92 protein-coding genes and 2 pseudogenes (1 of these 94 running past the window's edge) are annotated in these 115,343 nt (G+C 56.4%); 48 read left to right on the top strand and 46 right to left on the bottom strand.

Features of this window, described 5'->3' with window-relative positions:
- From LB462_RS25090 to LB462_RS25070, 5 genes are all read right to left on the bottom strand, one after another.
- Positions 1 to 76: the 5' end (the start) of a GSU2403 family nucleotidyltransferase fold protein gene (locus LB462_RS25090; RefSeq protein WP_224513653.1), read on the bottom strand. The gene continues 605 nt to the left of window position 1, outside the view; 76 of the gene's 681 nt are visible here — the first part of the coding sequence; it begins with the start codon at positions 74 to 76; its stop codon lies beyond the left edge, outside the window.
- Positions 77 to 884: 808 nt separating this feature from the next.
- Positions 885 to 1,919, bottom strand: a complete 1,035-nt coding sequence (gene tdh / locus LB462_RS25085) for an L-threonine 3-dehydrogenase (protein WP_224513651.1) — start codon at positions 1,917 to 1,919, stop codon at positions 885 to 887.
- Between the two features lies 1 nt (position 1,920).
- Positions 1,921 to 3,117 carry a glycine C-acetyltransferase gene (locus tag LB462_RS25080; protein ID WP_224513649.1) on the bottom strand — a complete coding sequence of 399 codons (1,197 nt, stop codon included), beginning with the start codon at positions 3,115 to 3,117 and terminating at the stop codon, positions 1,921 to 1,923.
- Positions 3,118 to 3,202: 85 nt separating this feature from the next.
- The gene (locus LB462_RS25075; RefSeq protein ID WP_224513647.1) at positions 3,203 to 5,017 is read right to left on the bottom strand and encodes an ABC transporter ATP-binding protein; all 1,815 of its coding nucleotides are present in this window, start codon (positions 5,015 to 5,017) and stop codon (positions 3,203 to 3,205) included.
- Between the two features lie 14 nt (positions 5,018 to 5,031).
- On the bottom strand, positions 5,032 to 6,228 hold the full coding sequence (locus tag LB462_RS25070) for an aminotransferase class V-fold PLP-dependent enzyme (RefSeq protein WP_224513689.1): 1,197 nt from the start codon (positions 6,226 to 6,228) through the stop codon (positions 5,032 to 5,034).
- Positions 6,229 to 6,334: 106 nt separating this feature from the next.
- On the opposite strand from LB462_RS25070, the gene LB462_RS25065 reads away from it, so the two are divergent.
- Positions 6,335 to 7,165 carry an IclR family transcriptional regulator gene (locus tag LB462_RS25065; protein ID WP_370637291.1) on the top strand — a complete coding sequence of 277 codons (831 nt, stop codon included), beginning with the start codon at positions 6,335 to 6,337 and terminating at the stop codon, positions 7,163 to 7,165.
- A 1-nt stretch (position 7,166) separates the two neighbouring features.
- Here the strand turns inward: LB462_RS25065 and LB462_RS25060 are convergent, their stop codons facing one another.
- The 7 genes from LB462_RS25060 to LB462_RS25030 all read right to left on the bottom strand — a co-directional run bounded on the left by LB462_RS25060 (position 7,167) and on the right by LB462_RS25030 (position 15,888).
- Positions 7,167 to 7,664: a RidA family protein gene (locus tag LB462_RS25060; protein WP_224513646.1), complete on the bottom strand. Its 498-nt coding sequence runs from the start codon at positions 7,662 to 7,664 to the stop codon at positions 7,167 to 7,169.
- A 10-nt stretch (positions 7,665 to 7,674) separates the two neighbouring features.
- Positions 7,675 to 8,901, bottom strand: coding sequence for an amidohydrolase/deacetylase family metallohydrolase (locus LB462_RS25055; RefSeq protein ID WP_224513644.1), 1,227 nt, complete (start codon positions 8,899 to 8,901; stop codon positions 7,675 to 7,677).
- 2 nt (positions 8,902 to 8,903) lie between these two features.
- Positions 8,904 to 9,773: an ABC transporter permease gene (locus tag LB462_RS25050; RefSeq protein WP_224513642.1), complete on the bottom strand. Its 870-nt coding sequence runs from the start codon at positions 9,771 to 9,773 to the stop codon at positions 8,904 to 8,906.
- Entirely contained in the window at positions 9,773 to 10,714 is a 942-nt protein-coding gene (locus LB462_RS25045; protein ID WP_162702074.1) for an ABC transporter permease, read from the bottom strand. The genes LB462_RS25050 and LB462_RS25045 overlap by 1 nt, the downstream gene beginning before the upstream one ends.
- Before the next feature lie 84 nt (positions 10,715 to 10,798).
- Complete coding sequence (locus LB462_RS25040; protein WP_224513640.1) at positions 10,799 to 12,328, bottom strand: ABC transporter substrate-binding protein; 1,530 nt, start codon at positions 12,326 to 12,328, stop codon at positions 10,799 to 10,801.
- 145 nt (positions 12,329 to 12,473) lie between these two features.
- Entirely contained in the window at positions 12,474 to 13,766 is a 1,293-nt protein-coding gene (gene rhaI / locus LB462_RS25035) for an L-rhamnose catabolism isomerase (RefSeq protein ID WP_224513638.1), read from the bottom strand.
- A gap of 25 nt (positions 13,767 to 13,791) precedes the next feature.
- Positions 13,792 to 15,888 carry a bifunctional rhamnulose-1-phosphate aldolase/short-chain dehydrogenase gene (locus tag LB462_RS25030; RefSeq protein WP_224513636.1) on the bottom strand — a complete coding sequence of 699 codons (2,097 nt, stop codon included), beginning with the start codon at positions 15,886 to 15,888 and terminating at the stop codon, positions 13,792 to 13,794.
- A 221-nt stretch (positions 15,889 to 16,109) separates the two neighbouring features.
- On the opposite strand from LB462_RS25030, the gene LB462_RS25025 reads away from it, so the two are divergent.
- The 7 genes from LB462_RS25025 to LB462_RS24995 all read left to right on the top strand — a co-directional run bounded on the left by LB462_RS25025 (position 16,110) and on the right by LB462_RS24995 (position 23,245).
- On the top strand, positions 16,110 to 16,919 hold the full coding sequence (locus tag LB462_RS25025) for a DeoR/GlpR family DNA-binding transcription regulator (protein WP_224513625.1): 810 nt from the start codon (positions 16,110 to 16,112) through the stop codon (positions 16,917 to 16,919).
- 50 nt (positions 16,920 to 16,969) lie between these two features.
- A complete protein-coding gene (gene rhaS / locus LB462_RS25020; protein WP_224513623.1) occupies positions 16,970 to 17,968 on the top strand; it encodes a rhamnose ABC transporter substrate-binding protein in 999 nt (332 codons plus the stop codon).
- Positions 17,969 to 18,034: 66 nt separating this feature from the next.
- Positions 18,035 to 19,555, top strand: coding sequence for a sugar ABC transporter ATP-binding protein (locus LB462_RS25015; RefSeq protein WP_224513622.1), 1,521 nt, complete (start codon positions 18,035 to 18,037; stop codon positions 19,553 to 19,555).
- A gap of 12 nt (positions 19,556 to 19,567) precedes the next feature.
- Positions 19,568 to 20,566: an ABC transporter permease gene (locus LB462_RS25010; RefSeq protein ID WP_224513685.1), complete on the top strand. Its 999-nt coding sequence runs from the start codon at positions 19,568 to 19,570 to the stop codon at positions 20,564 to 20,566.
- Entirely contained in the window at positions 20,563 to 21,564 is a 1,002-nt protein-coding gene (locus LB462_RS25005; protein WP_224513620.1) for an ABC transporter permease, read from the top strand. The genes LB462_RS25010 and LB462_RS25005 overlap by 4 nt, the downstream gene beginning before the upstream one ends.
- A gap of 5 nt (positions 21,565 to 21,569) precedes the next feature.
- Positions 21,570 to 21,884 carry an L-rhamnose mutarotase gene (gene rhaM, locus LB462_RS25000; protein WP_370637290.1) on the top strand — a complete coding sequence of 105 codons (315 nt, stop codon included), beginning with the start codon at positions 21,570 to 21,572 and terminating at the stop codon, positions 21,882 to 21,884.
- A complete protein-coding gene (locus tag LB462_RS24995) occupies positions 21,863 to 23,245 on the top strand; it encodes an FGGY-family carbohydrate kinase (protein ID WP_224513615.1) in 1,383 nt (460 codons plus the stop codon). The genes rhaM and LB462_RS24995 overlap by 22 nt, the downstream gene beginning before the upstream one ends.
- Before the next feature lie 48 nt (positions 23,246 to 23,293).
- On the opposite strand, the gene LB462_RS24990 is transcribed toward LB462_RS24995, so the two are convergent.
- A complete protein-coding gene (locus LB462_RS24990; protein WP_224513614.1) occupies positions 23,294 to 24,619 on the bottom strand; it encodes a dicarboxylate/amino acid:cation symporter in 1,326 nt (441 codons plus the stop codon).
- Positions 24,620 to 24,866: 247 nt separating this feature from the next.
- Here LB462_RS24990 and LB462_RS24985 point away from each other — a divergent pair, with 247 nt between their 5' ends.
- Both LB462_RS24985 and LB462_RS24980 read left to right on the top strand, forming a co-directional pair.
- Positions 24,867 to 26,723 carry a sensor histidine kinase gene (locus LB462_RS24985; protein ID WP_224513612.1) on the top strand — a complete coding sequence of 619 codons (1,857 nt, stop codon included), beginning with the start codon at positions 24,867 to 24,869 and terminating at the stop codon, positions 26,721 to 26,723.
- 2 nt (positions 26,724 to 26,725) lie between these two features.
- Positions 26,726 to 28,081 carry a sigma-54-dependent transcriptional regulator gene (locus LB462_RS24980; protein ID WP_224513610.1) on the top strand — a complete coding sequence of 452 codons (1,356 nt, stop codon included), beginning with the start codon at positions 26,726 to 26,728 and terminating at the stop codon, positions 28,079 to 28,081.
- Here LB462_RS24980 and LB462_RS24975 read toward each other — a convergent pair.
- Positions 28,078 to 29,118: a LacI family DNA-binding transcriptional regulator gene (locus LB462_RS24975; RefSeq protein WP_224513683.1), complete on the bottom strand. Its 1,041-nt coding sequence runs from the start codon at positions 29,116 to 29,118 to the stop codon at positions 28,078 to 28,080. The two genes, LB462_RS24980 and LB462_RS24975, sit on opposite strands and share 4 nt — an antisense overlap.
- Before the next feature lie 264 nt (positions 29,119 to 29,382).
- Between LB462_RS24975 and LB462_RS24970 the strand changes: the two genes are divergently transcribed.
- The 7 genes from LB462_RS24970 (at position 29,383) to LB462_RS24940 (ending at position 36,943) form a co-directional block, all read left to right on the top strand.
- The gene (locus LB462_RS24970) at positions 29,383 to 30,363 is read left to right on the top strand and encodes an ABC transporter substrate-binding protein (protein WP_224513608.1); all 981 of its coding nucleotides are present in this window, start codon (positions 29,383 to 29,385) and stop codon (positions 30,361 to 30,363) included.
- Between the two features lie 98 nt (positions 30,364 to 30,461).
- On the top strand, positions 30,462 to 32,000 hold the full coding sequence (locus LB462_RS24965) for a sugar ABC transporter ATP-binding protein (RefSeq protein ID WP_224513606.1): 1,539 nt from the start codon (positions 30,462 to 30,464) through the stop codon (positions 31,998 to 32,000).
- Complete coding sequence (locus LB462_RS24960; RefSeq protein WP_370637288.1) at positions 31,997 to 32,992, top strand: ABC transporter permease; 996 nt, start codon at positions 31,997 to 31,999, stop codon at positions 32,990 to 32,992. Before LB462_RS24965 ends, LB462_RS24960 begins: the two co-directional genes overlap by 4 nt.
- Positions 32,989 to 33,966: an ABC transporter permease gene (locus tag LB462_RS24955; protein ID WP_224513605.1), complete on the top strand. Its 978-nt coding sequence runs from the start codon at positions 32,989 to 32,991 to the stop codon at positions 33,964 to 33,966. The genes LB462_RS24960 and LB462_RS24955 overlap by 4 nt, the downstream gene beginning before the upstream one ends.
- Positions 33,966 to 34,982: an aldose epimerase family protein gene (locus tag LB462_RS24950; RefSeq protein ID WP_224513603.1), complete on the top strand. Its 1,017-nt coding sequence runs from the start codon at positions 33,966 to 33,968 to the stop codon at positions 34,980 to 34,982. Before LB462_RS24955 ends, LB462_RS24950 begins: the two co-directional genes overlap by 1 nt.
- A gap of 54 nt (positions 34,983 to 35,036) precedes the next feature.
- Positions 35,037 to 36,353: an NAD(P)H-dependent oxidoreductase gene (locus LB462_RS24945; RefSeq protein WP_224513600.1), complete on the top strand. Its 1,317-nt coding sequence runs from the start codon at positions 35,037 to 35,039 to the stop codon at positions 36,351 to 36,353.
- A 230-nt stretch (positions 36,354 to 36,583) separates the two neighbouring features.
- Positions 36,584 to 36,943 (top strand): hypothetical protein, encoded by a 360-nt coding sequence (locus tag LB462_RS24940; protein ID WP_224513599.1) that lies wholly within the window; start codon positions 36,584 to 36,586, stop codon positions 36,941 to 36,943.
- On the opposite strand, the gene kynA is transcribed toward LB462_RS24940, so the two are convergent.
- On the bottom strand, positions 36,940 to 37,779 hold the full coding sequence (kynA, locus tag LB462_RS24935) for a tryptophan 2,3-dioxygenase (protein WP_224513596.1): 840 nt from the start codon (positions 37,777 to 37,779) through the stop codon (positions 36,940 to 36,942). The genes LB462_RS24940 and kynA overlap by 4 nt on opposite strands.
- Positions 37,776 to 39,023: a kynureninase gene (kynU, locus tag LB462_RS24930; RefSeq protein WP_224513595.1), complete on the bottom strand. Its 1,248-nt coding sequence runs from the start codon at positions 39,021 to 39,023 to the stop codon at positions 37,776 to 37,778. Before kynU ends, kynA begins: the two co-directional genes overlap by 4 nt.
- A 143-nt stretch (positions 39,024 to 39,166) precedes the next feature.
- Between kynU and LB462_RS24925 the strand changes: the two genes are divergently transcribed.
- The 4 genes from LB462_RS24925 (at position 39,167) to LB462_RS24910 (ending at position 42,784) form a co-directional block, all read left to right on the top strand.
- Positions 39,167 to 40,141, top strand: a complete 975-nt coding sequence (locus LB462_RS24925; protein ID WP_224513592.1) for an ABC transporter substrate-binding protein — start codon at positions 39,167 to 39,169, stop codon at positions 40,139 to 40,141.
- 104 nt (positions 40,142 to 40,245) lie between these two features.
- A complete protein-coding gene (locus LB462_RS24920; protein ID WP_224513679.1) occupies positions 40,246 to 41,028 on the top strand; it encodes an ABC transporter ATP-binding protein in 783 nt (260 codons plus the stop codon).
- 4 nt (positions 41,029 to 41,032) lie between these two features.
- The gene (locus tag LB462_RS24915; RefSeq protein WP_224513590.1) at positions 41,033 to 41,944 is read left to right on the top strand and encodes an ABC transporter permease; all 912 of its coding nucleotides are present in this window, start codon (positions 41,033 to 41,035) and stop codon (positions 41,942 to 41,944) included.
- A 6-nt stretch (positions 41,945 to 41,950) separates the two neighbouring features.
- Complete coding sequence (locus LB462_RS24910; protein ID WP_224513589.1) at positions 41,951 to 42,784, top strand: hormone-sensitive lipase; 834 nt, start codon at positions 41,951 to 41,953, stop codon at positions 42,782 to 42,784.
- A gap of 99 nt (positions 42,785 to 42,883) precedes the next feature.
- On the opposite strand, the gene LB462_RS24905 is transcribed toward LB462_RS24910, so the two are convergent.
- Complete coding sequence (locus LB462_RS24905; RefSeq protein ID WP_224513587.1) at positions 42,884 to 43,150, bottom strand: helix-turn-helix domain-containing protein; 267 nt, start codon at positions 43,148 to 43,150, stop codon at positions 42,884 to 42,886.
- A 266-nt stretch (positions 43,151 to 43,416) separates the two neighbouring features.
- Here LB462_RS24905 and LB462_RS24900 point away from each other — a divergent pair, with 266 nt between their 5' ends.
- Positions 43,417 to 43,599, top strand: a complete 183-nt coding sequence (locus LB462_RS24900) for a hypothetical protein (RefSeq protein WP_224513585.1) — start codon at positions 43,417 to 43,419, stop codon at positions 43,597 to 43,599.
- Positions 43,600 to 43,640: 41 nt separating this feature from the next.
- On the opposite strand, the gene LB462_RS24895 is transcribed toward LB462_RS24900, so the two are convergent.
- Together LB462_RS24895 and LB462_RS24890 are read right to left on the bottom strand one after the other, a co-directional pair.
- A complete protein-coding gene (locus tag LB462_RS24895; RefSeq protein ID WP_224513583.1) occupies positions 43,641 to 44,282 on the bottom strand; it encodes a 3-oxoacid CoA-transferase subunit B in 642 nt (213 codons plus the stop codon).
- A 1-nt stretch (position 44,283) separates the two neighbouring features.
- On the bottom strand, positions 44,284 to 45,006 hold the full coding sequence (locus LB462_RS24890) for a CoA transferase subunit A (protein ID WP_224513573.1): 723 nt from the start codon (positions 45,004 to 45,006) through the stop codon (positions 44,284 to 44,286).
- A gap of 79 nt (positions 45,007 to 45,085) precedes the next feature.
- On the opposite strand from LB462_RS24890, the gene LB462_RS24885 reads away from it, so the two are divergent.
- The gene (locus tag LB462_RS24885) at positions 45,086 to 45,673 is read left to right on the top strand and encodes a helix-turn-helix transcriptional regulator (protein ID WP_255627614.1); all 588 of its coding nucleotides are present in this window, start codon (positions 45,086 to 45,088) and stop codon (positions 45,671 to 45,673) included.
- Here LB462_RS24885 and LB462_RS24880 read toward each other — a convergent pair whose 3' ends face one another.
- Together LB462_RS24880 and LB462_RS24875 are read right to left on the bottom strand one after the other, a co-directional pair.
- Positions 45,674 to 46,783 (bottom strand): Fic family protein, encoded by a 1,110-nt coding sequence (locus LB462_RS24880; protein WP_224513571.1) that lies wholly within the window; start codon positions 46,781 to 46,783, stop codon positions 45,674 to 45,676.
- A gap of 69 nt (positions 46,784 to 46,852) precedes the next feature.
- Positions 46,853 to 48,067, bottom strand: a complete 1,215-nt coding sequence (locus tag LB462_RS24875; protein WP_224513569.1) for an ROK family transcriptional regulator — start codon at positions 48,065 to 48,067, stop codon at positions 46,853 to 46,855.
- Positions 48,068 to 48,248: 181 nt separating this feature from the next.
- On the opposite strand from LB462_RS24875, the gene LB462_RS24870 reads away from it, so the two are divergent.
- The 6 genes from LB462_RS24870 to LB462_RS24845 all read left to right on the top strand — a co-directional run bounded on the left by LB462_RS24870 (position 48,249) and on the right by LB462_RS24845 (position 54,324).
- Positions 48,249 to 49,487, top strand: coding sequence for an extracellular solute-binding protein (locus tag LB462_RS24870; protein ID WP_224513674.1), 1,239 nt, complete (start codon positions 48,249 to 48,251; stop codon positions 49,485 to 49,487).
- A 77-nt stretch (positions 49,488 to 49,564) separates the two neighbouring features.
- Complete coding sequence (locus tag LB462_RS24865; RefSeq protein WP_224513567.1) at positions 49,565 to 50,446, top strand: carbohydrate ABC transporter permease; 882 nt, start codon at positions 49,565 to 49,567, stop codon at positions 50,444 to 50,446.
- Positions 50,446 to 51,291, top strand: coding sequence for a carbohydrate ABC transporter permease (locus LB462_RS24860; protein ID WP_224513565.1), 846 nt, complete (start codon positions 50,446 to 50,448; stop codon positions 51,289 to 51,291). The genes LB462_RS24865 and LB462_RS24860 overlap by 1 nt, the downstream gene beginning before the upstream one ends.
- A 2-nt stretch (positions 51,292 to 51,293) precedes the next feature.
- Positions 51,294 to 52,310, top strand: coding sequence for an SIS domain-containing protein (locus LB462_RS24855; RefSeq protein ID WP_370637287.1), 1,017 nt, complete (start codon positions 51,294 to 51,296; stop codon positions 52,308 to 52,310).
- Between the two features lie 5 nt (positions 52,311 to 52,315).
- Positions 52,316 to 53,251, top strand: coding sequence for a carbohydrate kinase family protein (locus tag LB462_RS24850; protein ID WP_224513561.1), 936 nt, complete (start codon positions 52,316 to 52,318; stop codon positions 53,249 to 53,251).
- Positions 53,248 to 54,324 carry an ABC transporter ATP-binding protein gene (locus LB462_RS24845; protein WP_224513559.1) on the top strand — a complete coding sequence of 359 codons (1,077 nt, stop codon included), beginning with the start codon at positions 53,248 to 53,250 and terminating at the stop codon, positions 54,322 to 54,324. The genes LB462_RS24850 and LB462_RS24845 overlap by 4 nt, the downstream gene beginning before the upstream one ends.
- 200 nt (positions 54,325 to 54,524) lie before the next feature.
- Here the strand turns inward: LB462_RS24845 and LB462_RS24840 are convergent, their stop codons facing one another.
- From LB462_RS24840 to LB462_RS24825, 4 genes are all read right to left on the bottom strand, one after another.
- A complete protein-coding gene (locus LB462_RS24840) occupies positions 54,525 to 54,899 on the bottom strand; it encodes a YbaN family protein (RefSeq protein ID WP_224513549.1) in 375 nt (124 codons plus the stop codon).
- A gap of 67 nt (positions 54,900 to 54,966) precedes the next feature.
- Positions 54,967 to 55,392, bottom strand: a complete 426-nt coding sequence (locus tag LB462_RS24835; RefSeq protein ID WP_224513547.1) for a hypothetical protein — start codon at positions 55,390 to 55,392, stop codon at positions 54,967 to 54,969.
- Positions 55,393 to 55,503: 111 nt separating this feature from the next.
- Positions 55,504 to 56,199 carry a hypothetical protein gene (locus tag LB462_RS24830; protein ID WP_224513544.1) on the bottom strand — a complete coding sequence of 232 codons (696 nt, stop codon included), beginning with the start codon at positions 56,197 to 56,199 and terminating at the stop codon, positions 55,504 to 55,506.
- Between the two features lie 316 nt (positions 56,200 to 56,515).
- On the bottom strand, positions 56,516 to 56,980 hold the full coding sequence (locus tag LB462_RS24825) for an Lrp/AsnC family transcriptional regulator (RefSeq protein WP_224513542.1): 465 nt from the start codon (positions 56,978 to 56,980) through the stop codon (positions 56,516 to 56,518).
- 104 nt (positions 56,981 to 57,084) lie between these two features.
- On the opposite strand from LB462_RS24825, the gene LB462_RS24820 reads away from it, so the two are divergent.
- Together LB462_RS24820 and repC are read left to right on the top strand one after the other, a co-directional pair.
- Positions 57,085 to 57,696 (top strand): LysE family translocator, encoded by a 612-nt coding sequence (locus LB462_RS24820; RefSeq protein WP_224513540.1) that lies wholly within the window; start codon positions 57,085 to 57,087, stop codon positions 57,694 to 57,696.
- A gap of 925 nt (positions 57,697 to 58,621) precedes the next feature.
- Positions 58,622 to 58,735, top strand: a pseudogene (gene repC, locus LB462_RS31605) (replication initiation protein RepC); the annotation flags it as partial.
- A 60-nt stretch (positions 58,736 to 58,795) separates the two neighbouring features.
- Here the strand turns inward: repC and LB462_RS24810 are convergent.
- The gene (locus LB462_RS24810) at positions 58,796 to 58,936 is read right to left on the bottom strand and encodes a hypothetical protein (protein ID WP_224513538.1); all 141 of its coding nucleotides are present in this window, start codon (positions 58,934 to 58,936) and stop codon (positions 58,796 to 58,798) included.
- Between the two features lie 431 nt (positions 58,937 to 59,367).
- Here LB462_RS24810 and LB462_RS24805 point away from each other — a divergent pair, with 431 nt between their 5' ends.
- On the top strand, positions 59,368 to 59,601 hold the full coding sequence (locus tag LB462_RS24805; protein WP_224513536.1) for an AbrB/MazE/SpoVT family DNA-binding domain-containing protein: 234 nt from the start codon (positions 59,368 to 59,370) through the stop codon (positions 59,599 to 59,601).
- Positions 59,598 to 60,002: a type II toxin-antitoxin system VapC family toxin gene (locus LB462_RS24800; RefSeq protein WP_224513534.1), complete on the top strand. Its 405-nt coding sequence runs from the start codon at positions 59,598 to 59,600 to the stop codon at positions 60,000 to 60,002. The genes LB462_RS24805 and LB462_RS24800 overlap by 4 nt, the downstream gene beginning before the upstream one ends.
- A 398-nt stretch (positions 60,003 to 60,400) precedes the next feature.
- On the opposite strand, the pseudogene LB462_RS24795 reads toward LB462_RS24800, so the two are convergent.
- A pseudogene (locus tag LB462_RS24795) lies at positions 60,401 to 61,048 on the bottom strand (recombinase family protein).
- Between the two features lie 433 nt (positions 61,049 to 61,481).
- Here LB462_RS24795 and LB462_RS24790 point away from each other — a divergent pair.
- A complete protein-coding gene (locus LB462_RS24790; protein ID WP_224513524.1) occupies positions 61,482 to 66,077 on the top strand; it encodes an NACHT domain-containing protein in 4,596 nt (1,531 codons plus the stop codon).
- 68 nt (positions 66,078 to 66,145) lie between these two features.
- Here LB462_RS24790 and LB462_RS24785 read toward each other — a convergent pair whose 3' ends face one another.
- The 4 genes from LB462_RS24785 to LB462_RS24770 all read right to left on the bottom strand — a co-directional run bounded on the left by LB462_RS24785 (position 66,146) and on the right by LB462_RS24770 (position 73,695).
- Complete coding sequence (locus LB462_RS24785; protein ID WP_224513522.1) at positions 66,146 to 66,637, bottom strand: hypothetical protein; 492 nt, start codon at positions 66,635 to 66,637, stop codon at positions 66,146 to 66,148.
- A 234-nt stretch (positions 66,638 to 66,871) separates the two neighbouring features.
- On the bottom strand, positions 66,872 to 68,620 hold the full coding sequence (locus tag LB462_RS24780; protein ID WP_224513520.1) for a reverse transcriptase family protein: 1,749 nt from the start codon (positions 68,618 to 68,620) through the stop codon (positions 66,872 to 66,874).
- 426 nt (positions 68,621 to 69,046) lie between these two features.
- Positions 69,047 to 72,343 (bottom strand): UvrD-helicase domain-containing protein, encoded by a 3,297-nt coding sequence (locus tag LB462_RS24775; protein ID WP_224513518.1) that lies wholly within the window; start codon positions 72,341 to 72,343, stop codon positions 69,047 to 69,049.
- A complete protein-coding gene (locus LB462_RS24770) occupies positions 72,340 to 73,695 on the bottom strand; it encodes a PD-(D/E)XK nuclease family protein (RefSeq protein WP_224513516.1) in 1,356 nt (451 codons plus the stop codon). The genes LB462_RS24775 and LB462_RS24770 overlap by 4 nt, the downstream gene beginning before the upstream one ends.
- 1,600 nt (positions 73,696 to 75,295) lie before the next feature.
- Here LB462_RS24770 and drt5 point away from each other — a divergent pair.
- The 3 genes from drt5 (at position 75,296) to LB462_RS24755 (ending at position 81,350) form a co-directional block, all read left to right on the top strand.
- Positions 75,296 to 76,861, top strand: a complete 1,566-nt coding sequence (gene drt5, locus LB462_RS24765; protein WP_224513514.1) for an antiviral reverse transcriptase Drt5 — start codon at positions 75,296 to 75,298, stop codon at positions 76,859 to 76,861.
- Positions 76,862 to 77,247: 386 nt separating this feature from the next.
- Positions 77,248 to 79,020, top strand: coding sequence for a DUF262 domain-containing protein (locus tag LB462_RS24760; protein ID WP_224513513.1), 1,773 nt, complete (start codon positions 77,248 to 77,250; stop codon positions 79,018 to 79,020).
- Positions 79,017 to 81,350 (top strand): DUF262 domain-containing protein, encoded by a 2,334-nt coding sequence (locus LB462_RS24755; RefSeq protein WP_224513512.1) that lies wholly within the window; start codon positions 79,017 to 79,019, stop codon positions 81,348 to 81,350. The genes LB462_RS24760 and LB462_RS24755 overlap by 4 nt, the downstream gene beginning before the upstream one ends.
- A gap of 469 nt (positions 81,351 to 81,819) precedes the next feature.
- Here the strand turns inward: LB462_RS24755 and LB462_RS24750 are convergent, their stop codons facing one another.
- The 5 genes from LB462_RS24750 to LB462_RS24730 form a co-directional block, all read right to left on the bottom strand.
- Positions 81,820 to 85,800: an nSTAND3 domain-containing NTPase gene (locus LB462_RS24750; protein WP_224513511.1), complete on the bottom strand. Its 3,981-nt coding sequence runs from the start codon at positions 85,798 to 85,800 to the stop codon at positions 81,820 to 81,822.
- A gap of 201 nt (positions 85,801 to 86,001) precedes the next feature.
- On the bottom strand, positions 86,002 to 86,217 hold the full coding sequence (locus LB462_RS24745; protein WP_224513510.1) for a hypothetical protein: 216 nt from the start codon (positions 86,215 to 86,217) through the stop codon (positions 86,002 to 86,004).
- Between the two features lie 137 nt (positions 86,218 to 86,354).
- Entirely contained in the window at positions 86,355 to 88,067 is a 1,713-nt protein-coding gene (locus LB462_RS24740) for a DUF2326 domain-containing protein (RefSeq protein WP_224513508.1), read from the bottom strand.
- On the bottom strand, positions 88,057 to 88,299 hold the full coding sequence (locus tag LB462_RS24735; protein ID WP_224513506.1) for a hypothetical protein: 243 nt from the start codon (positions 88,297 to 88,299) through the stop codon (positions 88,057 to 88,059). The genes LB462_RS24740 and LB462_RS24735 overlap by 11 nt, the downstream gene beginning before the upstream one ends.
- Positions 88,292 to 89,257 (bottom strand): SMEK domain-containing protein, encoded by a 966-nt coding sequence (locus LB462_RS24730; RefSeq protein ID WP_224513504.1) that lies wholly within the window; start codon positions 89,255 to 89,257, stop codon positions 88,292 to 88,294. The genes LB462_RS24735 and LB462_RS24730 overlap by 8 nt, the downstream gene beginning before the upstream one ends.
- Before the next feature lie 644 nt (positions 89,258 to 89,901).
- On the opposite strand from LB462_RS24730, the gene LB462_RS24725 reads away from it, so the two are divergent.
- Entirely contained in the window at positions 89,902 to 90,495 is a 594-nt protein-coding gene (locus LB462_RS24725; protein WP_224513501.1) for a type II secretion system protein GspG, read from the top strand.
- Positions 90,496 to 91,519: 1,024 nt separating this feature from the next.
- Here LB462_RS24725 and LB462_RS24720 read toward each other — a convergent pair.
- From LB462_RS24720 to LB462_RS24705, 4 genes are all read right to left on the bottom strand, one after another.
- Complete coding sequence (locus tag LB462_RS24720; protein ID WP_224513500.1) at positions 91,520 to 92,314, bottom strand: hypothetical protein; 795 nt, start codon at positions 92,312 to 92,314, stop codon at positions 91,520 to 91,522.
- A gap of 344 nt (positions 92,315 to 92,658) precedes the next feature.
- Positions 92,659 to 92,835: a hypothetical protein gene (locus tag LB462_RS24715; protein ID WP_224513498.1), complete on the bottom strand. Its 177-nt coding sequence runs from the start codon at positions 92,833 to 92,835 to the stop codon at positions 92,659 to 92,661.
- 54 nt (positions 92,836 to 92,889) lie between these two features.
- The gene (locus LB462_RS24710) at positions 92,890 to 93,819 is read right to left on the bottom strand and encodes a tetratricopeptide repeat protein (protein WP_224513497.1); all 930 of its coding nucleotides are present in this window, start codon (positions 93,817 to 93,819) and stop codon (positions 92,890 to 92,892) included.
- A gap of 40 nt (positions 93,820 to 93,859) precedes the next feature.
- Positions 93,860 to 94,090 carry a hypothetical protein gene (locus LB462_RS24705; protein ID WP_224513495.1) on the bottom strand — a complete coding sequence of 77 codons (231 nt, stop codon included), beginning with the start codon at positions 94,088 to 94,090 and terminating at the stop codon, positions 93,860 to 93,862.
- A 330-nt stretch (positions 94,091 to 94,420) separates the two neighbouring features.
- Here LB462_RS24705 and LB462_RS24700 point away from each other — a divergent pair, with 330 nt between their 5' ends.
- Positions 94,421 to 94,768, top strand: coding sequence for a pyridoxamine 5'-phosphate oxidase family protein (locus LB462_RS24700; RefSeq protein ID WP_255627606.1), 348 nt, complete (start codon positions 94,421 to 94,423; stop codon positions 94,766 to 94,768).
- Positions 94,769 to 96,750: 1,982 nt separating this feature from the next.
- Here LB462_RS24700 and LB462_RS24695 read toward each other — a convergent pair.
- The 4 genes from LB462_RS24695 to LB462_RS24680 form a co-directional block, all read right to left on the bottom strand.
- Positions 96,751 to 97,380, bottom strand: a complete 630-nt coding sequence (locus LB462_RS24695) for a hypothetical protein (protein ID WP_224513494.1) — start codon at positions 97,378 to 97,380, stop codon at positions 96,751 to 96,753.
- A 36-nt stretch (positions 97,381 to 97,416) separates the two neighbouring features.
- A complete protein-coding gene (locus tag LB462_RS24690; RefSeq protein WP_224513492.1) occupies positions 97,417 to 98,109 on the bottom strand; it encodes a hypothetical protein in 693 nt (230 codons plus the stop codon).
- Positions 98,110 to 98,196: 87 nt separating this feature from the next.
- Entirely contained in the window at positions 98,197 to 98,616 is a 420-nt protein-coding gene (locus LB462_RS24685; protein ID WP_224513491.1) for a hypothetical protein, read from the bottom strand.
- A gap of 375 nt (positions 98,617 to 98,991) precedes the next feature.
- Positions 98,992 to 99,291 carry a hypothetical protein gene (locus LB462_RS24680; RefSeq protein ID WP_224513489.1) on the bottom strand — a complete coding sequence of 100 codons (300 nt, stop codon included), beginning with the start codon at positions 99,289 to 99,291 and terminating at the stop codon, positions 98,992 to 98,994.
- Between the two features lie 127 nt (positions 99,292 to 99,418).
- Here LB462_RS24680 and LB462_RS24675 point away from each other — a divergent pair, with 127 nt between their 5' ends.
- The 6 genes from LB462_RS24675 to LB462_RS24650 all read left to right on the top strand — a co-directional run bounded on the left by LB462_RS24675 (position 99,419) and on the right by LB462_RS24650 (position 103,096).
- Positions 99,419 to 99,694 (top strand): hypothetical protein, encoded by a 276-nt coding sequence (locus LB462_RS24675; RefSeq protein ID WP_224513487.1) that lies wholly within the window; start codon positions 99,419 to 99,421, stop codon positions 99,692 to 99,694.
- Between the two features lie 497 nt (positions 99,695 to 100,191).
- Positions 100,192 to 100,743, top strand: a complete 552-nt coding sequence (locus tag LB462_RS24670) for a hypothetical protein (protein ID WP_224513485.1) — start codon at positions 100,192 to 100,194, stop codon at positions 100,741 to 100,743.
- A 2-nt stretch (positions 100,744 to 100,745) separates the two neighbouring features.
- Positions 100,746 to 101,111 carry a hypothetical protein gene (locus LB462_RS24665; RefSeq protein WP_224513483.1) on the top strand — a complete coding sequence of 122 codons (366 nt, stop codon included), beginning with the start codon at positions 100,746 to 100,748 and terminating at the stop codon, positions 101,109 to 101,111.
- Positions 101,112 to 101,202: 91 nt separating this feature from the next.
- Positions 101,203 to 102,000, top strand: a complete 798-nt coding sequence (locus LB462_RS24660) for a hypothetical protein (protein WP_224513481.1) — start codon at positions 101,203 to 101,205, stop codon at positions 101,998 to 102,000.
- 125 nt (positions 102,001 to 102,125) lie between these two features.
- On the top strand, positions 102,126 to 102,542 hold the full coding sequence (locus LB462_RS24655) for a hypothetical protein (RefSeq protein WP_224513480.1): 417 nt from the start codon (positions 102,126 to 102,128) through the stop codon (positions 102,540 to 102,542).
- Positions 102,543 to 102,673: 131 nt separating this feature from the next.
- Positions 102,674 to 103,096: a hypothetical protein gene (locus LB462_RS24650; protein WP_224513478.1), complete on the top strand. Its 423-nt coding sequence runs from the start codon at positions 102,674 to 102,676 to the stop codon at positions 103,094 to 103,096.
- 8 nt (positions 103,097 to 103,104) lie between these two features.
- Here the strand turns inward: LB462_RS24650 and LB462_RS24645 are convergent, their stop codons facing one another.
- Both LB462_RS24645 and LB462_RS24640 read right to left on the bottom strand, forming a co-directional pair.
- Positions 103,105 to 103,620, bottom strand: a complete 516-nt coding sequence (locus LB462_RS24645; protein ID WP_224513477.1) for a hypothetical protein — start codon at positions 103,618 to 103,620, stop codon at positions 103,105 to 103,107.
- 102 nt (positions 103,621 to 103,722) lie between these two features.
- Positions 103,723 to 104,058, bottom strand: a complete 336-nt coding sequence (locus LB462_RS24640) for a hypothetical protein (protein WP_224513475.1) — start codon at positions 104,056 to 104,058, stop codon at positions 103,723 to 103,725.
- Between the two features lie 456 nt (positions 104,059 to 104,514).
- Between LB462_RS24640 and LB462_RS24635 the strand changes: the two genes are divergently transcribed.
- The 3 genes from LB462_RS24635 to LB462_RS24625 all read left to right on the top strand — a co-directional run.
- On the top strand, positions 104,515 to 104,730 hold the full coding sequence (locus LB462_RS24635) for a hypothetical protein (RefSeq protein WP_224513473.1): 216 nt from the start codon (positions 104,515 to 104,517) through the stop codon (positions 104,728 to 104,730).
- 906 nt (positions 104,731 to 105,636) lie between these two features.
- A complete protein-coding gene (locus tag LB462_RS24630) occupies positions 105,637 to 105,834 on the top strand; it encodes a hypothetical protein (RefSeq protein ID WP_224513471.1) in 198 nt (65 codons plus the stop codon).
- A 941-nt stretch (positions 105,835 to 106,775) separates the two neighbouring features.
- Positions 106,776 to 115,343 (top strand): peroxidase family protein (locus LB462_RS24625; protein ID WP_304610455.1); only part of this gene is annotated, 8,568 nt, incomplete at its 3' end.

Below are 115,343 nucleotides of genomic sequence, written 5' to 3'. Positions count from 1 at the left end.
GCAAGAACGATCCATTTTCGGGATACGTATCGTCGAATTCTGCGTCCAGGCATTTCTGCAGGAGGTCAGAAAACATTAGCTGCTCGATGGAACTAAACTGCCTCATGAATAGGGCTACAAAAAGGGCGCTCGACCCGTTCGAGGGGAGCGCCCTTTTTTCCCGGAGAAAGCAAGCGTCATTGCTGGCAACTCGATTTCTCATCGACGGGTGGATGAGGTAGTTGGGTATCCAATGAGTAGATTTCAATAGCCGTGTCCGTCACTGATTAAGTGCCTGCATTTCCGACTTGGTTCGGTTCGCTGAAAAATGCACATCCCTTTACACATTAACCCGCGTTTAGTTCCTGTCGGGACCAGGAAGCCCCGCGGCGCGAAGCGCGCGCACGAAAAACCGTCTATGAAGTAAATTTTCGACGTTATCTTTCAGTTGCTGAAGATGCGCGTGGGTCGGATGTCCGGGCCAGTGTATTTGAGGAGGGACGGCGCTGTCCGGGGGCTGCCAGTACCAAAACAACCTGCCCCTCGCCTCGCGCGTGCATGCGGATCAACGCGGAGAGATTTCCTGTCCGCGCGCGGTGCACGAGGACAGCGAAGATGGTCTCGATCGCAATCGGGAGTTCTTCAGCATGGGTACCGCGTTGTAGGCAAAGATGGGTAACGCCGTTTACATAAGTAAAGGGGAGCATCCGCACCAAAGTAAAAGCACCCGCCCCCCGTTCGAGGTTTGTCGTCTTGCTTGATACTGCTGTTTCCCGTTTCGGCCGGCCACCGGGTATCATCGCGCCCCCCGCTTGTTAAACCCGAAATGTTGGCTCTTCAAGATCCTTTCGGGTGGAGGGTGGCTACTTCACCGAAACATTGTCCTGTCGGAACGACGCCCTTACTTACCAGCTCAAAACGACCTTGCCTGAACTGCCAGACCGCATCGCATCGAAGCCAGACTGGAAATCATCGATGGGCAGCCGGTGCGTTATAATCGGCGACAGATCGAGACCCCCTTGCACGAAGGCGATCATCTTGTACCAGGTCTCGAACATCTCGCGGCCATAGATGCCCTTCAGATTGAGCATCTTGAAGATCACCTTGTTCCAGTCGATCTCGAAACCTGTCGGCGCAATGCCGAGAATGGCGATCTTCCCACCGTTGTTCATCTTGTCAATCATGTCGCGAAAAGCTGGTGCCGCACCGGACATCTCCAGACCGACGTCGAAACCCTCGGTCATGCCGATGTCTTTCATGACGTCGGCGAGGTTTTGCGCCGAAGCATCAACCACATGATCTATCCCGAGTTTGCGGGCGAGCGCGAGGCGCGCCGGATTGATATCGGTAATGACGACCTTGCGGGCTCCTGAGCGCTTTGCAACCAGGGCACCCATGATGCCGATGGGGCCTGCGCCGGTAACCAGCACATCTTCGCCAACGAGATCGAAGCTCAGGGCCGTATGCACGGCGTTGCCAAAGGGATCGAAGATCGCAGCGATTTCATCGGAAACATCGTCCGGGATCGGTACGACGTTGTCTTCCGGAATGCAGACATATTCGCCAAAGGAACCGGGCCGGTGTACGCCGACACCGAGCGTGTTACGGCAGAGATGGCCCCTGCCTGCGCGGCAATTGCGGCAAATGCCACAGACAATATGGCCTTCACCGGAGACGCGCTGCCCGACCTTGTATTTGGTCACGGCAGAACCAATTTCGGCGATCTCGCCGCTGAACTCATGACCCACGACCATCGGCACCGGGATCGTGGCCTCAGCCCACTTGTCCCAGTTGTAGATGTGCACATCAGTGCCGCAAATAGCTGACTTTTTGACCCGGATCAGTACGTCGTTTGCACCAAGTTCCGGTACCGGAACGCGCTCCATCCAGATCCCGGGTTCCGCCTTCGCTTTGACCAGTGCCTTCATCATGTTCGACATGCTATTTCGCTCCGATGATGCCAAGATCACGCCCGACTTCAGCAAAAACCTCGATCACCCGAGCAACGTCTTCCGTGGTGTGGGCGGCGGACATTTGGGTGCGGATACGAGCTTGGCCTTTTGGCACCACAGGGAAGGCGAAACCGATGACATAAACGCCCTTTTCGAGCATGCGCGACGCCATTTTCTGCGCCAGCGTCGCTTCGCCAAGCATCACCGGAATGATAGGATGATCGGCGCCGGCCAGATTAAAGCCAAGCTTTGTCATATCGCGGCGAAAATGCGCGGCATTGGCGGCGAGGCGCGCGCGCAGGTCCGCGCCCTGGTCAATCAGATCGAACACTTTCAGCGATGCTGCCGCAATGACAGGCGCGAGCGTGTTTGAAAAAAGATAGGGCCGCGAGCGCTGACGCAGCCAGTCGACCACCTCGCTCTTGCCGGATGTATAGCCGCCTGAAGCCCCACCCAGTGCCTTACCCAGGGTGCCAGTTATGATATCGACACGGCCCTCGACACCGCAATGTTCGGCTGAGCCGCGACCGTTTTTGCCAACAAAGCCGACGGCATGGCTGTCGTCCACCATGACCATGGCACCATATTTGTCGGCGAGGTCGCAGACGCCCTGCAGATTGGCGATGATGCCGTCCATCGAGAATACGCCGTCGGTCGCAATCATCTTGAAGCGACTGCCTTCAGCTTTCTTCAATTCTTCTTCCAGCGCCGCCATGTCATTGTTGGCGTAGCGGAAACGTTTGGCCTTGGACAGACGCACGCCATCGATAATCGAGGCATGGTTGAGAGCGTCGGAGATAATTGCGTCTTCCTCACCGAGCAAAGTTTCAAATAGGCCGCCATTGGCGTCGAAACAGCTGGAATAAAGGATTGTGTCCTCCAAACCGAGGAAGCTGGAGATGCGGGCTTCAAGCTGCTTGTGTTCCTCTTGCGTACCGCAGATGAAGCGTACCGAAGCCATGCCGTAGCCGTAGCGGTCGAGTGCGGCCTTGCCCGCTGCGGCAAGTTCTTCGTTGTCGGCAAGTCCGAGATAATTATTGGCGCAGAAGTTGAGCACCTTTTCACCGGAATCGACAACGATCTGTCCGGCTTGTTTGGAGGTGATGACGCGTTCGGTCTTATAAAGCCCGGACTGTTTCAGCCCCTCGAGTTCGGAAGACAGGTGATCGATAAAGGGCTTGGACATGGCTTTTCCTGCTCTGCGCCTGATGATGGGGCAGCTCTCGCAATGTCATGTCACGATCAGGCCAATGTCTCAAGCCCCGGCTTGATCAGAGCTGAACCAGATGTCCCGACGAAACCTCGGCATATTGACGGATCGGAACTGCGAAATCCGGCGCTCGAACGGGGCTTTTGATCTCGTCATTGGACACAGGCCGCTTTACACCTCGCCGCGAAGGATCCGGAACAGGCACTGCTGAAATCAGCTTTTTCGTATAGGGATGCTGCGGATTTTCGAAGATCGCCGCGCGGGGCCCGATTTCGACGATTTCGCCAAGATACATTACCGCGATGCGGTGGCTGACCCGTTCGACCACGGCGATATCGTGCGAGATAAACAGATAGGCGAGGTTCAGGCTAGCCTGCAGGTCGAGCAGAAGGTTGATGACCTGCGCCTTTATCGAGACGTCGAGTGCCGATACGGATTCGTCAGCAACGATAATCTTCGGGTCGAGTGCCAATGCGCGGGCAATGCAGACGCGCTGACGCTGGCCGCCGGAGAATTCATGCGGATAGCGACTTGCCATTGCTGGCGTGAGGCCCACACGCTCCAGTAGATCCGCCACACGCTCACGTGCTTCGGCACGGGTTCCAAGCTTGTGTTCCAGATACGGCTCGGCAATGGCCGCGCCGACCGTCATACGAGGATTGAGGCTGGCGAACGGGTCCTGGAAAATCATCTGCATGGTCTGGCGCATGTCGCGCAACTGCTTCTGGTCCATGGTCAGCACGTCCTGGCCATTGAGCAGCACTTCGCCGGCTTGCGCTTGGACGAGGCGCATGATCGAGCGTCCCGTCGTTGATTTTCCGCAGCCGGATTCGCCAACGAGCGAAAGGGTTTCGCCGGGCTGCAAGGTGAAGGACAGATTTTCGACGGCGTGCACCCGTCCCTCAAGCTGGCCGAACATGCCGGAATGGATGTTGAAACGCGTCGTAAGATTGCGCACGTCGAGAAGCGGCTGGACCCCCGCCTGCACCGTATCGGCCGCTTCGACCGGTGTATCGGATGTGCCTGTAGCGCGATCGACTACCGGAAATCGCAAAGGCCGCTCACGTCCTTTCATCGAGCCCAGAACCGGAACTGCTGACAGCAGCGAACGTGTGTAGGGATGCTGCGGCCGTGCGAAGATATCCTCGGTCTTGCCGGTTTCGACCGCCTCGCCATTGTACATGACCACGGTCCGGTCGGCGATCTCTGCCACGACACCCATATCGTGGGTGATAAAGAGAACAGAGGTGCCCTCCTCGTCTTGCAGCAGTTTTATAAGATCAAGTATCTGGCCTTGAATGGTCACGTCCAGAGCTGTCGTCGGTTCATCCGCGATAAGCAGTTTTGGTTTGCTCGCCAGCGCCATCGCAATCATCACGCGCTGTCGCATCCCGCCCGAGAAGCGATGGGGATATTCATTGAATCGCGATTTCGCAGCAGGTATCCGCACCTTTTCAAGAAGCCGGATGGTTTCCGCCTTTGCCTCGGCACGCGACATGTTGTGATGACAAAGCAATGCCTCGCTGATCTGCTGACCCACCGTAAACAGCGGATTGAGGCTGGTCATTGGTTCTTGGAAGATCATCGCGACATCATTGCCGCGGACACCGCGCATCTGGTTCTCCGGCAGGGCGAGAATGTCCTTTCCGCCCAGCATGATTTTCCCCTCGATACGGCTCTTGTCCTTTTGCAGAAGTCGCATGACAGAAAGCGATGTGACGCTCTTGCCGGACCCGGACTCGCCGACAATTGCCACAGTTTCGCCGGGCGCAACGTCGAAGGAGACGTTGCGCACGACCGGCCGCCATTGACCATCGGCCAAGAACGATGTGGTCAAGTTCGAAACCGAGAGAACGGGAGCGATGGACTTTTCCATGAGCTATCCTCCAGTCAATCTGGCCAACGCATCAGACCAGCCATACGACGGGCGTAACGTTCTTCGAACGGGCTTGCGATGATCTCGTTCGAGGCTCGTGCCTTGCTCAGCTCCTCGTCGAGACGGCTCGCCACGATTTTCTCCTCGCCCGGATGCAGATTGCATGGATCCATATAGAAAAATCCGTGCTCGGCTTCGTGATCGCGGACGATGATCGGGTGCGCACCTCGCGCCAGCGCATCGGCAAGATCCCACGCTGTGATATGCGCTTCCTGCGGGTTGACGGTCACCCGCAAACGGTCGAGCGGATTGTGGGTTGGATCCGGTTCGATCTCGGCGGTGACGCCGGGCTTGCCCGACAGCGTCTGCTTCCACAGATCGAGATAACCGGTTTCCTTTTCGCGGATACCGGCATGGTCGCGCTTCTCCCAGGCTTCGAGTGCTGCGATAGTGCCAAGGATGCTTTCCTTGCCAAGCTTCATGCCGCGGCCAATGCCCATATTCTGCAGGAACGCATTGCGAACCAGATCCTTGCGCCCGGCAACAATACCGCCCGTTGGTCCGCCGAGGAACTTGTGCGAGGAATAGAGCGCGATGTCGGCACCCTCCGCGAGAAAGATTTTCAGATCGTATTCGGAAGCGGCGTCGACGATGACCGGAACGCCGCGCGCGTGGCAAACCTCGGCAAACTTCTTCAGGGCGATCAGTCCATACTGGACAGTGTGGTGCGACACCACGAAAACAGCGGCAGCCGTGCGCTCATTGATGGCACCGTCGAGATGGTACGGATAGCAGGATGTGGCCTGGCCGATGAGTACCGCCTTCGCGCCCGCAAGCCTGATGCCTTGGTCAACCGGCGCGCCATAGCTGACGACATGGCCAGTCTGTATGATCACTTCGTCCTTCAGACCGGTGGTGTCCGGCAGCCGCTCGATTGCAGCGAGATCGCTTCCGGTCATGGTCGCCGCCACGGCGAGGCTGATCCCGGCCGAACAGGAAGCAGTGACAAAGCCCGCATCGCCGCCCGTCAGACGTGCGATTACCGGGCTCGCCATCTTGTGCAGATCGTTGATTTCCACAAATTGCGGGAGTATGGCACTCATAGCGGCGACCGCCTCCGGTACCACAATCGACGCGCCCAGTGATGTCATTGTCCCGGAAACGTTGATCACGGGTCTCAATCCAAGCGACTGGCGTATATCGGGCGGCATATGAGAGTCGGTCATGGTATTCTCCTTGTAGAGTATTCCGTTTGCTTGGCATGTATGCCGTTATAATGTAATAAAGAGTCGAGAGACCTGAGCGATTTGCAGGAGCCTGAAAGTGGACGCGAAGACATCAGACATGGACGCATCCGGGAATCTTGCCCGCGAGGACACAACCGCCCGGCGTTCGCGTGTCAGCGGTATCGATCGCGCCCTGCAGGTTCTTGACTATCTGTATGAAACGGGAAGTCCGGCTGGCGTTTACGCAATAGCCAAGGCCATTGGCGCCCCCCTTTCCACCGTCTATGTGATCATCGACGACCTCGTCGAGAAGAACCTTCTGTCGCGCAATGGCGATAACACTGTCTGGCTGGGCGCGCGGCTCTATCACTACGGTCTTGCCTATGCGCGCTCGCTGGATTTTCTCAATGTCGCCAACCATGAGATGCACAACCTCAGCCGTGTTTCGGGCGAAACGGTGCAGGTCTGCGGCCGCGACGGCGATCACATGATGGTGCTGGCGATGGCTGACGGGCCGGGGCATTTTCAGGTAACGTCCCGCGTCGGCACCCGCGTCCCGCTCAACTGGACTGCATCCGGCCGCCTGCTTGTTGGTCATCTCCCGGAACAGGAACGGCTGGACGTGTTCGAGCATTGTGCGAAATCTTCTCCGACAGGACGTGCTGTGATCGATCCATCGGTTTTGTCCGAGTCGGCCAAACAAGCCTTGCAGGCACGCATTTCCATACAGGCGGGCGAATCCGACTATGCCGTGGCCTGCGTCGCCTCGCCCATCTGCGATGACAATGGCGCCTGTATTGCCACCATTTCCATCGTTCTGCCTGAACAGAAGATCACCGACAATCCCGATCGCTACACGGCCGAGGTCAAGGCCTCGGCGGAGCGGATCGAAACGGTAATGGGCTGGCGCAGTCATTCCTGACCTAGTCCTTCAACGAGATGATTGCCTCGATTTCCACGGTGATATTGCCGGGCAGCGAGCTGAAACCAACGGCTGAACGCGCATGATTGCCAGCTTCACCAAAAACATTGATCAGCAAGTCCGAGCATCCGTTGATGACCGAGGGATGATCGGCAAAATCCGGCACTGCATTGACCATGCCCAGAAGCTTCACCACACGTTTCACCCGCCGCAAATCTCCGAGCGCCGAATGCATGACCGCAAGCAGGTTGATGCCGGTCAGACGCGCGTGCTTGTAAGCTTCGTCAACGCTCACATAACCTCCGACCTTGCCGGTATGCATGTAACCGTCATCTTCGCGCGGCCCCTGCCCGGACAGATACAGCATATTGCCTTCCTGAATGTGGGTGACGAAATTCGCGATCGGGCTCGGCGCTGGGGGAAGAATTATGCCCAGCGCCTTGAGGCGATCATAAGGGGAAACGTCGGCATCGATTGCCGGGCTTGATAGGTCACTCAAGGCGAATTCCTCAACGGTATGAATAGGGCGCAATGGCGCCGGATGTTTCAGGCTTGACGGGCTGGTAGCGGCTGGCGGCGATCGGTTCATTGCCGAGCACCGCCCAGTGTGGTTCGAACAGCTTGTCGAGCCTTGCTTCGTAACCCATCGAGTCGATGACTGTGAGATCGGAATCGGCGAGCTCGAAGATGGTGAAATCCGCACGCGTTCCAACCGACAGGAGGTTCTCGGTCGGCAGGTTGATCGCAGACGCCGGAGAGAGCGTCACCGCTTCCACCACCTTGTCGAACGGCATCCCGACGCTCAGGAGTTTAGACATCGTGGTGCCGAGGTCCCACACTGCGAAGTTCAGGCTGCGCAGATGAATATCGGTCGAGATCGAAAACGGCAGAAGTCCGCGCTGGATCGCGACTTCCGCCACGCGGAAGGAGAATGATGCGCCGCCGTGACCGATGTCGAGGCGTATCCCCTCCCCTGCACAACGCGCCGCCAGTTCGAACAACTCGTCGTCCTCGATGATGCTGCTGCCGACCTTGCCGTTGAAGCAGTGGGTGATGATGTCTCCCGGGCCGAGGATTTCCAGCACCTCGTCATAGAGCGCCGGCGGTTCGCCAACATGCACCATCATCGGGATTTTCAATATCTTGGCGAGCTTCTTGCCGACTTTAACCGGAGTGACACCCCAGGAGCCGGTGATCACATGGCTGGCACGCACCTTCAGTCCGACGATGTGATCACGGTTTTCATTAACGCAGGCAACGGTACGATCGATATCGATCGACTTGATATCGCTGAGTTCGCTGACCCGGTTGCAGGCTACGAGCCCGATGGAGCCGAGGTTCAGAAACGCCTTGATACGTTCACGTGCCGGATCAATGATGTATTCGCGAAATCCATGGAAATTGGCTTCGCCCGCCGAGCCCGCATCAACGATGGTGGTGACGCCCCGTTCGGCGCCGCATAGTTGCGGACGCACCGAAATATCCGTGCCGCCATGCCAGATATGCGTGTGTAGATCGACCCAGCCCGGGGAAATCCATGCGCCCTTGCCGTCGACACGGCGCACATCGCCGTGAACCTTCAGCGAAGGGCCAAACTCGGCGATCTTGCCGTCAGCATCGATCAGGATGTCGATGCTGGACGAAGGCGCAGTCGGTCCGAACGAAACCGGTTTGACATTGGTCAGCAGCAAGCGCCCTTCCATTGGAGAACCGGCGGTTGCGGAAGATGCAGGCATGATCAAAGATCCTTTCTGAGGCGGGGGTCGAGAAGGTCGCGGAAACCGTCGCCGACCATCTGCAGGGAAAGAACGGCGAGCACGATGGCGATACCGGGGAACAGCGTCATCCAGTCCGCCTTGCCGATATATTGCCGGCCGGACGCGATCATCGTGCCCCAGGTCGGCACTTCCGGACTGACGCCAAGCCCGAGGAATGAAAGACCCGCTTCCGCCAGCATGGCATTGGCGAAGAGGAATGTGCCTTGCACGAGAATCGGCGATAGCAGATTGCGCAGGATATGCCGCGTCATGATATGCGGCGTTGAGATTCCAAGCGATGTCGCCGCCTCCACATAGGGCAGTTCACGAATGACCAATGTCGAGGCGCGAACGATACGGGCGAGGCGCGGCGCATAGACGATACTGAGCGCGACAATGACCGTGGTCAGCGATGGCCCGAGTGCTGCAACGAGCGCAATCGCCAACAGAATATCCGGAAAAGCCATCATCGCGTCGATAAGGCGGGTAATCGGCGCATCGAGCTTTTGGAAAAATCCAGCAAGGATGCCGAGGGTCACACCGATCAGTGATGCAAGCACAACCACGGCGAAACCGACCAGTAGCGACAACCGTGCCGAAAAGATCGTCCGCGAGAACACGTCGCGGCCGAATTCATCCGTGCCGAAGAACCACTTCATGCTTGGCGGCTTCAGACGGTTGACGATGGATAATTTGCTCGGCGAATAGGGTGTGATCAGGGGTGCGAAGACCGCAAGGAGCACGAAAATGGCGAGAACGATCAGCCCGAACAGTACGGTCTTGCGCCGGATCAATATCCGGAAAAACTTTGAGGGCTCGCTTGTCGGGACGTTGGTTGCAATATCGGCCATCAGTAGCGCACCCTTGGATCGACGACGAGGTAGAGCATATCGATAGCGAAGTTGATGAGGACGTAGAGTGCAGCGATGATCAGCAGCGCGCCCTGGATAACAGGATAGTCGCGCCGCAGCACCGCTGACACCACAAGACTGCCGACACCGGGAAGACCAAACACCGTCTCTGTGACAACAGCACCCGAGATCAGCACTGCTGCCGTTAAACCCAGCACGGTGAGGATCGGAATCAGCGCGTTTTTGAAGGCATGTTTCAACACGACCCGGCGCTCATCCACGCCCTTGGCGCGCGCTGTGCGAATATAATCGTCGCCCAGCACATCGAGCATGGAGGCGCGGGTGAAACGCATAATGAGCGCGGAAGAGACGATGCCGAGCGCGAACGCCGGCAGCACCAGATATCCCAGCCGTTCCATCAACGATGTTCCTGGCCCGCCATAGCCGGATACTGGAAACAGGCCGAAGCGTACGGCGAATATCTGCATCAAGATGAGGCCCAGCCAGAAGCTCGGGATGCTTGCGGCAAGCATGGCTACTGCCGTTGCTGCCTGATCGAAAAATGACCCGCGCCGGTATGCGGCATAGATGCCGATTGGAATGGCGATGACGCTGGCGATCAGCAGCGAGAAAATTGTCAGAAAGAAGGTCGGTTCGGCGCGCTGGGCAAGCGCCTGCAGCACGGGCTGGTTGAGAAAGATGGACTGGCCGAGATCGCCCTTGAACAGATTGCCGATGAAATAGACATATTGCAGCAGAATGGATTGATCGAGCCCGAGTTGCTGACGCAGCGCTGCGATATCTGCCGCAGTTGCCTCCGGCCCGAGCATTACGGCAGCGGGATCACCCGGCGTGACGCGCACGATGATGAAAACGATCGTCACCACCAGGAACATCACGATGATCATGCCGATAAAGCGTTGGAGTATGTAGCGAAGCATATGGTCGGATCGTTCTCTCTTGCAGTTTTTACTGAAGAATGGTCGCAGGCTGGCAAGCCCCTGCCCGCGACTATTGCGCCTGCGCTATTGCTTCAGCGATACGTTCCAGAAATAGGGCCATGGCGCTGGCGTGAAACCTTCCAGCTTTGGTGATTTGGCCGAAAGCGCATTGAAATCACCTATCTTGATGATCGGGACTTCGGCATAGATCACCTTCTGTACTTCGGCCCAAAGTGCGACGCGCTTCTTTGGATCGACTTCAGCGTTGAACGCATCGACAGCCGCCTTGCGTGCGGGCGTATCCCAATTGCCGGGCGCACTGGTCGACATGGCACCGATCAGAGCCGGTTCCGGCAGGAAGGGACTGTGGCTGATATAAATATCCCAGAGTTTCGGGTCGGCGCGGCGCTGGGTCAGCGTTGCCCAGTCCACCACTTGCATATCTACCTTGAAGCCTGCAGCCTTCAGATACTCGGCCGCAACCTGAGCCATCTTGTAGTGAAATTCATATTGGCGGCTCGTCAGGATGCGGATTGGCTCGCCATTGTAGCCGGCCTTCTTCATCAGTTCGGCAGCCTTTTCCGGATCGGCGACGTTGTAGGCGCCTTGGGTGCCCGCGTCGGTCTTCCAGCTATAGCCGTCGGGATACATTGACGGGTTGAGCGAATAGAAATCCGTACTGCCGAAGGCGGCTGCCATCATGTCTTCCATGCTGAGCGAATCGCGAATGGCCAGTCTGATATCCTGGTTCTTGGTGATGCCCATGCTGGTGTTCATGACGAAGACCGGCCAGCCGAATGGCTTGAGCAATACGGCTTCAGTCGTTTTCTGGTCCTTCAGCCGGTCATAGGCTTCGACCGGCAGGCTATCAACGTAATCGAACTGACCCGAAACTGCGCCTTCGACACGTGTATTGGCATCCGGTACAGGAACAAAGCGGATTTCATCGAGATATTGATGACGGGCACCGCCATAGCCGTTTTCGTCGCCTTCGGGTGATTTGTAGCCGTCGAAACGTGCCAGCTGGATATACTGGTCGGCCTTGCGCTCTTTCAGCATGTACGGGCCCGTACCAACCGGATCGGTCATCGGGTTTTGCTGCTTCTCGCTGGGGAGAATGATCGCGGCGGCATTGTTGAAAGCCAGCAGCGAAACGAGCGGGGCATAGGGCGCGTTAAGGGTGATTTTGACAGTGGCGGGATCGACAGCTTCGATCGAAGCGATCATCGAGGCTGTCTGCTTGCCGCGCGAGGCAACTTCTGTCCAGCGCTTTAACGACGCGACGACGTCGGTCGAATCCATATCCGTGCCGTCATGGAACTTGACGCCGGTGCGCAGCTTTATGGTGTAGACTTTGCCGTCAGTCGAAACGTCAGGGAGACTGGCGGCGAGAAGTGGTGTGACGTTCCAGTTTTTGTCGAACGTATAGAGCGTCTCAAAAATGTGTTGCGAGACGATGCCAACGAGGTCCGCTGTCGAGGCCATGGCATCGAGCGTGGGCGGTTCGCCGATTGTGGCGACGTTGATGACCCCGCCTTTTGCCTGAGCGAAAGCGGAGGGGCTAAGAGCAATCAGCGCCGAACCAAGAAGGAGTGCGAGCTTCAGTGATTTCATGACGGGTTCCCTTGTTATTCCACAATAATGGATTATAGTGTTTTATAGTAGAATAAGAACAAATGCTGATGGGCCTGTCAATTCAAAAAACAAAAGGGCCGCGCAATGAAGCGCAGCCCTTTTGTTTTAACAGAGGGTAGGTCGATTAAATTATTCCCCCGCCGCCCGCGGCACTTACCGGCCGTTCCTTGCCAATCAATTCGCGGTAACCACTCTTGCGATAGGTGGCGATAGGGTCGATTGCTCCAGCTGAACGTCGACGCGCCTCGGCGAGAATTGGTTCGACATCGGTGCGGTAGGCGCGCTTCAATGCGTCTGAAGCCATTAGCGCGTCGTTTTCATCCTGATAGGCGCTCAATGCCTTTCGATCCACCAGTAGAGCTTGAGCGTAAGCCCGGCGAATTTCATTGGCGCTCGAGATCAGGCTTTCGATCGGATCGGTGACATTGTGCGACTGATCGATCATGTGGGCGGGATGGAAGTTTTCTACGCCGCGATCCTCCGCATCGACAAGTTCATTGAAGACGAGAAACAGTCGGTAAGGATCTATCGACCCGGCATCGAGATCGTCATCGCCATATTTGGAATCGTTGAAATGGAAACCGCCAAGTTTCTTGCACTGGATCAACCGCGAAACGATCATCTCGATATTGGTATTCGGGGCATGGTGGCCGAGATCGACGAGACAATAGGCTTTCGGCCCCAATGTCTGCGCGATCAGATAGTTTGTTCCCCAATCCTGCACCACCGTCGAATAGAAAGCCGGCTCATACATCTTATGCTCGGAGAAGATACGCCAATCATCCGGCAACGCTTTAACTATCTCCGACATTGATGCGAGATAGCGCTCGAAGGCTTTGGCAAAGTTGCTCTGTCCCGGAAAATTGGAACCATCGCCTATCCACACGGTCAGGGCTTTCGAGCCAATCGCTGCACCGATCTCGATACATTCGATGTTGTGCTCGATCGCTTGCGCCCGCGTCGCCGCATTCACATGGCTAAGCGATCCATACTTGTAGGAATGTGCCTGGTCGGGCCCATCGGAGAAGGTGTTGGAATTCATTGCATCGAAACCAAGGCCGTGCGCATCGGCATGGGCCTTCAGATGTTTCGGATCCGCCTTGTCCCAGGGGATATGCAACGACACATTGGGTGTTGTCCGCGTCAATTGCTGGATCACCGCGCAATCGTCGAGCTTGTCAAAGATGCCGCGCGGCTGGCCTATGCATGGAAAGCGCGCAAACCGTGTTCCGCCCGTGCCAACACCCCATGAGGGCACGGCGACGAAAAATTCCGCGACCTTGTTGGTGATTGCATCGATGTCGATGTTGCGTCGCGCGAGATGAGCGCCCAGCGCCTCGTAGTCGCTCTTGTGTGCAGCGAGCAGCCGGTCGTTTTCGGCCGCAATCAGTTCACCGGAAATATGTAGCTCAGCCATGATGTCCTCCCGAGACTGGACAGTACTAACGCGTAAAGCTCTGCGCGTTGCCCGCATCGACATTGATAATATTACCAGTTGATTTGGCAGATGCATCCGAGGCAAGAAAATATATCGCTTCGGCGATGTCTTCCGGCAGCACATTGAGCTTCAGCAGTGAACGTTTGCGATAGTGTTCCTCGAGCTCGTCAACCTGCAGATTGGACGAGGCGGCGCGCTGCTCCCGCCATTCGCCGTTCCAGATTTTCGAACCGCGCAGTACCGCGTCAGGATTGACCGTATTGACGCGAATGCCCCCCTCCGCGCCTTCCAGCGCCAGACAGCGGGCAAGATGGATTTCCGCCGCCTTGGCAGCACAATAGGCGCTCGCATTTGGCGATGCGGCCAGACCATTCTTGGAAGCGACGAAGACGACGTTGCCGCCAATCTTCTGCCTGCGGAACAGCCGGAACGCCTCGCGCGAGACGAGAAAATAGCCGGTTGCAAGAATATCGATATTGCGCGTCCACATCGAAAGCTCTGTTGTCTCGATTGGCGCCGAGGATGCGATGCCCGCGTTGGAAACGAGAATGTCGACGCCGCCAAACTCCACGGAAGCTTCGGCGTAGCTGGCGATCACCCCTGCCTCATCCGTCACGTTCAACTGTACGCTGCGTACGCCATCCGCCGTATAGCGTTTGGCGAAATCGTCATGCGCCGTCTTCAGTGCTTCAGCATCGATGTCGGCAAGCACCACGCAGGCGCCCTCGCCCAAAAGCCTTTCCGCCGTCGCCCGGCCGATACCGCCGGCGCCACCGGTGACAAACGCCACCCGGCCTGCCAATGACTTGGGTTTTGGCATGCGCTGAAGCTTGGCTTCTTCGAGGAGCCAGTATTCGATGTCGAAGGCTTCCTGTTCGGGCAGGCCCTGATATTCGGAGACCGATGAAGCGCCGCGCATGACGTTGATCGCGTTGACGTAAAACTCGCCCGCGATGCGCGCGGTCGCCTTGTCCTTGGCGAAGGACAGCATACCAACACCGGGAATGAGGAAAATCACCGGATTGGGATCGCGCATTGCCGGCGAATTGTCGTGCTTGCAGTCGTTGTAATAGCGAGCGTAGCCGGCGCGATATGCTTCCAGCGCGCTGTCGAGCGATGCGACTACCGCATCCACGTCCGGTTTCGCGGGATCGAAGTCGAGCACGAGTGCGCGAATTTTCGTGCGCAGGAAATGGTCCGGACAACTGGTGCCGAGGGCCGCGAGAGGGCGCAGATTGTTTGAGTTGACGAATTCGAGCACTGCCGGTTGATCATCGAAATGACCAAGCTTGCGTTCCGACACGCCGATTTTCCCACGAATTTCCGGCATCAATTTTGCCGCAATAGCACGTCGTTCGGCGGCGCCCAGACCAGTGGCAATCTCTCCGCCGAAGGCGGCTTTTCCGGCCGTCTTCTGATCGAACCAGACGATCGCCTTGTTGATGATGTCCAGCGTCAGTTCATAGCATTCCTTGGCGTCATTGGCCCAGGTGAAGAGACCATGGCTTTCGAGCACGACACCTTTGGAGTTTGGATGCGCAGCCACATAGGCACCAAGGTCGAGACCGAGCTGGAAACCTGGACGGCGCCACGGCAGCCAGCCGATCCCGTCGCCGAAGATTTCCCGCGTCAATTCGCGGGAGTTTCTCGACGCAGCAATGGCGATGATCGCATCGGGATGCATGTGATCGACGTGTTTAAACGGCACAAATCCGTGCAGGGGCGTATCGATGGAGGCAGCGCGGCCATTGAGGTTGAAAGTGCAGTGCGGCAGGAAGCCGACCATGCGGTCCTCGTCCTCGACGCCCTTGTAGATGGACTTCAACGATTCCAGCTTTTCCATATAGAGCGTGGCAAAACCGTCGAGCTTGATCGTACCGACATCGCCGCCCGACCCCTTGACCCACAGCACCTCGACTGGCTTTCCGGTCAGCGGGTCGGTTTCGATCACTTTCGCGGACGTATTGCCACCACCATAATTGGTGATGCGCTTGTCGGCGCCCAGCAAATTGGAACGGTAAAGCAGCTTGCCCGGCTCATCCAGATCAGCGGCCTTTTGATCGTCCCAACGATTATCCAGAAGTTGGACCTTGTCTGCCATTATTTGCCTCCCGAAAAGTCAATTGCCAGCCCAGGACAGATCGTCCCGCCGCTGCTATTTGCGTCTAGCTATGGAGCAGATCGCATTTTGTTGTCAATCACAAACGGTCAAGTTCAGTCATAAACTTACCATTGTGCAGTGCAATATGAAACTATTTGACTGAAGTTGATTGACATTCGCGATATTTTTGCGCCATAGATTGTCACAAGAGGAGAACAAGCATGCACGAGCGTGAGCGCCACCGCATCATCCTGAGCGCTGTTCAGGAAAAGCCGGTCATCACCATTCAGGACATTGCCGAACTGACGGAAGCGTCGGAAGCAACGATCCGTCGTGACATTGCCTCGCTCCATGTCAAAGGCAAGCTGCGCCGGGTGCGTGGGGGCGCCGAAGCTGTGCATCCACCGCAACTGACGCCCCTCGCTGGCCGGCACTTTCATGTTTCGGAGTCGGAAAACGCCGACAAAAAGCGTGCCATCGCCCGCGAGGCCGTTGCGCTGTGTGAAGAAGGCGACGCCATCATCATCAATGGTGGCACGACAACATTCCAGATGGTTCATTTCCTCGCCTCTCGGCGGTTGCAGGTGATGACCAATTCATTCGCCATTGCCGAGCATCTGGTGAAGAATTCCAAGAGTTCGGTCACTGTGCCGGGCGGAGCGATCTACCGCGAGCAAAGCATCATCCTCTCGCCCTTCGATAATGATGTGACGCGTAATTTCTACGGAAAGCGCATGTTCATGGGCTCGCAGGGCGTTGGACCGTTCGGGGTCATGGAGTCCGACGCGCTCATTATCCAGGGCGAGCAGAAACTGATCAATCAGGCCGATGAGCTCGTCCTGCTCGTCGATTCGACCAAGTTTGCACGCCGCTCGAGCCTCATCCTCTGTCCGTTGCAACGCGTTGCCACCATCATCACCGATGACGGCATTTCGGATACGGACCGGAAAATGGTGGAAGACGCAGGCGTCAGGTTGATCATCGCAAACGTCAATCAGGAAAAATCAAGGAATTCCGTTTCCGTCGCGTGACCGAAACGGTGTCGACCAACAATACGGTTCAATCTCTGGGAGGACAGACAATGAAACTTTTGAAGAAACTCGCATTGGGATCGGCATTCGCCTTTGCCATGCTCACATCGCAGGCCTACGCCGCCGATACGGTCAAGATCGGTCTTGTCGTCAAATCGCTTGGCAACGGCTTCTTCGAAGCGGCCAACAAGGGCGCGCAGGAAGCTGCGAAAGAGCTCGGTGACGTTGAGGTCATCTATACCGGTCCGACATCGACGACGGCGGAAGGCCAGATCGAGGTCATCAACGCGCTGATCGCGCAGAACGTCAATGCAATTGCGATTTCCGCCAATGATCCCGACGCTGTCATCCCGGCACTGAAGAAGGCCATGGCGCGCGGCATCAAGGTCATTTCCTGGGATTCCGCGGTTGCCAAGGATGGCCGCATCATGCACCTCAATCCATCGTCGAACGAGTTGATCGGCAAGATGTGCCTGCAGCTGGCCGCCGATCATCTCAAGGACGGGAAGGGCGATTTTGCCATTCTTTCCGCAACGACGACCTCGACCAACCAGAATACCTGGATCGAGGAGATGAAGAAGCAACTGCCGAATTTCCCGGGCCTCAATCTTGTGACGACGGTCTATGGTGACGACCTGTCCGACAAGAGTTACCGCGAAGCACAGGGCCTGCTGACCTCGCAGCCGAATGTGAAAGTCATCGTCGCTCCGACAACGGTCGGTGTCCTTGCCGCATCGCAAGCCGTCGCCGATGCCAAGAAGATCGGCGACGTCTATGTAACCGGTCTTGGCCTTCCTTCTGAAATGGCCGGCGCGATCAAGTCTGGAGCGACCAAGGAATTCGCCATCTGGAACCCGATCGACCTCGGCTATTCGGCAACCCAGATCGCCTATCGCCTCGTCAAGGGTGAGACGGATGGTGCTCCCGGCAGCGAAATTGCAGCCGGACGCATGGGCAAGATCAAGGTCGGCGACAATGGCGAAGCAGCCATGGCTGATCCATTCGTTTACGACGCCAAGAACATCGATCAGTTCTCCAAGATATTCTGATCCATACGTCTCGTGACCAGCCCGGCAGATTTTCTGCCGGGCATTTTTTCCCTTCCGGTATATTTGATGAACAAGATTACCCTGCCAGAGCCAATGTCAGAGACGCCTCTCCTCGAGATGCGTGGCATCTCGAAGTCGTTTCCCGGGGTGAAGGCGTTGAACGATGTCAACATCGCCCTGTTCCCGGGCCGGGTGACGGCGCTGATCGGCGAAAATGGTGCGGGAAAGTCGACGCTCGTCAAGATCCTCACCGGCATTTACGAGTCCGACGAGGGTGAAATCCAGGTCGATGGCAAGCCGGTAGTCTTTGCAAATGCGCAGGATGCGATCGATTTCGGTGTCACCGCAATCCATCAGGAGACCGTGCTTTTCGACGAATTGTCGGTGGCCGAGAATATCTTTCTCGGCCATGCGCCAAAAACCAGGCTCGGCTTGGTCGACTGGAAAGCGGTCAACGCGCGCGCTTTGGCTTTGCTCCATTCCCTGGAAAGCAATATCGATCCGCGTGTGCGTCTCAAGGATCTCTCGATCGCCCAGCGCCATCTCGTGGCCATTGCCCGGGCGCTCTCCGTCGATGCGCGCATTGTCATCATGGATGAACCAACCGCCGCGCTTTCACGCAAGGAGGTCGACGATTTGTTCCAGATCGTCAAGCGCCTGAAAGCCCAGGGCAAGGCCATTTTGTTCATTAGCCACAAATTCGATGAAGTCTACGAGATCGCCGATCATTATGTGGTTTTCCGCGATGGCAAGGCGGTTGGCAGTGGCGTGCTGGCCGGTGTCGGGCAGGATGAGATCGTCAAGCTCATGGTCGGCCGTTCCATCGAACATGCCTTCCCGAAAGTCGACATTCCGCTCGGTGAGACGGTGCTTTCGGTCGAAAACTACACGCATCCGACCGAGTTTCGCGACATCAGCTTTGCCCTTAGGAAGGGCGAGATTTTCGGAATCTACGGTCTTGTTGGCGCAGGCCGCTCGGAGATTTGCCAGTCGCTCTTTGGCGTCACAAAACCCTCCGGTGGTACTCTTAAGCTGGCCGGCAAGGAGATCATAATCGGCTCGCCGAGCGATGCCATCAAAGCCGGTATCGTCTACGTGCCTGAGGAACGCGGCCGCCATGGCGCGGTATTGCAGCTTCCGATCTATCAGAACATTTCGCTGCCGTCGCTGACACGCACGTCTCGCTCGGGTTTTTTGCGCGCGGCGGAAGAGTTCGCCCTTGCACGCAAATATGCCGAGCGTTTCGACTTGCGCGCTGCGGCTCTTTCCGTGCCGGTAGGTACCTTGTCCGGGGGCAATCAACAAAAGGTCGTCATCGGCAAATGGCTGGCAACCCAACCGACGATTCTTATCCTCGATGAACCGACCAAGGGCATCGACATTGGATCCAAGGCTGCGGTCCATGCCTTCATCAGCGAACTTGCCAGCGATGGCCTCAGCATCATCATGGTCTCGTCGGAATTGCCGGAAATTCTCGGCATGTCGGATCGCGTGCTGGTGATGCGTGAAGGATTGTCGGCCGGCATCTTTGAACGTTCGCACCTCAATGCCGAAACTCTGGTCCGCGCCGCGACAGGCAATGCGTAAAGGTTGAGTATGATCAGGCAATTGTTCAAATTCCGCGAAATGCTGCTGGTGATCATCATCGCCATTCTGCTTGCGGTGTTTTCCGCGCGCTCACCGGGCTTTGCCGCGCCGGGCAACCTGGCGAATATCTTCAATGATACGTCGATCCTGATCATTCTTGCGTTGGGCCAGATGACGGTGATCCTGACGAAATCCATTGACCTTTCCGTCGCAGCCAATGTGGCTTTTACCGGCATGGCGGTCGGCATGTTGAATGCCGCTCACCCGGAACTGCCCCTCGTGCTGATCGTCATTGTCGCTCTTTGTATCGGTGCCGTTCTCGGCGCAATCAATGGAATTTTCGTCTGGAAGCTCAACATTCCTTCCATTGTTGTCACACTCGGAACGCTGACGATCTACCGTGGCATGGCCTTCGTTCTCTCCGGCGGTGCTTGGGTGAACGCGCACCAGATGACAGCGCCGTTCCTGCAGACACCCCGCCAGCTCTTCCTCGGTCTGCCCATCCTAGGCTGGACGGCCATCGTCATAGTTGCCGTCATGTATCTCGTCATGTCACGCACGTTTCTTGGCCGGGCGATCTATGCCTCCGGCGGCAATCCGACAGCGGCGGTCTATGCCGGCATCGATGTCGGGCGCACCCGCTTTTTCGCGTTCGTCATCTCCGGAACCCTCGCGGGTCTCTGCGGCTATCTCTGGGTGTCGCGCTACGCGGTTGCCTATGTTGATATCGCAGCAGGCTTCGAGCTTGATACTGTCGCCGCCTGCGTCATTGGCGGTATCTCGACGCTTGGAGGGATTGGTTCGGTTGCTGGCGCCGTACTCGGAGCGCTGTTCCTCGGCGTCATCAAGAACGCGCTGCCGGTCATCAACATTTCGCCCTTTGCACAAATGGCGATTTCCGGCTCGGTTATCATTGCCGCCGTGATCTTCAATGCCCGTCAGGAACGGCGGCGTGGTCGTATCATCCTGCGTGATCGCGGCGCGTCGGAACAGATCGAGGTGGCAGCATGAGTGCGATACCTGAAAAGCGGCTTATCCCGGACCGGCTTGGCACATCGGCAACGCGTCTGTTTGGGAGCTGGGAAGCACTCCTTTTTGCTGTCGCCGTGCTGATCTTCATCGCCAATTCCCTCGCCTCGCCCTACTTCCTGAATGCGTGGAATCTCTCCGATGCCACGTTCAATTTTACTGAAAAGGCCATGGTAGCGTTTGCCATGGCGCTCCTGATCATCTCCGGGGAGATCGACCTCTCGGTTGCTGCGATCATAGCGCTTGCTTCGACTGCCATGGGCGCTGCAGCGCAGGCGGGGATCGGTACACCTGGCCTCGTTGCCATCGGGATTGGCGTTGGTGTCGGTTGCGGCGTGGTTAACGGCATTCTCGTTGCAGGACTTCGCCTGCCTTCCATCGTCGTCACGATCGGTACGATGAGTCTCTTCCGCGGCATCGCCTATATCGTCCTTGGCGACAAGGCCTATGGCGGCTACCCGGCCTCTTTCGCCTATTTCGGCCAAGGCTATGTCTTCTGGGTGTTTTCCTTCGAGTTCGTTCTTTTCGCCGTGCTGGCGATCCTCTTCGCGGTCCTGCTGCATGCGACGAATTTCGGTCGCCGGGTCCACGCCATCGGCAACAATGAATTTGCCGCACGCTTTTCCGGTATTCGTGTCGAGCGCATCAAGTTCACACTCTTCCTCCTGACCGGTCTGATGTCCGGCATCGCAGCCGTCTGCCTCACCTCACGCCTCGGCTCCACCCGGCCGTCGATCGCACAGGGCTGGGAGCTCGAGATCGTCACCATGGTCGTCCTTGGCGGCGTTTCGATCCTTGGCGGTGCCGGAACGATCGGCGGCGTGGTCATCGCTGCCTTCGTCATGGGACTGGTCACCTTCGGCCTTGGCCTGCTGAATGTTCCCGGCATTGTGATGTCGATCTTCATCGGTCTGCTTCTGATCGTGACCATTACGCTGCCTGTCATTATCCGCCAGTTCCGGCACAGGAAGCCCGCATGAGTGCGATGGAGAAATATGCGTTCACGATGGCACTCAACCCAGGTATGGAGGCTGAGTACAGGCGCCGTCATAACGAAATCTGGCCGGAACTCGTGGATCTCCTGCATGAGGCGGGTATCGCCGATTATTCGATCCATCTTGACCGCGCCACAAACACGCTCTTTGGCGTGTTGACCCGCCCCGTTGGTCACACCATGCAAAGCCTGCCCGACCATCCGGTGATGAAGAAATGGTGGACCCATATGGCAGACATCATGGCCACCAATCCGGACAGCTCGCCGGTCCAGACAGACCTCGTATGTCTTTTCCATCTGCCATGAGCGAGAGCCGTATAGCCGTTATGGATGTTGGCAAGACCAACGCCAAGGTTGTTATCGTTGACGCTGCGACAGGACAAGAAATCGCCTCGCGCAGCACGCAGAACCGCGTCGCCAAGGATGGTCTCTATCCGCATTATGACATCGAAGCGCTGTGGGCATTTTTTGTCGATACACTGGCAATCTTTGCCCAATCGCCGGGCTTCGATGCAATTTCTGTCACCGCACATGGCGCGGCAGCCGCATTGCTGGGCGATAATGATCTGGCGATGCCGGTCATCGACTACGAGCATGTCTATCCTGACAATGTGCGCACAGCCTATGCGGCCTTGCGGCCGGATTTCGCCGAGACCCGCTCGCCGCTTCTCTCCGGCGGCCTCAATGTCGGTGCGCAAATTCATTACCAGAAGACGCAGTTTCCGGCTGAATTCTCCGCAGCCAAGACCATCGTCACCTACGCACAATACTGGGTCTGGCGCCTGACTGGCATTGCCGTGAACGAAGTCACCTCGCTTGGCTGCCATACGGATCTGTGGAACCCGCAGGGGGGCGAATATTCCAGCCTTGTCGACACGCTGGAGCTTCGTTCCTTGATGGCGCCGATCCGCTCTGCGTTCGACCGGATTGGTGATCTGCGCGAGCCGCTCACCAGGCAGATCGGCGTAACCAAACCCACGCCGGTTCATTGCGGCATCCACGATTCCAATGCCTCGCTTCTGCCACATCTGATCACCCGTACGTCGCCGTTCTCGGTTGTATCGACCGGAACCTGGGTGGTGTCCTTTGCGGTCGGCGGAAGGTTGGATCAGCTCGACCCGGCGCGGGATACACTCGCCAATGTCGATGCCTACGGGAAGGCGGTGCCGTCGGCGCGGTTCATGGGCGGACGCGAGTTCGATCTTTTGACCGGCGGCAGTCCCCTCGAACCCGACGCGGATACGTTGGACCAGGTGATCCGCGAGCAGTTCATGATCCTGCCGGGCATCGTGCAGGGATCGGGCCCCTATCCTGCGCACGATCCAGTCCGGCTGAACGATGAGTCGCGATCGGCCGCCGAACTGAACGCTGCTGCCTCGCTATATACAGCACTCATGACCAATACCTGTCTCGAGCTGATTGGTGCAGCTGGCCCGACGATTGTCGAAGGACCGTTTTCCCGCAACCGAACCTATCTGTCAGCAATGCGGTCGTTGACGGCGCGCGAAATCATCGCTTCTCCCGGCTCAACTGGTACCAGTCTTGGCGCTGCACTCCTAGCCGGCGCCAGGTGTCCGTTCAAACCAGTCTCGGACGATGTCGCGCCGTTAGGCGAAGCCTTCGATATTTATGCACGGAACTGGCGGGATAACCTTCCACGCAAATGAAAAAGGCGGGCTTGCTAGCCCGCCTTTTTCTCGTATCAACCTTATTCTCTAGCTTGCAAGCGCCAGCGCGTCCTCGTCGGCGAAATCGCCTTTGAGCGCTTGTGCGAGCTTGTTGGTATCAAGCTCGCCTTCCCAGCGGGCAACAACGATTGTCGCTACCGCATTGCCGACGAGATTGGTAAGCGCGCGGCATTCAGACATGAAACGATCGATGCCGAGAATCAGCGCCATGCCTGCGACTGGAACTGCGGGAACGACCGACAGGGTTGCTGCGAGCGTGATAAAGCCTGCACCGGTGATTCCTGCTGCGCCCTTGGAACTCAGCATGGCGACGAGCAGCAGCAATACCTGATCCGTTAGCGTCAGATGCGTGTTCGTCGCTTGCGCGATGAACAGGGCAGCGAGGGTCATATAGATATTGGTACCGTCAAGATTGAACGAATAGCCCGTTGGAATGACAAGGCCGACCACGGACTTCTTGCAGCCTGCCTTTTCCATCTTGGCCATCAGTGTCGGCAGGGCGGCTTCGGATGAACTCGTTCCAAGGACCAGCAGCAGCTCTTCCTTGATGTAGCGGATCAGTGCCAGGATGGAGAAGCCATTGTACCAGGCGACGGCGCCAAGTACGACGAGTACGAAAAGTACAGACGTCAGATAGAAGGTACCGATCAGGAAGATGAGATTGGCAACTGACCCGATGCCGTATTTGCCGATGGTGAAGGCCATGGCGCCGAAGGCACCGATCGGTGCGGCTTTCATCAGGATCGCGACGAGCTTGAAAACAGGCGCTGAAAGCACTTGCAGGAAATTCGTAACCGGTTCCGCCCTTTCGCCCACCATGGCGAGTGAAAGGCCGAACAGTACCGAGAAGAACAGTACCTGCAGGATATCGCCCGAAGCAAAGGCGCCAACGATCGTTGTCGGGATGATGTTCGTCAGGAAGCCGACGACGCTCTGCTCATGTGCCTGTTGTGTATAGGTCGCGACGGCGGCGGGATCGAGCGATGCGGGATCGATATTCATGCCGGCGCCCGGCTGAACGACATTGGCGACGATCAGACCGACGATCAAGGCAAGTGTCGAGAACGTCAGGAAATAAAGCATCGCCTTGCCGGCAACGCGGCCGACTTTTTTCAGATCACTCATGCCGGCGATGCCGGTGGTGACCGTCAGGAAAATGACCGGGGCAATGATCATCTTCACCAGTTTGATGAAGGCATCGCCGAGCGGCTTCATGCTGGTGCCAATATCGGGGTAGTAGTGGCCGAGCAGAATGCCGATGGTGATGGCAACAACTACCTGAAAATAAAGATGGGCGTAGATCGGTGTTTTGCCGCGTGGCTGCGGTGCTGCGGTTATCGTCACAGGACTCATAACTTCCTCCATGGTGCGAGCCGCGTCTGGCGCAATAAAGCCTGCCAGCCTCCTGGGCTCTCGTTACAGGGCGGATAGACCGTCCCCTCGCGAGTTGGCATTGCAAGCACCGTGCCAATTTGCCGAATAAGGTTAAGTCATTGAAAATTAACAGTATAAAATTGAGCCTCTGTTTTATTGGCAGCTGTTTGTGCGGATATCCGCACGGGCCTCTTGAGATTTGTGCGAATATCTGCACACTGCTGTCATGGAAAATCGGTTGGCGGTGCGCTCGGAAAGCATTCTGCACGCGGGGACGACAAGTCTGCTCGTGAAGATTGTTTATGGGCTCCTTGCTGCACTTCTTGTGGCAGGCGCACTTTTGATCGCCAATGATTACGGACGCAAGCGCGCCTATGAATCGCTCCACATCCGGGCGCAGAGCGCGGCCGAACTCAATGCTGTCCTGCTACGGACGGTGCTTGAGAAACAGCGGTCGCTGCCGTTCGTCCTGTCGCAGGACCGCGATGTGATCAGCGCGTTGACGACGCGCAGCGACAGCCTGTTGCAACTTGTCAACCGCAAGCTTGAAAGCCTGATCAGCGGTACCCGCTCGTCGGTAATTTATCTTCTTAACGCTGATGGGTTGGCACTGGCTTCCAGCAATTGGCGCGAACCGACGAGTTTCGTCGGTACCAACTACAGCTTTCGGCCCTATTATACCCGCGCTATCGCCGCCGGCAGCGCCGAGCATTATGCGTTCGGTACCGTCAGTAAACGTCCGGGTCTCTATATTTCAAGACGCATCGATGGACCTTCGGGAACGCTCGGCGTTATCGTCGTCAAGGTCGAGTTCGATGACCTCGAGGCCGATTGGCGCCGCAACAGCGATCCTTCTCTGGTTGTTGACCAACGCGGTATTGTACTGATCACGAGCCTGCCGGGATGGCGGTTCATGACCGAGGGGCCAATCGTACCTGACCAGATGGGGCCGATCCGCGAGAGTTTGCAATTCGGTGACGCACCTCTCGCACCGCTCGACATCACGCCTGCCTTGCCGCAAGGCCAGCCTGATATTGTCCAGGCGCGCTTGCCCGGTGCGGCGAAGGCGGAAGAATTCGTGCGCGTACAGACGCCGGTCCCCACCACGACCTGGAACCTGCAACTCCTGACCCCGGCAGCGCCGGCAGTAGCTGAGGCAACGCGGACAGCTCAGTTACTGGCGCTCATCGTTCTTGCGCCGCTTTTGGGGTTCACCGCCTTCTTGTTGCGCCGTCGTGGACTTGCTCTGCGCCGTGCCCGCGAGCAAGAAGCAGCACGGCTTGAGCTTGAGCGGCGCGTTGCCGAGCGCACGGCAGATCTCAGTACCGCTCACTCGGAACTCGTAATGCAGGTCGAGGAGCGTCAGAAGACCGAGGCCAAGCTGCAGACGGTGCAGCAGGACTTGGTGCAAGCGAACCGTCTTGCCATTCTCGGACAGGTCACGGCCGGCGTCGCCCATGAGATCAACCAGCCTGTCGCTGCCATTCGCTCCTATGCGGACAATGCCAAGACTTTTCTTGGCCGCAACCAGATCGATTCAGCCAAGGACAATCTGAAAGCCATTGCCGGGCTGACAGAGCGCATTGGTGGCATCACCGATGAGCTGCGCACCTTCGCGCGCAAGGGAACGGGCGACGCGGGTCCCATCAGCGTCAGCGATGTGATCGAGGGTGCGTTGCTGCTGCTTGGCACCCGGTTCCGGCAGAGAGCCGGTCAGATCATCACGCAGACGCCACCGCCGGATATCAAGGTGCATGGCAATCGTATGCGTCTCGAACAGGTGCTGATCAATCTCATGCAGAATGCAGTGGAGGCAACGGAAGGCGGTCCGGCCAGCAAGATCAGCGTGGAATCCCGGGTGACCGACGGCGAGGTCCAGCTGATTGTTTCCGACAATGGGCCAGGTATTCCTGAAGCAATCATGCAAGCGCTGTTCACACCTTTCAATACGTCCAAGGATCGTGGTCTCGGGCTCGGTCTGGTCATCTGCCACGACATCGTCGCGGACTATGGCGGGCGCATCGACGTCAAAAGCAGCAGCGCCGGAACAGAGTTTACGGTTCACCTTCCAAGGGTCGCCTGATTATGGATTTTCAGCCCAGTGTCGCTTTCGTTGACGATGATGATGATCTGCGTAATGCCAATCGCCAGACCCTGGAGCTTGCAGGTTTTACGGTGATGCCTTTTGCGGATGCATTGAGCGCCTTGCGCTTTTTGACACCGGATTTTGCCGGCGTTGTCGTCACTGACGTGCGCATGCCGAATATCGACGGTCTGGAATTGTTTCGCCGCCTACACGCCATGGACACCGATCTGCCCGTCATCCTCATCACCGGCCACGGCGACATCGATATGGCGGTCGAGGCGATACAGGAAGGCGCCTATGATTTCATTGCCAAGCCTTATCCGGCTGATCGCCTCGTCCAGAGCATCCTGCGAGCGGTTGAAAAGCGACGGCTGGTCATGGAAAACCGCCAGCTGCGCCTCGCGCTCGAGACTTCCGATGACAATCTGCCGCTCATTGGCCAGACCCCTGTCATGCAGAACCTGCGCAAGACATTGCGCCACGTGGCCAACGCAGATGTCGACGTTTTGATTGCCGGTGAAACCGGTACCGGCAAGGAAGTAGCGGCAAGCCTGTTGCATGAATGGAGTCGTCGCAAGCAAGGCAATTTCGTCGCGCTCAATTGCGGTGCGCTGCCGGAGACCGTGATCGAAAGCGAGCTGTTCGGTCATGAGGCTGGTGCATTTACCGGAGCGCAGAAAAAGCGTATCGGCCGCATTGAACATGCCAGTGGCGGTACACTGTTTCTCGATGAAATCGAAAGCATGCCGCTGTCGACGCAGGTCAAATTGCTGCGCGTGCTTGAAACCCGCGAGATCGCGCCGCTCGGCACCAATGAACATCGCCCGGTCGATCTGCGTGTCGTTGCAGCGGCAAAGGTAGATCTCGGCAGTCCGGATCAACGTGCGAATTTCCGCGAAGATCTTTTTTATCGCTTGAACGTCGTTACGATTTCAATCCCGCCTCTGCGCGAGCGTCGGGAGGATATTCCGCTCCTGTTCACGCATTTCCTGCAGCGCGCCTCAGCACGCTTCAAAAGCGAGCCGCCGGAGATGACCGGAGCGTTACGATCGCGCCTGATGGAAAATGACTGGCCAGGCAATGTGCGCGAGCTTTCGCATTTTGCCGAACGGGTTGCGCTCGGGCTGGGCGGGCTGGAGAGTGAGAGACTCAGTCAGACGACTAACATCGTGAACCTGCCCGAAGCGATGGAGCAGCACGAGGCGAAACTGATCCGTGATGCGCTGAACGCAAACCATGGCGATGTGCGTGCGACCCTTGAAACCCTTGGGATCCCGCGCAAGACCTTCTACGACAAGTTGCAACGTCACGGTATCGATCGTGCCGACTATGCGAAACAAAAGCCAGGGGACTAGGCGAAGAACGCCAGCTTTGCGGCGCACTCCGCCACGGACAGCCGCTCGACTAGCGGGCATTCGAGCTTGGTGATCGGATAGCGCGTGCCCGATGACTGCGCGAAGCTGTCCAGTTGCTCGATTGCCCAGCGTCCCATGGCCCGGTGCGGCAAGACGGAAGTTGTCAATTGCGGATGGAGATGGCGCGAGATTTCTTCGTCGTCATACCCGATGACGGAGATATCTTCGGGAATGCGCATCCCGGTCTCCTTCAGCGCCTCATAGCAGCCAATCGCGGTGCGGTCGTTCTGGCAGAAAATGGCAGTGGGTGGGTCGTCCAGCGCCAGCAATTCCTTCGTCGCCGCATAGCCCGCACTTGCCGACCAGTCGCCCTCGATTACCAGCTCCGGATCGAAAGGGATATCGGCCGTCGCCAAGGCGCGACGATAGCCCTTGAGCCGGTCCTTCGCGGCTTCCATCCATGGTTCGCCGGTAATCGTGCCGATGCGCCGATGGCCATGCTGGATCAGATGACGGGTCGAATGCTGGCCGCCGGCGATCTCGCTTGGCACGACAGCAGGAAAGGCATGGTCCGTCGTGTAGCAGTTGATGAGAACGACCGGGATGTCGAGTTCGTAAACCGCCGCCGGCAAGACCACCTCGCGCGTAAAGATCGCCATATAGATCAGTGCCGAAATGCCGTGCTCGCGCAGGGCGCGGATCGTGCGGGGCTCCATCTCGGGGTCGTTGAGCGTCTGGGCGACCAGTATGATGTTGCCGGCATTCCACGAGGCCTGGCGTGCGCCTTCGATAGCGACGACCGCTTCCGGACTGGTCGCAAGCTGATCGACGACAAAGCCGATCTTGCCGTCGATCGCCGGCGTCAGGATATTCGCGGTGTCGAGATGGGCGAAACTCGGTGCGGCATAGCCGAGCGAACGCGCCGCCTCTATCACCCGCTCGCGCGTTTCAGCGGCAAGCTTTATGCCCGGCGTCTTGTTGAGCACGAACGAGACGGTGGCCTGCGAACACCCTGCAACCCGGGCGATGTCGGTCATTGTCACACGCTTGCTGACACGCTTGCGCCGCACAGCCAAGCGTGTGGTCTTAACCTTCCCAGTGGTCGAATTATCCACCGTATCACCCACCCGAAACGATGTTTCCAGCGGCCCGAAGACTGGCCGGAATCGATGAAGTTATGGGGAATATTACGAACAGTTTGCCTCACTAATCAACATAAATAATTATTGACTAATTTTTATAAGTGGCGATGATCGCCGTAGTGGGATCGCCACGAACTAATTTCTGGGAGGAAATTTTCAATGAATATCACCCGTCGCACTCTGCTGTTTACTTCAGCCATTGGACTGGCTGCCTCCATGGTGGCTGGCAGCGCATTGGCTGATGCGCCGCCGCTCAAGAAGAAAGACACCTACAAGGTCGGCTTTGCCCAGACCGAAAGCAACAATCCGTGGCGCCTGGCCCAGACTGCCAGCATGCAGGAAGAAGCCAAGAAACGCGGATGGCAACTGGTTTATACGGATGCCGCCAGCTCCGCCGCCAAGCAGGTCGCCGACGTCAACTCGATGATCGCCCAGGGCGTTGACCTGATTTTCCTCGCACCACGAGAGGAAAAGCCGCTGATTCCTGCAATCAAGGCCGCCAAGAATGCCGGCATTCCGGTTATCCTGCTTGATCGCAACGTCGACGCCTCGCTGGCCAAGCCCGGCGAGGATTATGTAACGTTCATTGGTTCCAATTTCATCGAGGAAGGCCAGCGTGTAGCCGATTGGCTCGTCAAGAACGCCAATGGCAAGACCACGATCATCGAGCTTGAAGGAACGACCGGTTCTTCTCCGGCCAATGATCGCAAGAAGGGCTTCGACGACGTGATCGCCAAGAACTCGGACTTCAAGATTGTCGCCTCGCAGACCGGCGATTTCGCCCGCGACAAGGGACGCCAGGTTGCCGAAACGCTGCTGCAGGCGCATCCGGACGCCAACGTTGTCTATGCCCATAATGACGAGATGGCCATTGGTGCTATCTCCGCGATCGAGGCAGCCGGAAAGGTGCCGGGCAAGGATATTCTCGTCCTGTCGATCGACGGTGGCAAGGAAGCCGTTCAGGCGGTTGTCGATGGCAAGATCGCAGCGGTCGTCGAATGCAATCCGCGCTTTGGACCGAAGGCGTTCGACACGGCCGTTGCCTACGCCAACGGCGACAAAATTCCAGCCAAACTCATCAACCCCGATCAGTTCTACGATGCCAGCAATGCCAAGGACCTGCTGAGCACCGCCTATTGATTTTGCGGCTTGCCAGCGCTCTTATAGGGCGCTGGCTTTTTTTCGGCATTTCTATTGCTATGCCGGAGCCTTCCGATGCGTTCAGAATTGGCTTTGCAATGAACACCGATAACCTTTTATCGATGACGGCAATCGACAAGCGCTTTGCCGGGATCCCTGCCCTGTCCGGCGCCTCTTTTGCTGTTGGACGCGGCGAAGTTCATGCGCTGATCGGCCAGAACGGTGCCGGCAAATCGACGCTGATCAAGGTGCTGACCGGCTATTATAAGCGCGACGCTGGTGAAGTCGTGTTCGATGGCAAGCCATTCGAGGTCTCCTCGCCGCAACAGGCGCAGGCAAGCGGCATCAGCACCATCTACCAGGAAATCAACCTCGTCCCCTATCGCTCCATCACCGAGAATATATGCCTTGGCCGCGAGGCTCGCCGCTGCGGCCTGCTTGATTGGAAGCGCATGCACCAGGAGGCTGAAGCGCTGCTGCAGCGATTCAATGTGCGCGCCGATGTGCGCCGCCCATTAATGGAATTCAACACCGCCACGCAGCAGATGGTTGCGATTGCGCGTGCCATCGGTTTTTCGGCAAAGCTCGTTATCATGGATGAGCCGACCTCCTCGCTCGACGAGCGTGAAGTCGCTGTGCTGTTCAATGTTATCCGGCAGTTGAAGCAGGAGGGCGTTTCAGTTGTTTTCGTCAGCCACAAGCTGGATGAGCTCTATGAGGTTTGCGACCGCGTCACCATCATGCGTGATGGCCGGACCGTAAAGACTGCGGCCATGAACGAGATCGACAAGATCGGCCTTGTTTCCGCAATGCTCGGGCGTGCCATCGAACGCGCCGAGGGCCACGCCACGGCGTTCAGCGATCGCGACGAAAAGAAAATCGGCAAGGTGCTTTTGTCAGCCGAGAACCTTGCCATCAACCAGATCGTGCAGGACGTCTCGTTTAACGTGCGCAGCGGAGAGATCGCCGGGTTTGCCGGACTTCTCGGCGCAGGGCGGACGGAAACGGCCCGGCTGGTCTTCGGCATTGATCGTCCGCACGCCGGCAGCATGATATTCAACGGGCAGACGTTCGATCCGCATAAGCCTTCCGATGCCATTGCTGCTGGCATGGGCTTCTGTACCGAAGACCGCAAGAGCGAGGGCATCGTCCCCGACATGAGTGTTGCAGAAAACATGATGCTGGCACTGATGCCGAAGCTCAGCAAATCCGGTGTCATCGATGAGAAGGCGCAGCGTGACATCGTCGAGCGTTTCATCAGGCAACTCGGTATCAAATGCTCCGGTTCCGACCAGAAGGTGCGCGAACTTTCCGGTGGCAATCAGCAGAAGGTCCTTCTCGGCCGCTGGCTGGCCATGAACCCGCGTCTGCTCATTCTCGACGAGCCGACGCGCGGCATCGATGTCGGAGCCAAGGCCGAGATCCAGGCCCTCATCAAGACGCTGGCCGACCAAGGGCTTGCGGTTCTGATGATCTCCTCGGAACTCGAAGAGGTGATTGAGGGCGCCGATCGTGTGTTCGTCCTGCGCGAAGGCATCAGCGTTGCTGAATTCGATCGCGATGAGGCAACCGAAGACGCCGTCATGTCGGCGATGGCTCACGGCAGCGCGCCGACTGTCGCGGAGGCCGCGCCATGACAGACACGGCGCGGCAACAACTTATATCGCGGCCGTTCGACCCATTTGATTTCATGGCGCGCTACGGCACCTTGATTGCGCTGGCTCTGCTCATCCTGTTCAATTTTGCTTTTACCCGCAACTTCGCCACGATGCAGACGCTTAACGTCAATCTCACGCAGGTTTGCACGATTGTCATCGTTGCCGTCGGCATGACGCTGGTCATCGCGACCGGCGGCATCGATCTTTCCGTCGGATCGCTCATGGCGATTTCCGGCGCGCTTGCGCCGATGATCTTCCTCGGCAAGATTGTTCCCATCGACAATGTTGCTCTTGCCGTGGCGGCGGCCATGATCATCGCGGTTGGTGTTGCGGGTTTGTTTGGCCTGTTCAATGGCTGGCTCATCGCCAGGTTTCGCATCCAGCCGATCGTGGCGACGCTGGTTTTGTTCATTGCCGGGCGCGGCATTGCCCAGGTACTGACCAACGGCAATCTCCAGACATTCCGCGTTCCGCAATTCCAGTGGATCGGTCTCGGCCGCCTCTTCGGCATTCCCGTGCAGGTTGTGCTTATGGTGCTCCTGGTGATCGCTGCCGCATGGATGCTGAAGCGTACGGTTTTCGGCCGTCAGATCATCGCCGTTGGTGGCAACGAACGCGCGGCCGAGCTTTCCGGTATCGCGGTCTCCCGGGTGAAGCTCGTCGTTTATGCGATCAGCGGCCTTTGTGCCGGGATAGCCGGTCTCGTGGTGATCGCCATCAATTCCTCCAGCGACGCCAATCTGGTCGGTATGGGCATGGAGCTCGATGCCATCGCGGCGGTTGCTGTTGGCGGCACGCTATTGAGCGGCGGTAAGGCGACCATAATCGGCACGCTGCTCGGTGCCATGACGATCCAGCTCGTGCGCTACACGCTCCTTGCCAATGGCGTGCCTGATGCTGCCGCCCTTGTGGTCAAGGCGGGCATCATCGTGCTCGCCGTCTGGATACAGCAACAGGGCAGGCGCGCATGACCAGACCTCGTTTGATCTCTTTGCTTGGCAGCTACGGTGTCGTTCTGGCACTGCTTCTGCTCATCCTCTTCGGATGGGCGCGCTACGACTATTTCCTTGGCCTCTTCAACATCACCAGCGTCCTGCGTTACAATTCGATGTTCGCGCTTGTGGCTCTCGGCATGTGCTTCGTCATCATGACCGGCGGTATTGATCTGTCTGTCGGTTCGACCGCTGCGCTTGGCAGCGTCGTCGCGGCACTTGCCAGTCCGCAAGGCGCCTGGATCGGCCTTGGAGCCGGGGTCGGCGCCGGGCTTTGCGTCGGCCTGATCAATGCAATTCTCGTCACGCGGTTGAAGATCATGCCGTTCGTTGCGACCCTTGCAATGATGCTGGCGGCAAGCGGTACCGCGCTTCTCCTCGCCGATAACCAGTCCGTGTCGGTATCCTATGAAAGCGGGTTCACGTCGATCGGCCAGGACAATTTCATCGGCTTTCCAATTCCCGCCTGGATTGCGATCATGGCCTATGTGGTCGGCTGGGTTGTTCTGAATTTCACCAGCACCGGCCGTGGTGTGCTTGCCGTCGGTGGCAACGAAGATGCCACGCGGCTGATGGGCCTCCCCGCTGACCGCATCAAGTTTCTGGTCTATCTAGCGAGTGGCGGCCTTGCCGGGCTCGCAGGCGTCATCCTCGCGTCGCAGTTCGGCGCGGGGCAGCCGATCGAGGGTGTCGGCTGGGAACTCTTTGCGATCGCCGCGGTGGTCGTCGGCGGAACCCTTTTGACCGGCGGTGTCGGTTCTGTCGGGGCCACGCTTGCGGGCGTGCTGCTGCTTGGCATCCTCTTCAATGTACTGAACTTCGAAAACGGCAAGGGCTGGATCTCGCTCTCCGCCTACTGGCAATCGGTCATACGCGGCCTGTTCCTGCTGGTCGTCGTGATCTTGCAGGCGAAACTTTCCTCGCGCGGCAGCGTCGCTGTCAGGGATTATTGATGCGTGACAATGCGCAACCAGAGCTATTCGGCACGTTTCAAGGTGAACCTGTATTCCAGGTAACGCTTCGCTCGCCTGCCGGGGCCGTCGCCAGAATTTTGAACTGGGGCGCCGTCATCAGGGATTTGCAAATTCCCTTGGGCGATGGGATCCTCCAGCGCGTCGTTCTGGGTTTCGATGGTTTTGACGACTACCCGGCCCTTTCACCCTATTTCGGCGCACTTGTCGGCCGCTACGCCAACCGTATAGCCCACGGGCGTTTCCCGCTCGATGAAAAGACTGTTCAGCTCGACCTTAATGAACATGGTATCCAGACCCTGCATGGAGGCAGCGGCGGGGTTTCGCAACGCCTGTGGACCATTGCCGGCTGGAGCCAGTCTTCCGTCACCCTTTCAATCAATCTGCCCGATGGCGATCAGGGCTTCCCCGGCAACATGGATGTGCACTGCACCTACAGCCTCGATGACCTCACGCTTTGCGTTGAAGTCGAGGCGGTCACTGACGCGCCAACCGTCGCCAATTTTGCCCAGCATTCCTATTTCAATCTCGATGGGTCCAGCGATATTCGCGATCATCGCTTGCGGATACTTGCCGATGCCTACACGCCCGTTGACGGGAGCCTGATTCCCACTGGCGAAATCACCGGAATTGATGAGACGGCCTATGATTTTCGCCTGCCGCGCCGGATCGGCACGAGTGGCTCAACCCTCTACGATCATAACTTCGTCCTGAGCGAGCCAATGAGCGATGGTATGCGTTTTGCAGCCTCGCTCGTGGCGGGTAATGGCCTTGCCATGCAGGTGCACACGAGCGAGCCCGGCCTGCAATTCTATGACGGAGCAAAAATACCTGCCGTTACCGGGATCGGGGGCATGCATTATGGTTCACATGCCGGCCTCTGCCTGGAAGCGCAGCATTTTCCCGACAGTCCGAACCAGCCGCAGTTTCCGGGTACGATCCTTCGCCCGGGCGAGATCTATCGCCAGCGCACCGAATTCCGCTTCCATAACGTCTAACTTGCCAATCGCAAATTCCCGTCCTATGCCGGTCAGCAGAAAGTGGAGGCATTGATGGCTACGAATGTTGCATTGACGGGATTGGCGCGGGATATGCAGGCGCGGGCGGATACGGGCCGTCCGATCCGCATCGGCCTGATCGGTTCGGGCGAGATGGGCACCGATATCGTCACGCGGGTTGCGCATATGCCCGGCATCGAGATCGGGGCGATTTCCGAACTCAATTTGCCCAACGCGGTCAAGGCCGTCGACATCGCCTACCAGGAACAGGGCCATTCGCGCGAAGTCTCGAATGCTGCGGCGCTCACGGAAGCGATGGAAGCCGGCAAGATCGCCGTCACCAATGATGCCGATCTGATCCTTGAGAATGACCTGATCGATGTGGTCATCGATGCGACCGGGGTGCCGGCGGTCGGGGCCGAGATCGGCTTGAAAGCAATGGAACACGGCAAGCATCTCGTCATGATGAATGTCGAGGCGGACGTGACCATCGGCGCGTACCTCAAGAGCGAGGCCGACCGGCTCGGCGTCACCTATTCGCTCGGCGCCGGCGATGAGCCTTCCTCGTGCATGGAGCTGATCGAGTTCGTCTCGGCCATGGGCCATCCGATCGTTGCCGCGGGCAAGGGCAAGAACAACCCGCTCAACATCGATGCGATACCCGACGATTACGAGGAAGAGGCCAGGCGCCGCCACATGAATGTGCGCATGCTGGTCGAATTCGTCGATGGCTCGAAGACCATGGTGGAGATGGCGGCGATCGCCAATGCCACCGGGCTCGTGCCCGACAAGCCGGGCATGCATGGCCCGGCGGCAACGCTCGACCAGCTGTCGAAGGTGCTCGTGCCGGAAAAGGACGGCGGCGTGCTCTCAAGGGTTGGTGTCGTCGACTATTCGATCGGCAAGGGTGTGGCCCCGGGCGTGTTCGTCGTTGCCGACATGTCGCATCCGCGCATATCGGAGCGCATGGAAGACCTGAAGATGGGCAAGGGTCCGTATTTCACCTTCCACCGGCCCTATCACCTGACTTCGCTGGAGGTGCCGCTGACTTGCGCCCGCGTCGTCCTCTACGGCAAGGCCGACATGGTGCCGCTGGCCAAACCGGTTGCCGAGGTCTGCGCCGTGGCCAAGAAGGATTTGAAACCCGGCGACAGGCTCGATGCGATTGGCGAATATTGCTACCGCGCGTGGATCATGGCGGCGGGCGAAGCGCGCGTCGCCGGTGCCATCCCCTGCGGCCTGTTGCAGGGCGGCAGCGTCACGAAAGCCATCAGGAAGGGCGAACTCATCACCAGCGCCAACGCCGCCCCCGCGCCAGGCTCCAAGATCGTTGAACTCCGCGCCCGCCAGGACAAACTGGTTTACGGGTGAGAATCAGAATCTATGAGTTACTCAGCCACTCGGATCTAATCTCGGACGGCTTTTATTTCGCCTTCGTAACGAGTTGTCTATTCTGTTGTAAAAACAAGCCTTTATCCGAATCTCACTTTTTTGTTAAACCGCAAATTTATCTGTGCAAAACTTCCCGCTCCTTGAAAAAGACCGGTTCGCCAACAATATTAATAAATGGTTAACGCTTGAGTCTTTGCTAGGAGCATGTAGTGCCAGCATATCAGGTCAAATTCGCTTATCTGACAAAGTATAAACAGACACGTCATCTGTTTCACCAGCTTGTCATCGCCGATGACGAGGCAAGTGCACTGGCACGCGGCCGCCAGATGATGAACAAGCGCTCTCCCAATGCGCGTATCGTGCACGAATCATGCGTGCTGCGTCCGGACAGTTCCGAGGTGGAAAGCGCCACTGCGCAAGGTTGGACGCTCAACGACAATTGGTGGTCTCGTCCCATCAAGCCCGATGATGATCTTGCCGCAATCGCCAGGCATGGTTTTGCCCACAGCAACCATATCCACGCCAAATCTGCGGTGGATTGCGTGGCTATCGACAAACGGGCGGCCTAAAGGTTCGTTCTCACGCTCCACAATTCCGGGAACAGCACCACTTCCAGCATCTTGCGCAAGTAGTTGACGCCGGATGTTCCGCCGGTGCCGGTCTTGAAGCCGATGATACGCTCGACGGTCGTCACGTGGTTGAAGCGCCAGCGGCGGAAATAATCTTCGAAGTCCACCAGCTTTTCCGCCAGTTCATAGAGCGGCCAGTGGCCTTCCGGGTCGCGGTAGATCACCAGCCACGCGTCGCGCACGCTGTTGTTCGGCTGGTAGGGCAGTGAACAGTCGCGCTCCAGCACCGGCTGGTCGATGACGAAGCCCTTGCGCGCCAAAAGCCGGATAGACTGGTCGTAGATGCTCGGCGCATGCAGGAATTGCTCGAGCCAGGCATGAATATCCGGCTTGTGCTCGTGGGGGCGCATCATCGCCGCATTTTTGTTGCCGGCGAGGAACTCGATCGCCCGGTACTGGAATGACTGGAACCCGGATGACATGCCGAGCGCTTCGCGAAAGGTCGTATATTCGCTGGGCGTCATCGTCCTCAAGACGTCCCATGCCGAGTTCAACTGGTCGAGAATGCGCGAGACCCGCGCCAGCATCTTGAAGGAGGGCGCGAGATCATCCCTTGCGATGTGCTCGCAAACCGAAGTCAGTTCGTGGATAACAAGCCGCATCCAGATTTCGGACGCCTGATGCTGTACGATGAACAACATCTCGTCATGGGCAGCGGAAAGCGGCGTCTGCGCCGTCAGTATCCTGTCGAGCCGCAGATAATCGCCATAGGACATACGTCCTTCGAAGCGCATCTGCGCGCCTTCAGTTTCCGGATCGTAGGGTGTGCGTATCACGTGACCGCTCCCCTCACCTGATATTCGGGTTGGTCCCAGGCGCGCGTCGCGAGGATGTCCTTGAGAATGGCTGCGGCTTGCGCCACTTCCGTGAAGCTCAGGTAGAGCGGCGTCATGCCGAAGCGGATGATATCCGGCGCACGGAAATCGCCGATCACGCCACGCGCAATCAACGCCTGCATGATGGCATAGCCATTGCCGCAGGCGTAGGACACCTGGCTACCGCGCTGGTCAGAGTCTTGCGGCGTTACCAGTGTCAGCCCAAGTTCCTCGGCAAATTCGCCTACTTCCTGAATGAAGAAATCGCAGAGCCCGATGGATTTCGCGCGCACGGCCTCCATGTCGACATCGTCCCACAGCGACATGGCCTCGTCCATGGCGACCATCGCCAGCACTGGCGGTGTCCCGCACAGATATTGTTCGATGCTGCTAGACGGCGCATAGACGGAATCGAAATCGAACGGTGCGCGATGTCCGAACCAGCCGGAAAGCGGCTGGCGGAACCCGCCGTGATGGCGTGGATTGACATAAAGAAATGCCGGAGCGCCGGGCCCGCCATTGAGATATTTGTAGCCGCAACCGATGGCGAAATCGGCCTGCGCGCCAGTCAGGTCAACCGGCATTGCGCCAGCCGTATGCGCGAGATCCCAGATGACGAGGATACCCTTGTCATGCGCCGCTTTGGTCAGCGCCGCCATGTCGTGACGATAGCCGTTGCGGTAATTGACATGGGTCAGCATCAGCACAGCCACATCTTCATCCAGCAAGTCCGGCATATCTTTGGGGGTATCGGCAAGAACCAGCCGGTGACCCTTGCCAATCTGCTTGGCCACACCTTCTGCGATATAAAGATCAGTCGGAAAGTTATCGCGCTCCGAAACGATCTTGCGGCGTTCCTGATTGAGCTCGAGGGCCGCCGACAATACCTTGAACAGGTTGATCGAGGTGCTGTCGGCCGCGACGACCGTTCGCGCGTCGGCGCCGATCAGCCGTGCGATTTTCTCGCCGACGCGCTGCGGCAGGTGCACCCAGTCAGCAGTATTCCAGCTGCGGATCAGCTGCTCACCCCATTCCTCGGCGATTGTCTTCGCCACCCGCTGCCTGACGGACTTCGGCAAGGCGCCAAGCGAATTGCCATCGAGATAGATCACGCCCTCCGGCAGTTCGAATCTGTCGCGGTAGGCGCGCAGCGGATCGGCCAGGTCAGCTTGTGTGGCATCGATCTTGATGGTGGTGCTGTCCATTTCTTCTTTCTTGATAATGAATGTGGTGGCGTCAGTTCACGGCTTTGCACAAGTCGCTTAACGGCTACAATTTACTTTGGTATGAACTTGTCAATATAACCAGACCCTGCTCGATAGTGGGGTATAAAAGGGAGAATAACAAAATGATCGGCGCAAAATATGCAGTGCGAACAGCGCTGGCTGCAGCACTTGGTCTTGGGCTTGGGCTTGGAGCCGCCTCGGCCGAAACCAAAATCGGCATCGCACAATTCGGCAAGCACCCGCAGCTCGATGAAACGGTCACCGCATTCAAGGCAGAACTGACCAAGCTTGGTGTCACAGATGCCGTCTATGACGAATTGCAGGTGAATTTCGATGCGACGCTGATCCCGCAAATGGTCACCAAACTCGTTTCCAGCAATCCGAAGCTTATCCTCGCCATCACGACGCCGGTTGCCCAGGGCGCACGGCAGATCGTCGGTAATTCCGGCACGCCGGTGGTCTTCGCCGCCGTCACCGATCCGGTTGCGGCCAAGCTCACACCCTCGTGGGATGCAGGCGATACCGGCATGACCGGCGCTTCCGACCTGCAGGACGTCAGCTCGGTGGTCAAGTTCATCAAGAAGCTGCTGCCGGACGCCAAGCGTCTCGCTTATCTCTACAATCCCGGCGAAGACAATGACGTTGCGGTGCTGAAGCTGATCACGGAAGCCGCCAAAGCCGAAGGCCTGGAACTTGTGGAGGTCGGTCTCGACAACACCAATGACATTCCGATCCGGGTCAGCTCGCTCGCCGGCAAGACCGATGTGATCTATGTTCCGGGCTCCAATCTGGTCCAGCCTGCGGTTCCGGCTGTGGCTGCTGCGGCGCTCAACATCAATATCCCTATCGTCAATGCCTCGGCGCAGGCGGTACGCGATGGTCTCGTTGCTGCGGCTTTCGAAGTCTCCTACACCAAGGTCGGCCAGAATGCGGCCAAGCTCGCATCGGAGATTATCGCTGGCAAGTCACCGGCAAGCCTTGCACCGATCAAACCGACCTATGAGGACCACACGGCGCTGATCAACGAGGCTGTTCTGGCAAAAACAGGCCAAAAGGTACCCGATAGCCTCAAAGATTGTGAATGCTTCGTGAAATAAGCCTTCTCCTTTCGCCTGCAAACATATAGGTCCTGCGCAGCCAGCGCGGGAACTATTAAACGCAGGTTGTGCATTGGTTTGAGGGCTTACACATGACAACCGACATGCTGTCCGTGAAGGGCGGCACCAAGATTTTCTATCGCGGCACCCTCGACGAGCGCCGGGCGCTCGATGGCCTTGATGTCGCGCTGAAGCCCGGAGATTTTTGCATCGTCATTGGCAGCAATGGCGCCGGCAAGTCGAGTTTTCTCAATGCTGTCTCCGGCAAGCTGCCGCTGGATTCCGGCCAGATCACGATTGACGGGCGGGACGTCACCCGGCTGAACGCCCACCGCCGTGCCCAGTTCATTGCCCGCGTGTTCCAGGATCCGATGATCGGCACCGCCCCGACCATGACCATCGGCGAAAACATGCTGCTGGCCGAATTGCGCGGCAAGCCTCGCAGCTTTTCCTATGGGCTCACTGCCGCCCGCCGGGCCAAATACAGCGAGCAACTGGCGGAACTCAATCTCGGGCTGGAAAAGCGTCTCGACATGCAGGTCGGCCTCCTCTCCGGTGGCCAGCGCCAATCGCTGTCTCTGGTCATGGCGGTGTCGACGCGGCCGAAACTCCTGCTTCTGGACGAGCACACGGCCGCGCTCGATCCGCGCACGGCAAAGCTGGTGATGGATACGACTGTGCGGGCTGTGGAAGCGTTGCAACTGACGACACTGATGGTCACGCACAACATGGAGCATGCAATCAAATACGGTAACAGGATCATCATGATGGACGCGGGCAAGGTTCTCGTGGAAATCGGTCAGGAAGAGAAAAACGGTATTACCGTTGCGGATCTTGTCGAGCGGTTCCACACCAAATCCGACGCTATCGCGTTGCAGGGAGGTTGAGGCCGTGGACGTATTCAACAGTTTCTATGGCCTGATCCCTGTCACCATCGCCCAAAGCCTGATCGTCTCCTTCGTGGTGCTGGGCGTCATGCTGCCTTTCCGCATCCTGAACTTTCCCGATCTGACCTCGGAAGGCGCCTTTCCACTTGGCGGGTGTGTCTGCGGCACGCTGATCACCGCCGGCGCCAATCCATTTCTCGCCTGCTTCGTTGCGCTGCTTTGCGGTTTTGCCGCCGGCTGCACCACCGCGTTCATCCACCTGCGTTTCAGGATCAACACGCTGCTCGCCGGTATCCTGGTCATGACGATGCTCTACAGCATCAATTTGCGCATCATGGGCCGCACCAATATTCCGCTCTTCACCTATGATACCGTCTTCACCATCCTTGCCGGCCCTTCCGCCAATTTCCCGTGGACCAAGATCCTGATTGTCGGTTTGCTGGTTGCGCTGGTTCTCGGCGCCATGCTGTATTTCTTCATGTCCGAAAAGGGTACGGCGATGCGTGCAGTCGGGGCCAGCCCCGATATGGCCGAGGCACAGGGCATCGACGTCGGCACGGCAACAATTATCGGCGTCGGTGTTGCGAGTGCACTTTCCGCGACGGGTGGCAGTATCATGGTGCAGACGCAAGGTTTCGCCGACGTCAACATGGGCTTCGGCATACTTATCAACGGTCTTGCCGCGCTGATCATCGGCGAGGCCATTACAGGCCGCCAGACGATCCTTCGGCAGGTTCTGGCCCCGGTTGTCGGCTCGCTGGTGTACTACCAGCTGATCTCGTTCTGTCTGACGCTTGGTCTTGCGCCTGCGGATCTGAAATTTGCCACCGGCGCGTTCGTGCTCTTGATGTTGGCTCTGCCGAACCTGCGCAGGTCCGGCGGTGGCGTTCAGATAAGGGAAAAGATCAGGGAATAGGAAGACATGGGTACGACTGCAGCTACCGACTGGGACGACGCCTATTCGAACTTCGCGTATATTCCCGACGGCTTCGAATATCCGGCCAGATGGCTGGCGGAGGCTGCACACTTTCGCGAGGAAATGCAGGAAAAAGGCCTGTTCAAAGCCGACCTCGGCTACGGCCCGCATTCGCGTAACCGGCTCGATCTGTTCGTGCCCTGGGGCGACCTGAAGGGCCTCGCCGTCTTCGTGCACGGCGGGTACTGGATGGAAGATTTCGACAAGTCCGCGTGGTCGCATCTGGCAAAAGGTGCTCTCACCCACGGTTTCGCCGTCGCCGTGCCGTCCTACGCTCTGTGTCCGGAGGTTCGTGTCAGCGATATCACCGTACAGGTCGGGCGCGCTATCACCCGCGCGGCCAATGAGGTTTCGGGCCCGATCCACCTGACAGGACATTCCGCAGGCGGACACCTCGTTGCCCGCATGGTGACGGTGACGTCACCGCTGAACCAGGCGGTCCGGCATCGCATCCGCAAGACGGTGCCCATTTCGGCGATAGCCGATATGCGTCCGCTGATGAAGACCGAGATGAACAGTACGCTGCATCTCGATGCAGTGGAAGCACGACTGGAGAGCCCTGCCCTGCTCGAGCCGCAGGAAGGCATCGACGTAACCGCATGGGTTGGCGCAGCGGAGCGGCCCGAATTTCTGCGGCAGAATGCTTTGCTTGCCAATGTCTGGTCGGGGTTTGACTGCCAGGTGGATGCTGTCGAAGAACCTGGCAAGCACCACGCCAATGTCATCGAAGGATTGACCGAGCCGGATCACCCGCTAACACGCACATTACTGGGTCTGTAACAGACCTCAATTATAAGTGCCAAGAATCAAAAAGCTGTCAGAGTTGGGATATCACTCTGACAGCTTTTTGGGTGCCGATTTATTAGTGGTGGTAGAGTTTCAGGCGCTGAGGCGCTTGGAATCTTCAAGAATCATTGCGTTGCTCGGGAGACCAAGCGCATGCGCAATGCGTTCCAGTTTGTGCGGATCCGTATTCTGGCCGCTTTCGATCGTTTCGATTTCGAGGGACGTCAGACCGCACGCAACGGCCAAATCCTCGATGGAATACCCGAATTGTTCGCGAAATGCTCTGACAATATTTGTACCATTGGCAAGCGCCGTGGAAATCGTTTCTGGCAATGAATAGTCGCCGGCGGGTTTGTTCATCGCTTTGCTCCTAACGTGAAAGGTTTAGTTAACAAATCGGAAGGCAGAACTTATACGTCCATCGTCGCGGATCAACCCCTTTATGTCACTTCACATAAAACGTGATCAGGAAACGGAGCAGGAGCCTGCCTTATTGTGGCACCAGATTTCCGTAAGATGTCAAAGATGCCGACCGTAAACTCGACCAATTACTGAAGAATATCAGTGGATTGTTACGCTACTGTGTCACTCGTAACTGGCTATATATAGGAGCGACGCGAGGAAAAATGAACCCTCTTTATCGAAAATATTCCACAGCCCTGTTTCTGCTGCTTGTAACATTCGCTCCCGTACTCTCCGGCTGCGCCCGCGTCTATTATGGCAGCTTCCGCTATGACGCTACGTGTGTCGATCATGATCCCCGCTATCCGGGCGAGGGCCCAGTTTGCGTGGTCAAGAAGACGAGGTAGACGCTGGCGGATATTATGTCCGCCAGCTCTGAATTCGTCAATCAAACCGCGACGTCGAACACCGCCTGGGTTTTCGCCTTGATTTCCTCGACTGTTACGCCGGGCGCAATCTCGACGAGTGTCATCTTGGGCTCGCCGCGTCGCTCCACGGTGAAAACGCCGAGGTCGGTGATCACCAGATCGGTGACGCGCTGCCCGGTCAGCGGCAAGGTGCACTGCTCCAGGAGCTTTGCTTCGCCCTTGGCCTCGTGTTCCATGACGACGACGACCTTCTTGACGCCGGCGACAAGATCCATCGCGCCGCCCATTCCCTTCACCATCTTGCCCGGGACCATCCAGTTTGCGAGATCGCCATTGCGCGCGACCTGCATTGCGCCGAGAATTGAAAGATCGATGTGCCCGCCGCGGATCATGCCGAAACTGTCTGCACCGTTGAAATAGCTGGTCGTCGGCAGCTGGGTGATGGTCTGCTTGCCGGCATTGATCAAATCGGCGTCTTCCTCGCCCTCATAGGGGAAAGGGCCCATGCCGAGCATGCCGTTCTCGCTCTGCAGCTGCACGCTCATTCCCGTCGGGATATAGTTGGCAACCAGCGTCGGTATGCCGATGCCGAGATTGACGTAAAATCCGTCTTCGAGTTCCTGTGCGGCCCGTTCGGCCATCTGATCGCGTGTCCAGGCCATCTCAGTTCACCTCACTTTTAGCGACAAGGCGCGGACGGGTCGTCCGTTGTTCGATATGTTTGACGGGGTTGGGCACATGCACGATCCGCTTGACGAAAATACCGGGCGTATGCACCTGGTCGCCATCGATCTTGCCCGCGTCGACCAGATGCTCGACTTCGGCCACGGTGAACCTCGATGCGGTCGCCATGATCGGATTGAAATTCCGCGCCGTCTTGCGGTAGACAAGGTTGCCTTCCGTGTCGCCCTTATAGGCGTGGACGATGGAAAGGTCAGCAAACAGACCGCGCTCCATCACGTAGGATTCACCGTCGAATTCGCGCACGTCCTTGCCTTCGGCAATGATGGTGCCGACGCCGGTCTTGGTGAAGAAGGCCGGAATACCCGCTCCCCCGGCGCGAATGCGTTCGGCGAGCGTTCCTTGCGGATTGAATTCCAGTTCGAGTTCGCCCGACAGATATTGCTGGGCAAACAGTTTGTTCTCGCCGACATAGGACGAGATCATCTTGCGGATCTGCTTGGTCTCGAGCAGCACGCCAAGCCCGATGCCATCGACGCCGGCATTGTTGGAGATGACGGTCAAATCCTTGACGCCGGAATCGCGGATCGCGTAGATCAGTGCCTCGGGTATGCCGCACAGGCCGAACCCGCCGGCCATGATGGTCATGCCGTCGAACAGCACGCCGTCCAGCGCATCGCTGACGTTTGATTGAACTTTTTTCAAGAAAAATCTCCCATTTCTCTGTCCTCTGCATGAACCGTATGGCTTGTACCGGCGCTGCAGATAGTCGTATTAATACTGCATGACAGCACCGCAGTTATCCAGTTCCGACATCCTGAATCCTGGAAGCGCAAAACACTTCCGGCTGACTGACCTGCCGGTGCCGATGGTCTATGCCACGCACCGTATCATACGTGATTGCAATTTCGAATTCGCCGGGACTTTCGGCTATGAGCGTCACGAACTGATCGACCAGAGCTTTTCAAGACTGTATCCGAAAATAAGGGATTTCGTCCGCACCGGCGAAATGTGGCGGACGAACTTTGCCGGCGGCAAAGTATATCACGACGAGCGCATCATGCGGCGGCGTGACGGTTCGAGCTTCTGGTGCCAGGTGCGCGGGCGTAGCCGTAATCTGGCGGATCCCTTTGCCGAAGCGCTCTATTGCTTCGAGCCAATGCATCGAGCGGTCGCCGGCAACGCCAGCCTCATTTCCGACCGGCAGAAACAGGTGCTGACACTGGTATCGCAAGGCAAGACCAATGCGCAGATTGCCCAGGAGATCGGCCTGTCGAAGCGGACCATTGAGGCACACCGCGCCCGCATCATGCGCGCCTATGGCCTGCGCAACAGTGCCGAGCTGATCGCCTGGTTTTCGTCGCTGCGTTAGTCAGATACCATCGAGTTCAAGACGGTAGCGTGTGTGCCTTCGCTCTCCGGTCCGGGTCAACGTTCCTTTGACAACCAGATCGGCCAAATCTCTCGTTGCTGTTGCGCGGGAGGTTCCGGTGATGCTGATGTAGTTTTCGGCGCTGAGACCGCCCTTGAACCCGTCCAGCCCCGCGCGAAACATACGGGCGATGACTTTCTCCTGACGCGGGTTGAGTTGCCCGCGCACCCGGTCGTAAAACTTGGCCTTGACGATGTAGAATTCCACCCGCTCCAGTGTCGTACGCTGCGCTTCCAGCACAGTCTTGGCAAAATAGACAAGCCACGCGGTAATCTCGTTGGTTTTGTTGCTGCGTTCGAGCATGTCGTAATAGGCTTTGCGTGCACGTTGAATGGTATAGGCCAAAGCGATGAGGCTAGGCTGCCCGAGATTCTGGGCGAGAGACTTTTCAGAGATTGCCCGACCAATACGGCCATTGCCGTCTTCAAATGGATGAATGCTGACGAAGTACAGATGCGCCAGCCCGGCTCGGGTCAGCGCAGGCAAAGCCCTTCTTCCCTTAGGCGCGGTCGCGTTGAACCAGCTTGCAAATGCGTTCATCTCTCGCACAATGCGTGTGGATGGCGGTGCCTCGAAATGGATTGTCGGCTTGTCGGCACGGCCTGACACGACCCGCATCGGCTCCTCGTGCGTGCGGTAACCTCCAATCTGGATGGCATCGCTTTCGCCAGCCATTAACATCCTGTGCCAGTTGAACAATGTATCGTGTTGGAGGGGATCGGCAAAAGTCCGGTACAAGTCGACCATCATCTCGGAGATGCCGCGCTCTGCAGCGGGAACACGGTGATTGCCGGTCGCCAAACCGAATTGCTGCCGAAGTGACGTTTGCAAGCTGTCGCGGTTGAGGAATTCTCCCTCGATCTCCGAAGTCTTCAACGCTTCGTCGCTGATCAGCTCGATCCGCAACGTGTCCCGGTCGTCGGTATTCACATGGCGAAAAGCACCGAAAAACTCGCCGGAATGCAGCAGGAACTGGCGCTCCAGTGGTTCAAGCGCAGTCGCGTCATAGGTGAAATTCGGCCAATCGGCCTGCTGCCAGTTCCAGATCATGAGGGATAGGGCGCCTTTCTATAGCTCACTCTGACGTAGATTATGAGCTATAGCAAGCCTTTCTGTGCCTCATACCGTTTTGAGTATTGCCGAGAATCTTGGATCGAAAGTCCGCGCAATGGGCTCGGCAGCGGCGCCGAGTGCGGCGGACCACGGATCGGCAAGCCCTGCCTGCAATCGCGCTTCCGGGTAACGGCGGGAGCGCTCGGCGATCGAGGGCAGCAACGGCTCGATCTTCTCGACAAGGCGATCGATCAGCGCTCTTGGCGCGCCACCACAGAGAATGATCGTCTGCGGATCGAAGATTGATTCGAGAATTTGCACGGTCCGGCGCAAGCGTTCGGCGACACTGTCCATCCACTGTTCCAGCTTTGGGCCGCCGCGCAGGATGGCATCGGTGACCATGGCGAAAAGCTCCGGTTCGGATGGATCGAAATCGAGCAGTTTACAAAGTGCCGCCATGGAGGCGTAATGCTCCAGGGGCTCGACGTCGGGACCGTCACCCGGCACCAGCGCAAGCATCATACCGATCTCGCCGGCATTGGCGTGCGCGCCGCCATAGAGTTCTCCATTGAGGATCAAGCCCGCCCCGAGACCGTAGCCGAAGTAGATGCAGATTGCGTGGTCGAGCCCGTGTGCTGCGCCAAGCAATCGTTCGGCAGTTGCTGCGGCTGCCGCGTCGTTCTGCAACGCAACTTCGAGTCCTGTACCTTCGGCGATCCTGTCCATGAGTGGGAAGTTCTGCCACGCCGTCATCATCCAGGGGTCGTCGTAAAGCGTGTTGATGCCAAATGGCCCCGGCATGGCAACGCCGAGACCAACGAGCCGTTTTTCGGCCTCTGGCGCCTGTGCCGCCAGCGCGTTACGCGCCTTCCTGATCAAGTCGAGAATAACCACAACACCTTGCGCCGGCCCGCCGGGAGGCAGCTTGGCTTCCATCTGAACCAGAACATCGCCGACGAGGTTGACGATGACGGTGCGCGTTACGTGGCGGTCGATCTGCAGGCCGATGGCAAAGGCGCCTTCCGGCACAAGCTGATAGGGCGTAGCAGGCTGGCCCCTGCCCTTGCGCACGCTTGCCTGTGAGCGCACCAGACCGTCTCGGGCAAGCTCCTCGATGATATTGGAAACCGCCTGCGGGGTCAGTCCGGTGGCCCGTGCAAGGTCGGCCCGCGACAGCGCACCATTGACGCGCAATGCGTCGATCATGATGCGGCGGTTATGCGCACTCGCACCGCCGAGGTTGGTTCCGCTCTTTGCCCGTATCGATCGTATGCCGTCCATCCGTCATCCCTCTTGACACCAGAAGAATATTCATCAACTAATAAGTCAAGCGAATTGATTTAATAAAAATCGATCAGGGGAATGTGAGCACGGGTTTGGCGAAAACGCGTCACGAAAGGCTCTCGATTGCAACGACCAGGCGTCTGTCCATGAGGCCAGCGCTGTCAAACAGGAGGTAATGATGTTGAAATCCGTGACGAGTGCGCTTCTGGGCGCCACACTTCTGGGAGCGGCGTTGTCTTCGCCTGCCCATGCAGAGACCAAGATCAACGCGCTGTTCATGGCGCAGGCGGCCTATAGCGAGGCCGATGTCCGTGCCATGACGGAAGCCTTCACCAAGGCAAATCCAGACGTGACGGTCAATCTCGAATTCGTTCCCTATGAAGGCTTGCACGACAAGACCGTCCTCGCCCAAGGATCCGGCGGTGGCTATGATGTCGTGCTCTTCGATGTGATCTGGCCGGCCGAATATGCAACCAACAAGGTGCTTGCGGATGTAACCGACAAGATCACGCCGGAAATGAAAGCGGGCGTGCTTCCGGGTGCCTGGACCACGGTTGAGTATGACGGCAAGCGCTATGGCATGCCCTGGATTCTCGACACGAAATATCTGTTCTACAACAAGGAAATCCTGGAAAAGGCCGGCATCAAAACCCCGCCAAAGACCTGGACCGAACTTGCCGAACAGGCCAAGATCATCAAGGACAAGGGCTTGCTTGCAACGCCCATCGCCTGGAGCTGGTCACAGGCTGAAGCGGCGATCTGCGATTACACCACGCTGGTCAGTGCCTATGGCGGCAGTTTCCTCAAGGACGGCAAGCCGGTATTCGCGACGGGCGGCGGTCTCGACGCACTCAACTACATGGTGGACAGCTACAAATCCGGTCTCACCAATCCAAACTCCAAGGAGTTCCTTGAAGAGGACGTGCGCCGTGTGTTCCAGAATGGCGAAGCTGCCTTCGCCCTTAACTGGACCTACATGTACAACATGGCCAATGACCCGAAGGACAGCAAGGTTGCCGGCAAGGTCGGTGTCGTCCCGGCCCCCGGTGTTGAAGGCAAAAGCACCGTCTCTGCAGTCAACGGTTCCATGGGCCTCGGCATCACTACGACCAGCAAGCATCCGGACGAGGCTTGGAAATACATTACGTTCATGACGTCTCAGGCAACGCAGAACCAGTACGCCAAGCTCAGCCTGCCGATCTGGTCCTCCTCCTATGATGATCCAGCCGTTTCCAAGAACCAGGAAGAATTGATTGCGGCGGCCAAAGTCAGCCTTGCTGCGATGTATCCGCGGCCGACGACACCGAAATATCAGGAACTTTCGACAGGACTGCAACAGGCAATTCAGGAAGCTCTTCTCGGGCAGGCCGCCCCTGAGGATGCATTGAAGACTGCCGTCGAGAACAGCGGCCTCTGATAGCGATAATGAAGGCGGCGGGCAGTCCTTCCGCCTTCATTTTTCCCAATGATTGATTTCGTGGCAGGCTTCATTTCATGACGAGCACCTGGATCACCACCCGCGCATGGCTCCTGATGCTGCCGCTTCTGATCGTCATGGTTGCGATTATCGGTTGGCCGCTCGTCGATACGGTGCGGCTCTCCTTCACCGATGCCAAGCTCGTCGGTACCGAAGGCAGTTTCGTTGGCCTCGATAATTATGTGAAGATACTTTCCGGTTCGAATTTTCAGCGCACGCTGATCACCACTTTCTGGTTTGCCGTCCTGTCCGTATCGGCGGAGATGGTCATCGGCGTTCTTGCCGCCCTGCTTCTCAACCAGCAGTTTTACGGCCGTTCCATCCTGCGCGCGCTGATGATCCTGCCCTGGGCGCTGCCGACCGTGGTCAATGCCACGCTGTGGCGGCTGATCTATAATCCCGAATATGGCGCACTCAACGCAATGCTGATGCAGTTCGGCCTTATCGATGCCTATCGTTCCTGGCTGGGCGAGCCTGGCACTGCCCTCGCCTCGCTTATCGTGGCCGATTGCTGGAAGAATTTTCCACTTGTGGCGCTGATTGCGCTCGCCGCCCTTCAGGCCGTGCCGCGCGATATTACCGCCGCATCCATGGTCGACGGAGCCGGTGCCTGGTCGCGCTTCCGCTTCGTCATCATGCCCTACCTCGCCGGGCCCTTGATGGTGGCGCTTGTCCTGCGCACCATCGAGGCGTTCAAGGTCTTCGACATTATCTGGGTCATGACGCGCGGCGGTCCGGCCAACAGCACACGCACATTGTCGATCCTCGTCTACCAGGAGGCGTTTTCCTTCCAGCGAGCGGGATCGGGCGCATCACTGGCCCTGATTGTCACCCTGCTGGTGACTGTGCTTGCCGTCGCCTATGCCGCCCTGATCCGCAAAAGCGCGGGAGTGTCATAATGGAACGTCGCAGCCTCACCGCATCGGTACTCGTCCATCTCGCCGCTTTGCTTCTTCTCGTCGTGATCCTCGCCCCCGTGGTCTGGCTCTTCGTCATGAGCATTTCCTCGACGCCGGATCTTATTGCCAAGCCCTTGCACTGGTGGCCCGGTACCGTCGATCTGTCCCGCTACGGTGTCCTGCTTTCCTCGGTGGCGAACAGCGCCGGGGAAGCCTTCGTTGCCTCGCTGTTCAACAGCATCAAGGTTGCCGGCATGGCAACTGTGGCGGCGCTCATGGTAGCCGTCCCCTCCGCCTGGGCCGTATCGCGCACACCTTCCGTTGGCTGGTCACTTTATGCAGTCATTGCCACCTACATGTTGCCGCCGGTCGCCTTGGCCGTGCCGCTCTACATGACCCTTGCCTGGGCAGGCCTCCTCAACAATGTCTTTGGTCTGGCACTGGTTTACCTCACCATCCTAGCGCCATTCACCACATGGCTGATGAAATCGGGCTTCGATTCGATCCCGCGCGAGATTGAAAGCGCCGCGACCATGGATGGGGCCCGGCTGGATCAGATCCTGCGGCTGATCACCTTGCCGCTCGCCGCGCCCGTGATGGCGACCGCTGCACTCTTCGCGTTCCTGCTTGCCTGGGACGAATTCTTCTATGCCCTGCTGTTCACTTCGGACCAGCGGGCCAAAACCTTGACCGTTGCGATCGCCGATCTCGCTGGCGGACGCGTTTCGGACTACGGATTGATTGCCACAGCGGGTGTGCTTGCCGCCCTCCCCCCGCTCATCGTTGGTCTCTTCATGCAGCGCGCGCTGATCGCGGGCCTGACAAGCGGCGGCGTCAAAGGATGAGCATGTCTTCGCAAAAGAATAAACCTATCGGTCTGATCGCCATCTTGAAAGAAATGGCGCGGCAGAATGCCGATGCGATTTCCTCGTTCGAGGCGGCCGCGCCACTTGCGGTGACCATCGCCCAATCCTTGCGTATGAACGGGCGTCTGCTGCTGCTCGGTATGGGTGGTTCGCATGCGGTTGGCCGTGCGGTCGAGCCGCTGTATCGCAGCCTTGGTATCGATGCCGTGGCACTGCCGCTGTCGGAACAGCTTGGCCAGCCGCTACCATTAGTCGGCAAAACAATTCTCGTGACCTCGCAGTCGGGTGAAAGCGCCGAAGTCCTGCGCTGGTTCGACGATGCTGGCGTGCGGGCCGATGCTTTCGGCTTGACGCTCGAAGGCGGTTCCACCCTTGCCCGCACCGTGCCGTCGCTGGTCGGTTCCGGCGGTACGGAGAATGCCTTTGCGGCAACGCGCAGTCTGACTGTCAGTTTTGCCCTGCATCTGGCGGTGCTCGGTGCGCTTGGCGAGGATCCGGCTGAAGCGCTCGCCATCTTGAATGCCGAGAGCAAGCCGAATGTCGATGCTGCGGTCGCCGCATTGTCGGACGTATCGGCTGTCGTAACCTCCGGTCGCCGCATGCAGGGTATCGCGGAGGCGATTGCGCTCGGCCTCACCGAACTTTCCCGCATCCCGTGCTTCTCGCTTGAAGGCGGACAATTGCGCCATGGTCCGATGGAAATGCTCGGACCCAAAGTCGGCGTTGTCCTCTTCCGTGCCAAGGATGCAACATCGGAATTGGTCGCGCGCATGGCTGCCTCGGCACTGGAAGCCGGGTCGCCGGTTGTGGTGTTCGATGCATCTGGGGAAGCGCCGCTCAAAGGCATCACGACGATTGATGCGGGCGTAGCCAGCGGCATAGCGGCCGTTTTTGCACTCCTGCCCGCCGCCCAGCACTTCATGCTTGGTTTTGCCGGCGCGCGCGTTGCCGATCTCGGCACGCCGGTGCGCTCTACCAAGATCACGCGGGACGAGTGAGAGCGATGCAGCCACTCGCCGTCATCGGAAACGTCAATGTCGATTTGATCCTCGGCCCGGCCGATCCATGGCCGACGCCCGGAACCGAGATCATGGTGGATTACGACGAACTGCGCGTCGGCGGCTCGGCCGGCAATGCCGCGCTGACCTGGGATGGGCTCGGTGTCGATTTCCAGATCGCCGCCAATGTCGGCAATGACCAGTTCGGCGAATGGCTGCGCCAGGGTTTCGGCAAGCATTCAGCGCGCTGGCCGGTTGCACCCATGGGGACGACACTTTCCGTCGGCATTACCCACCCGAATGGCGAGCGTACTTTCTTTACGACGCGCGGTCACATAGCGGCATTGTCCTGGCTCGACGTCATTACGACGCTCGACACCGGGCGGCTGAAGGGCGGCACCGCCATCCTTTGCGGCTCCTTCCTGACCGACGCCCTCGTTGCACAATATGACGAATTGTTCGATTGGGCCGATGCCAATGATATCCGCATTGCGCTCGATACCGGCTGGCCGATCGATGGCTGGACCGAGACCAACCGCATCAAGGCGTGCGGGTGGCTGGCACGCTGCCACATCGCCCTGTTCAATGAGGTCGAAACGACGCGCCTCGCCAACAGCGTCGAGCCTGCCGAGGCCGCGCACAGGCTCAAGGCGTTGATGCCGAGGGATGCCATCGTTGTCGTCAAGCGAGGACCCGATGGGGCACTGGCCGTCGGCTCCGATGACAGGCTTGTCTCGGTAACGGCGCCCCTTGTTCAGGTTGCCGATACGATTGGTGCCGGTGACGTGTTCAATGCCGCCTTCGTCGCCGCGCTGGCAAGCGGCCAAACGCTCGGGGCAAGCCTTGCTGCTGGAGTTCGCGTTGCGTCCAAAGCCATCGCCACCATTCCGCGCCGCTATGATGGCGAAGATCCGCAAACACCACCGGAGGAAGCTCTATGAGTGCGCTCGAGCTCATTAATGTTCGCAAGCGCTATGGCGCCGTCGAAACGCTGAAGGGCATCGACCTGTCGCTCGCCAGCGGCGAATTCCTCGTCCTCCTCGGTCCCTCCGGCTGCGGCAAGTCCACGCTTCTCAACATCATTGCAGGGCTCGCCGAAGCGACAGACGGTGACGTGCGCATCGGTGATCGCTCGGTCACCGGTGTGCATCCCAAGGACCGCGACATCGCCATGGTGTTCCAGTCCTATGCGCTTTATCCGAACATGTCCGTGGCGCGAAACATCGGCTTTGGCCTTGAGATGCGCAATGTACCTGCGGCCGAACGCACCGAGGCCGTGCAAAAGGCGGCAAAAATCCTGCAGATCGAAAATCTGCTTGGCCGCAAGCCATCCGAGCTTTCCGGAGGTCAGCGACAGCGTGTTGCCATCGGCCGGGCACTGGTGCGCGATCCGCAAATATTTCTTTTCGACGAGCCCTTGTCCAATCTCGATGCGAAACTGCGCATGGAGATGCGAACTGAGCTCAAGCGCCTGCACCAGATGCTTGGCACCACGATTGTTTATGTGACGCATGACCAGATCGAGGCGATGACGCTCGCAACCCGCATCGCCGTCATGCGCGATGGTCAGATCGAGCAGCTTGCCACTCCGGATGAGATCTATAATCGCCCGGCCACGCGCTATGTTGCAGGCTTTGTTGGTTCGCCGCCGATGAACATGCTGGATGCGACGGTCGCCGACGGCATCGCGCACATTGATGGCTCGCTCAGTGGCATCCCCCTCCCCCAAGCATTACGGGAAAATGCCGCGAGCGCTCGCGATGTGATCATAGGCATTCGTCCGGAAAGTCTGACACTGGCGTCATCGGAAGACGCAGGCCTTGCCATCGAGGCAAAGGTCGAAGTGGTCGAACTGACCGGCCCGGAACTGGTCGTTACCTCGACAATCGGCAGCCAGCGCCTGACAGCAAGTTTGCCCCCACGGTCGCAAATCGCAGTGGGCGCGTCGCAGCGCTTCAATATCGATCCGAGCGCTTTGCACATCTTCGACAAGGCGACCGGCAAGCGCGTCTAGAGCGTTTCAGGTCGCGGTTGAATTGCGCCTCGGGCTTGACCCGAGGACCCATTGGGATGCTCAATCCAGGCGTTGGGCTGTCATTTCTTCAAGAAAGTGTGGGTCCTCAGGTCAAGCCCGAGGATGACGGAAGAGATTTGGAATTGGATGAAGTGAGTGGCAGATGGGGAATGGTCCAGTCAAAACCTGGAACCCGCTCGTTACGCCGCCAGACTCGGACGGGTCAAAACGTAAGCGGCGCAGGCAATGAAAAAGATCGCCACCACCCCTCCGAGCAGAGGTGACGGCCGGGCAAAATACATGAAAGTGGCGTAGCCCAATGCCATGCCACCGCAAGCAATCCATTTTACGCGTTTCGGCACTGCTCCGTGCTCGCGCCATTGCACGAGTGTCGGCCCGAACACCGGATGTTTAAGCAGCCACTTTTCAAATCGCGGCGACGAGCGGCTGAAACACCAGGCGGCGATGATGAGAAAGATCGTTGTCGGCATGACGGGCAGAAGCGCGCCAATGAAGCCGAGCACCACCATCACCCATCCGAGCACGAAATAAAATGTCCGTTTGGTGCCGTTCATCCCGCTCGATTCCTGATAACCTTGGAACGGTTTACATGGCCGGATGCAGAATGTCAGCCCATTGCATTCAAAGGCCTAGATGACCTTTCAGGCCGGGCACCGAATCCAGAAGCTGATCGACAAGTTTTGGGTCGGCGTATTCCTTGGCATGGGCAAGCACCGCAGCTCCAGCTTCCTGGATCTGTTCGACGGTCAGCCCGCTCTCTTTCAGTGCGGCGACACCATTGACCAGCGCGCCAACCTTTTCACCCGCCACACCCCCAAGCATGCTGGTCACGCTTGACAGAAAGCCACCCGATTGAGCCCCGCTTGCCATGACATCGAAGTTTTGGGCAAGTTCGGTAGCACCAGGGATCTTCGCGAATATTGTTGCTGCTTGTTCGGGAGCCTCGTGCTGGAGCAGGGATAGTACCGTTCCTGCGGCCTTCTCCGCCGCTTGTGGATCGAGATTGGCTTGCGTGGCAATTGAATCGACGAGATCCTGTATAGGCATGGCTATCTCCTGATGTTGATTTGATGATGCCGATGAACAGTGACGGTTCTAGTGAAAACGCCCGGACTGGGTGCCCGGGCGTTTTTCTTACATCCCCAATTTCAATCAGGATTATTCGGACTTGAGGCGCGTGTTGCAGGCACTCCAGTATTGTGGCCAGGTCAGGCCGCGGGTTTTGTTGCTTGCCTTGGCCTGCTGCCACTGATCGCCGCATTCGCTGATGCGTGCCCGGAATGCGACCTGAGCGGGAGACAGAGGCTTGCCATCGGCGGAAGTCTGTGCCTTGGCCACCTGTGTCTTCGTCGTTTTGGTAGTGGCAGCCTTGGTGGGTGCGGGTTCGTCAGGCACGGTCGCATCCGAATTGTCCGATTTCAGGCTGTCGCTGCAGGCAGAAAGGAACTGCGGCCACTTCTGGCCATTGAGCGTGCCCGCCGTTTTGGCAGCCTGATACTGTGTGCTGCATTCCTTGGTGACGGCTTTTGCCGACATCCCGCCGCTGGTGGTTGAAGGCGCCGTTTGCGTCGTCTTGGCCGGTTTTGTTGCCGTATCCTTTGCCGTCTTTTTGGCCGGGGTCTTTTCGGCGGGCGCGGCTGCCGCTGCGCCATCGTCGGTCTTCAGCTTCGCGCTGCAAGCTGACAGAAAGTCCGGCCATTTCTGGCCTTTGAGCGTACCAGCCTCCTTGGCAGCTTGATATTGTGTGCTGCACGTCTTGGTAACGGATTGTGCCGATGCCGGGAGCGTGAGAAATGCCAGGCCAGCGCCGGCAATCACCGTCGCGGCGAATATGTTGAAACGAAACTGGTTCATCGTGATCTTCCTTGCGATAGTGTAGGCGTTTCCCCCGGGGACGCACCATGCGTTCCGGTTGGCCCTGCCGCGATGCGTCCGTCCCTTGGATAAAATGTCGAGTTGAGGCATTCCTCCGAAGCCATCGCTTCGAAAGTTGTACCCCTGTGAAAATGTCTTGGGTTTAGCAATTCTGCAGGTGAATGACGCATCAGGTTAACCCGTGTCAGCGATCGACGGCATTGCCAAGATTAGAATGCCGCGTTCATCTTTTGATTGCAAGCACGGATATAACGCTACCGTAAGTATCAGGCTGCGCGGGTTGGATGCCGGAATATCATAGTGGCAGAGTGTAGGTCTGCTTCACGATCTGGCTTGGCACGTCGGTTTTGACATTCTGAATTCCATTTTTCCGCGTCAGGTGCGCAGCCTGGAAGCGGCGGTAGTCATCCAGATCGGCTACGACCACGCGCAGCAGGGCGTCACTCTCTCCGAGCATGATGTAGCACTCCATCACTTGGGGAAGTTGCTTCATGGCATCCATGAAATGATCTATGGTTTCGGCATCCTGTGCCGTCAACCAGACCCGCGCGAACATCGACAGACCGAGGCCGATCTTCGCTGCATTGAGAACCGCCACGTAGCGATCGATAATCCCGGCCTCCTCCAGTAGCTTGACCCGGCGCAAGCAGGGAGAGGGTGACAAGCCCACTTCTTTGGCAAGCTCTACATTCTGCAGCCGCCCATCGCGTTGCAGGGCACGGAGGATACGCCGATCTATGTCATCCAATTTTATTGGCATGTGATGCTAACTTTCTGCCCCATGGAGATTTCAATGCCAAATCTAGGTCCTAGAATGGCATCTTCGCAACCAAATTGCGAAACCACTGCCCTATGATTCCATCCATGGAAACAGGAACGATGCTCTTTTTCGCCGCAACCGTGCTGCCGTTGATCTGCACGCCCGGCCCCGACATGCTCTTTGTGGCATCCCAAGCTTTGTCCGGTGGAGCATCCGCTGGCTTGCGTTCGACCGCAGGCATTTGCCTTGGTTATATGGTTCATTCCGCCCTCGCCGCCCTCGGGGTCGCTGCGATCATCGCCGCATCCCCAATGCTGTTCGAGGCGTTGCGTTGGCTGGGTGTCATGTATCTGATCGGTCTGGCTTTCCAGCTTGTCCGATCTGCGATGAAGGCAGGGCAGATCAACCTTTCGGTCGTCCCGGCCAATGGCCAGCTTCGGCGCGGATTTCTGACTGCGTTCCTCAATCCCAAAGGCATGCTGATCTATTTTGCGATCCTGCCGCAATTCATGCAGCATGGCAGCGGCATAGCTCTGCGGGCGCTGATCCTGTCTGCGATCTTCATCGGCCTTTGTGGGATCCTCTACACGAGCTTGAGTCTCGGGATCGCCGCAGTTGGAAGAAATGGCGGCTTCTGCGATTGTCGCCGCAAATGGATTGAAGGGACAGCGGGCGCGTTGTTACTCATTGCCGCTGGTCGATTGGCGGCAAACTAGGAAGTGGTGCGGGATTATGTTGCCGTGCCATCGCTGTCTCCACCACAGGAAAAAGCTTGAAACCTAATGCATTGATAATTCGTCAACTTTATTTCGCAACGGAAGCCAATGTCGGAATACCTTCCATCTGGTGGACTGCAGGATAGGGGCTATAGTGTGTGGGAGATTGAAATCGGGACGAGCGCGCAAGCAGCTGACTTGCGAACGACGATGTCACGAAAGGGCCGCGTCTGTCAACGTTTTCGGAAGTGCGGAGCCCCCTGCCCTTCACGTTTAGCCGGACTTCAGAGAAAACTTCAGTCAATTCTTTTACAAGAATGATTAGAAAGGAATGTAAATTCCCATAAATGATATTGAGTTTTGCTTTGTATGGAACAAGATGAGGCCGGCGCAAAACCGGATTGAGAAACGCTTCGGCGGGTCCATGACGCCACGAGAGTTCTCAGCTGAGAACTTTCGTGGTGGCGCTTTCGTTTACCGACTGAGAGGCCGCCAGTTCCCTAAAAGTTCTCAGCTGAGAACTCCATTGTCTTGGCCGCGTTGACGGCCGCGATTTATATCAGGAGGGTTGTGATCCACAGTTCTCAAGCGGAAGGGATGCAATCCCTCTGGTGACCGTTCGCGAGATCTAACGTCGCAGGCGGATCGCGGCGAATTTTCCCTTGGGGCCAATTTTATGGAGCTGCTCAGAATGCGCGGGCAGGGCGAGAGCGTTGCCTGATAGTCGACAAAGGTGTGTGCAAAACCCTGACGGCTGTCAGGGTTTTTAAGGGCGGAAAGTAAGAGATGTCATCTGGGCGGTCTTTGAGGACGCTTTTTCGAACAACCTGCAACTGGGTGGGATCTGATCACTACGCCGACCCAGGTAAGGGGCTATCCAGGATTTCCCCCTCGGTCTATGAGGCCGCGCTCGATGTCTTCGGGTATCCTGCAGCGAACCCTGAACATCAATTCGGCTAGCGGTTGCCTGAGAGCTTTGACGGAAAAGGCGAGGGCAGGGAAGTTTTCCGTCGGGCCAATGCTGATGGCGGCGTTGAAGCAAGTGGCGCGCGCATCCGCAGTAGGTGGCCGTGACGCGATTGTGGGTCCAGTGGACTGGTTATCCGCCGGTTCCTGGCAGTTGCAGCGGAGTCGTGGGACCGAGGTTGGGTGGCGCATCTTCGGTCGAACAAAAAGCGAGTGCAGCCAGCAGGGCAAATCCCATGACCGGCGCGAGGAAAAAGAGGTGCTGTTTCCTCATCTGTCTCCACCACTTGCGCACAATCCGAAGTGCATCCTTGCCGCCCAGAACATAACCCGAATGGCTCAAAGAGCGCCAGTATCTCAAACTGCTGGGTCCAGATTTGATTGCTTTTCGAACGCTGTCCGGCTTTGACCCCCCGGCCAACGCAGCCCTGTGTTTCGAGATAGCGTTTTTTGCCAAGCGATGTTATCCATGGCTCTGAAACTCTGTTCGGGACAAACTGTGATGGCGCACTTGTGGCACGGCTTTGGAAATCAAATCCGCTTCAAGTTTCGGCCCAGTGCCTAGATAGGGTAAGACATGTACCGCAGCGGATTGAATGCTCGGAGTGCGTCTCGGGTGAGGTAGACTGTCGCTCGCAACGTTGGGGTTGAAAACGCTTCGACAGAGGTAATACCTTGTGGGCAGAAATCATTACCGAGGATGACATGACTACAACCGTTACGACGAAAGGGCAAGTGACCATTCCCAAGCCGGTGCGCGATTTTCTGGGAATAGTACCGGGCAGCAAGGTCGATTTTCACCGAGCGACCGATGGCAGCGTGGTTATCACGCGCGTCGATAGAAAGCCGCCCACAAGACGCTTTGATAAGCTGCGCGGCCATGCCGGCGACGGGCTTGATACTGACGCGATCATGGCACTGACGCGCGGTGGAAAGTGATTCTAATCGACACGAATGTTCTGCTCGATCCAGTCACCGACGATCCCAATTGGGCCGACTGGTCGATCGCGCAGCTTGAGGCGGCATCCTTGCGCGGTCCATTGCTGATCAATGATGTGGTCTATGCCGAGCTTGCGGTTCGTTACGGTCGCATTGAAAAGCTTGAGGCGTTTGTTGATGAAGCTGGCCTTGAAATTGCTCCCATACCGCGCGCTGCGCTTTTCCTGGCGGGAAAAGTCTTCACGCAATACCGTAAATTGGGAGGGTCGCGCACCGGCGTTCTGCCTGACTTCTTCATTGGCGCCCAAGCAGCCGTTAGCCAACTGACCCTGCTGACCCGCGATGTCGGTCGATATCGAACTTATTTTCCATCGCTAACGCTGATCACACCTGGTACTTGACGCAGTCACCTAGGCGAGACGCGAATTCACTTTTGGTCTGACGGATGCAGCGGCCCTCCAATTTGTCGGGTCGTGAGGGCTGCGACGGCTATTGTGATACCAATCCCAGTTTCTTGACTCAGTCGAGCAGGTGTTTACCGACGAAGCTGCCCATGTTGATGATCCGCGCGGTGTGCGCTCATGCATGGCCTCAAGTTGGCTGGCAATATCACGGAACGTTAGATCCGGATTGGCGTTGGCAATCCCGGTGATTAGCGACATCAATCGGTCTTGCGGCGCGCCGAGGGGAGGGGACAATCAATCCTGGGTCAGCCAGTCCCTCGCACACCAGCCGTTGACCGAACGGCGCAGACGATCAACCGACCATGTCTGTCCTGTCTCGCGGTTGAGGCTCCGGGTCACGTCTTCCCAGGATGATCCGGACGCATGCGTTGCACGATTGGCAACCAGGATGACATGTTTGTGGTCAAATCTGCGAGATGGCTGCGTCGTCGTGCCCGCGACGCCTTGGCGAGCGCATCTGGCCGCAGTTCACGGAAGCCGGGGTTGCCTGGCAGTTTACCCCGCGCTTTGGCAGCCTTGATCCCAGCCTTCGTGCGTTCGGGAATCAACGAGCGCTCCAATTGGGCGACAGCGCCCAGAACCTGTAAAGAAAACATGCCTTGTGGCGTCGAGGATCGAAAGCGAGCGCCACCTGCTCCAAGTGCTCGATCACCTGCAGCAGATGCCTGACAGACCGTGCCAGACGATCGAGCAGCACATCGTCGGCTTTAATCCCGCAACAGCTTCGCCAGCACAGGTCGCGCCCGGGACGCGCCGGAGCCCTGCTCCTCGAAAATTGTGTGACAACCAGCGGCTTTCAACCCGATAAGCTGCGCTTCATTTGGCTGCTCCTCAGTTGAAACACGGGATACCCAACGAGACGTGGGTTTGAGTTTCGTTTCATCTTCGAGCGGCCTTACGCCGTTTTGTACAATATCGGAGGTTATGGATAAAGGGTCAGTTGGAAATGCCGATAAATGTTCTGTGGGACGGATATCGGACATAGTAAGCTAAACAAACCAATACCTTAAGCTGCGTTGAGACGGCACAATGGTTTCACGGTAGCACGGTTCATGAAAAATATCCGTCATTAGCATAAGGTTGAAATCGCGGTCTGCCGCAAGGAAGGTAAGTGGGAATTAGCTTCGGTTTACGAAAATAATCCAGTAATAATAATGCATTAACTATACTCTTGCGAGAAGATGATGCTAACAGCAGTCCCTATTTCTCAGAGATCACCAGTCAGGGATCCTAATCTATGCGACCTGCTTGGACGGCTCGAGTGCGGAACTGAAAGCAATCGACGCTCTGCTCCTAACAATCGGGGACAAAAGGGGTTACCGAATCGTGCAAAATTAACCACCCGAGAATATCCTTGTAGTTAGCGATCAATTGCAAGTCCCCCATGGATCCAGCCGCGAAATAGATGATTTTATTATGCTGAAAACTGAAATTGACTACACGCGCATCCGTCCACATGGTGGGAGCCGGGACAAAGGATTTGAGGAGCTCGTGTGCCAGCTGGCGTCGCTGGAGCCCCGCGAGGCGACTGCGTTCTTCCATCGCAAGGGTATAGGTGCGGATGGCGGTGTCGAGTGCTTCATTCGTCAGCCTGACGGCTCCGAGACGGGCTGGCAAGCCAAGTATTTTTTCGTGCTCGGCGCCGTCCAGATCAATCAACTCAACAAATCAATCGAGCAGGCGCTGGAAAAACATCCCCGGTTGAGCCGCTTCGTGGTAGCGCTGCCGTTCGATCTGAAAGATGCTCGGATGGGGAGGCAACAGACGGAACTTGAGCGGTGGGAGGCGTGGTCCGCGCGTTGGAAGGCGAAAGCGGCTGAGACAGGGCGATCCCTTGAATTCGAACTATGGGGTGCCACCAACCTGACAGAGCGTCTCAGCCGGGATCTTCCTCTCTATCGCGGACGAACGGTATTTTGGTTCGATGAAACCATTCTGACGCCACCCTGGTTTCGTCAGCGTTTTAATGCGGCACGGGCGACACTCGGGGCCCGCTACACGCCTGAAACCAACATCGACTTGCCGATAAGGCGGGCAATCCAGCAGTTTTGTCGTGATCCTTCGTTAATGGCCGAGATCGAAGAATGGTCACTCAAGGTAAACGAGCGCGGATATCGTGCCGTCGATCAGCTCGCGGGCTACGATGGTGCAAAGGAGTTGGAAAAGGAGGTCGAAGGTATTTCGACGGCACTGCGATCGCTGAATGAAATGTTTGGCACGTTTCCCGCCGAACCTGACTATATATTTCCGCTTGAGCAGCTCCTAGAAAGGGTCAACAATCTACGGCGTGCCGGGAGTGCAGCAGCACGCGCATTCTGGGAATGGGAACGGAAGGCGGACGGAAAACGCGACCGTGAACGATATACGGAGCATACGTTTTACCAACTGAGCGATGCGCTCGATGAAGTGGTTGATGCCATAAAGAGTGACCGCTGGACCGTCGTCAATAGCCGGCGCCTTCTCGTGTCCGGAGAGGCTGGCGTCGGAAAATCTCACTTGTTTGGTGATGTCGTCCAATATCAGATAGAACGCGAATGGCCCGCCATTCTCGTTTTGGGAAGTTCGTTAGTTGAGGCAGATCCATGGACTCAAATCATAGCAGCATTAGGTCTTCAGGGCAGGACAACTGATGAGTTTTTGGGAGCGCTTGACTCTGCCGCGCAGGCGGCCGGTATGCGCGCTGTCTTGTTTATTGATGCTATCAATGAGCGTCACGGCATTGATCTCTGGGCACCCCGGATAGCTGCCTTTCTTCAATCCATTGAAGGATTTCCGAATATAGGAATCGCATTGTCCTGCAGGACAACATATTTGCCTTACATCGTCCCTGACGTCCAGGCTTTTGGTGATCTGCAACATATTGAGCACCGCGGCTTTTCTGGCCGACCTGATGCTGCGAATGAGTATCTCGATCGGCGCGGCATCATTAGGATGGCGGCACCCAATCTTATTCCGGAGTTTTACAATCCCCTGTTTCTTAAAACCTGCTGCGACTTTCTCGAAAAGGAAGGCCGTAGGGAATTGCCGCGGGGACTAACCGGTATCACCGAGATATTCGAGTTCTATAGCAACGCGATCGCAAGGATCATCGAGACCCGCTTAAAACTCGACCGGCGGCGCAACATCGTTTCCCAGTCGTTGACGGGTCTCGCGGCCGCCTTCGACGACGGATACAGGGGCTACACGGACATAGCGAGCGCAAATGAGATACTCGACAAACTACTCCCTCCGGACGGCACGGTAGAAAAGAGCCTGCTGGCACAGCTCGAAAGCGAGGGCGTGATTGCGGTTGAACCAGTCATGGATGAGGACGGGAAACTAACGGAGACGGTCCGGTTCACTTTCGAGCGTTACAGTGACCATCGCATCGCGACACTGTTGATCGATCGGCACCTCGATCCATCCAATCCATCGGCGTCCTTTGCGACAGGTACGCCGCTCGCGGAAGTCGTAACTGGCGATCGCGCCTACGAGCGGGCAGGTATCATCGAAGCTCTGGCGACCCAGCTTCCGGAACGCTGCCAGCACGAGCTGCCCGATCTTATACCGTCGGCCAAACATGGCGACGTTTGGCTAGTTAACAAGGCATTTCTGGGCAGTCTGCTTTGGCGCAAACAGCAGTATTTCACAAAGCGGACTCTTGAACTGCTGGAGGCGGCATCGGAGTATAGCGGCGAGAACGAGTTGCTGCGGACGTTGATCGCTATCGCTACAGAACCCGATAATCAGTTCAATGCACGGTTCCTCGACAGCCGCCTTAGAAAAATGTCGATGCCCGAACGCGATAGCTTCTGGTCCGTGCGAGTAATTGATGAAGGCGAAAAGGATGACAGTCCCCTAGAGACTCTCGTCGTCTGGACACTGCGGAACGGTTTCCACCCGATTGAAGAACAACGGGCAGAATTGGCAGCGTTCGCGCTGAGCTGGCTTTTCTCGACCAGCCACCGCGCCGTCCGGGACCGCGCTACCAAGGCATTGTCAACTTTGCTAGCACCGAGGCTTGGATTAGCAGCCCGGCTTGTTCGCGAGTTCGCTTCCGTCAACGATCCATATGTTGTAGACCGCGTGCTTGCTGCTGCGTACGGCGCAGCCCTGCAAGGGATTGACAGAACGGCGCTACCCGAGCTTGCCGCGAGCATTTGGAAGACTATTTTCGCGGGCCGCACACCGCCGGTTCACATCCTTATTCGAGATCACGCACGCGGCATTATCGAATTGGCAGCACATTATGGCGTGTTGCCCGAAGATGTGGACCTTTCTAAAGTGCGCCCTCCCTATCAGAGCGACTGGCCGCTAGAGGAGGTCTCTGTCGAGACGGTCGAAGCATACAAGCAAGATTACCCCAGCGGGAGCTATACAGACAGCATCGTCAGTTCGACGGTCAATGATGGGGATTTTGCAAGGTACGTGATCGACTCGTCTGTTGGCGGCTGGACGCCCTTCGGCATCGAGTGGGCCGGCAGTGATCGCAAATCACTGTTCAACTCGTGGCGGGAACGATTGACCTCCGATAATCCCAAGGCCGCAAAGCAGCTTAGCAAGGTGCTGGACGCAGCCGCAGCACTGCGGCTTTCACAAAAAGATCGGCCCTTGCGTATTGAATTCGTTTTAGTTGAACCAGGCGCAAAGAAGGTGCCAAAATCCGCCAAAACACCGGCCGAGGGTGAATGGGAGAAACTTGAACGCAAGGTGGTAATTGCCGAGAAGAAGCTGCATGGCACAATGTCGGAGGATGAATGGACGGATTATCAGCTGTACGGGCAATCGTACATTTACGCGGATACCTACTCCCGTCGGAGTCATTCATGGCCGCCACGACTGGACTTTCCTGCCATGCGCCGGTGGGTATGCAAGCGGGCGCACGATCTCGGATGGACATCGGAACGATTTGCCGCGCTGGAGAGAAATCTTGCCTCGTCGGGCAGGATGGAGCACCGGATTGAGCGGATTGGCAAGAAATACCAATGGATCGCCCTGCACGAGCTAACCTCTCGCCTGGCTGACCACCTTACTTATAGGGAATCTTTCCAAGATACGCTCCAAGTGTTTGACGGGCCATGGGAACCGCGCGGACGCGATATTGATCCTTCTCTTCTGGTCGAACGTTCAAATGGGGACGGGTGGCGCTCATGGGATGCAACATGGTGGATGCCGGCACAAGTGCGAATGAAATCAGTGCCTCCCGCCACGAGGCTCGCATGGCTCAATAGCAACGACGACTTTGTCAACGACGAAGCGCTGATCTGGGTTGAGCACCCGAGGACAGGCCGGCGCTGGCTGGTCTTAGATGAATTTGCTGCCTGGTATCAGTGGGGCGTTCATCGCGGCGACAAGGAAATGGAGCGCAAGACCTGGTTTTCGATAAGTAGCTTTCTTGTGCGCTCCACTGATGCAGACACCATTCTTCAGCACCTGTCGGGCCGCGGCTTGAACAGCAGAGACTTGCCGCAACTGGAAATTCCGTGGCGCGGCTATCTTGGGGAGTATCCCTGGCACCCGGTTTATGTGGGCATAGATCATTGGGTTCCTGCGGACAGACAGTATGGTTTGCCCCTCCCAACCCAACCGACGGTATCAAGATATAGCGCCGAGCGTGGCGGCTACGATTTCTCCCTCGCAGACAATCTGAGTTTTTACATCCCTGCTCCCGGCCTCATGCGTGGTCTGGGCCTTGGCTTGTCCAACGGCAGAGAACTCACATATGCTGATCGATACGGTAAGCTCTGCTTTTTCGATCCGTCGACGAAGGAGCCAGGACCCAGCGCCGCGTTGGTGGATGAGGATATTTTTTTAGATTTTATCAAACGAGAGAACCTGGTGCCAATTTGGGTAATTTCCGGTGAGAAGAGCGTGCATGGTGGCCGCTCTCATGGCCGGGGTTACGGCGGAACACGTTCGTTTACCTCGATCTATCGGCTTCAGGGCGAAGGGTTCTTGAGAGAGGATTTTTTTCATCGTCACGACCCTTCACGCGATCAATTGGATGAGCTTCTCGGCCCTGTTACTACTTAGCGATAATCCCCTGCGGAATCGTTCTTGAAGTGTCTAACCAGTGGCTTTCTGCCAATGGGGTATTGGCACTAATGGCGCGGCTGCGATGTCTTCTCAGACTTCTTTCGGCCGTCTGGCTGTCCAGCGGTTATCGGCAATGGGCTGCCTGGGTAGCGCATTGCTTCCTGCAGCACGGCATGCGCCTCCAAAACGAGAGTGACGTCGCGCTCCCATTGCCCGTCCGGTCCACCGGTGAACTTCTCTCCGTGAATGTAGCTGTTGCGCACTCTGCAGACGCCGTTCACGATGAGCTGGGCAACATTGGCAAGCGGAGAGGGATTAGGTGGAGCCCACGTCATGTCGTTCAGCAGCCGTCTAGGCGGTTGCCCGATCAGTGTCTTGGCAAGACCGGAAGCGATGACGTATTCGAAGAATTTGGACCCGAGATGCTGTGCGAACGAGTCCCAGTCTGCCTCCGCTATTGTCTTATCCTGTCGCCCGAAGCCCGAGCGCTTCATTGCGTATTCCATCTGCCGGAAATCTTTGACGAATGCGTCGGCCGCCAGGTACGGGTTTTCCATGACTCTGTCGCTCCTCGTCGGCGCTCCATCATCGTTGAAAACTGTGATAGAGGCACCAAGTTTTTTAAGATGTTCCGCATTTATTCAGCAGCGATAATATAAACATTACGCAACTCGGTCCCAAGACAGAATAGTTTTATGAATCCCGAAATTCTTGCCCGTTACCCGCCTTATCCAACGCCAATTGTTGACCTCACGGTCGGATGATGGAAGTGCCGCGCCAAAATCACATCACTACCAGGGCTCAATGGGTCGCCGCCTTGAGTATTCGGTCCACGTTTCGACATCCAGTATCAATCGATACTTGTCTCTTAAGCGTTCAAACATCAGGCGCTCGCGTGGCTCGGGTTTACCAAGGGGACTCGGCTCAGATCGAAGATACGTACCTAACACACCCAGAAGAAAGTCAGGGGCGCTGATCCCAAGATTTGGCTTTGATACAAATTCCACTGCAAACCCTTTGGGATGACGATTGTTGCTAGCTTTAAGGTCATCAAAGGCGCGCTGTATTTTGGCTTTGGCCTCGTCACGAGAGATCTTGCTGTTCTCCTCACAGTATATGAACACGAATTGGCTTTCGGCCGCCATAAGTCGACGTGGAATCAAAGCACTCAGAAGGCGTAGATATGTGGCTTCATAGTCTGCAGGACTTTTGCACGGAGCGAACGCGACGTAACCTTCGAATGGCATTGCCGCTAAACGCTTGACGTATTCAAGACGTAGATCCTCGGTGGCGTCCGAAAAATGCAGGCCTTTCTTTAGTAGTATTTCAGTGTTTCCAGCGGCCCAAAGATCGGCGCGTGCCGAGCTGAGTACCTCCGAAGTTTGGCTTATCAGTTCTTGGGCGTGCTGCGTCACCGTCATGCCAAGGGCGAGAATTTTATGTCCGGTTTTCACGTACTCAGCCTCATCGATAAAAATATAGAAGGGCGCGCGGTATTGCCCTCTAGGGGTGAAGCTTGGCTTGGCCCCGTTGGCAAGTAGTATCTCTCTCCAGCCGGTCTTCAGGTCGGCAGCCATGCGCGGTTCGTGGTGGGCGACAAACTTCACAAACCCGTCGATCCGATTAATCTCCTGCTGGATCACACTGTCGTCGTTAACTCCGCGGTGTCGCAAATGATCGGCCAACCCAAACTTACGTGCAAAGTACAATTCCCTTCGCAGCGAATGTTTCCTTTCTCGTGGTACGTGAGGCCGTAATGGATCACTGATGCTTAGACCTGTTACATAGTGCGCTTGCCCTATCTTCGATTGCCGCGTCTTTGCATCGGCGATTTTGAATCCGTTCGATCCGAGAATGGCGCGCACTTCTTCTACATCGGGTATCTTGCCGTTACTCGAGAAACTAAGATCGTCTGCGTAGCGGGTGTACGTAGCGTCGATCAGGTCGGCCAATGCCTTCAGTTCGAGATCTATTGGAAGAGCAATAGCATTGGATATGATTGGGCTAGTGGGAAAACCGAGCGGCAGAGTTGTGCCGATTGTAAGGAAACGGCTGAGAAGGCCCGAAACCGTAGCGTTAACACCTAATGATTGAAAGAGACGGCATACGCTCTCGGTGGTAATGGACGGGAAGAAGTCTTGTATGTCAATTGAGAGGAGCACCCTATGCCCCGTATGTGCTTTGGCATTCTCCCGGATATTCCGGCCCGACATGTATCCATATACGCTGTCGTGCGGATACTGGTCTAATTTAAGTCGGAAAAAGGAGCCAAGTCTTCGAGCCAGAGCCTTGTAGTGGGACTTATTGAGGAGAGGCTCCCAAACCGTTCGATTGCCGCGCGTTTTGTTCTTCTTGGGAATATCGTGCCTGATGAACAACGGTATGCCGATTTCGGTTGTGATCGTAGGATCCGATACCGGACAGCCGATGATAGGGGGTTCGAAAGCAAGAATGGCGTCAAATAAAGCTGCGGGAATCCCAAGGGCCGTGATGAGTTGTTCTCGCGATTCAAGACGGCTAAGGTCGTGCCAGTACTCCATTAGCTGCTAGCTAAAAAAGGAGCGACATCCCACACGAAGCAAGTAGTTCTGAAATCAGCTGACGCGACTCGCGCCTTAAACCTTGTTGTCATGCCGCCCCCCAGAAAGCACTATAATAAATGTCAAAATTGCGCAATCAATCTATGTTGAGCAATCCCCAGATTATTTGACCTGCAATCTTCGCCACAATAGCGTTGTCGCCTTCCTTTGAACTGGAAAGCGACGATTTTGTGTAGCATCGAGACTACAGACTACTGCCATTGTCAGTAGATACACGGTGCTAGGTGAAAAGAAGTGGACCCGGTGTCCCTTGAGCTATTCATCGGTTCCATTAAGGATTTAAGTATATAGAGTGGTTTCGGGGATGATTTGCTGCGGTTCCCTCGCGGCGGAACCCGAAACGACAGGTCTTGCCTAACAGGTACATTATTCTGTGCCGTTGTTCAGCCAAACAACTTGGCCCTGTGTCATATACACGATGGCGCCGCGCCTGGCCCCGGTGACTGAAACGTACTCTGCGATTTGGCCGAGATAGCCGGCGTGCTCGCTGGGCGTTGGACTGACATCGGATTTCCAATCGAGTACTACTGTAATCTGCCCGTCTTCGACGGCCAGCGCGTCTGCGCGTCCGGAGAGATAGGTATCGCCTTCAGCTGACCAGACCGCAACTTCAGGTACAAGAAGGGACCGCAACGCGGCAATCTCAGGATGCCTCAATGTACGAATGGCCGCGGACGCCATCTCAGTTGGATCAGGAAGATCACTCTCGGATTTAGTGTCCAGAGCCACGAGCTGATTGAGAAGGAGTTTGGCTCGTTCCTGCGCGGCGGAGATGTCATCGGAGAGTTCCCGCGTGAGAAATTCTTCCATCAGTTTATGCAGGACAATGCCGCGTAGGCGCCCAGCGCCTACCGGCTCGACCCGTTCCTCCGGGTCATCAGTTGCGATGGCAATTTCTGCTGGGGTCGCTGCCCGGTCTGGATCGTGGTCGCTAGGTCTGTGCCATAATATAGGTGATGAAGACAAAAGGACATTGGCGTGCTCGTCTGCGAAGCGCTCCGCCGTTTGCAGATTGATGGTCGCAGTTGTCTGTTCGGAGGCAACCGAAGAAAGGAGCCCGAGATCGAATTCTGGGAGATCCTTATGGTCTGATCCTAGAATACGTGACCATGACCGGCTTTCCGCTGAAGGGAGGTTCGGGACGATCAGAATATCCCGAGCACGCGTACATGCGACGTACCACATTCGCTCGCGCTCGCGGGCTTCACTTACACTCTCTTCAAGTCGAGCAGCCTCCAGGTCGGGAGGCGGGACTCCCGCTAGGATCCAGTGGAGGGTGTCATCGGATCGCCGATGCACGAACTGGGGTGGTGAGCGAAATAACGTTGCCGTGTTAATGGGGATCACGACTGGCCATTCCAAACCCTTGGAGCTGTGCACTGTGATAATTTCGATCGCATCATCAGAAGTATCGGATCTGCCTTCGGTCAGTGGAGTCTGCTTTTCCCAGTCCCGCTGAAGGTCCGAAACGAAAGCTTGCAATCCCGCGACTGCGTAAGGACGAGCCATCTCGATCAAAGTGTCAACATTGGTGAGTGCTCGCGCATTTCGATTGGTGTACCGCGCTGCGAGGAGCATGCGAATATGGAGCCGCTCGACCGCCTCTGAAAGGAGCAGCGTAGGGGTTGTCACGGCTGCGCGCCGCCGGAGGTATTGCAGGTTTTCAAGCACAGTCCTGGCCATGCTGTGCGTGACGTGGTTTGGGTCAGTCAGGGAGGTAAAAGCCCGGCGGTCAACTCCCTCACTTGCCGGAATAGCCTCTGTTATGTCTAGCAACTCGTCATCGGTCAGTCCTACCAAAGGTCCCCGCATGAATGCACCGAAAGCCAGCGTATCAAAGGGATCAGCAAGTAACCTAAGCAATGCGAGAACATCCTGAGCCTCTTGGCGTCGCAGGAGTGCTTTGCCTGCTTGAGACGCTACCGATAGACCCTCATCCTCAAGTGCGCGTTCGTAGCGCCAAAGGTCTGTCCCGGTTGGAGCGAGAAGAGCGATGTCGCCAGGACGAAGTGCTGACGCCGATCCGCGGGAACGAACAACCTGCACGGCTCCAACCAATCGGCGACAGACCTGCGCTACAGCCTTTGCCTCCGCATCGCGCTGCGTATTTGATGAAGATCGAGGAGGAACATCAACTGTTAACTTCATCGTTGAAGGTAGATCTTGGTCGCTACTTTCTATCGTATGAGAAAGGGCAACATATTCTGGCTGGTCCGTTCTTGAGAATATTGGCTCGAACCAGGCATTGACATGATCGACGATTTTTCGCTTGGAGCGGAAGTTTGCCGTCACCTGTACAATTTCACCCCGGTCCTGGTTGGCGACAATCGCGCGAGCCTGGTTATAAGCTTCGATGTCCGCACCGCGAAAGCGATAGATCGCCTGTTTCGGGTCACCAACAAGAAACAGCGCGCTAGGTTTGAGCCGCGCCTCTTGCCACCGCTCGGGCCGTTTCTCCGCCGCTACGAAGAAAAGGATTTCTGCTTGTACTTGATCTGTGTCCTGAAATTCATCGACGCAAATATACTGGTAATGTTGACCCAACTCTTGACGCACAGCCTCGTGGCCGGTCACCAGATCGCGTGCGAGCAGGAGCAGATCGTCGAAATCCAGTGCCGCCGCGGCGCGTTTCCGAGCGCCATATTCCGCAAGGATCGTGTCAAGCGTGTCAGACATCGAAGCAATGAGCGCGCGCGATATGTATCCGAGCAAGTTCCGATACGTCAGGTCCACCCGGTCGAAACGAGCTTCTGCCTCGGCGTTGAGATGCTCGCCTCTTTCTGCACCAAAGGCGTTTTTCCACGCGGTTTTGCGATGATAGGGCTGAAGTTCATTACTTTGCCATTTCATAGCAGCCACGCGGGGCGGGTGCGCAAACGTCCAGAGGTTTGCGAAACTCGGGCGGCTTTTAAACACCCCGGTATAGAATGCTGAAAGTGTCCGCAGGTCCTCCACCAACTCGCCTGTTCGGCCGTCCCCGGGGCTCGAGGCGAACCAGCGGGCCAACTCGTCGACGGCTTGTACAAAGTCAATGTCGGGCCGCCCATCAAACCTAACCGGGACTGCGCGCGCCGTAGGATGTTTTCGCCTGAGTTCAGCAAGTTCTTTGATCAAGGCAACCACTTTCAGCGGATCGTCCTTGGATAGCACATTCACAGGGTCATCTGGTTCCTCCTCCCCAGACAGACGATTGATTAGCCATTGGGAGAAAACTTCATTGAACATGGCATCGGCCGATGGCGCATCGATGATGCGTGCGCCTGGGTCAAGATTGGCCTCGACCGCGTAACTGCCGATCATGGCTTGGCAAAACCCATGGATGGTCGCTGTGGTAAGTTGATCGAGACGATGGGCGGCGCCGACAAGAGCCAGCCGTTGCTGCTGATTTAGTCCGTTCGGCAACGCAGAACTGAGAACTTTCGGAATATCACCGCGAAGTAGCTCCTCGACGGTTAAGCGAATTCGATGAGCGAGCTCACTGGCCGCAAGTTCTGTGAACGTAATCGCTGCAATGTGGCCGGGCTCTCGTCCACTGGCCAACAACATAGCCACACGGCCGGCCATTAAGGACGTCTTCCCCGTGCCGGCCGCCGCTTCAACAAGCAAAGTTGCATTGAGGTCAGTCAATATCCGGCGGCGCCGATCCTCATCGACCAACGTCATCGACGATCCCATAACCGCGAGAGGTCCTTATTCACGTCACTGAACGCGCTTTGTTTGCGCTGAAAATAAGCCTCGCGATCGGATGGAAGGGCTAACCGCAGATCGTTGTATTTATCAAGGCCATCGGGACCAGATACTGCTCCCCTATTTCGCAGGGCATTGCAGGCAATCGCGATGAAACCAGCCACATCCTCAATAGCTTCATCTAGTACGTTGCCGGTCAGCGCGAAGGGAGCGGTATTGCCGCTAAGATATACCAAACGTGAGACAATAGTCCGGGTTTCGGGGAGGAGCTGGCGTGTGGCCATCGCATAGAGAACCCGCTGCAACTCATTTCCATGCTCAATTATAATGTTTTTTGCATTTTTCGGCGCCTCACCGCTCTTGTAGTCAGAAATTCTGACCGCATCTGCGGTTTCGCGTAGGTCGAGCCGGTCGATTCGGCCTCCAAAGCGAACGTTGGTCCCGACGATCCGCACTTCTCGGCACGGGTCCCACGGCAGGGCGTCGTTGGCCGAAGGTTCTGTTTCGCCGAAGGGAACTTCAACCCAACTGCGAGTACCTCCCAGGATATGGTCATCAACAGTGAGGCCGCGCCGGGTGAGGCGTGCGGCCTCGTTCAAGGTGTGTCGCCAAAGGATATTGGGTGGGACGGCTCGCGCCAGGGGCCACGCTTCCGCCACTGCCGCTACGGCCTTATTCATCGCATTTTCGATGTCGGCTTCGCTCGATCTTGCGAATCCTGGTTCAGGCTCAAGTGTCTCGATTGTCCGGCGAATGAGTTCATGCACAAGTTCGCCAAAGGCGCGTGGCGGTAGTGCGAGCGGCTGTTGCTCAAATTCAGGTGATTGCCATCCCAGCCCATACCGCCAGACAAAGCCCAGCGGATCACGTAGTAAACGTCTGATTGATGTTGTGGACTGGACACCATCCAAAGAGCGTTCGATGACAGGGTGTGGCGACCGTACAGCACCGTCATGAGCGGTGAGCATTTCACGACCCCAGTCTTGCCAGCATTCGCGGCTAGCATTCACGCGTGCGGTTTTGACAGCCTCCTTTGGCCGGGCCAACAAGCGGTCAGATTCGCTGAAAGCGTGCTCTGGGATACGTGAACGGCCGAGGGACTCTTCATTCGTATCATTCCAAAGAGCACTGGGCGATTGGAGAGCACCCTGACCACTGCGTCTGCTGCGGGACAGGATGACTACGCAACTTGCCTGCCCTACGATCACGTTGAAGTTCTCGCGGTCACGATCAGGTAGTGAAACCGGCTGAAGCAGGCGACGAGGCAGAATATGATTAGGAATGAGGGGATCATCACGCTCTGCCCTGGGCCATGATTTGCTAGTCATCCCTAATAGACGCACTGACCGCCTTGGACTACCCGCCAAGTGAGAGGCAGGGCACCAGACGATGCTGTTTCCTGGATCCCGGCCGTCTGGCACTCGCAAGTCTTTTAAAGATAGCGTAATGGCGTCGGGGGGAGCGATCCTAAGTGCCTCGTCCCACAAGAGTCGACTGGCATCCGTGAGCAACAACTCTCCGGCCTCAACCGCCGCGGCTGTGCCGCGCGCAAGAACCTGAAGTATGGGGAGCAGGACATTTTCAGCGGCTTCTCCACCTGCACGCTTCATCCGCGTGCCTGCAAGCGCTGCGCGCCAATGTTCTACAGTGAAAAGCCCCGCACCTCTTGGCAATGCTACTGCCCAGTCGGCAGGGATTAGGCTTCTTGTGTGGGAAACCGGGAGCCTGCGGATCAGGCGTCTTACTCGCAGCTGGCTGAGCCCCTTTGACAAAATATCCGCCAAAGCGGCGCAAGCCTGTCCTTCGCTAGTCCCGAGGGCAGGGATCCCGTGAGAAAAATGTAGGGGCAACCCTGCATCCTTCGAAAGTGCAAGGAAATGGTCGTCCCATGTGAAAGGTGAGGGCGCCGTAATGGCAATACCGGAGGCAACTACATTGCCTTGGCTGAGAAGTTCTCGTGCCCATCGCAGTGCCTCAACCACTTCGGATCGTGGATCGGCGCATACCTGCGACCGCATGGCCGCGGGCTGCATAGGCAAAACCGCAATCTTACCGGGAAACCAGGGGCTGGGGGTGGCGATGGGGGAGGTCCATGTCACATCCGTCTCGCCTGCGAGGCCCACAACGAGCGGGCGCCAGATAGGATCAATCTCGATAAGACCCTCCAAGACTATCGAAGGAAAGAGAGTCCGGGCGAAAGCGAGTCGATCAATTGCCACATCTCTCAAGTCGCGCGGGATAAGGACACCAGGTGGCAACGCAGCGCGAATGCGCAACTCGATGAGATGCAGGTCGGCGAGTCGGGACGACTCGGTTGCCAAGTCCTCCAGAGCAAGGTCTGCTCGCCAAACTGATGCAAGAGAATGGGCGACCGCTCTGGTCATTCCTGGGAGTTCGCGAACCGTTTCGAGTTCGGCGAAACCGCCCTCGGCGAGCGCATCGCGAATTGCCGGGTATACAAGTTCCGGTCCAGCAGAGCGGACAAATCCGCCCGCGAGCCGTGCAGCCAGCTGAGACAGAGTTAGCACGTCGCAGCCGATATCGCCGGATCTTGCGGTCGCAAGACGACGAGTGCGAACAGCAAGAGGTCCTTCAACAATGACGGCCACACGTTTCATGTAATGTTATTCAAGTTTTGCACGCTATTTCGATCCTCCAATTTCAATCTAGCGTCTTCAACTAGGCTCTAAGCAAAATTTTGAGACAGTGACAGCCCAGCGATCGGAGGCATCCGAATAATCGCAGCTGATCCATAAGCCACCATAAACCACAATATTTTACAAATTGATTGTGCGCGGGCACCCAACTGTTTTCAGTCGTTATTGACGGGAAAATCAAATATGGTCAACGACGACAAATGCAAATCTCTTTAACGCTAAAGGGCAGTTGTCCAAATTATTTAATAACACAATGTAACTGGGCGCTGTCGTGAACGAAACTGTAAAGCCTAGCAAACCGTGGCCGACGAAAAAGAATCATCCTGCGGTAGTACCGAAAGTTGTTGTGGCGCCTTACACTTCAACACAATTCTTCTTGGAAGATTTCCCCCGCACGCTTTTTCCGCTCGACACGAACAAATTCTTGGTCGAGCAAGGGGCAGCGGAATTACTGGCCTTCGCTAATGAGATCGTAGCAGGAAATGGGTCTTTTTTGCCCCAGCGCCGGGTCTTTGCCAACAAAGACGCCTTGCACTCGCGCCGTACCGTCAAGCTTGATCCCGTTGCAGAGTTCTTTCTCTATAACCTTATTTATGAAAACCGCACGCACTTCAGGAAACCACACACCGCACGCCGGCAGCACTTTGGCTATCGTTTCGACAATGGGCATCCTATTCCTCCTTCACGCAGTTACGCGGAATTCAAAACCGAAGTATGGAATGGGACTTTCGAAACTGAGGAGTTCATCGCCTGCGATATCGCCGCTTACTTTAACGGTGTCTACCACCACGATTTGCATGCTTGGTTTGGGCGTATCGGTGCCTCGAGTTCCGACGTGGAGGCATTTGGTAAGTTCCTGCGAGAGATCAATGCAGGACGTTCACTTGATTGTTTACCGCAAGGTCTTTACCCGGCTAAAATGATTGGAAACGACTTCTTGCGTTTTGTCGAGGAGTCCTCGGCAATTCGCGCAAAAAAAGTCGTCCGGTTCATGGATGACATCTATCTATTTGACGACAATTTAGGTGTGCTGCACGCCGATTTCGCAGAGGTTCAGCGCTTGCTTGGTTTAAAAGGCCTTTCCATCAATGGCTCCAAGACGCAGTCCGGTGGAACACCGGCTACAGACAAGGCCGACGACGAAATCAGCGAACTTAAAAAGCGGCTGCTGAAGCGACGGCGCCATCTAATAGTCTCGCGTTATGACGATGAGTTTGATTATCAGCCGGAAACATTGGGGAAAAGCAATGCCAATGAGGCAATATCAGAAGATGAAATACAGTATGTGATCTCGCTCCTCAATGATGGAAAGCTTAGCGAGGAAGATGCGGAACTGATTCTAATTGTCATGCGCGATAATGTAGACCGCATTGAGCCGCATCTCGCACTCTTTGCGCACGGATTCCCGCACCTTGCAAAAAATTTCTATGGCCTCTGCGGCGATGCCAAGGATAAGGAAGCCATTGCTACGATAGTGCTCGGCGTTGCCAGCGGTGGTGAATACGTCGGTGAATATCAACTATTTTGGTTTGGTGTCATGCTGGAGCATTATCTCATTGATACGAGCCTAGCGCCCGACTTGATAAATGTCCTATACAGGCATCATAACGCCACAGATATTTCTAAAGCTAAGATTCTTGAAATTCCCGATTTGCGCTATGGTCTCCCAGAAATGCGTGAAGCCTTTTTGCGCGAAGGTAGATCGGATTGGCTATCGTGGGCTTCTGCGGTGGGGTCGCGAGGTATGAAGAAGTCAGCGCGAAATTATCTTCTTGAATACTTTAAGAATGGCTCGGCTATGAATAAGCTCATCGCCGAAATTATTCAGAAGAATTAAGCCCCAGTGGGCAGCTTTTGCAAGACCATTGCCAAGAGGTACCTCGCTGCAGCTTCATCCATGTTTCTGTGGCTACCTAAGTAACTCACATGGAAGACAAGCTTGCTTGCGTCGTGGATGGCGGATTTCCTATTCGCCATCCCACCACGATCCTGGAATTGGGTCCGGGGGCAAAAAAACCCGTATCTCGTCCTTGGGTTGGAAGGTGTACCAGAGAGATTTCGTTATGTCGCCTTGAGGCGGTTGGATTTCGCTGTTCCGCAGTTGCAATTGAGCGCATCCGCAATGCTTTTTGGACGTGAACGTTTAACCTAACATTGAAAAAAGGTTTCGAACTCGTATGGTTGCCCGGTCGCTCGATTCGAGCGTTCCCCCCGAGGTTTTCAATGCCAGCCGATTCATACGAAGTTACTCAAGTCACCGTAAAAAGTCCGCGGCTTCAGAAGGTGGGAGGAAAGGGCGGGATCGCGGGCGAATTTTTCGTTCCTGCCTATCAGCGAGGTTACCGCTGGGGGAAGCACGAAGTAGAAGCTCTGCTGAGCGACATTTACGCGGACGGCAGCCGCGCCCCGACCGACAACTACTGCCTGCAGCCTATTGTAGTCAAACGGCGTGCCGGAAAGGAAGCCTACGAGCTGATCGACGGGCAGCAGCGTCTCACGACGCTTTATCTGATCTACCGTTATCTCAACACCGAAGTGGGGATGGAATCCGGTCACCGGTTTTCCCTCGTGTACGAAACGCGGCCAGCCAGTCAGGCGTATCTGCGGTGTCTAGATGCGGAGCGCATGAGCGACAACATTGATTTCTACCATATGCATGAAGCCTACGAGTGCATCAGGAGCTGGTTCGCGGTGACGGCGACTCGCCTAGGGACACCTTCTAAACTCATAGCGTTCAAGGTCCTGGATTATCTCGAAAACCTGGTTTACGTCATTTGGTATGAACCCGATAATATCGATGCGACCACTCTCTTCATTCGTCTGAACGTCGGACGTATTCCTCTTACCAATGCCGAACTGGTTAAGGCGCTGCTGCTTTCGAAGGATCTCGACGCCCACAATTTTCAGCGTCGTGTAGAAATCGGGTCGCAATGGGACGCTGTTGAGCAGGACCTTCAGCAGCCGGAGTTCTGGGCTTTTCTAAGCAATAATGATGGAGCGGATTATCCGACTCGTATTGAACTCTTGTTCGATCTCATGGCGAAGCGCCGCGTCGATGAAAAAGACCGCTTCTTTACGTTTCTGCATTTCAAGAACGCATTGGACGGACGAGTCAAGACAAACTCATCGAGCGTATGGGCGGCGATCGTCCAGTGTTATCAGGTGCTTCGAGGATGGTACGAGGACCGCGATCTCTACCACAAGCTGGGCTATCTGATAACGACTGGGATTTCCCTGCGTGAGCTGCTGGATCTTTCGGAGCTGGAGAGGACGAAGTCGGCTTTCGGCCGCGCCGTCGATCAGTTGATAATCCGTTCGATCGGGCTGCCCCCGGCAGGCGTCATGGAGTTGAACTATGAGACTGGTTCCCGGAAATGCGAGAATGTGCTGCTCCTGTTCAACGTGGAGACCGTAAGGCGGCTCAAGCATTCGACGGAGCGATATCCTTTCCACGCGCATAAAAGCGAGAAGTGGTCTCTGGAACACATTCACGCTCAGAATGCCGAATTGCTGACTACCGCCGAAGAATGGCGGCACTGGCTGGTGGATGGTAAGGCGGCGTTGGAGAAGGTGCGCCTGGATGAACTGGTCCTGGATTTGGAAAGAAAAGACGTAATCTTGGAAGTGGAAAAAGTTCTGTCCACTCAACTGACCGAAAGCAGATTCACGAGGCTTTCGCGGAGGGTGACCGCTCTGCTCAGCTCGGAGAGTGATGACGACTCGATTCACGGGATCGCCAACCTTGCTCTTCTTTCCAGACCCATCAACAGCAGTCTTGGCAACCAAGCATTCGCCGTGAAAAGATTAAGAGTTGTCGAGCATGACCGCAAAGGAGCGTTCATACCGATCTGCACAAGGCAGGTTTTTCTGAAGTATTACGTCGACGCGGGAAGCGAACAAATGCACTTGTGGAGCCGTGAGGATCGGCAAAGCTACTTGGAGGCATTGATCTCCAAGGATCGGGGCGTTGGACAGTATCTGGTTGGTGCACAATGACGAAAACTTCCTTCCGCAATATGCTTCGTTCTTCGGATGTCGCGGCGATCGAAATCCCGATAATCCAGCGAGACTTCGCTCAGGGACGGCAGAACATCGAGGTCAAGCGGATACGACGATCCTTTCTTGAATTCCTCAAGCAGGCGCTGACGGGTGATGAAGAAATCAGCCTAGACTTCGTGTACGGAGACACCAAAGACGGTCGCTTCATTCCGCTTGACGGGCAACAGCGTCTGACGTCGCTGTACCTGTTACATTGGTATTTGGCAGTCCGCTGCCGTGTCTCCGATGAAGAGCGGGATTTCATCAAGGGTTTTACCTATCACACACGCTTTTCGTCACGCGACTTTTGCGCGAAGCTCGCAACGATAAGACCCGTATTGAACGACCATCCGATCTCCGAATGGCTTCAGGACCAGCATTGGTTCGCCGGTTCGTGGAGAAAAGATCCCACGATCCAGTCCATGCTAGTGGTACTTGACGACTTCCGGGCATTATTCGCCGAAGTCGCTGACGAAGCCTGCCATGTCGCATGGAACCGTCTGACGTCCGAGGCAAACCCTAGCATTACATTCGAAATCCTCTCGCTCGAGGATATGGGACTTACCGACGAGCTCTACATCAAAATGAATTCGCGCGGGAAGCCGCTCACGGAATTCGAGCACTTCAAGGCGCAGTTCGAGCAGATGCTGAAAGAATTCGAGGAAGCGTTGCCTGCGGCTGGCAAGCAAAGCGGCCGCTATGCGGAATTCACGAGGAAGATCGATCAGGACTGGGCGGATCTGATCTGGCCTTTTCGAGGTGCGAACGACAATGCCGACGAAGAATTCCTCCGCCTTTTCAGGTTTATGACCGACATCACGATCTGGCGTCACGGCCTTGATTCCCGTCCCGCCGACGAGGATCTGGAAGCCACTGTCAAGGCGATCTACGGGGGCCCCGAAACGGAAGTTGCGCTTGCGGCCCAGAATTGCCTGTTCTCGGTACTGGACGGCCTCCGTGCGGAGTTTGCTTTCGCTGTGACGATGGCGGATATCAATCAATGGTTTCTAAGGCTGTTCGCGAACGACCAACACAAGGTGGGCAGCGTCACTATCTTCGGCGACATCAATCTCCTCGACGATTGTTGCCGAAGTTACGGGCTAAGCCAGGGGCGCAATCGCGCCTTCAGCTTGCCGAAAACTCTCCTACTTCATGCGGTCATTGAATACATCGTCGCCGATCCCCGGCCTTCGCGGGACGAAATAACGGTAAGGATGCGTTGCCTACGAAACGTAATCTTCGCGTCCCAAAACGAAATCCGCGTAGAGATTTTCCGCGCGCTTATCGATGAAGTCTCCGCCTACATTGTCAGCGGAGATCTGGCGGCGCTCAAAAGCTTCAATCGAGCACAGGTCGAGGAAGAAGTCGCAAAAGCGTCCTTTCTGTCGGCGCATCGATCGGTGGAACTGGCCGAGGCAATGTACAGGCTCGAGGATCACGATCTTCTTCGTGGCAATCTCGCGATGTTCGACTTGAATGTAGATGACCGGGTTTTCATTCGACGTGCCCGCGTGTTCGACGCTCTTTTTGCCGGAACAGCGTCGTACGATGAGATATCGCAAGCGCTTCTGGCATTCGGTGATTATTCGCAAAAGATTGCTGGCGACCGTTTCCAATTTGGAAGTCCATCGCTTCCGAGCGTCTGGCGCGACCTCTTCGTCGCGCGCAGTAGACCAGGAGTAGATAGCACGAAGGCCACGCTTACGAAGCTGCTAGACGCAGTCCCCGAGGAGGGCCTCGCCGACATCGAACCGACCCTCCGCAAGATCTCGGAAGACTATCTGCGGGAAACTGTAGCGTTGAAGAAATACGAGTGGCGCTACTACATGGCGAAATATCCGGCCATGCGCTCGGGAAAGAGCGGCATCTTCATTTCGTCGAGCCACGAGATGGGCTTCGATCTCTGCATGATGGAGCAAACGCGGCTGAGCAGTTACTACTCCGACCCCTATGTGCGCGCGGTGCTGGAGCTGGCGGGAGTGCCGCAAGACAAACACTTTTCAGTCTGGCATTACGGCTATTCCGGGTATGAAGCGGGTAGTCGCTGGAGTCTTTATTCGTCCAACAATCGGCATTTCATGCGGGTTACACAAGTGGGCTTCGAGATCAAATCCGGCCGTAAGTTGAGGATTCAGGCGATCTTGGACGAACGTTGCGCTGACAGCGGCGGAAGAGTGCACACTCATCAATCCACCATCGCTGGTATCGTGTTCGACAGAAAGGACCGCATTATGATGGCGGCTGATCTAGTGAGAGAAATAATCAAAGACGAAGACTCGGGGCCGTAGTGCGGAGCTTGACGGTTCTACGAGGTGAACACTTCAAGTGTGTCCAAAACGAGTTCATCGGATCATGCATTTAGCACGGGTTCGGTTACAGCGAGAGCCGCAACAACGAGGGTGTTTGTACAAACGCCGCGACCTTACAATCTTGGGAAGCCTTGGGATTTGATCCCTCTGTTAACCACTGCGATTGCGGTTATCGTATTCAATCGGTTGAGCGATCTGGTCCGGGGTTTGGGTTCGAATTCCATCAGGGCGAGTGGCAAAGGTAGTTTCTCACGAGCCACCATTTGGTCCAAGCTTGATCCTTTATTGTCGTAGATGGGGCCGTTACCGGCCTGTCGGCTTTCAGGTGATGGAGCCGGGTAGCGGACGAATTCGGGCGAGGAGAACATGTTGTCGGGCCCCGGAGGCGGCACGCGCCACAACTCCGCGACGGCCCTTTTCACCACCTTGGCGGCATTCCCAGCCCCGTTCACCGCTTCTTCTTTTTCTTCGGCCCCATGAACAACAGCACCTGCTCGACGCTGGTCGGGTCGCCCAGATCGTCCAGAGCCGTGTCGCCGAGCTTGCCCTTAGCGCCGGCCAACGCCCATTTCACCCCGACGTGGTTAGCAGGCAGCATCAGCGCGATCCGCTCCGCCGCGCTCGCGTCCCGCTCACGAACGATCCATATCGCGAGAAGCAGCAGGACCCGACGCTTCTCCATCGTCGACAGCTCCTCGGCGGCTTTGAGCACCTGATCCATCTCAGCGCGCAACGCGACGAGCAGCAGCAGCCGAGACGCGACCCCTTCGATCCGTGTCGCCAGCAGCTGGTGCGTAATCCGGCTGACGAACTCGGCCGCGACATGCTCATGGCCGGCCATGAGCGCCCAGGCCGCGGCCAGCCGAACGGCCCGCCGCCCAGGGTTGACGGCAAGATCGAACAGCAACCCCTGAAAGCGAGCATCGGCAGCACGCACTAGCAAAGCGAGGATCTCAGAGCGGACGTCAGAATCACGCGTGTCGATCGCCAGCCGGTAGAGATCGTCGGCCACACTGTCCTCCAGCGGCCCGAGCTTCCCCATCGCGCCGATCGCCGCCTGCGCGATGGGGTAGTCGTCCTCCTCGCCCCGATAGGAGGATCGAGGCGACCAATCGTCCTTCGCCAGAACGAGCAGGGCGGGGAGATGCTCAGGATGGGGCTTGGCGCCGAGCAGCGCGACCAGCGCTTTCCGTACTGGGCTGCCCCTATTGTCAGCGAAGGCCAGCAGAGCCTCGGGCAACGGCGCGGTCATGGGTGTTGCTACCGCATTGAGCGCGCGTGCGACCACCGCCGCGAAACGGTGCGCCAGACCCGCCTCGACCTCGGCCGTCATACCGTGCCGGACCGCGGCCTCAATCGCTTTGGCCGCACTGTTCGCCTCGTCCGTGTTGGCGAGCAGCCACCGCACGTCTTCCGGGACGAACATTGGAACGTGCTCGTCCAAGGTGACGCGGAACAGTCGTACCTCCGCGCTCGGCGACCTGGCGCGCGCCAGCAGCTCGCGCGCTTGATCCGAGAGGACGGGCGCCGCCTTCGTCTCAAGCTCGAAGGCGGCGTCGCAAATCTCCTTGAGAAGCGGCGGTAGGAGCACTGCCGCCCGCTCGGCGGCCTCGCCGTGGCGGCTGCCGTCGAAGTCCGACCGCTTGCGGCGCATCTGACCAAGGTCGATCGCGATCTCGACCAACCGGCCTTCCTGTCCGCGGGCGGCGATATCCTGGCAGATTGGCGGCAGCCGCTCGGCCGCCCGCTCAGCAAGGCACGTCAGCGCGGCAAGACGTACCTGGGGCTCGGCGTGGCCCTCGACGATACGCTCCACAAGCGTCGATTCGAAGCTGGCGTCCCAGGCCTTGGTTAGGACGTGCCAGAGACCGTCCTCGTCCTTGCTTTCGCGGCCCACCGCGAAGGCTCCGGCTATTTCGCCCGGTTCTGGAGCCTCGTCTTTCGCCAGCTCGCGGAGCCAGTAGTAGAGCAGCCGATCCCGATGACGATGCTCGGTCAGATGACGCCAGCCGACCGTCGCGCGGACCCGCTGGACATAGGCTTCAAGGAATTCGCCTGCGGTCCAGCCATCCTCGTTGTCGCTAAGGTGCTCGGCATAGTCTTCACTGTACTCGCCGTTGACAATAGCGAGTTGGATCTCAGCGTAGCGTTCGAGATCGGCGACGCTCGGGGTGCGCACTGCGACAGCGGTGTCGACAATCGCCTCAAACCCGGCGAGGTCGCCGAGCGCGCCTTCCACAATGGCGTCGTAGGTGTGCGAGACACCGTAGTATACCGCCGTTGATGCCGCGGCCAGGAACGCCGGCGTCAGTCCTGGCGCGACCCGCTCGGCCTCCGTGACGAAGCTCACCCGGAAGTCGTCGCGGGCGTGCGGCAGCACGTCGCGAATGAAGGTCTCAACGACAGCCTTGACCGCCGGATCAGCCCGCATGCGGGCGTACCACGCCTCATCGTGCGCCGGCGGCCCCCAGATATGCATCCACCCGAAGGTGAGAACCGGCCGGTGCAGGAGGAAGCGCGCGATCTCGGAAACGTTGCTGTCCGTCGACCCTGCCGCCTCGGCCAGATTGAGGTTGTCCTCGAACTCCTTGCCACCCTTTGTCAGTACGCTTGCCAGCCAGGCGTCGATCTTGGCCTGAGCCGTCGCCGAGGGCGCCGGCTTTAGCTCGGGCGTGCGATCGGCGGCGAGAAGCAGGCGCGTTGAGGCGGCGATACCCCAGGCCTCGCCCGGCCCGTCGGGCGCCACCAGAGTGTCGATCAGGAGCCGCAAGGTCCGCCGCGCAACGAGGCGGTCCCGGTCCAGCGCCTGCTCGATGCCGGCTTCAACCCGCGGATGATAGTAGGTGATGGTGCTCTCAGCCTGACGAAGGTTTCGAGCGGCGACGAGAAACGTGACGAGCGGCGAAACGCCCTTTTCGAACTGAGGCCCAATCTCGGCGAGCAGCTCTTCAATCTCGCGCAGCAGCCGGAGCGAGAGCTTGTCGTTGGCCTTGAGCAACCCCCACAGGACCGCGGCCGCCCGAACGTCTCCGCGTTCCTCGATCTGATCGACCACAGTCCGCTCGATCGAGTCCTGATGCGCCCGCCGGATCGCCTCGGCCACAAGTCCGGCCGGATTACGCCGATCCTTGTCGTCGAGGGTTGGCAGGGCATCGAAGAACTTCTGGATCTCGAGCGGTGTCGCCAGCTCGGCGAGTACTGCGCCCTCACTTTCCTTGGCGAGCGGCTGCAGGTTGCGCGGCAGCGCGTCGATCCGCGTCCGGTACAGACGCCGGCGCTCCGCCTGGCCGTAATGTTCCGCCTCCAACCCGACGCGCCACGGCTTGACGGTTTCGAGCGCACCCGCGCTCTGCGCGACGTCCAGCCGCGTGGTGGCAACGATCATCCGGTCTGGGCGAGCCTTCGCGAGGAATTGCGCGAGCTGATCGTTCCAGGGCCGGCTCTTGGGATCGAAGTCAAAGCGCCCCCACGGATCCTCGATGTCGTAGAGGACGGGCGGGTCCGTCACGTCGTCGCGGAGCTGGTCGGGCCCAAGCGTGATCGGCACCCGCGCGAGGCCGGGCACTTCCTTGCGCAGCTCGTCATAGAGCTTGCGCGTCGCCATGGTCTTGCCCGTCCCAGACTGCCCAATGATCAGCACGGCGTGCCGCTCGCCCATCGCCGCATGCAAGTCGGCCCAGTTCGTGGGATGGACGTAGTGGTCCAGCTCCGGCGAGCTGGCGATGTAGCCTTCATGGCGGCGGATTACTTGCTCGAGCTGCGCGCGCGTCCAACGACCGCCGCCCGCGCCACCAATGCGGACCCGCGCCTGCTCGCGCAGGGCCTTGCGACAATCTTCAAGCTTGGCATTGGGAACGCGGAAGCTCTCCGTCAGCAGCGTCTTGATATCAGTCGCGAGACGCTCCTCGTCCTCGTTGCCGATGATCGCGACCCGCCCCCCTGAGTCCGCAGGCAGAGCGCTCTTGATTGTCGCCGGCATGTCGCCCGACTTCGGCCAACTTCCCGCCCGTCGAACACGGACTCTCCGCGTGCCGCCGTTCAGGCCTGCCGAGGTGATCAGCAGGTATCGGGCTTTGCCATTTTCCAGCCGCTTGGCAGCCGAAGGCCGGGTCTCGCCGTGCTTGAGCAGCGCTTTCACGCCGGGGACGGTCCAGGCGTCTCCACCACGCAACTTGGCTTGCACGATCAGCCGATAGCCATCCAAGGCCGCCGTGCTCGTCAGGCGGCCAGGCTCATTCTCGGCGAGATCAGCCTCGATGTCTTCTTCGGAGGCTGGCTCAAGGATCAGCTCCTGCGCCAGACGGTTTGCCAAAACCAAATCGAGCGCCAACCAAACCGAGACGTCGATCTGATATTCGTAGCCCGCAATGGAGTGTCCGCCGGACCCGCTGTCCCCTTCTCCTTGCTTATGGTCTGCGCTTGTACTCACCGGTTTCCCGTCCAGCCTTGTTTCTTTTTCTTCCGCATAACACAAGGACGAGCCAGAACTAGCAGAATCCAGCCCTCGCCTGCCTCTTACCGAGTCCCGTCGACTGCGGCTCTTGGCACGCCTAAGCCATCGCACTCCGGAAGTGATTTAAGCGTTTCCTTGACAGCGTCCACGGGAGGATTTCCAAATCCACATCGTTCATCAGTTCGCATTAGAGACCAGTTCGTACTCGACATGGCGATGGGTCACCCCATCCGCACGGTCGAATCCAGCCAATAGTTTGTCGCGGTCGAACTCAATGCACACGCCGTCTGCTCCGCAGGAGAAGACCTGCCAGTGGTGGTAGGTCCTCTCCCTGCCCGCAAGATAGATAGCGAGCACAGTCTTGACTCTTCTCAACCGCTTGTACTCGAACATGAAGAATGCCTCGTTTCCATCGGCCCGTTTCGGGAATGAGGAAGGTCAGATGGCGGTTGCGCAATATGTGTAAGGCGGATGCTAGGTTGGTGTCGCGTCTGAATGTGATTTCGGTCATCGCACGGTCCTGCTCACGTTCACCGCGCTTCTTGGTATGTGGTTTTGAGGAATCGGTCGGACTTTGTAAACGATGCTACAACCGCACGCTTCAGATCATCGTACCAGATTTCTTCGGTGGCGTGAGTAATGCGGTCCACGTTGAGGGTCAGGATATACTGCTGTTCGTCCTCAAAGTCGGCGCGCGTGAACAAGAATTCGAGGCTCTTGTTGAGCGTGTCCTCGTCCACGTCGAAGATGTTGTCGTGAATCAACATGCCGGGGTGACGAAACTTGGTGAAATCGTTTAACAGCAACGAAATGTCGTAGATGAAGACTTTCTCCCGCTCGACGCTGTGGCTGCCGTCATCGTCTATGCGCAGAACGATATCGACAACCTGCTTAGTCGTTGTGGTCCGGATATCGAAGGACGCCGCCCTGTTGCCCTGGATGAACTGGTGTATGTCGAGGATTGTCCGCTCTATGGATTTCAGGCGATCCTTGGCGGCAGCAATGCTCCCCTGGAGGCGCAACAACTGCGTTTCCTTGTCCGAGCGCTTCTGCTGCTTGTCGATGGCAAGTTGGTCGTACCGGTCAATGAACGCCTTGAGTTGGCTGAGCTCATCGTTCTTGACCTGATAGGATGCGTAGGTCTGGCGGAGACTCTTTAGTTGGCCCTGTTGATTGAGGACGGCCAGGAACTTGGAATACCGGCGGTCGAGATCGGCAATCAGCTTGTTAAGTTCCTTGATCTCAACATCGATGACCTTCGCCTTCTCATCAAGCAGTTGACGTTGGAAGCGGTCGATCTTCTCCTTGAAGGACAAGACCTCGTCTAGGTCACGTGCGACCACCGTCCCGAGGCCGGAACGAAGCTCGTCAAAAAACTCTCGAATCTCGCCGCTGTCAATCGTCTGGGCCGATGCCATCGGCGCTAGCCTGGCCGAACGCTGGCTCAGGGTTTCCTTGCGACGGCGAAGACCTGCCATTTCCTCTTCTATGGCCAGCATATCTTCTTGGACGATGTTGAAGGCCGGGGTGGTCTCAAGCTTCTCAATCGCGTCGTTTATGGCTTTGACTTCCTCGTCGAGCGCATTCAGATCCGACCTAGCATCGTCGATCTTCTTCTGGCGCAAGAGGCGTACGCTTTCCCTGATGCGATTTTCCTCCTCAGCTATCCGGTCGATCTCCTTTAGGATGCCTCTGATCTCCCGATAGTTGCCAATGTCGATCCCGAGCAGCATCAGATGTGGTGCGTAGTTATCGGGAACACGGAGGCGAGTATCAAAGCACGATACGATCGATTTGAACTCCGACCGCTCGTCGCGGATCAGCGGTCCGAGCATCTCCCGGAAGCTCACGATCTTGTGCCAACTCGCGGGGAACATGACCTCGGTGAGGAAGTGGGTGGCGTCTTCGAGTTTCGAGAAGATGATCTCGCGTCCGTCGGTGAACAGCCGCGGCTGTTCCGCTTCTGCCAACGACCGCTTGAGCACATATTTCACCCCGTGCAGGGTGAACTGGACGCATATGAAGGTGGCCGGATCGAAGACCTCTTCTGGGATGCGCGACACCCGGCTCTCTGACTTCTTCTTGAGTAGCGCGAAGTTGATGAACTCGACACAGAGCGACTTGCCGACCCCATTGTTCTTCGAACTCGTTTCGTCGCTTTCGCCCAAGATTACATTGACGCCGTCGGCGAACCGGATCGGCTCGATCGTGCTTGGCTCGGTATAAAGCAGGTCAATTCGCATCGAGGGCCACCAGATAAGGCTCTTCGAAGTCCAGCAGTCCGACCGCATACAGGAATGTCAGACCGTACATCAACGAATTGAAGGTGAACCACTTCTCTCGCTTGAAGCGATCCACCAAATCGAAAATGCTGACGCGTCCCTCGCTTGACGATCTGATGTAGCGGATCACCTCAAAGCCAACTATCACCGGGGCCTTCTCGACGGCTTCGTCCTTGAGGAAGAGACTAGGCATGTTCGGCCATCGTATTTGGAAACACGTTACATGCGATCAACTGCTGGATAAGATAGAATCGGACTGCGCCTTCGTCGAACCCGATATCGCTGTCTCCCATCTTTTCCATCGTTTGCGACACCATGCTTTCAAGTGCCATCTTGGGGTTGTTCCCGTATTGCTGCAAGACGCGGTCACTCCAGTTGGTGAGGTATATCTGGAGCTTTTGCATTCGGCCATGGCTAATGTCGGATTGATTGGTGACTTCATCGAGTGTGGCGCCGTAAAGCATGTGAAGCTCGATGAACTGCCGCTTAAGAAAATTGGCATGGTCAGCGAACCTAGCATTTATCTTCCTGTCAGGGTCGGGATCCGTGAGGATGTCCGCGCGGACCAATTCGGCATCGGCTTCGCTGAGCACCTCTATCAGGCGCACCAAGGTCTGGACCTCGTTCGCCTCGCGGGGGCGACGCACAGAAATGCCGTCCTTGAGGTATTTTTCGCACTCCACAAGCTTTTGCAACGTTAGGTCTTCCAGGTGTCGGAGAACTTCGGAAATCCCCCAGACGTCGTCCCGCAAAGAGATCTGAAAGCCTCCCACTTCGCCAAAGGTATCCTGCTTAAACCCAGTCTTCTCCCCGATCATCAGTATGATCAGCCGATCGTAAGTGTTATCAAGACCGCCCTTCACGAAGCCGGAGTGCGTATGCTTGACCTTCGCCAATCCGGTGCTGGATGTGACCTGGATTGCGATCCTAGCATCATCGTCGCCCAAGTCGATCGCCTGGGCGTTTCTCTGCACGATATTGATGTTCTTCAGATGGTATCCAAACGCGAGGTTCAGGAAATCCCTGAAAAAATTCTCCGAGGCAACGTTGATGTCCTGATGGTTCAGGCTGTTGTGTATCTCCACCGAAACCCTCAGGATCGACAGGTAATATACGATGCCGTCTATGCATGACTTCCTGTTCATCGACATGCTGAGCTCCCAGCGGTCCGACGAAGCTCGAATCTGTCTGCGTCGTCAACATTTATCGCATAATCTATTGACAACGCCGCAAAGGCAATTGGTAACCTTGGCCGGACCAAGCCTGGTAAGTTCAAAGATTTCGATGAAGGCCTCAAAGCGCCGGGCCGCTAGCAATGACAGCTTTTGGGAAATTATATTGACTGCTTGATCGGCCGGAATGCGGGCGCTGAGCCGTCGTCGTTTGGCATGCCCCTCCATTACCGTTTTGCCGAAAGGACCGCATAGCGGAAAGTGCAACCTTGGGAAGTGAGCGACTCTGTAGCCCATATCTTGTCGAGGCGTTATCATAGGCGAATTGGTGTAAAGTGGGGCTGGACATGCATTGTAGACAATTAAGCTACAATCCAAATTGCTCGAAATTCGCGTGTTATCGGCATTTTCAAAGGAACGTTTATCGACGGTGATCGGTTCTGAACGAATCACCAAAAAAGAAAGATTTTTCGCCTGTCCCAAAAGAGAACGTTTACCAATTATGGATCTATACGGGCAGAGTAAAATATTATGAGAGAATTGATCGGCTTTTGCCTCTAAACCTATCGAAGCGACAGTTTTTATGCCTTGCACGACGAGTCGTAGAGTAGGCGGGTAAATTTATGACAAGCAATTCGGTAATGCCGGGGAAACACGAAAACCTCGGGGCCTTCCCGTTTGTTCTGGATGGGCTATCTTTTATACCCCTGATCGGTGTGCCGTTTGGAATTGTAGCTGTTGTTTGGGGGCTTTTTACCAAGCGTACCGGCGGCAACAAACTTGCTGTCGTGGGAATGTTGGGAATCTGCTTTACCGTCGTTGTATATGGCTCTCTGTTCTACTTTGGACTTGCGCAGCGCGGTGGTATCTATGATGAACTGCGCACAAAAATGGCTCAAAATAATATTAATTCACTTGTAACAGTGCTGGAATTCTACCGGACAACACACGGCGACTACCCAGCATCGCTAGACGTTTTGTCGGCTTCCCTGGGGCAAGAGTCTGTCGAACGCGTCTATATGCTTGACCCGCGTGTCACAACAGCTACAGCGACGCCCGTGTATTTTTATTATCAACGTGTGGACCCTAACCATTATTATTTGAGGGGAGTGGGTTCAGATGGAGAGCCATTTTCGCGAGGTTCTCTGGCGCCGCAACTTAACGCGTCAGCTGATAAGATTGGACTTTTGACCGACCGACCCGCCGGCCAGCCATAAGAAGCACGCCCCGCATGATCGACAGAATTCGAACTTGGGCAGCAATTATTGGCATGACTATGATCGGCCCGATCTTCCTGGGCTTCTATGTTGTGTGTCTGCTCAAAGGAGAATTCCCATTCAGACATTCCACTTTGAGGGCCGCTGAACATCCAGTCTTTTTTACTTGCTTATCGTGCCGCTTCTCTATGCAGGTTCCAAGATCACCCAGATCAGCATTATGTTCGCAATCGGATACTCTCGTGGGCGATCGAGACATTAGTTCATATGTTGCCGCAAAACCCTCAAACTCTTGCTCCAATAACAGCGTGCACGCAAAAAATTACCGTTCAATGTTCAAAACAAAAGTATCTCGCCGCACTCAATATCTGGACAAATAAAATGTATATTTATGGACTGAATAGGTGGGATCATGTTAGAATAGTGTTCTATATATTTTTGGGTTGGATATTATTTTCCGCGACCTATCACTCGTTATTCTACGTTGGATATAGACATGCCTCCGCTAACTACGTGTTGTGGGTGTCGGTAATGTACGTCTGTAGTCTAGTTGGCTCCCTGTATGAAGTCAGACTTCGACATAGGCAGGGCAAGCTCGACGTAAAGCACCAACTGGGGGCTCAGTTTCCTCAAGAAAATAGAGAGAAGAGCCTTGGGGTTTTTACTGTAGTATGCATTGGCATTGCCGTGGCGGCGGTTTTGGTTTCAGTAAGAGCAGTTGTTGCGAACGACAACTCGGTATTTACTGCATATGTAGTCACCACAAGTTGCATAGTTGGATATGTTTTGGCTATTGAGGCCTATATTATCTTGATTTCGGATAAGCAACGTCGCTTTTATTGAGATACGGCATAAAATGATGGAAGGCATCGGACATTATGGCGTCGCCCTGGATCGGCTAAAACACTTGATGCCGCTGCCGGACATGCCGCCAGAGCGTTGTTCAAACTGGTGACGCAACGCGCTTTATTTCTCCACTGAACTTGTGTTCAATCAGAATACACGCGCTCTGGCAGTTGACCACCTAAGTCTTATCGTCACCCTGCGGCGATTGTTGTCGATAAGAAGCCCTAACAGCATAGGTCAGAATGGTGATCGCCAACCACAGCCGCACGTAGGACACGCCGGCGAGGAAACCAACGTAAAGCAGGTTTCTTCCAAACGGAAGCGCCAATGGTTCACCAGCGGCCCACACAAGCCTACCCACGAAGAATTGAACGAAGGTGCATCCCACGAACACCAAACCGATAACTGCGATAGCCTTCGTCAGTTGCTTCCATCTTGCCCCAAACTGGCGAAGAACCGCAAGGAAGGTCGGCTTTCGATCAAGCCCCTTTTCAACGACCATTATGAATACAACTGCGGCAATCAGGGCACTCCAAAAAGGCAAGAAACCCCGACCCCATACAAACACGATACCATCAAAACCAAGCCAGAACTTTGACGCCGAGTATTTGTTCATTCCAAGCAAAACGGTCAAAATGACGGTGCAAAAGAATAGGAGCGAAAGCCGCCAAAGCACTGCCCAGCTCAATGACAGCTGACGATGAAACGAAAGCCGCTCAAGCGCGGTTGATCCTCCAGTCAACCTTACCATCTTCTGGCTTGCGAGCAGAAATGCGATGAACACGGGAACGTGCGCTACAAAGAAACCAAGCAGCGGAAGACCGCCGGGCAACGTTAGTGAATACAGGCGGATCACCGTTGCCAGCAATAACCAGGGCAGCGTCTCCAGCACCAGGTAGGGGCCAAAGCCAATTCTTTCGTTACGGTGCGAGCTGACTTCGAGAGAGGACAGTATCGTTGTCGCGGGTTTCATCAGACGGTTATAAAATCGTCCCGCCAAACGCGGCATTAATCCATTCGATCAAATGCCTTGCAACATCGCAATTTCGATAGAAATTGCTACGCTCGAGGCATTCTAAAAGATCTTTCCGTCCGCATTTTCAAATGAAATGGAAGCATAAGCGGGCAACCCTGTAGACGATATCCGCGAAGGTCCTTCAAAATACCCTCTGAGCAGTCGTTTGTTCGAGTCGATAGTTGCGGATGGCGATAATGGGCATGTAAATGCGTTTGAAGACGGGAAGGCTATACTGTCTAGCATTTTCATTTTCCTCGTCGCTCAATTGATGCAAATCCGAACTTCCCGATGCCACTGTGTTAGCGTTGACGTTCGGCAAGCAACTGATCTCGTTCACGCCTTAGAGTCTTAATTTCCTCACATTGGGCCCGGATGGCGGCTGCGGCAATTACAAGTAGGTGGCTCGCTCCGAGCGAAACAACAGCATCTTGTAACGCCAACAGCTCAAGGTCATCGGCGAGAATCTCATCGTCCATGGCAAATTGCTACCTCAACTGCAGTCCTATAAAACCCGGCAACCCGACAGGAATTCATGTACCCGAAATAATGCCCATGCCCGCCATCTCTTCCATAGCTTTTTTTGCTGGCTCGTCGCCATTGTCGGCTGCCTTCCTGAGCCATTCCGCAGCTCTGCTATTGCTTTGCTCTACACCTCGACCACGATAGTACATGAGGCCGAGGTTGCGTTGCGCAACGGGTTCACCGACTGCTGCTGCCTTATTGAGCCAACTCAAAGCCAATGCATCGTCCTGCTTCACGCCCTCTCCCATGAGGTAGAGGTAGCCGACCGTGGTTTGCGCACCGGCAACGTCCTGGAGGGCTGCCTTGTTAAGCCATTCAAAAGCTACCGTGTCGTCCTTGGGAACGCCTTTACCTTCCCAATAGAACATACCGAGGCTTGCCTGAGCTGGTGCAAATCCCTGCTCGGCAGCCTTGCGATACCAGTAAATGGCGAGGTCATTATACTGGGCCACCCCCGATCCGACTTCATACATGTAACCAAGATTGTTTTGTCCCTCTGGGCTACCTTGCATCGCCGCTTTGCGAAATAAATCGGCGGCCAACTTGTCATCTCTTGGTACCCCATTGCCGCTGTTGTACAAGACACCAAGGTTGACTTGCGCTAGTGCAACTCCCTGCTCGGCAGCCTTTCTGTAATAATCCGCCGCTATAGCTCTATCCTGCTGAACGCCTTCGCCTCTATCGTACATTATTCCGAGCAATGTCTGGGCGGGGGCCATACCCCCTTTGGCCAACGGCTCCAGTAATCTCAGAGCTTCTGTATAATTTTTTGCGAGTAAAGCATTCTGGCCCCGCGCGAATGAGTTGAAAAAAAGCCAATACCCAAGCAGGCACGCTGCAAGAATTCCCAAAACGATCCAACGGGTTCGCTTAGGATACAATGAAGGATATCGGGCTTTATAATCGATGATTTCGGATGCTGTCGGTACTTCGCTCACTTTACCCCCGGCTGCGGCCTAGATATTCATAGCAAAAATTCTATTTGGCTTTTTTTGATTTGTTCCGACCAGATGTTATCTCTGCCGAGAAGACGATCAGATTTCCATCAGGATCGTAGCGTCTGATACAACGCGCGATTTCGGCAGTCACGGCGCGCTGATCTGCGTTGCAGATACTGATTATCTTCTTCGCCTCCGGATCAGTGAATTCTTCTGAAGAAGCGCTACCCGCAATGACAAACATCCCAATTGTCAAAACTGCGACTTTCATGCCCCGACTCCCCCTTGGATCTGCAGCAAAAAAGCAGACTCGTCGTCTTCAGTCGAGGCAAAAACTGCTGACATCTGGTTTGGCGTGATATTTATTTTGAGCTTGCTCCCTATGTCCCGACCTGCCTAAAAACGCAATACAAAAGGCAGGCCGGGTTGCTGACAATTGGGGCTCAGCGGCCAAAGCATGCTCCCATGTGGTTAAGATTAAGTGAGACCCCGACGTGGGTGCGCCGTGCCGTGGGCGGCGGCTTCAGAAACTCTGGAATTGGTGATACAAGTCGTTATGCCGCGAGAGTTCAACCCAGACGATCTTCTAAGTCGCCCACTCATGGCAAATCTGGCGACTGTTAATAGGGACAGTGGACCGCGCAATGCACCCGTATGGTTCATATGGGAAGAAGGAACACTCTGGCTTCTCGGATCGTCAGACGGCAGCGCAGTGAAACATCTTGAGAGAGACCCACGTTGTGCGGTGGAAATCGTTCATTTCGACAACGACGCTGGTATCTTGCTGCATCTTGGACTGCGCGGTTCGGCTACCATTGAACCAATGTCGTCAGATCGTTTCAAACGGCTTCTGCACAAGTATCTCGGGCCTCAAGAAAGTTGGAATCAGTGGTTCATCGACAACGTGGCGCAGATAGATCATCCCGATGGCCGCATGATCAGGCTCTGACTAGCACTTTCACCAACAACGTCTCATTCTTCAAAACTGGCCCTGACCTGGCTTGGCCACCGGACCCCTAGCCAATTTGCCAAAGCTGTATCCTGATTGACGCGACTATTTTGGGTCCGGAGCAGTCTTTTGCAGTTTATGATCGGCTCCAAACGACCACCGCAGATAGCTCTTTACCAGCTGAACGTTAGCCGGTGTGTCTTCAACCATCGTCGGAGATGAACAGCCTTGTTGGACGACCTCCAAAGCTGGTTGACCTTCTGCGTCGAGCACCGCCTTGAACCCTACGATTACCTGTTTGGGTCCGCCCCATTCTCTTCTCATTCCGAAGGTGGAGTGCCGCCATGTCGCTTGCCAGGCTGTCCGTGGCCAACGAGGTCCGAGATACTCGACAACTTCGAAATCCATGCGCGCATCGTGTTGTGCCTCTCGATATTCATAACTCGTGACACGAGCCCTGAGTACAACGTCCGCTTTGTTGTACGTCGCGAGATCCTGTTTTACGGAGCCGGGACAGGCATATGCAGTTCCGGGTACGGCCGATATGACGAGCATTATTGCGAATGTCGCTTTGGCGCATTTTTTCATTGTCTTCCCCAAACCTCGAGCATCTTTCTGCTCTTATCGCCTTTGCAACGGATTCGCTGCAAATGGTTAAGCGGCCTAACATGCAAACTTAGGCACGCCGCCGTCGAACACTCGCCAGCGAGGCATGATAGCAGGATGACTCTCGCGTTGTGGTGTTTCGACCCTTTCCGGGGGCCATTGCTCCAACAAGAAGTTCGCCGCATCTTAAGCAGTGCCGATGTTAATCATTTGGCCGGGGTCTGCTACCCAGGACGGTGACCGGCCTAGAGGCCCTTCCATGGGCTTATTGCAGCGCAACGGCTTTCAGGGTTCCACTCCATCAAATTCTTTATGGTCTACCCAAAGGAAAATTACGCGACGATTTGCCATGTCACAGTGCTAATTCTCGCGGCCCAACGACAATGAGGTTCTCCACAGAATTTCGACTTTAGACTTGTGGCTACATGCTGCGCATCACTCTATCAGACAATGATCTGGTTACAGCGGAGTGAGTTGAATTGCGTTACTATGTGCAAGTGTTCGTACTGTTGTTATCCGGCTTCGTCGTGGTGGGATGCGAAACAACAGTCACAAATCCAGATCGTTATTTCACAGAAACAGTCTCGACACGAGCTGGGAAGGAGGTATTACTGACAGCCTTCTCGCAGGTCCTCCCCGACTGCGCTAACCGCAGGCTTCCCACCGTGAGGGTGATTTCAAGGCCTTCGCACGGTGTCGTCAGTTTCGTACAGGGCGAAGGCAAGCTGACCGTAGGTAGGACTCATTGCACATCTGGAAAAGTGCCAAAGCTTGGGGTGTTCTATACCCCTACAGCCCACTTCTCTGGAACTGACACCATCGAGGTTGTTGCTACGGGCATTCTGAAAGGCGACTACGAACGCATCAAGTTCTTGGTAAGAGTTTCGAAATAGCGGCAGCACGGAGTGTACTTACGCACAAGCGCTCATCGACTCGGCTAATCGTCGCGATCTGGTGAGGCTTCAAGGTATCACTCCGATAACGTCACATTCTGATAAATTGTGCGATTTCTGGGCAACCGGTTTGTAGGAGGTAAACCTACCTCCTGGAATGCGGCCCCACGTTTATTGGTGTCGTGAAATGCGGTCACCAAGCGCTTATCCGCTTCAGGACCAGCGAAAGTTCTCGAAATCTGTAACCCAGAGAGGCCGATTCGTAGGCTGCCCAAGAGGAAGATCACCGAGAAATAGACAATGGACACGCCGATCATGATTCTTACAACCAGATTTCTGTTCCGAGTGTCGCTGAAAATCTTCAAGTCCGGCTCCCCGTTTTTGATTTCGTCCGCTACCTCCACTTTCGCGTCGACGACTGTAGTACTCCAGTCGTCAGCGTCGCCTTATTTCAAGGGTAGGGCTTCTCAGGTGTTTCACTCATCAGCTTTTCAATAGACATTTCGTGATCAGCGACCGGATCGCGCTTCCGTCAGCTGTTGGCACGAATGTCGCTCCGGTTTCGGCTATGTGAAATGCAACGTTGAATGGTGGAGGACGGTCGAAAGCTTGTGCTACCTCCTCCATTTGATCAGGCAACATTGGGTGTGTCACGACGACATCAATCTGGTCATGAGGAAACCAAACAGTCTTCGGAAATTCGATCTTTACTAAGCTGCTTTCGCCCCTCCGGTACACAGAAAACGTGCCAGTTGATGGGTCCGGGTCCCGTGGACGAAAATCCTTAGGGATCGGGATTTGTGTAAAATCAACCAGCCGCAAAGTGCGGTCTGCCCCACAGACCAGCCGGAGAGAACTGTCTCTGAGGAGTGTTCCCCGAATGCCAATCTCGATGTCCGCTACTTTTTTCACACCAGGTATTGCGATGCCATCCCAATCCACAAGCAGCCACTTGATCGGCTGGTAGGCAAGGTAACCCGCCACCGCGATTGCAATGACGATGAGGAAGCGCGCCAGTTTGCTATTGTGGTAAGAGTCTGAATCGTAGTCGATGTCACCTGGTTCCCAGATCACAGGTTCTGGTTCGGTCAATGCCGTCGGCTTATTGGACACTTTTTGAGTTCGGCTACAACCGACGCTTGCAACATTTCATCGGTCACGCAAGAGCTCCGTGGAAAAAGCGATTCCCTGCAACTCGCGCATACCGTTTGTTGGCGCGCGAATGTATGGGACTTCGCCTTTGGTCAGTACAAGCCAGGGTAGATATTTTTGGATACCGGTAGTGATGGGAGCGTTTGTAATTGTGATATCCACACTACGAAGGCGAACCTTTGGACCATAAAATTCTGCAAGCCTAAGAGGATCCACTCGTTGTATCGTCTCAGGTTTTGTGTCGTCGGCAAATCGGACAAGCAGCGGCATATATTGCGGAGGAACTTCTCGTGAGCCTGACAAGTTCTGCAAACTCCGGACGAATGATGCTGCGTCCATCCCACTTTTATTTGCCCGCTCCAGTTCTCCAAAAATCTTGGGTACGAGCCATTCCATCGTACGATGCCCTCCTTGTGCGCCCGTAAGAGGCGCATAAAGTCTGCCATATCCAGGAATGGCAATAGAAACAGCTTCTCCTCGAAACTGCGCCGTCATGTTGCCGATATCGGGCAGTATTGTCGGTCGAGCAGAGAAACGAGCTTCTATGACACTCAAACCTTCTATGCTCTTGCCTCCAACGTCCAAGACCACTTTCAGTTCGTAATGAATAATCGAAACCGGAGTAATCCGTATCCACAAAATGACGAGCGCAACAGCTAAACCAACAGCGAGCCAAGTGACCCGGCTCATTGGTCACTCCCGCATAGAAGGTCAGTTATTGAAGTGGCCCCCGCCGTTTGCCACATCGCTTCATGGGTGGTTGCGGCGTTATAAAGATTATACACTTTTCGTACTCCAGATCCTCTCGCTGCAATATATCGCCACAAAATAAAAAACGTAGGCGGATACGGCGCCCCACATAGCCAAGAATATGTTGAGGGGAACTGACACTCCAAAAAACATGAGGGAGCCCACGAAGCCTGTGAGGGAGCCCAGTATCGCATAGGGTCCAGAAGTGTTGTGAGCCTGTCTGGCGCCAACTATCGTGATCAAGATTGCCGGCAGGATCGCGACGGCTCCGATCATCTTCGATATGAAGACCGTGAAGCCAAGGAGCTCCTTGGGATTTTTGATTATCGCCTCAGTGGTCCAGTCGCCGAGGAAAAGGCCAAAGCCAAATCCTCCAACGAGTGAAGCGATCACGAATCCGACTATAAAAAATACCATCCGGCCTACTAGACTTAGAATGCGCTGCATGGAGTATCTCGTTGAATGAAGAGATCGCAGTTCTAGAGATAAGTCATTGCTAATCCCTCAATTTACACGCTGCAGTGGCCAGTGACGCATATCCGAGTTCCCTGATCAGGAACCTGCGTTCCGATAGAGCACCGCGACCGCGGTTTGGACATCGCCATTGTGCTCGGCGATCAGCCGTTCGACATCATCATCGTGTTTCAGTGCCGGTTCGTTCATTGGCCTCTCCTTTTAAGACAAGCCTGTTCGTTCCCATTTCAGACAGGGGTTTTCCAGTTTTCAGATTGTCGGTTGAACGGCCGTCGCTACCGTGTGCGTTCCATATTTGTTCTCATGCTGAAAAGAGTCGAGGGGAGATTGGAACGCTCTGGGCAGACTTCATCCGTTAACAGAATCGGGGCCATGTGTTGCAAGGTTAATCGGCGGATCAGGGAAGGTTATTTGCTGATGCCGCGAGTAGGAGGCCCAATGTAGGAGCGCCTCACCAGCTTCGGTCCAGCGGCCAAATGTACGGCCAACGGCTACTTTTTCCATATAGCCGAGCTCTGCTAGTGCATCGATTGCGCGCTCGCCTGCTCCCATTGCGTCGCTATCGAGCAGATTGTCGGGGCGTTTTTCAAGATATTGCCTTACCATGGATGCCAAGGCACCCAGTGCGCGCCTTTGACGGTCATCCATTTCTATGAGTCTCCGATCGATTGAGTTCGGCCTTGCACAGTTAGGCTTTTGCAACAGTGTATAACACTTAGGCTCGCTTCTGAAATATGAAGTTTGAAACTTGCCTGGGCAGGCTAAACGATACCTATTGCTTATTCGTAAGATCCAAACCCGCAGCGCGAGCGATTGGCAATATTCTTTGGTGGTTTCGTTCCACACCTTCCACGGTATCCTCACCATCCATGCAACACATCCGCCCCGGAACCAGAACCTTGGGCGGATTGACGCTGATGTCGATAACGTCGGACAGGAAAATGTGAAGACCGTCGCTCAACGTCGTGCTGCGTCTGGTAAAAAGCATTTTGCTGTCTGGGGAGATGAGAACGTCATATCCTCGATGAAAGCCGTAGGAGAATCCAACTGAGACCCCTGGAACCTTTTTCCAGATAAACCCAAACGTACGGCTACTCTCAAAAAGGTCGTATCCCTCTTCAAACCAAGGCCTCCCCATCAAGGCATACATTGTACCGGTGGTACGGGATACGACAGGTTGTCCATAGGACGTTGGACGGGCGGCGCCGTAATCCCCTCTCTGCAGACGATTTGAGTTTGTGCAGTAAGCGAATGGAAGCAACACAGCTACAAGCACCATAGACACCCATACAAACCGAAAAAAGCTTCGCATCAACAATCCATCCCCATCCATCTTGAGAAGTCTTTTTGCGAGTCCGTAGCATGTACCGGGGCCGAATTTATGCTGAATTAGGTAACAAAAAACACCAATGTCGGATTAACTATCTGAGAATTATAATTATTCCCCAGCTACTTCGCTATGGGAGCTGGGTGGAAACTATGCCACATTTGGTAGACTGATGAATATTTGAACTTCGTAAACCAGTGACGTTTGAGGCCGATGATTATATGATCAATCAGGCCGGTTCCGAAAAAGGATGTTTGGTCTCCGATGAGCACTCGCAGGTTTCGAAGTTAACAATGCTCCGCAACGTGACCATTCTATTGGCTGTAACACTGGTAGTCCTGTTTGTATCCTCGATGCTTTATGTTGAGAGAAGTCTTATCGCGTCAAAAATAAACAATACACATTTCGATCGAAGAAAAGTTAGTGAAATTCTACCCGGAGCTTGGGACGTAGTCTGTGGTATTGATGAAACGTCGAGGCCAAGCCTTGTACTGGCCCAGGCTGGCTACAGCAATCTGCACTTTTCCAAACTGGGCAATAATAGCCGAGACATACTTTTTGATGGCGAAACTGGTCTCGTCTTGATCAATTTACGCGAGCTCACCTACTCGCTTTTCCTCGTATTTGACCGCGATAGAATCGCGATCATTCCGACTTCAACGAACGGTAAGCGTCCTTGTTGGACCTATTCCTCCGCTACCTTGGTCAGAAATGAGAGTTCAGCTGCCAACTGGCTCTACTTATCCCTCGTGGGCGCAGAGCCTCGGCGATGACAATGCGCCGCGAAGCCTTTCTATTATGGGAATTTCTTAACGGATTGAAGGTTTTCCAGATAAAGCGGCCAGTTGGCGTAAATAGCCTGCATTTTGGCAAATACTACCATGCAAAGCTTCGCATCAAGGGAGATCCCGACAGGATGGTAAGTTGTGTTATGCACGCTCCCGTGCCCCGAAAGACAATAGATGGAGCAGAAGAAATATTGGCTACGTACCTCGTGGTCGCTGAAACGGGCATCACGGAATCGGATATATCGACTTTGACGGGCGTTGAAATAGGGGAACTCCTCACACCCCAGGAGTACGAGTCGATATCCAGTCAATTAAGAGGCCAAGAAGGAAATAATGGTAATACAATCGGTTAGGTGGCTTTCGCATTCGACGCCGAATTCCGCAACGTCAAATGGCTGCAGAAACCTCTTTTAAATCTTTTCGTTTCATCCGGATGAGAGCTTCATGTCTAGTGCAGCAATAGTATTTCTGGCTGTCAGTTCAATCACATTTGTGAGCTTTGTGTCAGCTAGGGCAGCCCCGAAATGTGAACACACCAGTGCCGTTTCCAGCAAAGGAGCTGGCAAGCCAGTGTTAACAGACTCGGCAGCGCATTTGCTTTCCGAGGAACATTTCTTCAACGTAAGAGGAACCTTGTTAAAAGTGCCATTTGGCTATCTAAATCCTTGGCCCAGTACCCATCTGGAAAAGATTGCCGCAAACCCCAAGGACGGGGACGCGACCCACAAAATTCCTGGACTTGCTTTTGCCTTCTGGATGCCGAATCTGCGCTATTCGGAACTTGATAGATTTAACACGCCTTGGTATCGGCCTTGTGAAAAGGGGCGAACAATACCGCAAGATGGAGAGTATATCGTCGAAGCTTCGCTCAGTTCTCCATGGCTGCCCCTGGATACACCTGGATTGCAGTTCCCCGCGCAAAGTTTCAACAAGCGGATCGCTCGGCAGAACGGTCATGTGAAGTTGACTGCCGAATTTGGATTACGAAGAACAACCGGCGGTCCGTTCATACTTTATGGAGCCGAAGCAAGCGGGGATGATCCTGAGGTCTCTATTCGATGCTGGCGCGAACCTCAAGAATTTCTAAATCCATCGTGTCATGGCGAGGTTTTATGGCACAACGACAGGCTTGGTTTGTCGATCCGTTTTCCGCAATCGGAAATTTCCAATTGGTCCCATATGGCCGACGGTGCGCGGGCACTTTTGTACCGTTGGCGCGAAAATGCTGATCAGCACCAATAGGTTGAACCTGTTTAGATGATGGCCAATATAGGTTGCACAAGTCTAAGATATTACTCGGTGAGCTGTCGATGAATCCAAATGGTAAGTCTCAGCGGTAGGTTCATGCTGACATCGAGGTGAAACTAGTGACTCAAGACAATACAGCAGGGGAGATCGACCCGCTCGAAGGCAGCCCTGAACTCAAGGCAGATTTGAGCAGGAGTCTGGAATTCATCGCAGCTTTACAAAACGACCACATGATGTGGACGGCCTACAATCTGCTCATACAGAATAAATGGGTCAGGCCTGGTGGTACTGTAGCGCACCACATCGGCACGAATGGTTCCGTTGGGGAGTTTATCGCCAAGCTGCGTGGCAAAGGCGAAACGTGCCTGTCTATCCAATGCTACGGAGATGATGGCCCTCCTTTCGAGCAAAGTGAAAAATGGGAGCATGTCAGTATGCTTGGAGAACTGTTCTCGCAACTCGGCTGGGTTTCTGATCCAAACCAGGAGCGACAGGTTTTAATCCGGTTTGATGGCCCATTGGGCACAAGAGGGTAGCCTGGCTTGTTTAACCTATTTTCTGGTTGCAATTGTTAAATCCGGTCGCAACGTCGGACCGATAACCTAAGCCCTAATTTCGACATGGCGGGAGATAAAAAATCCAGCGGGGATCAATTGGGGAATCACGCATGTTGAAGAACGTTTTGGTCGCGCTGCCACTCATCGCGTGGTTTTCGTCTATAGCCTGTGCCGACCCAGCCACCGTGCCAAAACCGTACTCGGTGAAAATCTGGATCGGGAAACCGGATCAATCCCACCTTGAGGGAACAGCGCAATGCGATGCAAGTCAGGATTGCAGCGTTGAAATCGGTCCGAACTTCACCGCCACCATTCGGCGCGGACATCGGCGATACCTCGTAAACCTATATGGCACCGAGGTCGGCACTTACAAGCATGATTGCTGCGATATCGTCAGTGCAGGCGAGTCTCATTGGTGGTACATCTACAAACACATGGAAAGCTCCAAGCTTTGCAGAACGCGACCGAAAAATCTGGTCGCATATCCATGCGATGAATACGGCAAGATATACATCAAGTTCGAGGACTTCTGACCCAGCGGTTAGATATGACACCATACGGATGAGCAACGAACGATCACCTCTTGCCATTGGTAGATCCACAGCACGGCTTGCGCGACGCCAATCGAAATTGCGACGGTCAAAAGCATCTGCCTGACAGTGAGAGACTTCCAGATAATCAATCTGAGGAGGAGCAGGCAGCTTGCTATCCCTGCAGGGAACATCAGAAAGGGCACGTAGGAACCGAACTCTGCCTCCGCTCTGTTCTTGTCGGAGCAGCAGAGAAGGTACTTATGATCCTCGGAAAGACCCAAGATAACCTCCGTCACCGCGATATAGAAACTCCAGACAACCGAGACAGGGCCAAGCAAAAAGCCCACGATTGCCACGACCAGGAATACTGCGAATAGGAAGAGAAACGATTTGAGGCCACTCAGAAAAATGAGCGTTGTCAAGGAGAGCACCACAGGCGGTACCAAGATGCCGAACAGCGCTATCCACACCCAAGTCCGTGCTCGCTTTTTTACTTGTTTGGCGAGATCGACTTCTGCACTCACGCGAAATTCCTGTTAATCAAACAAATGCTGAAGTAGCAAGGTTAAAGTCGTGCCGGCGCACCAATTGCACGCTCGCCAGCTGCCATCGCGTCGCTATCGTTGTTACTTGCATCCATTGCTCTTACTGGCAGATTCGATGGCGTTCACCTTGCCCTTGGAAACGGCAACTTGCCCTTCTTTGTCGCCACCAAAGGTGCTGGATGCCGGAACGCCAATAAGGAACACGCCAACGGCGTCGCCCGTAGCAGCCTGGTTCTGTTGTTTGGAAAGGCTGGCCAGTGTCGTGCGCTCTTTCACCAGTTCTTGAGCCAATCCTGCGCAGCCGAGATTTGTGTAAGCAGCCATCGGAATATCGACTGGTACGATTGCATCCGGACGCTTTGCACAGCCGACCAACCCAACGGTCAGGATGACCGCGGCACATATGTTCAATTTCATGAAATTTGCCCCCAATGCGCCGCCCCCGGCGCGTGGCCGTAAATGAGGCCGAATTCAATGAACTGTCAATAGATCGCAGAGTCCAGATCGCAGCGTTGCGCAGGCTCACTACCAACTGAATCGGCATGGGAACAGGCGTTGCGGATACCTTTGCAGCTAAACGTACTGCGGCGTTTCCCACCAAGCTGCATCGAGATTGCCGTCCATGCCCAGTAGCGCATCCATGATATCGTCAGTCTCTGGGTCGTTGGCACCAGGTAACCTTGCTCGTGCGGCTGGTGTCGCTTTGCTCTTATAGGCGAGATGAGCAACTCAACAAAATCAATGGCGATGCTTTGCCATTAAACATGATATTTTGCCTTTAAAATCGAGATTCTCGCCGGTGAAAGTGAGATAGGGTTCACAGGGGCGTGCGGCTGGCTTATGGATACCGAAGGGGACCACGCCGGGGGGCGATTGGTCCAGAAGCGTCCGCTGCTCAAAGTGGCGTTGTTTGCCACTGGTATCGATAACTTCGCCAGAGTCGCCTTGCTCCGGCCTTATCAAAAGGACGACCGCTTGCTTGTAACCGTCGACCGGATCGGTCGCCAGATTGAGAACCGACGTTGCGCCTCGACATCAAATCCATCGAACGAACCTGATCATCATCTCACATTTAAGGGCAAAGAATGACGTGTTTCGACGCCAAACGCGACAAATCTCGGAATTAAAGGCAAAGTGACAGCGGCCATAGCGGCCACTGAACCGACGCCATCAAATGACCGAGATGGGGCCGATCGCAGACGGTCCGCTTCTAGAATACTCAACGCGGAAGCGGACATTTTAGTATTCCGCGCTAAGGGCTCCATCGGTCAAATCGCCTTACCTCCAATGATCGAGCCGTGGCGATCGACGATGAAATCGACGTCGGGCGTCATCGTCCAGGGATGCCGCTGTGCGCGGCTGACTTTTGGCTCGACCGACGGCATGCATGGGGCAGCCACCCCGGGATGCCATTCTCTTCTATCAGATCAGCTGCCGTTCCTCGACGTCAGGACGCCATCCCTCGGCGTAGCGTCCTCTCTGCTATCGAATGGATGGGATCGTAAAACGGCACTTAGGGGCTGTAATCGTTTGGGGAAAGCTGCGTCTGCCACAGCTCTCTCCAAATCCAAGCGCCATGGGGTCAGGAAGCCAAGTTCTCGTATGTAAGCACGAAGGGTTCAATCGCGTTGCGCTCGATCTCAACTCCAACCCGGGGCCACGCCGTATGGGCGAGTTGTGGCGGAAAGGGATGGTGATGAAACTTTTTGACCACGGCAAGCGCGATGCGAAGGAGATCGTGACGGCGGTCCATCAAGAGACACATGTTTCTGAGATCGGCGCCGAGCGGGGAAGCAAGCTCAATTAGTGCAATTGATGGCTCGCGTTGGCTCAGTCTGCCCGGAGGGCGAAGACCGCTAGTACAATTCCGACGCAGATCACGATCACAGCAATGGCAATAAGGATTGGATGCTCCATCATGGGCATCGTTATCCGAAAACGGGTAAGAAGTCCACGCGAAGTCTGCTATGTTTCCATCCAAGGGAGGAACGAACGATGAGCCAAAATGCAGAATTATTGGCAGAGATCGGCAGACGGGCAGAACGGGCCAAGGCTGCTCATCTCAATATCCGCCATATGTCGAAAGAAGCGGAGGACATTCACACGCAGTTCCCACACCGCTGTGAGGAGTATATCAAGGCGAAGCTCGAAGAAGCGTTGCGAAAGAACGGAATGGGCTGGAATCCCGAGTAAAAGCACTTTTCCGCTGTTCGCCGGATCAATGTGGGCGTCGGGCCTTCACTTCGAGAGTGGTCCGCCAGTGCTTGGCGGGGAGTGCTCAAGTCTGCAACTACAGCCTGCCGGCCCACGTACGCGAATGCATTCTTGTTTCTGTTGAGGGCCGGCGTAGACACCAAATCGGTCATGGCCAGAAGCAGCCTTCATGAGGGTGATGCACTCATAGGCGCTCTTATCCCCTTCCAACCACTTGTGATAGAAGACCATTCAGGCCACCAGTGCATCTTCCCAGTGCACGTTGTCGCAGCTTCCCACGGTCGCGAAGAACGGCTTTCCTCGCGACGCTCCTCCACACATTGAAAAGTTGCTATGCCCCTGCCGGACAGGGTTTAATGAATCGGTTTCAAAATCTCAGGAAGTTCGATCCAAGTAATCACAGTGCCATCGGTCAAGCATATTTCTTATCATTTCCGTGCATACTCAGATACATAACTAATCTATCATTCCCATTCGGCTGTGTTCACTGCGAGAGCTGGCGGATAGACCGGAATCGGTTCGCCCTTTTGCCACTGGATGATGACCAGCTCGGAATCAACAAGACGGACCTCCAGGATAAACAAGCCGGTCCGAATTACATCTCCCACCTTACGCTGGTCCAGGTTTCCGCCGCTCAGAGCGCCGCATTGACTCACTAGCTCGTGCCTTTAGTCCTAATCCTCTTGGGACCTAAGTATTGCCAAACTCGCAGGACCTTCCGAACTATCAAGTTAGCCTTCTCCTCGACATCATCCGACCATCGAAACTCGTGGCTAGGTCATTTTGAGAATTCCCAAGCGAACAGCAGGGGCGGTCAAAAAGAACCAGATCATGGGACCACGCAATAAGCGTCCGCATAAGCGGCGCGGTCAGAATGAGCCGTATGGCGATTCTATTGGGGTTAAAGGGAGAATATCAAAATGGTTAACTATATCCGTTCGGATCTGGACTTTATTCTGGAGCAGATCAAGATTGCCGAGAAGCACGCCGCATATGTTGCCAATCCCAACGATCCGAACGCGGCGCCGCTTTTCGGTGTGGGCGCTGCCGGCCAGGTTGGGTCCGTTCCCGCCTATACACTGAGCCTAGGCTTGCGGACCGTCGACGGTTCTTACAATAACCTGTTGCCTGGACAAGAAACGTGGGGCTCTGCAGACCTGCCGTTCCCCGAATTGCTGAATCCTGCATATCGCAATGCCGATGGCACCCTGTTCGATCCCGATGGTCCCGGGCCGGCTCCGGCGATGCCGACGTCCCCCAACTACAATCCGTCGAACGACCCCAATTCGCTGGTGTTCGACTCCAGTCTGCGCACGATCTCGAACCTGATCGTTGATCAGACGCTCGGCAACCCCGCGGCTATCATCAAGGGTTTGCAGGTGGGCGGCCTCGTCGCCGCGGACCTTGCCAATGTGGCTCTCGTGCAGAATATTTACGCCGTCTACAAGCCTTTTGCTGATGCGGAATACCAGGCGCGCGTTGTCATGCAGAACGCAAAATCGGCTGCAAATGCCCTTAGCGACGGACTTGACAGCACGCCCCCAACGCCCGCCGAGCAGGCAGCTCTCGATGCGCTGGCGACCGCTACGGCCGCGCACGATGTCACTGTGACCGATCTTGAAGCAGCCAGCGTCGTTCGCGATGCCGCACTTGAGCCGTTCGGCATCGCCATGGATGGCGACAACGTCCAGATCACCAATGTCTCGCCCGACGTCGGCCTGTCGGCACCGTTCAATTCCTGGTTCACCCTGTTCGGCCAGTTCTTCGATCACGGCCTTGATCTTGTAAACAAAGGCGGCAGTGGCACCGTGTTCATTCCGCTACAGCCCGATGACCCACTGTATGTTGAGGGCAGCCACACCAATTTCATGGTGCTGACGCGCGCTACGGTGGGCCCTGGTGCTGATGGCATTATGGGAACGGCCGACGACACGCGTCCAGTCAACACCACGACGCCTTTCGTCGATCAGAACCAGACATATACCTCGCACGCCTCGCATCAGGTTTTCTTGCGTCAATATGCGATGGGTGCGGATGGCAAGCCGCACGCTACCGGTAACCTCATTGAAGGTGGTGGCGCGCAGCCGGGCGGTATGGCGACTTGGGCTGATGTCAAGGAACAAGCCAAGATGCTTGGCATCCTCCTGACCGACCAGGATGTTGGCGCCGTGCCTCTGCTGCGCACCGACGCCTATGGCAACTTCATCCCGAATGCCGCGGGCTTTGCGCAAGTCATTACCGGCGTCGGGGCCGATGGCATTCCCAATACTGCAGACGACATCGTTATCTCAGGCACGCCCGCCGCGCCGGTGGCGCTTACGAGTGCAATTCGCATCAATGCGGCATTCCTGGCCGATATCGCCCATGACGCGGTTCCGAACGGCATTGCCGACGGCGACATCGAAATCGGCCTTCTGAACCCCGGCAACAACCCGGCCGTCTATGATAACGAATTGCTCGATGCGCACTTCATTGCCGGCGACGGCCGCGTTAACGAAAACATCGGCCTGACCGCCGTACATCACATTTTCCATTCCGAGCATAACCGGCTGGCCCAGCATACCAAGGAAGTGGTGCTGGCCAGCAAGGACATGGCCTTCATCAATGAGTGGCTCGACGTTGACCTGACGCAGACGCAGGTCGATGCCATCCCGACGGACCCGATTGCTCTTGCAGCTTATGCCGACACCCTGACCTGGGATGGCGAACGCTTGTTCCAAGCCGCCAAGTTCGGCACGGAAATGCAATATCAGCATACCGTGTTCGAGGATTTTGCCCGCAAGATTCAACCCAATATCGATTTTTTCGTAGTGCCTGACGGCTATCACGCCGACATCAACCCTGCGATCGTCGCCGAGTTCGCTCACGTGGTTTACCGCTTCGGCCATTCCATGCTGACCGAGCAGATCGACAGGCTCGACGCCTCGTTCACCAATGATCAGATCAGCCTTATTCAGGGCTTCCTCAATCCGATCGAGTTCGACTCAGGCCACACCATCGCCGATGGCATTGCTGCGGGCGACATCATCCGCGGCATGACGCGCCAGGTCGGCAACGAGATCGACGAGTTCGTCACCAGTGCGCTGCGCAACAACCTGCTCGGACTGCCGCTCGACCTGGCAACCATCAATCTGGCGCGTGGCCGGGATACCGGCGTGCCCTCGCTGAACGCCGCTCGCCGCGAGTTCTTCGAGGCAAGTTCGCAAGCGCCTGAACTCAAGCCCTACGATAGTTGGGTGGAGTTTGCCGGTAACCTCAAGAATGAAGCCTCCGTCATCAACTTCATGGCGGCTTATGGCCTCCATTCTTCCATCACCAGCGAAACGACGATCGAAGGCAAGCGCGATGCTGCCATGCTGCTGATCTTCGGCGACATGGATATCGACGGCGATGGCATTATCGACCTTGCGCCCGCTGACCGCCAGGATTTCCTCAACGGCACCGGCGCCTGGGCCAATGTCAACGGCATCACCACAACCGGCCTTGACAATATCGACCTGTGGATTGGTGGTCTCGCAGAAAAGATCCTGCCGTTTGGCGGCATGCTCGGCTCTACCTTCAACTTCGTGTTCGAAGTTCAGCTCGAGCAACTTCAGGACGGCGACCGGTTCTATTACCTGCAGCGTCTTGACGGCCTCCATCTGCTGTCTGAAATGGAAAACAACACTTTCGCCAAGATCATCAGCCTCAATGCCGACGCGGGTCACCTACCCTCGGACGTGTTCTCGACCCCCGGCCTGATCCTGGAAGTGGACCGGACCAAGCAATGGAACCCCGGCCTCGGCGAAACCGCCGGCGCGGACGGCATCCTGCTCGATGACCCGACGACCACGGATGTCGATGAATCTGCCGACAATCTCGGTAACGATCCGACTGGGGGCAGCATTCTGACCCCGCTGGTGATCCGCAACAATCCCGCCACCCCGGGCGCTGACAACAATTACCTGAAATATACCGGCGCTGAACACGTCCTGCTGGGCGGCACCGATGGGGATGATATCCTGATCGGCAGCGAGGGGGACGACACGCTTTATGCCGACGGTGGCAATGACCGGCTCGAAGGGGGCTCCGGTAATGACTCCTACTTCGGCGGCGACGGCGACGACATCATCACCGATCTGTTCGGTGACGACATCATCCGCTCTGGCGCGGGTCACGATGCGATCAATGCCGGCGCCGGCGTCGATCTGATCGTCGGTGACGCGGGCCAGGACTTCATCGTCTTGGGCGCCGACTTGCTCGACGAAGCCTTTGGCGGCGTCGGCAATGACTTCGTGCTCGGCAGCAAAACCACCGAGCAGACGTTGGGCGGCGAAGGCGATGACTGGATCGAGGTGGGAGCGTGGACCGGCGCGGTCGGCGACGATTTCGACGACCAGTTCCAGGCCGACGCGGTCAAGGGGCATGACGTGTTCCATGGCGACGGCGGCTTTGACGAGTTCATCGGCGAAGGCGGCGACGATATCTGGTTCGGCAGTCTCGGCCGTGGCAAGTTCGACGGCATGTCCGGCTATGACTGGACTACTTATGCCGACATGAACTTCCCTGTGGACGTCGATCTCGCCCGGCAGATCCTGCCCGGCGTACCGGTGCTTCCAGCCAACGTGGCGCTGGATACCTTTACCCAGGTGGAAGGTGCCTCGGGCTCCAAATTCGCCGACGTGATCCGCGGCACCGACGTGACCGCTGCAGATGTGCCGACCGAAGGCTTCCGTGGCAGTGCACTCGACGCCGAGGGCCTCGCCCTGATCGGCGGCCTTCAGCAACTGCTGGTGGGTGCGGGCGCGACTTCGTTCGATGCCCAGGGTAGCTTCGTCGGCGGTAATATCTTGCTCGGCGGCGACGGCAGCGACCTCATCGAAGGCCGCGGAGGCGATGACATCATCGATGGCGACAAATGGCTGCGGGTGCGCATCGCTGTGATGTCCACCTTCGACGCCAATGGTCCGACCGGCAACACGGTGCTTAGTTACCATGACTCAATGAAGACGCTGGTTTCGCAGGTTATGGCCGGAACTATCAATCCCGGCCAGCTCAAGATCGTCCGCGATATCACCATGGACGGGGCGGATACGGCCAACGATGTCGATACCGCGCTCTATTCAGACGTGCGGGCCAGCTACAGCTTCTCGGCCAATGCCGACGGCACGCTGGTGGTTTCCCATACCGGGGGCACGGCGCTGGATGGCACCGACATGCTGCGCAATATCGAACGGTTGCAGTTCAGCGATGGCACCGCAATCAACATAATTGTGGGCACGCCTTACAACGACAATGGGTTGGCGCCGCAAGGCACACCCCCGCTCAACCAGCCCGCGCTGAACGGCACGGCCGGAGACGACCTGATCGTGGGCCTGGCCGGCTCCGACGTCCTCAACGGCAACGCTGGTAACGACATACTTGTCGGCGGCGCCGACGGCACGACATCGACATCGACATCGACATCGGGAACATACGCCGACAACTTCAACACCAACAACTTCGGTAATTCCACCGGATCCATCAACTGGGGACCCGATTGGGTTGAAACCGGCGACAGTGGTGGCGTTACTACGGGCCAGATCCGCATCGACGACGGCAACAACACTCTCCGCATCGTGGGCGGCGCTGCTTCCGACGGTGCAACCATCACTCGCGCCATCGACCTCGCCAACGCGGCTACTGCAACCATCACGTTCTCTGCCAATCCGGACAGTCTTGAGGCCGGCGAGTCTGTTCTCGCCCAATTCACGACAAACGGGACCACTTGGGTGACGATGGCCACAATCACTGGCAACGGCGCGAACCAAAATTATACGTACAATGCTACGGGTCCTTTCCCCAATGCATCGATCCGCTTTGTTGCGAGCTCAATGAATGAAGCCAACGACATAGTCAACGTAGATGATCTCATCATCAACCGCACGGTCGTGACCGTCACCACCACTCCCGCCGGGGACACTCTCAACGGCGGATTGGGTAACGACACCTATTCGTTCAACCTGGGCGACGGCAACGACACCATCAACGAAGCGGCGAACGCGACCAGTGGCGGTACGGCGGATCGAATTTCGATCCTAGCGCCGACCACCGGCATCGATCCAGTGACCTTGTTGCCGATTATGACGTTGACGTCGCTCAACGCCAATGACAGCAACACCGCGACCGCCACAGGCGACCTGGTGATCAATTACGGACTGGCTGCGGGCAATTCCCAGACGATCACGGTGGCCGGCCATTTCACTGGAGGCAATGCCGAGACGGGCGTCGAACGCATCAACTTCAACGGCGCTACCTATGCGGGCTATTTGCTCGGAGCCGACGACTACTTCATAAGCCGGTCTGATCCGGCCAACCGGGATAGCGGCGGCGTCAATATGTCGACGAACCTGGTGACGAATGCCCAGGCCAACTTCGTTGTTGGCGAGCAGGGGGTCAACGATGTCATAACCGGCGGCGGTCTCAACGACCTGATCTTCGGCGGTACCGGCAACGACGATCTCGTTGGGGGACTTGGCGATGACTTGTTGGTTGGCGGGGCGGGCAACGATGAGCTCGACTCTCGACTTAACGCCGCCGGCGACGATTTCGAGGGCGCGCTCGGTGCCGACACCATGATTGGTGGCGCCGGCAACGACACCTACGGCGTCGACGACGATCTCGATGTCGTGGTGGAAGTGGCTGGCGAGGGGACCGATGAGGTTCAAACCTTCCTTGCTGCACTGTCCATCGAGAACATGGCCAACGTTGAAAACCTCACTTACATGGGCGTCGATGCCGACCAGTTCGTCGGTACCGGCAATGCGGGAAACAACATCATTGCCGGCGGCCAGTTGGCCGACACGCTGAGTGGCCTTGCCGGCAACGACACGCTTAACGGCGGTGACGACAACGACACGCTGGACGGTGGCCTAGGCACTGACACCCTCAATGGTGGTGCAGGCGCTGACGTCATGGCAGGCGGCGCCGACAACGACACCTACGTTGTTGACGACATCGGCGACGTTGTCACCGAACTCGCCGCCGGCGGCACTGACACAGTCTCTTCCTCGGTTACTTACACCCTTGGCGCCGAAGTCGAGAACCTTACTCTTACCGGTGCGGGCGCGATCAACGGCACCGGCAACGCGCTCGCCAACACGATCCTCGGCAATGACGGGGCAAACCAGCTATTCGGCGGTGGCGGCAACGACACGATTACCGGCGACGACGGCAATGACCTGATCGATGCAGGCGCTGGCGACGATAACATCGTCGGCACTGCCAACGACGACAACGACACAATCATCGGCGGCGTCGGCAACGACAATATCAATGTCGTGGGCGGCAACGATGTCCTTGTCTACAACGCCTCCGGCTTTGGCGCTGACATTATTACCAACTTCGATGCCACCGGTGGAACCTCAGCAACCCAAGATCTTATTGACCTAAGTGCGCTCGGCATAACCTCGGCGAACCTGGCCACTCGAGTTATAGAAAGTACAGTGGGCGGCAATACCATTCTGACAGTGCGCGATGCGGCGCTGGCGACCATTGGTACAATCCAGATCAATGGTATCAGCAATGCCAACATCGATGCCACAGACTACATCTTGGCGACCACTGTAGTGCCGCCAACTGTTGGTGGAGCAACGGCTGGAAATAATACCATAAACGGCACAGCCGCCGCCAACACCATCGATGGCCTTGGGGGCAACGACACTCTCAATGGCCTTGGCGGAAACGATATCATCAACGGTGGTGAGGGCGCGGATGTCCTCAACGGCGGCGATGGCAACGACACGCTCAGTGGTGGAACAAATATTGCCAACGGCACCTACGCAGATACTTTCAGCGCCGTGGCTTATACAAACAACAACGGTACTCTCAACTTTGGGGGCAACTGGACGGAGACGGGCGACAACAACTCAGCGACTACCGGCGATATCCTCATCACCAACAATCAACTGAGGTTTACCGGAACGATCGACACCAACGATTTCATCCAGCGCTCGATCAATCTTGCAGGAGCCACGGCACCGACCCTTTCTTTCAACTACCAGGGTGCCGCCAATGGTGAGACCGTCGCTGTCGAAGCATTGAATGGAGGCACTTGGCAGTCTCTCGGAAACCTGGGGGGTGCAACCAGCGGCGCATTCGTGGCCGCACTCGATCCTGCTCACTCGGCCATAAGATTCCGTACCACGAGCGGTTTTGATGCCGGCGAGACGTTCAATATCGACAACGTTACCATAACTTTGGGTGCCAACAGCGGCGTCGACACCATCAACGGCGATGCCGGCGACGACACGATCATCTGGAACGCCAATGCGGCGGCTCCGACTGATGGCCGTGACATCGTCAATGGTGGCACCGAAGGCGCACTTGGCGATACGTTCGTCATGACCGGCAATGCTTCGGCCGAGACGTTCCGGATCTATACCCGGGCGGCTTTCCTCGCGGTGGTCGGCAACGGAGCGGTTCCGCTGGCGGCGGCAACAGAGATCGTCGTTACTCGCAACGGTACCAATGCGGCGGCCATCATCGCTGAATTGGCGGAGATCGAGGAAATCCGCGTCAATGGCGCCGATCCTTCTGGGAACGGAGCGGCCGGCGGGGATAACTTCGAGATCATCGGTGACTTCTCGGGTACCAGCCTGCGGCTCAACACCATCACCATCGATGGTGATGCAGGAGACGACAACATCGATATCAGGTCACTCAGCTCGGCTCACCGCATTGTCTTCAAGTCCAATGGCGGCAATGACACCATCATCGGAACCCTGCGTCCGCAGGATGTGGTCGAGCTGCCAAATGGGGCCACCATTGCTGACTACGAAGTGACAATCGAAGACGGTGTCACGACCATGACCAGCGGTGAGCACACCATCAAATTCACGGCTCCTGATGGTATGCCACAGATCGGCGACGATCCGCTGGAGGATGACGAGGACGATGAAGAAGAAACTGAACTTCCCGGCGGCAGTGACGACGAGGATGATGAGGACGATGACGACGACAGTGACGATCATCACAATGGCGGCGGAGGTTCTTGCGACGACGATGATGACGATGCTCCGGCACCGGGATCAAACTCGAACGCAACTGGCGCACCGGTTATCGGTACGGCCAATGCCGATGTCCTGCTCGGAACTGTCAATGGCGAGAACATAATTGCATTCGGCGGCAATGACACGATTGTTGGCGGCGGCGGCGCAGATGTCATCCGCGGCGATGAAGGCGACGACTTCATCAGTGCACAGGACGGGGATGACATGGCTTTCGGCGGTGCTGGCAGCGACGATATCCTCGGCGGTGCTGGCAACGACATGCTCTACGGCGATGCTGGATCAGACCGCATCTTCGGCGATGCCGGCAATGACCTGATCGATGCCGGTACCGGCAACGACATCGCGCATGGCGGCGAAGGCAACGACATGTTCGTCGCCGGGTCCGGCGATGGCGACGACACCTACTACGGTGACGCCGGCAGTGATACGCTCGACATGGCTGCAATAACAGCCAACCTT

It is taken from the genome of Phyllobacterium chamaecytisi (assembly GCF_020164455.1).
GTDB classification, from domain to species: domain Bacteria; phylum Pseudomonadota; class Alphaproteobacteria; order Rhizobiales; family Rhizobiaceae; genus Phyllobacterium; species Phyllobacterium chamaecytisi.
Note: the sequence above shows the minus strand (reverse complement) of the source record. Positions and strands in the feature narration are given on the sequence as shown.

Bases quoted from the DNA above. Each gene is read 5' to 3' on its own strand.
- tdh (WP_224513651.1), bottom strand. From the start codon at position 1,919: ATGTCGAACATGATGAAGGCACTGGTCAAAGCGAAGGCGGAACCCGGG.
- LB462_RS25080 (WP_224513649.1), bottom strand. From the start codon at position 3,117: ATGTCCAAGCCCTTTATCGATCACCTGTCTTCCGAACTCGAGGGGCTG.
- LB462_RS25075 (WP_224513647.1), bottom strand. From the start codon at position 5,017: ATGGAAAAGTCCATCGCTCCCGTTCTCTCGGTTTCGAACTTGACCACA.
- LB462_RS25070 (WP_224513689.1), bottom strand. From the start codon at position 6,228: ATGCCGCCCGATATACGCCAGTCGCTTGGATTGAGACCCGTGATCAAC.
- LB462_RS25055 (WP_224513644.1), bottom strand. From the start codon at position 8,901: ATGCCTGCATCTTCCGCAACCGCCGGTTCTCCAATGGAAGGGCGCTTG.
- LB462_RS25050 (WP_224513642.1), bottom strand. From the start codon at position 9,773: ATGGCCGATATTGCAACCAACGTCCCGACAAGCGAGCCCTCAAAGTTT.
- LB462_RS25045 (WP_162702074.1), bottom strand. From the start codon at position 10,714: ATGCTTCGCTACATACTCCAACGCTTTATCGGCATGATCATCGTGATG.
- LB462_RS25040 (WP_224513640.1), bottom strand. From the start codon at position 12,328: ATGAAATCACTGAAGCTCGCACTCCTTCTTGGTTCGGCGCTGATTGCT.
- rhaI (WP_224513638.1), bottom strand. From the start codon at position 13,766: ATGGCTGAGCTACATATTTCCGGTGAACTGATTGCGGCCGAAAACGAC.
- LB462_RS25030 (WP_224513636.1), bottom strand. From the start codon at position 15,888: ATGGCAGACAAGGTCCAACTTCTGGATAATCGTTGGGACGATCAAAAG.
- LB462_RS25025 (WP_224513625.1), top strand. From the start codon at position 16,110: ATGCACGAGCGTGAGCGCCACCGCATCATCCTGAGCGCTGTTCAGGAA.
- rhaS (WP_224513623.1), top strand. From the start codon at position 16,970: ATGAAACTTTTGAAGAAACTCGCATTGGGATCGGCATTCGCCTTTGCC.
- LB462_RS25015 (WP_224513622.1), top strand. From the start codon at position 18,035: ATGAACAAGATTACCCTGCCAGAGCCAATGTCAGAGACGCCTCTCCTC.
- LB462_RS25005 (WP_224513620.1), top strand. From the start codon at position 20,563: ATGAGTGCGATACCTGAAAAGCGGCTTATCCCGGACCGGCTTGGCACA.
- rhaM (WP_370637290.1), top strand. From the start codon at position 21,570: ATGGAGAAATATGCGTTCACGATGGCACTCAACCCAGGTATGGAGGCT.
- LB462_RS24995 (WP_224513615.1), top strand. From the start codon at position 21,863: ATGTCTTTTCCATCTGCCATGAGCGAGAGCCGTATAGCCGTTATGGAT.
- LB462_RS24990 (WP_224513614.1), bottom strand. From the start codon at position 24,619: ATGAGTCCTGTGACGATAACCGCAGCACCGCAGCCACGCGGCAAAACA.
- LB462_RS24985 (WP_224513612.1), top strand. From the start codon at position 24,867: ATGGAAAATCGGTTGGCGGTGCGCTCGGAAAGCATTCTGCACGCGGGG.
- LB462_RS24980 (WP_224513610.1), top strand. From the start codon at position 26,726: ATGGATTTTCAGCCCAGTGTCGCTTTCGTTGACGATGATGATGATCTG.
- LB462_RS24975 (WP_224513683.1), bottom strand. From the start codon at position 29,118: ATGACCGACATCGCCCGGGTTGCAGGGTGTTCGCAGGCCACCGTCTCG.
- LB462_RS24970 (WP_224513608.1), top strand. From the start codon at position 29,383: ATGAATATCACCCGTCGCACTCTGCTGTTTACTTCAGCCATTGGACTG.
- LB462_RS24965 (WP_224513606.1), top strand. From the start codon at position 30,462: ATGAACACCGATAACCTTTTATCGATGACGGCAATCGACAAGCGCTTT.
- LB462_RS24960 (WP_370637288.1), top strand. From the start codon at position 31,997: ATGACAGACACGGCGCGGCAACAACTTATATCGCGGCCGTTCGACCCA.
- LB462_RS24955 (WP_224513605.1), top strand. From the start codon at position 32,989: ATGACCAGACCTCGTTTGATCTCTTTGCTTGGCAGCTACGGTGTCGTT.
- LB462_RS24950 (WP_224513603.1), top strand. From the start codon at position 33,966: ATGCGTGACAATGCGCAACCAGAGCTATTCGGCACGTTTCAAGGTGAA.
- LB462_RS24945 (WP_224513600.1), top strand. From the start codon at position 35,037: ATGGCTACGAATGTTGCATTGACGGGATTGGCGCGGGATATGCAGGCG.
- kynU (WP_224513595.1), bottom strand. From the start codon at position 39,023: ATGGACAGCACCACCATCAAGATCGATGCCACACAAGCTGACCTGGCC.
- LB462_RS24925 (WP_224513592.1), top strand. From the start codon at position 39,167: ATGATCGGCGCAAAATATGCAGTGCGAACAGCGCTGGCTGCAGCACTT.
- LB462_RS24920 (WP_224513679.1), top strand. From the start codon at position 40,246: ATGCTGTCCGTGAAGGGCGGCACCAAGATTTTCTATCGCGGCACCCTC.
- LB462_RS24910 (WP_224513589.1), top strand. From the start codon at position 41,951: ATGGGTACGACTGCAGCTACCGACTGGGACGACGCCTATTCGAACTTC.
- LB462_RS24905 (WP_224513587.1), bottom strand. From the start codon at position 43,150: ATGAACAAACCCGCCGGCGACTATTCATTGCCAGAAACGATTTCCACG.
- LB462_RS24900 (WP_224513585.1), top strand. From the start codon at position 43,417: ATGAACCCTCTTTATCGAAAATATTCCACAGCCCTGTTTCTGCTGCTT.
- LB462_RS24895 (WP_224513583.1), bottom strand. From the start codon at position 44,282: ATGGCCTGGACACGCGATCAGATGGCCGAACGGGCCGCACAGGAACTC.
- LB462_RS24885 (WP_255627614.1), top strand. From the start codon at position 45,086: ATGACAGCACCGCAGTTATCCAGTTCCGACATCCTGAATCCTGGAAGC.
- LB462_RS24880 (WP_224513571.1), bottom strand. From the start codon at position 46,783: ATGATCTGGAACTGGCAGCAGGCCGATTGGCCGAATTTCACCTATGAC.
- LB462_RS24875 (WP_224513569.1), bottom strand. From the start codon at position 48,067: ATGGACGGCATACGATCGATACGGGCAAAGAGCGGAACCAACCTCGGC.
- LB462_RS24870 (WP_224513674.1), top strand. From the start codon at position 48,249: ATGTTGAAATCCGTGACGAGTGCGCTTCTGGGCGCCACACTTCTGGGA.
- LB462_RS24865 (WP_224513567.1), top strand. From the start codon at position 49,565: ATGACGAGCACCTGGATCACCACCCGCGCATGGCTCCTGATGCTGCCG.
- LB462_RS24860 (WP_224513565.1), top strand. From the start codon at position 50,446: ATGGAACGTCGCAGCCTCACCGCATCGGTACTCGTCCATCTCGCCGCT.
- LB462_RS24855 (WP_370637287.1), top strand. From the start codon at position 51,294: ATGTCTTCGCAAAAGAATAAACCTATCGGTCTGATCGCCATCTTGAAA.
- LB462_RS24850 (WP_224513561.1), top strand. From the start codon at position 52,316: ATGCAGCCACTCGCCGTCATCGGAAACGTCAATGTCGATTTGATCCTC.
- LB462_RS24845 (WP_224513559.1), top strand. From the start codon at position 53,248: ATGAGTGCGCTCGAGCTCATTAATGTTCGCAAGCGCTATGGCGCCGTC.
- LB462_RS24840 (WP_224513549.1), bottom strand. From the start codon at position 54,899: ATGAACGGCACCAAACGGACATTTTATTTCGTGCTCGGATGGGTGATG.
- LB462_RS24835 (WP_224513547.1), bottom strand. From the start codon at position 55,392: ATGCCTATACAGGATCTCGTCGATTCAATTGCCACGCAAGCCAATCTC.
- LB462_RS24830 (WP_224513544.1), bottom strand. From the start codon at position 56,199: ATGAACCAGTTTCGTTTCAACATATTCGCCGCGACGGTGATTGCCGGC.
- LB462_RS24825 (WP_224513542.1), bottom strand. From the start codon at position 56,980: ATGCCAATAAAATTGGATGACATAGATCGGCGTATCCTCCGTGCCCTG.
- LB462_RS24820 (WP_224513540.1), top strand. From the start codon at position 57,085: ATGGAAACAGGAACGATGCTCTTTTTCGCCGCAACCGTGCTGCCGTTG.
- LB462_RS24810 (WP_224513538.1), bottom strand. From the start codon at position 58,936: ATGAGGAAACAGCACCTCTTTTTCCTCGCGCCGGTCATGGGATTTGCC.
- LB462_RS24805 (WP_224513536.1), top strand. From the start codon at position 59,368: ATGACTACAACCGTTACGACGAAAGGGCAAGTGACCATTCCCAAGCCG.
- LB462_RS24790 (WP_224513524.1), top strand. From the start codon at position 61,482: ATGCTGAAAACTGAAATTGACTACACGCGCATCCGTCCACATGGTGGG.
- LB462_RS24785 (WP_224513522.1), bottom strand. From the start codon at position 66,637: ATGGAAAACCCGTACCTGGCGGCCGACGCATTCGTCAAAGATTTCCGG.
- LB462_RS24780 (WP_224513520.1), bottom strand. From the start codon at position 68,620: ATGGAGTACTGGCACGACCTTAGCCGTCTTGAATCGCGAGAACAACTC.
- LB462_RS24775 (WP_224513518.1), bottom strand. From the start codon at position 72,343: ATGACGTTGGTCGATGAGGATCGGCGCCGCCGGATATTGACTGACCTC.
- LB462_RS24770 (WP_224513516.1), bottom strand. From the start codon at position 73,695: ATGACTAGCAAATCATGGCCCAGGGCAGAGCGTGATGATCCCCTCATT.
- LB462_RS24760 (WP_224513513.1), top strand. From the start codon at position 77,248: ATGCCAGCCGATTCATACGAAGTTACTCAAGTCACCGTAAAAAGTCCG.
- LB462_RS24755 (WP_224513512.1), top strand. From the start codon at position 79,017: ATGACGAAAACTTCCTTCCGCAATATGCTTCGTTCTTCGGATGTCGCG.
- LB462_RS24745 (WP_224513510.1), bottom strand. From the start codon at position 86,217: ATGTTCGAGTACAAGCGGTTGAGAAGAGTCAAGACTGTGCTCGCTATC.
- LB462_RS24740 (WP_224513508.1), bottom strand. From the start codon at position 88,067: ATGCGAATTGACCTGCTTTATACCGAGCCAAGCACGATCGAGCCGATC.
- LB462_RS24735 (WP_224513506.1), bottom strand. From the start codon at position 88,299: ATGCCTAGTCTCTTCCTCAAGGACGAAGCCGTCGAGAAGGCCCCGGTG.
- LB462_RS24730 (WP_224513504.1), bottom strand. From the start codon at position 89,257: ATGTCGATGAACAGGAAGTCATGCATAGACGGCATCGTATATTACCTG.
- LB462_RS24725 (WP_224513501.1), top strand. From the start codon at position 89,902: ATGACAAGCAATTCGGTAATGCCGGGGAAACACGAAAACCTCGGGGCC.
- LB462_RS24720 (WP_224513500.1), bottom strand. From the start codon at position 92,314: ATGAAACCCGCGACAACGATACTGTCCTCTCTCGAAGTCAGCTCGCAC.
- LB462_RS24715 (WP_224513498.1), bottom strand. From the start codon at position 92,835: ATGGACGATGAGATTCTCGCCGATGACCTTGAGCTGTTGGCGTTACAA.
- LB462_RS24705 (WP_224513495.1), bottom strand. From the start codon at position 94,090: ATGAAAGTCGCAGTTTTGACAATTGGGATGTTTGTCATTGCGGGTAGC.
- LB462_RS24700 (WP_255627606.1), top strand. From the start codon at position 94,421: ATGGCAAATCTGGCGACTGTTAATAGGGACAGTGGACCGCGCAATGCA.
- LB462_RS24690 (WP_224513492.1), bottom strand. From the start codon at position 98,109: ATGAGCCGGGTCACTTGGCTCGCTGTTGGTTTAGCTGTTGCGCTCGTC.
- LB462_RS24685 (WP_224513491.1), bottom strand. From the start codon at position 98,616: ATGCAGCGCATTCTAAGTCTAGTAGGCCGGATGGTATTTTTTATAGTC.
- LB462_RS24680 (WP_224513489.1), bottom strand. From the start codon at position 99,291: ATGGATGACCGTCAAAGGCGCGCACTGGGTGCCTTGGCATCCATGGTA.
- LB462_RS24670 (WP_224513485.1), top strand. From the start codon at position 100,192: ATGATCAATCAGGCCGGTTCCGAAAAAGGATGTTTGGTCTCCGATGAG.
- LB462_RS24665 (WP_224513483.1), top strand. From the start codon at position 100,746: ATGCGCCGCGAAGCCTTTCTATTATGGGAATTTCTTAACGGATTGAAG.
- LB462_RS24660 (WP_224513481.1), top strand. From the start codon at position 101,203: ATGTCTAGTGCAGCAATAGTATTTCTGGCTGTCAGTTCAATCACATTT.
- LB462_RS24650 (WP_224513478.1), top strand. From the start codon at position 102,674: ATGTTGAAGAACGTTTTGGTCGCGCTGCCACTCATCGCGTGGTTTTCG.
- LB462_RS24640 (WP_224513475.1), bottom strand. From the start codon at position 104,058: ATGAAATTGAACATATGTGCCGCGGTCATCCTGACCGTTGGGTTGGTC.
- LB462_RS24630 (WP_224513471.1), top strand. From the start codon at position 105,637: ATGAGCCAAAATGCAGAATTATTGGCAGAGATCGGCAGACGGGCAGAA.